Below are 80,925 nucleotides of genomic sequence, written 5' to 3' on the forward strand. Positions count from 1 at the left end.
CAGCCACATCCGTGGTGGGTGCTGCAGGAGCGGTGGGGGCTGCGGTCCCGTTCGTGGGGTCATGGTTTCCCAGTGCCAAGGCGAAAGCCGCAGGTGCACCGGTGAAGGTGAATGTCAGCAAGATCGACCCAGGCCAGCAAATGATTGCTGAGTGGCGCGGTCAGCCAGTATTCATCGTTCGTCGTACCGAGGAAATCCTGGGGAATCTGAAGAAAATCGAAGGTCAGCTGTCTGACCCCGACTCGAAGAATTCCGACCAACCCGCTTACGTCGATAAGGAAATTCGCTCGATCAAGCCAGAGATTCTGCTGCTGATCGGTATCTGCACCCACTTGGGCTGCTCGCCTACCTTCCGCCCGGAAGTTGCTCCTGCCGACCTTGGCAAGGATTGGGTCGGTGGCTACTTCTGCCCGTGTCACGGCTCTCATTACGACCTGGCCGGTCGCGTCTACAAGTCCCAGCCCGCACCCTTGAACCTGCCAGTTCCGCCACATCACTACGAGACTGACAGTGTCATTGTCATTGGCGTCGACGAGGGGGAGAAAGCCTGATGAGCAAGTTCATGGATTGGGTCGATGCGCGCTTCCCTGCCACAAAAATGTGGGAAGACCATCTCAGCAAATATTACGCACCAAAAAACTTCAACTTCTTCTACTTCTTTGGCTCCCTGGCGCTGCTGGTGCTGGTCAACCAGATCGTCACCGGTGTCTGGCTGACGATGAGCTACACCCCGTCGGCGGAAGAGGCGTTCGCCTCCGTCGAATACATCATGCGTGACGTCGAGTACGGCTCGATCCTGCGCCTGCTGCACTCTACAGGCGCTTCGGCGTTCTTCATCGTCGTCTACATGCACATGTTCCGCGGCCTGCTCTACGGGTCGTACCAGAAGCCGCGCGAATTGGTGTGGGTCTTCGGCATGCTGATCTACTTGGCGCTGATGGCCGAAGCCTTCATGGGCTACCTGCTGCCATGGGGCCAGATGTCGTACTGGGGCGCACAGGTGATCATTTCGCTGTTCGGTGCGATTCCGGTCATCGGTAACGACCTGACCCAGTGGATCCGTGGTGACTACCTGATCTCCGGCATCACCCTGAACCGCTTCTTCGCCTTGCACGTAGTAGCCTTGCCAATCGTGATCCTGGGCCTGGTGGTGCTGCACATCCTGGCACTGCATGAAGTGGGTTCCAACAACCCGGATGGCGTGGATATCAAGAAGCACAAGGACGAGAACGGCATCCCGCTGGATGGCATTCCGTTCCACCCGTACTACACCGTAAAAGACATTGTCGGCGTAGTTGTCTTCCTGTTCGTGTTCTGCTCGATCGTGTTCTTTTTCCCGGAGATGGGCGGTTATTTCCTGGAGAAACCCAACTTCGAACAGGCCAACGCCTTCAAGACGCCTGAGCACATTGCCCCGGTCTGGTACTTCACGCCGTTCTACGCGATCTTGCGGGCGATTCCCGACAAGCTCATGGGCGTAATCGCCATGGGGGCGGCCATCGCGGTGCTGTTCGTGTTGCCTTGGCTCGACCGTAGCCCGGTCAAGTCCATGCGCTACAAGGGCTGGCTGAGCAAGATCTGGCTGTGGGTGTTCTGCATTTCGTTCGTGATTCTCGGCGTGTTGGGCGTTCTGGCGCCGACTCCTGAGCGTACGTTGCTGTCGCAGGTCTGCACCTTCCTGTACTTCGCCTACTTCATTCTGATGCCGTTCTATACCCGGCTTGAGAAGACCAAACCGGTACCGGAAAGGGTGACTGGCTGATGAAAAAATTATTCGTTGCATTGATGCTTGCGGCGCTGCCGCTACTGTCCTTCGCTGCCGAGCATGGCCCCGAGCTGGAAAAAGTCGATATCGACGTGTCCGACAAGGCCGCCATGCAGGACGGGCTGCGTACGTTCACCAACTACTGCATGGGTTGCCACAGCGCCAAGTTCCAGCGCTACGAGCGTGTTGCCGATGACTTGGGGATCCCGCATGACGTGATGCTCAGCCATTCGGTGTTCACCGGCGCCAAGATCGGCGACCACATGAACATCGGTATGCAACCCGCTGACGCCAAGACCTGGTTCGGCGCAGCACCGCCTGACCTGACCCTGGTGGCGCGTGTGCGCGGCACCGACTGGCTGTATGGCTACCTGAAATCCTTCTACGAAGACCCAGCGCGTCCTTATGGCGTGAACAACAAAGTCTTCCCGAACGTCGGCATGCCCAACGTTCTGGTCGGCCTGCAGGGTCGCCAAGTGGTAGGATGCAAGCAGGTTCAGGTCGTTGAAGACGGCAAGAAGCAATATGATCCGTTGACCGGTACGCCTTTGACTCACGAGGCATGCGATCAACTGACCATCGTGCCCAAGACCGGCGCGCTGAATGAAGAGCAGTTCGACGAGAAGGTAAAAAATCTCGTGACCTTCCTGGCCTACTCGGCCAACCCGGTCAAACTGCAGCACCAGCGCATCGGTACCTATGTATTGCTGTACCTGGCCTTCTTCTTCGTATTCGCCTATCTGCTCAAACGCGAATACTGGAAGGATGTGCATTGATCCAACCGTAAGCAATTGCTGTTAATCTTGCGCGCCCAGCGGCATCTCTGAACACGTAGCGACCAGGTAACACCTGCCGTTACAGAGATGCTCTCTGGGCGCGCTCGTTTTTGAGCTTTCGATAATTTCAACAAGCGAGGAGGACCGCCATGGGCGTGACCAATCGGTTGGCCTGTTACTCCGACCCCGCCGACCACTATTCCCACCGAGTGCGTATCGTACTCGCAGAGAAGGGTGTCAGCGCCGAGATCATCAGTGTGGAGGCGGGCCGTCAGCCGCCGAAACTGATCGAAGTGAACCCCTACGGCAGCTTGCCCACCCTGGTCGATCGTGACCTGGCGTTGTGGGAGTCGACCGTGGTGATGGAATACCTGGATGAGCGTTACCCGCATCCGCCGTTGCTGCCGGTGTACCCGGTGGCGCGTGCCAACAGCCGTCTGCTGATCCATCGTATCCAGCGCGACTGGTGCGGGTTGGTGGATGTGATTCTGGATTCGCGTACAAAAGAAGCCGTTCGCGTACAGGCGCGCAAGGAATTGCGCGAAAGCCTGACCGGCGTTTCGCCATTGTTCGCCGATAAGCCTTTTTTCCTCAGTGAGGAACAAAGTTTGGTGGATTGCTGCCTATTACCGATACTCTGGCGTTTGCCGATTCTCGGTATTGAACTGCCGCGGCCTGCCAAGCCGCTGCTTGATTACATGGAGCGCCAGTTTGCGCGTGAGGCTTTCCAGGCGAGTCTGTCTGGTGTCGAACGCGATATGCGCTAAGGCTTAAGGAGCCGCTGATGAACTCCAGTCGACCCTACCTGGTCCGCGCGCTCTATGAGTGGATTGTGGACAACGATTGCACCCCGCACATGCTGGTCAATTCCGAATTTCCTGCGGTTCAGGTACCGCAGGGTTTTGCCAGTGACGGACAGATTGTGCTGAACGTATCGCCCAGTGCCGTGCGCCACCTGCACATGGACAACGAAGCGGTCAGCTTCGAAGGGCGTTTTGGCGGCGTGCCGCATACGCTGTTCGTGCCGATTGGTGCCATTCTCGGGATCTACGCCCGTGAGAATGGCCAAGGCATGGTGTTCGATCTGGAGTCGCCTTTCGAGGATGACGAAGCGATCGAAAACGAAGACGGCGATGACCTGCCGCCACCGGATGCCGAGCCCCCGCGCCCAAGCGGCCGGCCGAGCCTGAAAGTGGTGAAGTAAGCGGCTATCGCCTTCGGGCAAGCCTGAAAAATGCCTCGGCCTGTGCCGGGGCATTTTTTTGCGCGCAGGATGTAGATGAAAGTCGCGCCCGGACGGTGATCGTACAACCGCCATGGGCTATGATGCGTGCTCAAGTTCACCGAGAAAGATGATCCATCATGGAAAACGCCAACACCGCCCCTCGTCTTCCCCGCAAGCGCCGCAGCCTTGCCCAGGAATTGGTCACGGTGTTGTCCGAGCAGATCCGCGACGGTGAACTCAAGCGTGGCGACAAACTGCCCACCGAGTCGGCGATCATGGAAGCCCATGGGGTCAGTCGCACCGTGGTGCGTGAGGCCATCTCGCGCTTGCAAGCGGCAGGGCAGGTGGAAACCCGTCACGGCATCGGCACTTTCGTGCTGGACACGCCGAGCCCCAGCGGCTTCCGTATCGACCCGGCCACGGTGGTCACCCTGCGTGATGTGCTGGCGATATTGGAGCTGCGTATCAGCCTGGAAGTGGAGTCCGCCGGCCTGGCTGCGCTGCGTCGCAGTGATGAGCAACTGGCGGCCATGCGCGCCGCCCTCGACGCCTTGAATGAAAGTGCGGCACACGCCGGCGACGCGGTGGCGTCCGACTTTGCGTTCCACCTGGAAATTGCACTGTCCACCGGTAATCGCTATTTCACCGACATCATGACCCACCTGGGCACCAGCATCATTCCGCGCACGCGGTTGAATTCGGCGCGCCTTGCCCATGATGACCAGCAACACTACATGGGACGCCTGAGCCGTGAGCACGAAGAGATCTACGAGGCGATTGCCCGTAAGGATTCGGATGCGGCGCGTGCGGCCATGCGCTTGCACCTGACCAACAGCCGTGAGCGGCTGCGCCATGCCCATGAAGAGGCAGAAGCGCAGCGCAACTGAGGTTGATGCCTATCTAGTGTGGGAGCGACAGTGTCTTAGCTGGCAGGCTGGTTCGGCTTGTAGTCCTTGAGCAGCAGATAGGTGCTCCACCCCCACCAATCATTCGTCCAGTGCTTGTCGTTCAGGTCATTCACGTCTTTACGCCGCAGCACCTTATCCCCCTCCAGCTTGAACAGCGGCGAAAAGTTGTTCGCCGGGTTCTGCACTGCGTTCAAATCCGGTACGTACAGTGGCGCCTTGAAGTTGGCCGGGGAGGGCGCCACGCCGCTGATAAACGTTTCGAAGATCTCATCGGCCGACGCTTGCACCGCGCGTTTGACCTGCGCCCGATTGTCCGCGTCGATAACGTCGAAGTAGCGTTTATCCCCATAGGCATGCCATTCGTCCCCCAGGGCATTGCGCACCTTGAGCCCGAACTTGCTGTCTTCGTCGTGCATGAAGCGGCTGATCAGCGAGCCCAGTTCGCCCGGCGTCACCACGGCGGCCAATTGTTTGCGCGGAACCCGCAAGTGCCCGGCAGAATACAAGTCGGTCAAAAAGTGATCGGCGAAGCTGTTCATGGCATACGCCAATTCCAATGCCTGGTCGGTCCCAGTTTGATGCGCCACCAAGGCCTGTTGTAGTGCGGCCGTATGTCCGGCCAGATACGCCGACAGTGCCCATTCACCAAAGTGGTCAGCATTGTCCGCCGCCAGTTTCAAGTAGCGGCCCAAGGGAACCAGCGCAGAAACCACGCTGCCACCACCGGTGATGCGGTTCCATTCCTCGGACAACGTATCACCTAGCGCGTCATAAGCTTCGTGAGCGTGCTTGCCCTCCTTTATCGCCTGGTTGACCGCGTTGATCTCCTTCTGCATCACCGCAAGGATCTTCTGCGCTTCCGCTCGTGAAGCGGGCAACACCGCCAGCGTGTTGAACGCAGCGCTAAAGCGTTGCACGCGCTCGGCAGGCGAGGCGCCATCGCTGATGGGCTGGCCAGGGATGCCATAGAAGTCACCGCCCAGGGCGATCATTTGGCCGTAGGTCAATGCCAGTCCGTTAGGCAGGTGCAATTCGACTTGGCGTGCGGGAATCGCCGGGGCGTCCTTGGCGAAACGCAACAGGGTGTCATCGCCAATGGCGGTGTGTTCGCCGCCTTCGAAGCGCAGGACGGGTGGTTTCTTTTCGGGTGTCGCGAGTTCAAGACCTGACATGTTAGCTCCTTGCTATGTCGTAGGAATCTTCCGTAATAACTGTATGCATATACAGCTATGGCCAGAGTAGAGGAATAATTTCCTACGTCAAGAAGGCAAGAAAAACAGCGAGCCTCGGAACGACCTCGACGAATTGCAGTTGACGAAATTATTTATAGTTGTACGATGACGTACGACATCACCAAAACCAACAACAACCTTTCAATAGAAAGTCTTCGCCCAGGGTGTTCGAATAATGAATCCACAAGAACTGAAGTCCATCCTCTCCCGCGGTCTGCTGTCTTTCCCGGTGACCGATTTCAACGCCCAGGGTGACTTCCACCAGGCGGGTTACATCAAGCGTCTGGAATGGCTGGCCCCTTACGGCGCCACCGCGTTGTTCGCCGCAGGCGGCACCGGTGAGTTTTTCTCCCTGGCGGCCAGTGAATATTCCCAAGTGGTGAAGACCGCTGTTGATACCTGCGCTACCAGCGTGCCGATTCTCGCCGGTGTCGGTGGTTCGACCCGCCAGGCCATCGAGTACGCCCAAGAAGCCGAGCGCCTGGGAGCCAAAGGCCTGCTGCTGCTGCCGCATTACTTGACCGAAGCCAGCCAGGACGGCGTTGCCGCCCACGTTGAAGCGGTGTGCAAATCGGTAAAGATCGGTGTGGTGGTGTACAACCGCAACGTCTGCCGCCTGACCGCGCCACTGCTGGAACGCCTGGCCGAGCGCTGCCCGAACCTGATCGGCTACAAGGATGGCCTGGGCGATATCGAACTGATGGTCTCGATTCGCCGTCGCCTCGGTGATCGTTTCAGCTACCTCGGCGGCCTGCCGACTGCAGAGGTTTACGCTGCGGCCTACAAAGCCTTGGGCGTGCCGGTGTACTCCTCGGCGGTGTTCAACTTCATCCCGAAAACCGCGATGGACTTCTACCACGCGATTGCCAAGGACGATCACGCCACCGTTGCCAAGATCATCGACGACTTCTTCCTGCCATACCTGGACATCCGTAACCGCAAGGCCGGTTACGCGGTGAGCATCGTCAAGGCCGGTGCAAAAATCGCCGGCTACGACGCAGGCCCGGTACGCACCCCGCTGACCGACCTGTTGCCGGAAGAATACGAAGCCCTCGCCGCGCTGATCGACAAGCAAGGCGCGCAATAACCTATCTACAAGGCCGCTGAGAGATCAGCGGCCTTTTGCGTCAGGAGAGAATTCGTGTCCCAAGCCCAGCGTTATGAAAACTACATCAATGGCCAGTGGGTGGCCGGTGCCGACTATTGCGTCAACCTCAACCCGTCGGAGTTGTCTGATGTCATTGGCGAATACGCCAAGGCGGATGTCGCCCAGGTCAACGCCGCCATTGACGCCGCCCGCGCCGCGTTCCCGGCCTGGTCCACCTCGGGCATTCAGGCTCGCCATGACGCCCTGGATAAAGTCGGCAGTGAAATCCTCGCCCGCCGCGAAGAGCTCGGCACCCTGCTGGCCCGGGAAGAGGGCAAGACCCTGCCCGAAGCCATCGGTGAAGTGACCCGCGCCGGTAACATCTTCAAGTTCTTCGCCGGTGAATGCCTGCGCTTGTCCGGCGACTACGTGCCGTCGGTGCGCCCTGGCGTTAACGTTGAAGTGACTCGCGAAGCCCTGGGTGTGGTCGGCCTGATCACGCCGTGGAACTTCCCGATCGCCATCCCCGCCTGGAAAATCGCCCCGGCCCTGGCCTACGGCAACTGCGTGGTGATCAAGCCTGCCGAGCTGGTCCCGGGCTGCGCCTGGGCACTGGCAGAAATCATCTCCCGCGCAGGCTTCCCCGCCGGTGTGTTCAACCTGGTGATGGGCAGCGGCCGTGTGGTTGGCGACGTGTTGGTCAACAGCCCGAAAGTCGATGGCATCAGCTTCACCGGCTCGGTGGGTGTAGGGCGCCAGATTGCGGTCAGATGCGTGTCGCGCCAGGCCAAAGTGCAGTTGGAAATGGGCGGCAAGAACCCGCAGATCATTCTCGACGACGCCGACCTCAAGCAGGCCGTCGAGCTGTCGGTACAGAGCGCGTTTTACTCCACTGGCCAGCGTTGCACCGCTTCCAGCCGCTTGATTGTTACCGCCGGCATTCACGACCAGTTCGTTGCGGCGATGGCTGAGCGCATGAAGTCGATCAAGGTCGGCCACGCGTTGAAAAGCGGCACCGACATCGGCCCGGTGGTTTCCCAGGCTCAGTTGGACCAGGACTTGAAGTACATCGACATCGGCCAAAGCGAAGGTGCGCGGCTAGTGAGTGGTGGTGGCCTGGTGACCTGCGACACCGAGGGCTACTACCTGGCACCGACGCTGTTTGCCGATAGCGAAGCGGCCATGCGTATCAGCCGTGAAGAGATCTTCGGCCCAGTGGCCAACGTGGTGCGCGTAGCGGATTACGAGGCAGCACTGGCCATGGCCAACGACACCGAATTCGGTTTGTCGGCGGGCATTGCCACGACGTCGCTCAAGTACGCCAACCACTTCAAGCGCCATTCCCAGGCCGGGATGGTGATGGTCAACCTGCCGACCGCCGGCGTGGACTACCACGTTCCGTTCGGTGGCCGTAAGGGTTCATCCTATGGTTCGCGTGAGCAAGGTCGCTATGCGCAAGAGTTCTACACCGTGGTGAAGACCAGCTACATCGGTTCGTAACTCGCAACACCTGTGGGGGCCGGATGCCTGCTGGTCCCCACGCTGAAAAACAGAAAACCATTACCCGCAAAAAAAATAATTAGTGGGAGTACTTCTTCATGCAAGCGACCAAGCCGACCCACGTCCGCTATTTGATCCTGCTCATGCTGTTTTTGGTGACCACGATCAACTACGCCGACCGGGCCACCATCGCCATCGCAGGCTCCAGCCTGCAAAAAGACCTCGGTATCGACGCGGTCACCCTCGGTTATATCTTCTCTGCATTCGGTTGGGCCTACGTGGCTGGGCAAATCCCCGGCGGCTGGCTGCTCGACCGGTTCGGCTCGAAAAAAGTCTACGCCCTGAGCATCTTCACCTGGTCACTGTTCACCGTGCTGCAAGGCTATGTCGGTGAGTTCGGTGTCTCCACTGCTGTGGTTGCGCTGTTTATGCTGCGCTTCATGGTGGGCCTGGCCGAAGCGCCTTCGTTTCCTGGAAATGCCCGTATTGTTGCGGCGTGGTTTCCTACGGCCGAGCGCGGCACTGCCTCGGCGATCTTCAACTCGGCGCAATACTTCGCCACGGTGCTGTTTGCGCCGCTGATGGGTTGGATCGTCTACAGCTTCGGCTGGCAGCATGTGTTTATCGTGATGGGCGTGATCGGCATCCTGTTTTCGCTGATCTGGCTGAAAGTTATCCACAGCCCTCGCCAGCACCCGATGATCAACGAAGCCGAGCTCAACCACATCGCAGCCAATGGCGCGATGGTCGATATGGATCAAGACAAGGGCAAGGGTAAGAAAACTGACGGTCCGAAGTGGGATTACATCCGTCAGTTGCTGACCAACCGCATGATGCTTGGTGTCTATCTGGGCCAGTACTGCATCAACGGCATCACCTACTTTTTCCTGACGTGGTTTCCGGTGTACCTGGTGCAAGACCGTGGCATGACCATCCTCAAGGCAGGTTTCATTGCTTCATTGCCGGCGATCTGCGGCTTTATCGGCGGCGTGCTCGGTGGGGTGATTTCCGACTACCTGCTGCGCAAAGGGCATTCCCTGACGTTTGCACGCAAGGCGCCGATCATTGGTGGACTGCTGATTTCCAGCAGCATCGTGGCCTGCAACTACGTGGATATCGAATGGATGGTGGTGGGTTTCATGGCGTTGGCCTTCTTTGGCAAAGGCGTTGGCGCACTGGGTTGGGCGGTGGTGTCCGACACCTCGCCGAAACAAATCGCCGGCCTCAGTGGTGGTCTGTTCAACACCTTCGGTAACCTGGCGTCGATTACCACGCCGATTGTCATCGGCTACATCATCAGCACCACCGGCTCGTTCAAATGGGCGCTGGTGTTCGTCGGCGCCAACGCGCTGGTGGCGGTGTTCAGCTACCTGGTCATCGTCGGTCCGATCAAACGTGTCGTACTCAAAGAGCCGCCAACCAAAGGCCCCGAGCTGACCAACCTTACCCAAGCGCACTCCTGAGGGGCGATGTAATGCAGTTGATTGAACATGCCGACTCGCCGCGCTCCATTCGTTTGCACGAGCGTGACAACGTAGTGATCGTGGTCAATGACCAGGGTGTACCGGCCGGGACCGAATTCCCCGACGGCCTGGTGACCGTGGATTTCATCCCGCAGAGCCACAAGGTGACGCTGGAGGATATTCCCGAAGGCGGTCAGATTATTCGCTACGGCCAGACCATCGGTTACGCCTTGGCGCCGATTCCGCGCGGCAGTTGGGTGCAGGAAGATCAACTGCGCATGCCCACCGCGCCACCGCTGGACAGCTTGCCGTTGTCCACCGAGGTGCCCGAAACCCAGGCGCCGTTGGAGGGGTTTACCTTTGAGGGGTATCGCAACGCCGATGGCACCGTGGGCACGCGCAATATCCTCGGCATTACCACCACCGTGCAGTGCGTCACCGGTGTGCTGGACCATGCGGTCAAGCGTATCAAGGACGAATTGTTGCCTAAGTACCCGCACGTCGATGACGTGGTGGCGTTGACCCACAGCTACGGCTGCGGCGTGGCGATTACTGCGACGGATGCCTATATTCCGATCCGCACCGTGCGCAACCTGGCGCGTAACCCGAACCTGGGCGGCGAAGCCTTGGTGATTAGTCTGGGCTGCGAGAAATTGCAGGCCGGACAGGTGATGCACGACAACGACAGCTCGGTCGACCTGAGCGAGCCGTGGCTGTATCGGCTGCAAGACTCCAGTCACGGCTTTACCGAAATGATCGAGCAGATCATGGAACTGGCCGAGACGCGCTTGAAGAAGCTCGACCAGCGCCGGCGCGAAACCGTGCCGGCCTCGGAGCTGATTCTGGGCATGCAGTGTGGCGGCAGCGATGCGTTTTCCGGCATCACCGCCAACCCGGCGCTGGGCTATGCCTCGGACTTGCTGTTGCGGGCGGGGGCGACGGTGATGTTTTCCGAAGTCACTGAAGTGCGCGATGCCATCTACCTGCTGACTTCACGGGCCGAGAGCAAGGAAGTTGCCCAGGAACTGGTCAGGGAAATGGACTGGTACGACCGTTACCTGGCCAAGGGCGAGGCAGACCGTAGCGCCAACACCACGCCGGGGAACAAGAAGGGTGGGTTGTCGAATATTGTCGAGAAGTCGCTGGGCTCCATCGTCAAGTCTGGCAGCAGCGCGATCAACGGCGTGCTCGGCCCGGGCGAACGCTTCAAGGGCAAGGGTCTGATCTTTTGCGCCACGCCAGCCAGTGACTTTGTGTGTGGCACCTTGCAACTGGCGGCCGGGATGAACCTGCATGTGTTCACCACTGGACGCGGAACGCCTTACGGGCTGGCGATGGCGCCGGTGGTGAAGGTGTCGACGCGCACAGAGCTGGCGCAGCGCTGGCCAGACCTTATTGATATCGACGCCGGGCGTATTGCTACCGGGCGCGCGAGCATCGAGGAGCTGGGCTGGGAGTTGTTCCACTTCTACCTGGATGTGGCCAGCGGCAAGAAGCAGACGTGGGCGGAGCAGCATAAGCTGCATAACGACATCACGTTGTTTAACCCTGCGCCTATTACTTGAGACCGAGTCGCCTGCTTCGCGAGCAAGCCCGCTCCCACATTTAACCGATTTCCAACATGAGAATGCGGTCGAATGTGGGAGCGGGCTTGCTCGCGAAGGCGTCCTAACAGACGCCGCAGGGCAGCATGGCTTATCATTAGCCACCTAACGACGCTCACCAAGGTTCTCCCCGGCATGCTGGCAATTTTCCTCACCACCCTCACCATCACCGCGCCGGTGTTTGCCATGTTGTTCCTGGGGGTGCTGCTCAAGCGCATCAACTGGATCAACGACAACTTTATCCACACGGCTTCCTCGCTGGTGTTCAACGTCACCATGCCGGCGCTGCTGTTCCTCGGCATCTTGCATGCCGACCTGCACTCGGCGCTCAAGCCGGGTTTGCTGATCTACTTCGCCGTCGCCACGTTGCTCAGCTTTGCGCTGGCCTGGGGCTGGGCGATTTTTCGGTGCCCACGTGAAGACCGGGGTATCTACACCCAGGGTTCATTTCGCGGTAACAACGGGGTGATTGGCCTGGCGCTGGCGGCCAGCATGTATGGCGATTACGGTATCTCTCTCGGCGCAATTCTCGCGGCGTTGGTGATCCTGTTTTACAACACGCTGTCGACCATCGTACTGGCGGTGTACAGCCCGGTGATCAAGTCGGACCCGTGGAGCATCTTCAAGAGCGTGGTGGCCAACCCGCTGATTATCAGCGTGATCGTCGCTACGCCGTTTGCGGTGTTCCAGATTGGCTTGCCCGGTTGGCTGGAGTCTTCCGGGCGGTACCTGGCGGACATGACCTTGCCCCTGGCACTGATCTGCATCGGAGGCACCTTGTCACTGGCGGCGTTACGTAAAAGCGGCAGCATGGCGCTGAGTGCGAGCCTGGTGAAGATGATCGGGTTGCCGCTGGTGGCCACGCTCGGTGCCTGGCTGCTGGGGTTCCGGGGGCCGGAGTTGGGGATTTTGTTCTTGTATTTCGGCGCGCCGACGGCGGCGGCGAGTTTTGTGATGGCCAGGGCGGCAGAGGGCAATCATGAGCTGGCGGCGGCGATTATTGTGATCACCACGCTGATGGCGGCGGTGACCACCAATATCGGGATTTTTGTGTTGCAGGCGGGGGGTTGGATCTGATTTTTGGAGCGCCCTTGAGGGCCAATCGCAGGCAAGCCACCTTTTAATGTGTTCACAAATCGAGGGTGGGAGCTGGCTTGCCTGCGATAGCTATCTGACAGTCACTGCTGATCCGCCTGATACGCCTCGATCACTTCCTGCGCCGCCCGAAACGCATCAATCGCCGCCGGCACGCCGGCATACACCGCGCAATGCAGCAACGCCTCACGAATCTCTTCCACGGTACAGCCATTGTTCAAAGCGCCGCGCACATGCCCCTTGAGTTCCTGCGGGCACTTGAGGGCGGTGAGGGCGGCGAGGGTGATCAAGCTGCGGGTCTTTAGCGGCAGACCTTCGCGGTTCCACACACTGCCCCAGGCGTGCTCGTTGACGAAGTCCTGCAGCGGCTGGGTGAACTCGGTGGCATTGCCCAGGGCGCGGTCGACGAACGCATCGCCCATGACCTGGCGACGCATTTCAACCCCGGGCTTTTTCTGATCGGTCATTTCGATTCCCTCTTGTGTTGGCGGCGCCAGGCTTGCAGCGTGCTGAACAACAGGAAAGCCACCAGCACTGGCAGGACGTAATACAGCATCAGGTGTTCAAGCTTGTTGGCCAAGGGCATGCCAGTGGTAAAGGCCATCACGTGCAGCCCATAGGCCAGGTACAGCCCCAAGAAGACCAGGCCCTCGGCGCGGGTCACGCGGTAGCCTATGTAGAACACCGGCAGGCACAGCACCAAGGCAGCGAGCATCACCGGCAGGTCAAAGTCCAGGGCGTTGGGCGACACCGACAGCGGCGAGGGCGCTACCAGGGCGGTAAAGCCCAGCACCCCCAGCAGGTTGAACAGGTTGCTGCCGATCACGTTGCCGACGGCGATTTCCCGCTCGCCACGAAGGGCGGCGATCAGTGAGGTGGCCAGGCAAGGCAGTGAGGTGCCGACGCCGATCAGGGTCAGGCCGATAATGCGTTCCGACAGGCCCAGGTCCCCCGCCACATCCACCGCAGCGCCCAGCAGCAGATGACCGGCCAGCACCAGGATCAGCAACCCGCCCAGCATCAACAGCACACTGCTCAGCCACGGAGCGCGGGCCACAGTGTCCAGCGTGCGTGGGCGCCGCGAGTGGCGAGTCTGGTAGTGCAGCACGCCGAGATAAGCGAGCAGGGCAACCAGCAGCACCAAGCCATTGGCGGGCGTGAGTTCTTCATTCGCCGCCAGCACAAACACCAACAGCCCCGCGAGGATCATCACCGGGATATCCAGGCGCACCAACTGACGTGAGACCCGTAGCGGAATAATCAGCGCCGACAGGCCCAGGGTCACCAGGATGTTGAAGATACTGCTGCCAATCACGCTGCCCACCGCAATATCGGTATTGCCGGCCAGGGTGGCTTGCAGGCTGACGGTCATCTGCGGCGCGCTGCTGCCGAAGGCCACGACGGTCAGGCCGATGATCAATGGCCGCACCTTAAGGCTGGCGGCCAGGCGCACGGCAGCGCGCACCAGGATTTCTGCGCCGATGATCAGCAGTACAAGGCCGCTGACCAACTCCAGCAGGCTCCAGGGTGAGAGGGCGGTTAATCCGAAAATGACCGGTCCTCCATGGTTAGTTGCCCAAGGCTTGCACGCGCACTCGCGCCGTGCCGCTGCTGATCATGCCCAACTGCTCGGCAGCCTTGCGTGACAAATCAATCAAGCGCCCACGGGTATGCGGGCCGCGATCATTGATGCGGACAACCACGGATTTATCGTTGTCGAGATTGGTGACCTTGACCTGGGTGCCGAACGGCAATTGCCGGTGGGCGGCGGTCAGGGCGTTCTGGTTGAAAGGTTCACCACTGGCGGTCTTGTTGCCATGGTGCTTGGCGCCGTAATACGAGGCGGTGCCGGTTTCGTCGTAGCCGTTGGGGTTGATGAGGCCGCTGGCGCAACCGGCCAGTAGGGAGAACAGGGCCAGGAGGCCGAGTAGACGCTTCATTTTCTAAGGTGCCCCATAACCAATGTGGGAGCTGGCTTGCCTGCGATGCAGACGACTCGGTGTCTCAATAACACCGAGGTGATGCAATCGCAGGCAAGCCAGCTCCCACAGGGGATCCGGGTGGCAAGTCAAATCTGCACCCGGACCATTCATCGCTGTCAGCCTTCGAGCTTGCTTTTCAGCAATTCGTTCACCTGTTGCGGGTTGGCCTTGCCTTTGGAGGCTTTCATCGCCTGGCCCACAAAGAAGCCGAACATCTTGCCGCGCTTGGCTTCGTCTGCCGCGCGGTATTGCTCGACCTGCTCGGCATTGGCTGCGAGCATTTCATCCAGAACGGCCGAAATGGCGCCGCTGTCGGTGACTTGCTTGAGGCCGCGCTTCTCGATGATCTCGTCGGCGCTGCCTTCACCGCCCGCCATGGCTTCGAACACGGTCTTGGCGATTTTGCCGGAGATGGTGTTGTCCTTGATGCGCAGCAGCATGCCGCCCAACTGCTCGGCAGTGACCGGAGCTTCGTCGATTTCCAGGCCCTGTTTGTTCAACAGGCTGCCCAGCTCAACCATCACCCAGTTGGCCGCCAGCTTGGCGTCACCGGCAATGCTCACGACTTTTTCGAAGTAGTTGGCTTGCTCACGGCTGGAAGCCAAGACGCTGGCATCGTAGACCGACAGGCCGAACTGCTCCTGGAAGCGCTCGCGTTTTTGCTGCGGCAATTCCGGCAGGGTGGCGCGCACGTCATTGAGGAACGAGTCCTCGATGACCACCGGCAACAGATCCGGGTCGGGGAAGTAACGGTAGTCGTTGGCTTCCTCTTTGCTGCGCATGGCGCGGGTTTCGTCTTTGTTCGGATCGTACAGGCGGGTCTGCTGGATGACCTTGCCGCCGTCTTCGATCAGCTCGATCTGGCGACGTACTTCGCTGTTGATCGCCTTCTCGATGAAACGGAACGAGTTGACGTTCTTGATCTCGCAGCGCGTGCCGTACTCGGCCTGGCCCTTTGGGCGGATCGACACGTTGCAGTCGCAACGCAGCGAGCCTTCGGCCATGTTGCCGTCGCAGATGCCCAGGTAGCGCACCAGCGCGTGGATGGTCTTGACGTAGGCCACGGCTTCCTTGGCGCTGCGCATGTCAGGCTCGGAAACGATTTCCAGCAACGGTGTGCCAGCGCGGTTCAGGTCGATACCGGTCGCGCCCGGGAATTCTTCGTGCAGGCTCTTGCCGGCGTCTTCTTCCAGGTGGGCGCGGGTGACGCCGACACGCTTGATGGTGCCGTCTTCCAGCGGGATATCCAGGTGGCCCTTGCCGACAATTGGCAGTTCCATCTGGCTGATCTGGTAGCCCTTGGGCAGGTCCGGGTAGAAGTAGTTCTTGCGCGCGAACACGTTGTGCTGGCCGATCTCGGCGTCAATCGCCAGGCCAAACATCACCGCCATGCGCACCGCTTCCTGGTTCAGCACCGGCAGAACGCCGGGCATGCCCAGGTCTACCAGGCTGGCCTGGGTGTTCGGCTCTGAACCGAACGTGGTGGCGCTACCGGAGAAAATCTTCGATTGGGTGGCGAGCTGGGTATGAATCTCCAGCCCGATCACAACTTCCCATTGCATAGTGTTCTCCTCAGAAGCCGGTAGGGGTGCGAGTGTGCCAGTCGGTGTGCAACTGGTACTGGTGCGCCACATTGAGCAGGCGGCCTTCCTGGAAATACGGGGCGAGCAGTTGCACGCCGACCGGCAGGCCATCGACGAAACCCGCTGGCATGGACAAGCCCGGCAAGCCCGCGAGGTTGGCGGTGATGGTGTACAGGTCTTCGAGGTACGCAGCCACCGGGTCGCCATTCTTGGCGCCGAGCTTCCAGGCCGGGTTCGGCGTGGTTGGGCCGAGGATCACGTCGACTTCTTCAAAGGCCGCCATGAAGTCGTTTTTGACCAGGCGACGGATTTTTTGCGCCTTGAGGTAGTACGCATCGTAGTAACCGGCCGACAGTGCGTAGGCACCGACCATGATGCGGCGTTGTACTTCCACGCCGAAGCCTTCGCCACGGGAGCGCTTGTACAGGTCGGTGAGGTCTTTCGGGTTTTCGCAGCGGTAGCCGAAACGCACACCGTCGAAACGCGACAGGTTCGAAGAGGCCTCGGCCGGTGCGATCACGTAGTACGCAGGAATGGCGTGCCCGTTGTTCGGCAGGCTGACTTCCTTGATCACGGCGCCGAGCTTTTCCAGCTCCTTGACGCTGTTGTGCACAAGCTGGGCGATGCGCGGGTCGAGACCGGCGCTGAAGTATTCCTTCGGCACACCGATGCGCAGGCCTTTGATCGAGGTGTTGAGGCTGGCGCTGTAGTCCGGCACCGGCTCATCGATGCTGGTGGAGTCCTGTTTATCGAATCCGGCCATACCTTGTAACAAAATTGCGCAGTCTTCGGCGGTACGTGCCAAAGGGCCGCCCTGATCGAGGCTGGACGCGTAGGCGATCATGCCCCAGCGGGAAACGCGACCGTAGGTCGGCTTCAAACCGGTGAGGTTAGTGAAGGCGGCTGGCTGGCGGATGGAACCGCCGGTGTCGGTGGCCGTGGCCGCCGGCAGGAAGCGCGCCGCAACGGCGGCGGCCGAACCACCAGACGAACCGCCTGGCACGTGTTCCAGGTTCCACGGGTTTTTCACCGCGCCGTAGTAGCTCGACTCGTTGGCCGAACCCATGGCGAATTCGTCCATGTTGGTCTTGCCCAGGGTCACAGCCCCGGCGGCGGCCAGCTTGGACACCACGGTAGCGTCGTAGGGCGCCTTGAAGTTGTCGAGCATCTTGGAGCCGCAACTGGTGCGAATGCCCTGCGTGCAGAACAAGTCCTTGTGGGCGATTGGAGCACCCAGCAACGCGCCATTTTCACCGTTGGCGCGACGCACGTCGGCGGCCTTGGCCTGGCTCAGGGCCAGCTCTTCGGTGAGGCTGATGAAGCTGTTGACCTTTGAATCGTGCTCGGCGATGCGCGCAAGCAGGGTCTTGGTCAGCTCTTCGGACGAAAACTTTTTGTCGGCGAGACCGCGGGCGATCTCGGCCAGAGTCATGTGATGCATGAAAGGCTCTTTCCCTTTAGTCGATGACTTTCGGAACCAGGTACAGGCCGTTTTCGACCGCTGGCGCGATGGACTGGTAGGCCTCGCGATTATTGCGTTCGGTCACGACGTCTGCACGCAGGCGCTGGCTGGCTTCCAGCGGGTGCGCCAGGGGCTCGATGCCGTCGGTATTCACGGCCTGCATTTGGTCAACCAGCCCGAGAATGCTGTTCAGGGCTGCGGTGGTCTGTGGAAGATCGGCTTCATTCAGGCCAAGCGAGGCCAGATGCGCGATTTTTTCCACGTCGGAGCGTTCAAGCGCCATGGGATTCTCCAGTGGAAAACAGAACGGAGGGCGTCCGTGTGTTAGATTGTCGGAACACTACCGCATTTCTACGGTCATATGGCCGCGATTGTGGGGGTTGGTGCACAGAAAGTCGGCCAATTTAGCACATTGGCGCCTTGCCCAAAATCCCTGTCGTTGTTAGAGTTTGCCGCACTTTTTTACCCACGCGTTGCCTAGGGTCCTTTCCCCATGTTCAAGAAACTGCGTGGCATGTTTTCCAGCGATCTCTCCATTGACCTGGGCACTGCCAACACCCTTATTTACGTGCGCGAGCGCGGTATCGTCCTGAATGAGCCATCGGTTGTGGCTATTCGGACCCATGGTAATCAGAAAAGTGTCGTTGCCGTTGGCACCGAGGCCAAGCGCATGCTCGGCCGTACACCAGGCAATATTGCTGCCATTCGTCCGATGAAAGACGGCGTGATCGCCGACTTCAGCGTCTGCGAGAAGATGCTGCAGTACTTCATCAACAAGGTTCACGAAAACAGTTTCCTGCAGCCTAGCCCTCGAGTGCTGATCTGCGTTCCATGCAAGTCCACCCAGGTTGAGCGTCGTGCCATCCGTGAATCGGCCCTTGGTGCCGGTGCCCGTGAAGTGTTCCTGATCGAAGAGCCAATGGCTGCTGCGATCGGTGCCGGCCTGCCGGTTGAAGAAGCGCGCGGTTCGATGGTGGTGGATATCGGTGGTGGTACTACTGAAATCGCCCTGATCTCCCTGAACGGTGTGGTGTATGCCGAATCCGTACGCGTTGGCGGCGACCGTTTCGACGAAGCGATCATCACTTACGTGCGTCGTAACTACGGCAGCTTGATCGGTGAGTCCACCGCTGAGCGTATCAAGCAGGAAATCGGTACCGCTTACCCAGGCGGCGAAGTGCGCGAAGTCGATGTTCGCGGTCGCAACCTGGCCGAAGGCGTTCCACGTGCTTTCACCCTGAACTCCAACGAAGTGCTTGAGGCTCTGCAAGAGTCCCTGGCAACTATCGTTCAGGCCGTGAAGAGCGCCCTGGAGCAATCGCCGCCGGAACTGGCTTCCGATATCGCCGAGCGTGGCCTGGTACTGACCGGTGGTGGCGCCTTGCTGCGCGACCTCGACAAGCTGTTGGCCCAGGAAACTGGCCTGCCGGTGATCGTCGCCGAAGACCCGCTGACCTGCGTTGCCCGTGGCGGTGGTCGTGCACTGGAAATGATGGATAAACACACCATGGACCTGCTCTCCAGCGAATAAGCCTGGTTGAACGGTTCATGCTTGGCCAACAGGCAGCACTTTGCAGTGCTGCCTGTTGGCGTTTATCTTCTTCAATCTGCATCCAGGCCGGTTAGATGCCGTATGAATAAAGAAAACATTTGCCTGGGAGGAGCGGCTTATTAAACCGCTTTTCGCCAAAGGCCCCTCATTGGGCGTGCGCCTGTTGGTGCTGGTCGTGCTTTCGGTCGCGCTGATGGTGGTCGATGCCCGCTTTGCACTGCTCAAGCCCGTGCGCAGCCAGATGTCGCTGGTGTTGATGCAGACTTACTGGATCACCGACCTGCCGCAACGTCTTTACCAGGGCGTGGCCAGCCAATTTGGCAGCCGCACTGAACTGGTCGCCGAGAACGAAAAACTCAAGACTGAGAACCTGCTGCTGCAGGGGCGCATGCAAAAGCTGGCGGCCCTGACAGAGCAGAACGTTCGGTTGCGTGAGTTGCTCAATTCTTCCGCATTGGTCAACGAAAAGGTCGAAGTGGCCGAGTTGATCGGCATGGACCCCAACCCCTTCACCCATCGCATCATCATCAACAAGGGTGAGCGCGACGGCGTGGTGCTGGGTCAGCCGGTGCTCGATGCCCGTGGCCTGATGGGGCAGGTGGTCGAGTTGATGCCCTACACCTCGCGGGTATTACTGCTGACGGACACCACCCATAGCATTCCAGTGCAGGTGAACCGCAACGGCTTGCGGGCAATTGCCAGCGGTACCGGCAACCCCGAGCGCCTGGAGTTGCGTCACGTCGCCGACACTGCCGACATCAAGGAAGGCGACCTGCTGGTCAGCTCCGGCCTCGGCCAGCGTTTCCCGGCGGGTTACCCGGTGGCGACGGTCAAGGAAGTGATCCACGACTCCGGCCAGCCGTTCGCCATTGTGCGTGCGGTGCCGACTGCCGCCCTGAACCGCAGCCGCTACCTGCTGCTGGTGTTCAGCGACAACCGCACTCCCGAAGAGCGCGCCAATGACGCCGCGCAGGCGCAGGAAGCGGAAGACAAGCAAAACGGGATTGCGCCGATCGTGCCTGCAACGGTGCCAAAGCCGGCATTCGTCGGGCCACCCGCGCCTGCGCCTGCTGCTGCGGCGCCCGTCGCAACACCGGTCAAGCCTGCGGCCCACAGCGCGCGCGCTGCTAAACCGGCCGCAACCAAGCCACCGGCCGCAACGCCTGCAGCCAAGCCTCCGGCGGCCGCCCCGGCCACTACACGGCAGAGGGAGGAATAATGGCCGGTACTCATTCGCGCAATGGCTGGATCGTCTGGCTGACTTTTGCCATCGGTTTGTTGCTCAGCGTTTCGCCATTGCCGCAATTCATGGAAATCCTGCGCCCGCTCTGGCTGGCGCTGCTGCTAGCGTTCTGGTCACTGAACCTGCCGCACAAAGTCGGCATGGTCACGGCGATGTTCCTGGGCTTGGCGGAAGATGTGCTGTATGGCACCTTGCTGGGTCAGAACGCGTTGATCCTGACGCTGATTACCTTCCTGGTGCTGTCATTGCAGCAGCGTTTACGCATGTTTCCAATGTGGCAGCAGTGCCTGGTGATCCTGGTGATCTTCGGCCTGGCGCAGCTGGTTCAACTGTGGCTCAGTGCTTTGACCGGCAACCGCCAGCCGACCCTGGCGTTGGTTCTGCCCGCCCTGGTCAGTGCGCTGCTGTGGCCTTGGATCAGCTTCGGTCTACGTGGGTTACGTCGTCGCTATAAAATCAATTGAATGGATTGCGAGGCTCTGCCTGGTTATCGAGCCCCTCAGGGAGAGTCTGCAATGAATTCGCTTTATCTGGCCTCGGGCTCCCCGAGGCGGCGTGAACTGCTGACCCAGATCGGTGTGCCCTTCACCGTGGTCAGCGCCGCTATTGATGAAACTCCTCTTACAAATGAATCCGCCGTTTCGTACGTCGAGCGTCTTGCCCGTGGCAAGGCAACGGCGGGTTTTGCTGCGCTCGAAAACACCACCGGCATGTGTGTACTGGGTGCCGATACGGCCGTGATTGTCGATGGCAATATCCTCGGGAAACCCGTTGACCAGGCCGATGCTCTGGCGATGCTGATGGCATTGGCGGGGCGTGAACATGAAGTGCTCACTGCTGTTGCGCTTACTGACGGGCAGCGTTGCGTAACTCGATGTGTAAGCAGTCGCGTGCTTTTTCGCGGAATTTCTATCGAGGAAGCGACCACCTACTGGCACAGTGGTGAGCCTCAGGACAAGGCGGGCGGCTATGCTATCCAGGGGTTGGGTTCGGTATTTGTCGCCGGTCTCAATGGCAGCTATTCCGCCGTGGTAGGCCTACCGGTGTGCGAAACCGCAGAACTGCTGGGCCAATTCGGCATACCCTGTTGGCAAAACCTTACCGCGCGCTGAACGCCTGACTTGCGCGCCCAGCCTTAAGCGATTGGTCACTATTGTGAAAACGCCTGAACGAGACCCAGCCATGAGTGAAGAGATTCTGATCAATATCACGCCGATGGAATCGCGCGTGGCGGTGGTAGAGAACGGTGTTCTGCAAGAAGTGCATGTCGAGCGCACCCAGAAGCGCGGGATCGTCGGCAATATCTACAAGGGCAAGGTGGTGCGCGTATTGCCGGGGATGCAGGCGGCATTCGTCGATATCGGGTTGGACCGTGCTGCGTTTATCCATGCTTCGGAAATTTCACTGCGCGAAGGTCCGGCGGTGGAAAGCATCAGCGCCCTGGTGCATGAAGGGCAGAGCCTGGTGGTGCAAGTTACCAAGGACCCCATCGGCTCCAAGGGCGCACGCCTGACCACTCAGTTGTCGATTCCGTCGCGCTATCTGGTCTACATGCCGCGCACTGCCCATGTCGGGATTTCCCTGAAAATCGAAGACGAAGCCGAGCGCGAACGCCTGAAAAAAGTCGTCAGCGACTGCGTGGCTGCCGAAGGCATCAAGGAAGCGGGCGGGTTTATCCTGCGTACCGCCGCCGAGGGGGCCGGCGCTGACGAAATCCTTATGGACATCCGTTACCTGCGGCGCCTGTGGGACCAGATCGGCGCGCAGATCAAGACGATTGGCGCGCCGAGCGTGATCTATGAAGACTTGGGCCTGGCCCTGCGCACCTTGCGTGACCTCGTCAGCCCGAAGATTGAGAAAATTCGCATCGACTCGCGGGAAACCTTCCAGCGCACCACGCAATTCGTGGCCGAACTGATGCCGGAAATTGCTGATCGCCTGGAACACTATCCCGGCGAACGGCCTATCTTTGACCTGTATGGCGTCGAAGATGAGATCCAAAAAGCCCTTGAGCGCAAAGTGCCGCTCAAGTCCGGCGGCTATCTTGTGGTGGATCCGGCCGAAGCCATGACCACCATCGACGTCAACACCGGCGCTTTCGTAGGGCATCGCAACCTTGAAGAAACGATCTTCAAGACCAACCTCGAAGCGGCCACTGCAATTGCTCGCCAACTGCGCCTGCGCAACCTGGGCGGCATCATCATCATCGACTTCATCGACATGGAAGATGAAGAGCACCAACGCCAGGTGCTGCGCACCCTCGAAAAACAGCTGGAACGTGATCACGCCAAGACCAATATCATTGGCATCACCGAATTGGGCTTGGTGCAGATGACGCGCAAACGCACGCGCGAAAGCCTTGAGCAGGTGCTGTGCGAGCCGTGCAGCAGTTGCCAGGGGCGCGGCAAGTTGAAGACCCCGGAAACGGTTTGCTACGAGATTTTCCGGGAAATCCTACGGGAGGCGCGGGCTTACCAGGCTGAAGGCTATAGAGTGCTTGCCAACCAGAAGGTGGTCGATCGCCTGCTGGACGAAGAGTCCGGTAACGTCGCCGAGCTGGAGGGGTTTATCGGCCGCACGATTCGCTTCCAGGTCGAAACCATGTATTCCCAGGAACAATACGACGTGGTGCTGCTCTGATCCCCATTCGCTTTTATTTACGAGACCGGCAGGCGTTGATCTGCTGTCCGACTACTGCTTTGAGGGTCGCCTGACATGGAGCGTCTGACACGCTTTTTTGCCGCTTTGACCCGCTGGGGCCTGGGCCTCTGTGCCTTGTTGCTGGTGTTTGCTGCGTTGTATGTAAGCCTGGGGCGGGAATTGACGCCGCTGGTGGCTGAATACCGCGCTGAAATTGAAGCCAAGGCCCAGGCCGCAGTGGATATGCCCCTGCACATCGGCAGCCTTGAAGGCCGTTGGAGTGGTTTCGCCCCCATATTGCTGGCCCACGACGTGATGGTCGGTGAGGGCAATAGCGCATTGCGCCTGGACCAGGTCGAAGTAGTACCGGACATCTGGGCCAGTCTGATGGCGCGCGAAGTGCGCATAGCCCATTTGGAAGTCAGCGGTCTGCAACTCAGCGTGAAGGAAAACAAGGACGGCCACTGGGCGCTGCAAGGGGTGCCAGTACAGGACGACCAGCCGCTGGACCCGGAGCAGTTGCTCACGCGTATGCAGATGGTCAAGCGCGTATCGCTGCTCGACAGCCAGATTACCCTGCAGCCATTCGACCAGGCCCCGATGACGCTGACGTATGTAGGCTTGAGCCTGCACACCGGCATGACGCGCCAACGGCTGGACGCACGCTTGACCCTGCCTGATGGCCAGCCTTTGGCTGTCAGCCTGCGTACCCGCATTCGCGCAAGCCAGTGGAAGGACGGTGAGGTTCAGGCCTACCTCAGCTTGCCGCAGAGTGATTGGGCCAAGTGGATCCCGGCCAAGCTGACTCAACAGTGGAAGCTTACCCAACTCAAGGCCGGCGGCGAGTTCTGGCTGACATGGGCCAAGGGGACTGTGCAAAGCGCGGTGGTGCGCCTCAACTCGCCACAGGTGGCGGGCAGCTACGCCGACCGTAAGCCGGTGCATATCGAAAATCTCGCACTGACGGCCTACCTGCAACGCAGTGAGACGGGTCTTAAGGTGCTGTTCGATTCGCTGGCAATGAACCTCGGAGAAACTCGCTGGGAGTCGCGTCTGCAATTGCAGCAAACTCTGGCTACCGACAAGGACCTGGAGGTCTGGAAACTGCAGGCCGACCGCCTGGACCTGACGCCCATCACGCCGTTGCTGAATGCCCTGGCGCCGTTACCGGAAGGCGTCGCCAAAACCATCGAACACCTGAAAGCCACCGGCATGCTGCGTAATGTGCTGGTGGATTTTCGCCCTCAAGACAACAGCGATCAAAAAGTCAGTTTCGCCGCCAATCTGGAGCGCATCGGCTTTGACGCCTACTTCGGTGCGCCGGCGGCGCGAAATGTGTCCGGTAGCATCAGCGGCGACTTGGGTCACGGTGAGCTGCGCATGGACAGCAAGGACTTTTCCCTGCACCTCGACCCGATCTTCGCCAAGCCGTGGCAGTACATCCAGGCCAATGCGCGACTGACGTGGAAGCTGGACAAGGAGGGTTTCACCCTGATCGCCCCGTATATCAAGGTGCTGGGTGAAGAGGGCAAGGTCGCTGCCGACTTCTTGATCCGCCTGCATTTTGATCAGGCGCAAGAAGACTATATGGACCTGCGGGTCGGCATGGTCGATGGCGATGGGCGTTTTACCCCTAAATACCTGCCGGCAGTGTTGAGCCCGGCGTTGGATGAATGGCTGCGCACCGCGATCCTCAAGGGCGCGGTGGATGAGGGTTTTTTCCAGTACCAAGGCTCGCTTAACCACGATGCGTTGCCGGCTTCGCGCAATATCAGCCTGTTCTTCAAGGTGCATGATGCTGAACTCGCGTTCCAGCCAGGCTGGCCCCATGTCAGCAAGGTCAAGGGCGAAGTGTTCGTCGAGGAGAGCGGCGTGCGCATCCTGGCCAGCAAGGGCCAGTTGCTCGATACCAAGGTCAAGGACATCTACGTCAACATTCCCCATGCACCTGCGGGCAAGGACAGTCATCTGTTGCTGACCGGCGGGTTTGCCGGTGGACTGGGTGATGGCTTGAAAATCCTTCAGGAAGCGCCGATCGGTACGGCATCGACGTTTGCCGGCTGGAAGGGCGATGGCGACCTGCAAGGCAGCCTTGACCTGGATATCCCGCTGGCCAAGGACGCCGAGCCGAAAATCGTGGTGGACTTCAAGACCGACAAGTCACGCCTGCAATTGGCTGAGCCGACGCTGGACCTGACCCAGCTCAAGGGGGATTTCCGCTTTGACAGTGCCAAGGGCCTCAGCGGCCAAAACATCTCGGCCCAAGCGTTTGATCGGCCCATCACTGCGCAAATAACTGCCGACGGTAAGCCGGGCAAAATCAGCACTCGGGTGACGGCCAAGGGCCAGGTCACCGTCAAGCGGCTGACCGACTGGCTGAAAATTACTCAGCCATTGCCGGTGTCTGGCGACATTCCGTACCAGTTGCAGCTGAACCTGGACGGCGCGGACAGCCAGTTGATGGTCAGCTCCAGCCTCAAGGGCGTGGCGGTGGACTTGCCGGCTCCGTTCGGCATGCCGGCCAGCCAAGGTCGCGATAGCGTATTCCGCATGACCCTGCAGGGCGCCGAGCGCCGTTATTGGTTCGATTACGGCGAGCTGGCGAACTTCACCTTCGCCGCACCGCCAGACAAGTTCAATGAGGGCCGAGGCGAGTTGTTCCTCGGTGATGGCGATGCGCTGCTGCCGACGAGCAAGGGGTTGCGCATTCGTGGCGTGTTGTCGGAGCTGGATATCGACCCCTGGAAGAAACTGGTCGACCGATACGCAGGCAATGACCCAGGCGGCAGCGCCAAGCAATTGCTCAATAGCGCTGATTTCAAGGTAGGCAAGCTGACCGGTTTTGGCACCCAATTCGACCAGGTCAACCTGCAACTGGACCGCAAACCGGCGGCGTGGGGCTTGCAACTCGACAGCCTGCAAGCCAAGGGCAGCGTAAACGTGCCGGACGCCAAAGGCGCACCGATTGTGGTCAACCTGCAATACGTGAAGTTGCCCGCTCCGGACCCGACGGTGCAGGCAAACGAGAACGCACCGGACCCACTGGCGGATATCGACCCCAAGGACATTCCGGCGTTGGATATCTCGATTGCTCAGCTGTTCCAGGGGCCTGACCTGGTGGGGGCCTGGTCGCTGAAGATCCGACCAACCGCCAAGGGCATGGCCTTCAATAACCTGGACTTGGGGCTCAAGGGCATGCAGCTCAAAGGCGCCGGTGGTTGGGAAGGCACGGCAGGCGATAGCAGCAGTTGGTACAAGGGCCGCCTGGATGGCAAGAATATTGGCGATGTGCTCAAGGGCTGGGGTTATGCCCCTACCGTCACCAGCCAGGATTTCCACCTGGACGTAGACGGGCGCTGGCCCGGTTCACCGGCGTATGTCGGGCCCAAGCGTTTCTCTGGCAGCCTGGATGCGGCGTTCCGCAACGGCCAGTTTGTGGAAGTGGAGGGTGGGGCCCAGGCCCTGCGGGTGTTCGGGCTGCTTAACTTCAACTCCATTGGTCGCCGACTGCGCCTCGATTTCTCTGACTTGCTCGGCAAGGGCTTGAGCTACGATCGGGTAAAAGGTTTGTTGGCCGCCAGTAATGGCGTGTTCGTCACCCGTGAGCCGATCACCATGACCGGGCCGTCGACCAACCTGGAGCTCAATGGCACCCTCGACTTGGTGGCCGACCGTGTCGACGCCAAGTTGCTCGTTACGTTGCCGGTCACCAACAATCTGCCGATTGCTGCGCTGATCGTCGGTGCGCCGGCCATTGGTGGTGCTTTGTTCCTGATCGACAAGTTGATCGGTGATCGGGTGTCGCGTTTTGCCAGCGTGCAGTACAAAGTGGAAGGCCCTTGGAAGGACCCGAAAATCACCTTCGACAAGCCATTTGAAAAACCAAACTGAGAGCCTGTGGAGTAGCATGGTCGCATGCCTATTACGGAGTGTCGGCCCATGTCCTTTGCGGTAATTCAAATGGTCAGCCAGAGCGATGTGCTGGCCAATCTGGCTCAGGCCCGACGCCTGCTGGAACAAGCGGCAGCGGCCGGAGCAAAGCTTGCGGTACTCCCGGAAAACTTCGCCGCCATGGGCCGTCGCGACGTCGCCGACATCGGCCGCGCCGAGGCCTTGGGCGAAGGCCCGATCCTGCCGTGGTTGAAACAGACCGCCCGCGACCTCACCTTATGGATAGTGGCCGGTACTTTACCGCTGCCCCCAGAAGGCCAGCCGAACGCCAAGTCCAATGCCTGCTCGTTGTTGGTCGATGATCGCGGTGAAATCGTTGCCCGCTACGACAAATTGCACCTGTTCGATGTCGATGTTGCAGATACACGCGGTCGTTATCGGGAATCCGACGACTATGCTTTCGGGAGCAATGTGGTGGTGGCGGATACACCCGTTGGCCGTTTGGGCCTGACGGTGTGTTACGACCTGCGCTTTCCCGAGCTGTACAGCGAGCTGCGCGCAGCGGGGGCCGAGTTGATTACTGCACCTTCGGCCTTTACGGCAGTGACCGGTGCCGCGCACTGGGACGTGCTGATTCGCGCCAGGGCCATCGAGACCCAGTGCTATCTGCTGGCGGCCGCCCAGGGTGGAGTGCATCCGGGGCCACGGGAAACCCATGGGCATGCGGCGATTGTCGACCCATGGGGGCGTGTACTGACGCAGCAGGATCAAGGCGAAGCGGTGTTGTTGGCCGAGCGCGATAGCAGTGAACAGGCGTCGATACGGGCGCGCATGCCGGTGGTCAACCATCGGCGCTTTTTCTCGCAGGGCGCACAGCGGCCTGCTTCGGAACGATGAATTTAAGGCCAAACCTATGAGCGAGTTGTTGTCCTCAGTCAGTGAACACCTCCTGGCACCCGGTGGCGTGACCATCGAAAGTTTGCAAACCGTGCTGGGCGACCTCGCCGGGCCCGGCATCGATGCGGCTGACCTGTATTTCCAGGGGCAGATCTCCGAGTCCTGGGCGCTGGAAGATGGCATCGTCAAGGAAGGCAGCTTCAACCTTGACCAGGGTGTAGGCGTACGTGCGCAGTCCGGTGAGAAAACCGGCTTTGCCTACAGCAACGCAATCACGCTGGAAGCCTTGGGCCTTGCGGCGCGTGCTGCGCGTTCGATCTCCCGAGCCGGTCAAAATGGCACGGTGCAGGCGTTCAGCACCCAGGATGTGGCCCAGTTATATGCGCCGGATAACCCTCTGGAAGTGATCAGCCGCGCTGAGAAGGTCGAGTTGCTCAAGCGTGTCGACGCCGCCACTCGTGCCCTGGACCCGCGTATCCAGCAGGTCACCGTGAGCATGGCCGGTGTGTGGGAACGCATTCTGGTGGCGTCCACCGATGGTGGCTTGGCGGCAGACGTACGGCCGTTGGTGCGGTTCAACGTCAGTGTGATCGTCGAGCAGAACGGTCGCCGCGAGCGCGGTGGCCATGGGGGTGGCGGGCGTACCGACTACCGCTATTTCCTCGCTGAAGACCGCGCCATGGGTTATGCCCGTGAGGCGCTGCGCCAGGCACTGGTCAACCTGGAAGCCATTCCTGCGCCGGCCGGTACCTTGCCGGTGGTGCTGGGTTCGGGTTGGTCCGGCGTGTTGTTGCACGAAGCGGTCGGCCATGGCCTGGAAGGCGATTTCAACCGCAAAGGCAGTTCAGCCTACAGCGGGCGCATGGGCGAGATGGTTGCGTCCAAGCTGTGCACCATTGTCGATGACGGCACCTTGGCCGGTCGCCGGGGCTCGTTGAGTGTGGACGATGAAGGCACGCCAACCGAGTGCACCACCCTGATCGAAAACGGCGTGCTCAAGGGCTACATGCAAGACAAGCTCAATGCGCGCCTGATGGGCGTCGCGCGTACCGGCAACGGCCGCCGTGAATCCTACGCGCACCTGCCGATGCCGCGTATGACCAATACCTACATGCTCGGTGGCGAAAGCGATCCGGCGGAAATCATTGCCTCGGTCAAGCGCGGGATCTATTGCGCCAACCTCGGCGGCGGCCAGGTGGATATCACCAGCGGCAAGTTTGTGTTCTCCACCAGCGAGGCGTACCTGATCGAAGACGGCAAGATCACTGCTCCGGTCAAAGGCGCAACGTTGATCGGCAACGGGCCGGAGGCGATGAGCAAGGTGTCGATGGTCGGCAACGACCTGTCGCTGGACAGCGGCGTGGGCACGTGCGGGAAAGATGGGCAGTCGGTGCCGGTGGGTGTCGGCCAGCCAACGCTGAAAATTGATGCGATTACCGTGGGTGGCACGGGCTCGTAAGGGATGTGGAGCTTCGGGTGGCGAAGGTCGCCACCCGGGGAAGGGATCAACGCAGGCCGCGTTGGGTCTCGTCCAGCTCACGGATGTACTTGAAGATTTTACGGCTGGTGGCCGGCGCTTTGTTATGCGCCAGCTCGTGCTGGGCCTGACGGATCAGGGAGCGCAGTTGCTGGCGATCCGCGTCCGGGTAGTCCACCACGAATTTCTCCAGCACAGCGTCATCGCCCGAGATCAGGCGGTCACGCCAACGTTCCAGGTTGTGGAAACGTTCGTTGTACTGGCGAGTGGAGGCATCGGTTTGGTCGAGCAAGGTCAGAATGGCGTCAATGTCTTGGTCGCGCATCAGTTTGCCGATAAACGAGATGTGCCGTTTACGCGCGATATTCGCGGTGTGCTTGGGCGCATCGGCCAAGGCTCGACGCATTTCGTCGGTCAGTGGCAGTTTTGCAATCAAATCCTTCTTGAGCGTTGTAAGGCGCTCGCCGAGGTCAACCAGAGCATGCAGCTCACGTTTGACCTGGGTTTTGCTTTTCTCCCCATCGAGGGAGTCGTCGTAAGAATCAACCATGGTGGCAGTCCGCAAAGAAACGCCGCCATGATAACCAGTCGGGGGCCGCTTGTCCGGCCCGGTCGCTCGATGGCCTTAACCGAAAGCAGAATTTGAGTGGAGAAAACCATGAGTGCAGCCCAAAGCGTCGGTCCGCAAGCGTTACCGGCACTGCAGGAACAAGTCGAGCAGATCCTTGCCGAGGCCAAGCGCCAAGGGGCCAGTGCCTGTGAAGTGGCGGTGTCGCTGGAGCAGGGGCTGTCGACTTCGGTACGTCAGCGGGAAGTGGAAACCGTCGAATTCAACCGTGACCAAGGGTTTGGCATCACCTTGTACGTGGGGCAGCGCAAAGGTTCGGCCAGCACATCGGCCAGCGGCCCAGAGGCGATTCGTGAAACGGTTGCCGCCGCGCTGGCAATTGCCAAGCACACCTCTGAAGACGAAAGCTCGGGTTTGGCTGACAAGGCCTTGATGGCCAAGGACTTGAAAGACTTCGATCTATTCCACGCGTGGGACATCACCCCCGAGCAGGCCATCGAACAGGCGCTGGCCTGCGAAGCGGCTGCGTTCGACGCCGATGCCCGCATCAAGAACGCTGATGGCACCACGTTGAGCACACATCAGGGTTGCCGCGTGTATGGCAACAGCCATGGTTTTATCGGCGGTTATGCATCTACGCGCCATAGCTTGAGTTGCGTGATGATTGCCGAAGCCAATGGCCAGATGCAGCGCGATTACTGGTACGACGTGAATCGCCAGGGTGAATTGCTGGCAGACCCAGCCAGCATTGGCCAGCGCGCCGCGCAACGTGCCGCGAGCCGTTTGGGGGCGCGTCCGGTGCCGACCTGCGAGGTGCCGGTGCTGTTCTCGGCGGAACTGGCCGGCGGTTTGTTCGGCAGTTTCCTGGGGGCGATTTCCGGTGGGAACCTCTATCGTAAATCGTCGTTCCTGGAAGGCTCGATTGGTCAGAAGCTGTTTCCTGAGTGGCTGACCATCGATGAGCGCCCGCACTTGATGCGTGCCATGGGTAGTTCGGCGTTCGACGGTGATGGCCTTGCGACTTATGCCAAGCCGTTTGTCGAAAAGGGTGAGTTGGTGTCCTACGTGCTGGGCACTTACTCCGGCCGTAAGCTCGGCCTTCCGAGCACCGCCAACTCTGGCGGCGTGCATAACCTGTTCGTCACCCATGGCGATGAAGACCAGGCAGCGCTGTTGCGGCGCATGGGCCGTGGCCTGCTGGTGACGGAGTTGATGGGCCATGGCCTGAACATGGTCACCGGGGATTATTCCCGTGGTGCGGCGGGTTTCTGGGTTGAGAACGGCGAGATTCAATTTGCCGTCCAGGAAGTGACGATTGCCGGCAATATGCGCGACATGTTCAAGCAGATTGTTGCCGTGGGTAATGACTTGGAACTGCGTAGCAACATTCGCACGGGTTCGGTACTGATCGAGCGGATGACCGTCGCCGGTAGCTGACTCTTCCATCGCTTTAACAAAGAGGCGCGCCATCTCACGGATGGCGCGCCTTTTTTTGTGGCTGTGCTAAAGGTGTATTAATGCGCCACTCTTGTTTTGATTCTCAATATCATTTAATAATAAATATCATTACCGAATGAGTGTGGATCATGAGTTCTGTCCTGCATGAGGATCCTTATCTGGAAAGCTGGCGCTGGATGAGTCGCCAGATTCGCTGCGGCCTCAATCCCAACGAGCCGCGCCTGATCGAACATTACCTCAATGAGGGTCGATACCTGGCGTGCTGCACCGCCACCCATCCGTGGACGATCGCTGAAACCTCATTCCGTCTACTGCTCGACACCGCCAACGATATCGCGCTGCCCTGGCATTGGCGCTCGATGTGCCTGGACCAAGCCTGGCGTCCCCTGCGTGACCTGGAAAAACTCTCTCACTGTGCCTGCCGCCTCAAGCGCTGGCAGAGTTTTGCGTGGCGATTGGCGACCTGCGAATTGCTGCCGTCTATTTCTCACTCCGACCTGGTGCAAGGATCTAACGATGAGTAACACCCGTATCGAACGCGACAGCATGGGCGAGCTGCAAGTGCCGGCCGAGGCCTTGTATGGCGCGCAAACCCAGCGCGCGGTGAACAACTTCCCGATCAGCAACCAACGCATGCCGGCGCAATTCATTCGCGCGCTGATCCTGGCCAAGGCCGCTGCAGCCAAGGTCAACGTCGACCTCAAGCAGATCAGCGAAGGGCAGGGCAAAGCCATTGTCGATGCTGCCCAGGGTTTGCTGGAAGGCGATTTCATGCAGCACTTCCCAGTGGATATCTTCCAGACCGGTTCTGGCACCAGTTCCAACATGAACGCCAACGAAGTCATTGCCACACTCGCCACGCGTTTGCTCGGCGAGCCGATCAACCCCAACGATCACGTGAACTGCGGGCAGAGCAGTAACGACATCATCCCGACCACTATCCACGTCAGCGCCGCGCTAGTCCTGCACGAGCAAACCTTGCCGGCCCTGTTGCATCTGGTTCAGGTAATCGAGCAGAAGGCCGAGGAAGTCCATCCGTTCATCAAGACCGGCCGCACTCACTTGATGGATGCCATGCCGGTGCGCATGAGCCAGGTGCTCAATGGGTGGGCGCAGCAACTCAAGGCCAATATCAGTCACCTCCAGGACCTGCTGCCCAGCCTGCAGTCCCTTGCACAGGGTGGCACCGCCGTCGGTACCGGGATCAATGCCCACCCGGAATTTGCCGCGCGCTTCAGCCAGCAATTGAGCAGCCTGACAGATGTGAAATTCACCCCGGGCAAGAACCTGTTCGCGCTGATCGGCTCCCAAGACACCGCCGTCGCGGTTTCCGGCCAATTGAAGGCCGTTGCTGTGTCACTGATGAAAATCGCCAACGACCTGCGCTGGATGAACTCCGGCCCTTTGGCCGGCCTCGGTGAGATCGAGCTGGAAGGGCTGCAGCCTGGGTCCTCGATCATGCCTGGCAAGGTCAACCCGGTGATTCCGGAAGCGACTGCCATGGTGGCTGCACAAGTCATTGGCAATGACACGGTGATCACCGTTGCGGGTCAATCGGGCAATTTTGAGCTCAACGTGATGCTGCCGATCATCGCCCAGAACCTGCTCAGTAGCCTGGAGCTGTTGGCGAACTCCAGCCGTTTGCTGGCGGACAAGGCGATCGCCAGTTTCAAGGTCAACGAAGCCAAGCTCAAGGAAGCGCTGTCCCGCAACCCGATCCTGGTCACCGCACTCAACCCGATCATTGGTTACCAGAAGGCTGCTGAAATCGCTAAGAAGGCCTATCAACAAGGTCGTCCGGTGATTGATGTCGCCCTTGAGCACACCGACTTGCCCCGTAGCCAACTGGAAATCCTGCTGGACCCGGAAAAGCTTACAGCTGGCGGCGTGTAATCACCGACTCTGCTTTGGAGGCTCACCATGGAGCACTGGAAACGCACGATCGAACGGGCCAATCGCTGCTTTATGGCAGGCGAATTGGTTGACGCTCGCGAGGCCTATTTGCAAGCCCTGGCCTTGGCTCAAGTGTTATTTGAACGCTGGGCGGATGCCGACGAAGCGGTGGCGGCCTGCGTCATTTCCCATCACAACCTGGCGGACCTGCACCTGCGTCTGAACCAGCCGGAAGAAAGCGCGGAATACCTCTGCGCCATTCACCAGCGTCTGTTGCAGACCATGCAGGACCCACGCCTGAGCCCGCAATTGCGGGAGGCGGCGCTACGTCAGAGCAGCAAGACCTACGTCGAACTGTTGAATTTCATCAGCGATCACGGCGAGTACCCACGCACCCATCGCTTGCTGGGCGGCACTGCGGCGCAAACGGATGCGTCGACCCGCAACAGTCCCTATTACGGAGCTCATTGAAATGTCTTACACCTTGCCTGCCTTGCCTTACGCCTACGACGCCCTGGAGCCGCATATCGATGCGCAAACCATGGAGATCCACTACACCAAACACCATCAGACCTATATCAACAACCTCAATGCCGCGGTCGAGGGCACCGAGTTCGCGGGCTGGCCGGTCGAGAAGCTGGTGTCCAGTGTTCAGCAATTGCCGGAAAAACTGCGCGCGGCAGTGATCAATCAAGGTGGCGGCCACGCCAACCATTCGCTGTTCTGGGCGGTGATGTCGCCTAAAGGTGGCGGCAAGCCAGAGGGTGCGCTTGGCAAGGCCATCGATGAACAGTTGGGTGGTTTTGATAGTTTCAAAGAGGCCTTCACCAAAGCCGCGCTTACTCGCTTCGGCAGTGGCTGGGCATGGCTGAGCGTGACCCCGCAAAAGACCCTTGTAGTGGAAAGCAGTGGTAACCAGGACAGCCCGCTGATGAACGGCAACACGCCGATCCTGGGTCTGGACGTCTGGGAGCACGCCTACTACCTGCTGTACCAGAACCGTCGCCCGGAATATATCAATGCCTTCTACAGCGTCATCAATTGGCCGGAAGTCGCTGCGCGCTACCAGGCCGCGCTGGCCTGATACCCACCCTATAACAAGATCTAAGGCCGACTATGGGCACTGAAACACTGGCGATCAGCAGTGGGCGAATGTTTCGTTATGCGTTTGGCTCGCTGCTGCTATTGGCAGGTACTGCATTGCTGGTGGCCCACGGGCTGGAGTGGCTGAACCTGGAACCGCGCATTTTACGCGCCCTGCAAGGCGGCGCGATTTGTGCGCTCGGTACGGCGCTTGGCGCGGTGCCAGTGTTGGTGATTCGGCGGATGCCGGTGGCGCTGAGCGACACTTTGCTGGGCTTTGGGGCCGGAGTGATGCTGGCGGCAACCGCTTTTTCGTTGATCGTGCCGGGCATTGCCGCCGCTGAAACCCTCGGGCTCTCGCCCTGGGGCGCCAGTGGGTTGATCAGCTTCGGCATCATGCTCGGAGCATTCGGGCTGTATCTGGTCGACCGTAAGGTATCCGGCGCCAGCCCGGAAATGCTCGTGGGCACGCCAGATAATCCGGTGATCCCGCCGCGCATCTGGCTGTTCGTGTTCGCCATCATCGCCCACAACATCCCGGAAGGCATGGCGGTGGGTGTTTCGGCGGGCGGTGGCATGCCCGACGCAGATAGCCTGGCCATGGGTATTGCCTTGCAGGACGTGCCGGAAGGGCTGGTGATTGCTTTGGTATTGGCCGGGGCAGGGATGTCGCGGGTCAAGGCGTTCCTGATCGGTGCTGCGTCAGGCTTGGTCGAGCCAGTGTTCGCCGTACTTTGCGCTTGGCTGGTGAGCCTTGCCGAGGTGCTGTTGCCACTGGGGTTGGCCCTGGCTGCTGGTGCAATGCTGCTTGTGGTGACGCATGAGGTAATCCCCGAGTCGCGGCGCAATGGTCACGAAAAGCTGGCTAGCCTGGGGTTGTGCATCGGTTTTTGCTTGATGATGGTGATGGATACCGCGTTGGGGTGAAGCCGTTGCGGCTTCACGCCCGTCTCAAAGGGTGAGTTTACTCACCCTCATCAAAGAAGTTATTGATCAGCGCCACAAGCGCGTTCATTGCTTCGTCTTCTTGCTCGCCTTCGGTTTTCAAATGAATCTTGGTGCCCTTGCCGGCGGCTAACATCATCATGGCCATGATGCTTTTGCCATCGACCATGGATTCCGGCGTGCGCCCGGCGCGAATCTGGCAGGGAAACTGCCCGGCGACCCCGACGAATTTGGCCGAGGCACGGGCGTGCAGGCCCAGCTTGTTGATGATTTCAATTTCCAGAGCGGGCATCGCGCAGGTGTTCCTTTCAGCTAAGGTCGCGGTGGCGGACCTGGACGTTCTTGAGGGTTTTTTGTAGCACCTGGCCCAGGCGTTCGGTCAGGTAGACCGAACGGTGATGGCCGCCGGTGCAGCCGATAGCGATGGTGACATAGGCCCGGTTGCTGGCGGCAAAACGCGGCAGCCACTTGAGCAGGTAGCTGGAAATGTCCTGGAACATCTCCTCTACGTCCGGTTGTGCCGCCAAATACTCGGCCACCGGTTGATCCAGCCCGGATTGCTCGCGCAACTCCGGCTTCCAATAGGGGTTGGGCAGGCAGCGCACGTCGAACACCAGGTCGGCATCCACCGGCATGCCTCGCTTGAACCCAAAAGACTCCACGAGAAACGCGGTGCCGGGTTCCGGCTGATTCAGCAGGCGTAGCTTGATGGCATCGCGCAACTGGTACAGGTTGAGGCTGGTGGTGTTGATCTTGAGATCGGCGAGGTCAATGATCGGGCCCAGCAGCTTGGTTTCATCTTCGATGGCTTCGGCCAGGGAGCGATGCGGGCTGCTGAGGGGGTGGCGTCGACGTGTTTCGGAGAAACGCTTGAGCAAGGTCTCTTCGTCGGCATCCAGGTACAACACATCACAATGAATATGCTTGGCCCTGACTTCCTCAAGCAATATCGGGAAACGTTCAAGATGGCTGGGCAGGTTGCGGGCATCGATCGAAACGGCGACCAGGGGCTGGGCCAGTTCAGTATGGATCAGCGCGCGTTCCGCCAGTTCAGGCAGCAGGCCAGCAGGCAGGTTGTCGATGCAATAGAAACCGTTGTCCTCGAGAACGTTGAGGGCGGTACTTTTACCCGAGCCGGAGCGGCCGCTGACGATGATCAAACGCATGATTACTGCCCGTTCTGTTCATCCAGGACAACCTGGTACAGCGCCTCATTGCTGCTGGCACTGCGCAGTTTGTCGCGTACTTCCTTGCGGTCGAGCATGCTGGCGATCTGCCGAAGCAGTTCCAGGTGCGCATCGGTGGCAGCCTGCGGGACCAGCAATACAAACAGCAGGTCTACCGGGGCGCCGTCGATGGCGTCGAAATCGATGGGTGCTTCCAGGTGCAGCAATGCGCTGACGGGTGTCTCGCAGCCTTTGAGGCGGCAGTGAGGAATGGCGATGCCGTTACCAAAACCGGTTGATCCAAGTTTTTCACGAGCAATCAGAGCGTCGAAGACATCTTGCATCTCCAGATCTGGCACTTCGCGCGCGATCAGGTTGGCAATTTGTTCGAGGGCTTTCTTTTTACTGCCGCCCGGCACGTTCACAAGGGAACGGCCGGGGGTCAGGATGGTTTCAAGTCGAATCATGGGTGGGGAGTGTTAGCGGCCTGTGCCCTGAAGAAGGCTCTGCTGCTTTTCCTTATGCTTTTTAAGTTGGCGGTCAAGCTTGTCAGTCAAGGCATCGATCGATGCATACATGTCTTCATGCTCGGCATTGGCGACTACTTCGCCACCGGGAATCTGTAGGGTCGCTTCGATTTTCTGCTGAAGTTTGTCGACCTTCATGATCACTTGCACATTGGTGATCTTGTCAAAATGACCCTCAAGCCTTTTCAGCTTCTGCTCGACGTAGTCGCGCAGTGGAGGGGTGACTTCTACATGGTGTCCACTGATGTTGACTTGCATACAGCTTCTCCTTCGTTGCCAGTGCATAAAGCGGCAGGCCGGGGTGCCTGCCACTGGAACGCTATGGCCCGCCCGTCACATCAAACGCTTGCGCTCGCTGGAAGGCGCGATCCCAAGGGATTCGCGGTACTTGGCGACGGTTCGACGGGCGACCTGAATGCCTTGTGCCTCCAGTAAACCAGCGATCTTGCTGTCACTCAACGGCTTTTTCTGATTTTCCGCGGCAACCAGTTTTTTGATGATCGCGCGGATCGCCGTGGACGAGCATTCGCCGCCTTCGGAGGTGCTGACATGGCTGGAGAAAAAGTATTTCAGTTCATATATCCCTCGTGGGGTGTGCATGAACTTTTGCGTGGTTACCCGGGAAATCGTCGATTCGTGCATACCCACCGCCTCGGCGATGTCATGCAGAACCAAGGGTTTCATTGCTTCATCGCCATATTCCAGGAAGCCGCGTTGGTGCTCGACGATCTGGGTGGCGACTTTCATCAGGGTTTCGTTACGGCTCTGCAGGCTCTTGATGAACCAGCGGGCTTCCTGCAACTGGTTGCGCATGAAGGTGTTGTCGGCGCTGGTGTCGGCGCGACGCACAAATCCGGCGTATTGCGGATTGACCCGTAGGCGTGGCACCGACTCCTGGTTCAGTTCTACCAGCCAGCGCTCGTTGTCCTTGCGTACGATGACGTCGGGGACGACGTATTCGGCTTCGCTGGACTCGATCTGCGAGCCCGGGCGTGGGTTCAGGCTTTGTACCAGCTCGATGACCTGGCGCAGGTCGTCTTCCTTGAGCTTCATGCGACGCATCAACTGGCTGTAGTCGCGGCTGCCCAGCAGGTCGATGTAGTCGGTGACCAAGCGCAGAGCTTCGCTGAGCCACGGCGTCTTGGCTGGCAGTTGGCGCAATTGCAGCAGCAGGCATTCACTAAGGGTGCGAGCGCCAATGCCGGCCGGCTCGAATTGCTGGATGCGGTGCAGGACGGCTTCGATTTCGTCCAGCTCAATGTCCAGTTCCGGGTCGAACGCCTCAAGAATCTCTTCAAGGGTCTCGTCCAGGTAGCCCTGGTTGTTGATGCAATCGATGAGGGTTACAGCGATCAGCCGATCGGTGTCCGACATCGGCGCAAGGTTCAGTTGCCACAGCAGATGGCTCTGCAGGCTCTCGCCAGCGGAGGTGCGGGTGGTGAAGTCCCACTCGTCATCGTCGTTGCTGGGCAGGCTGCTGGCGCTGGTCTGGTAGACGTCTTCCCAGGCGGTGTCGACCGGAAGCTCGTTGGGAATGCGTTCGTTCCATTCGCCTTCCTCTAGGTTGTCCACCGTAGGGGCGGTTTCCTGATAGGAAGGTTCCTGCACGTCGGAATTGGGTTTTTGCTCGATGTTGTCGGCCAGCGGGTCTGCATTATCGAAGTCGTCGCCTTCTTCCTGGCGTTCGAGCATCGGATTGGACTCCAAGGCCTCCTGGATTTCCTGTTGCAGGTCCAGGGTCGACAATTGAAGCAGGCGGATGGCCTGTTGCAGCTGCGGTGTCATCGTCAGCTGCTGGCCCATTCTCAGGACTAGCGATGGTTTCATGGCAGGGGCTTAACACCTTATTCGCCGGCGCAATGCGCCATCCACGACAGGGCGCGTGAGCGCCAAACATAAGCAAATTATATGCCTGATATCGGGGGCTTTGCCTAGAGCGCGGTAACAATAAAAATCCGGAGGTTTTCATTGACTCCCGCGCGCCTTGGCGAGCGGCCGTGACACCACGGTGTTTACAGGCGGAACTCGTGACCCAGGTACACTTCCTTGACCAGTTCGTTGGCCAGGATGGTGGCGGAGTCACCTTCGGCGATCAGCTGGCCGTCGTTGACGATATAGGCGGTTTCGCAGATATCGAGGGTTTCACGCACGTTGTGGTCGGTGATCAGTACACCGATGCCCTTGGCCTTGAGGTGATGGATGATCTGCTTGATGTCGCCGACCGAAATGGGGTCGACGCCGGCAAACGGTTCGTCCAGCAGGATGAACTTGGGCGCAGTGGCCAGGGCCCGGGCGATTTCCACGCGACGGCGCTCACCACCGGACAGGCTCATGCCGAGGTTGTCGCGGATGTGGTTGATGTGGAATTCCTGCAGCAGGCTTTCCAGCTCTTTGCGGCGGCCGTCACGGTCGAGTTCCTTGCGGGTCTCGAGGATCGCCATGATGTTGTCGGCAACCGATAGTTTGCGGAAGATCGACGCTTCTTGGGGAAGATAGCCGATACCCGCACGAGCACGACCGTGCATCGGCTGGTGGCTGACGTCCAGGTCGTCGATCAATACACGACCCTGGTCGGCCTGGACCAGGCCGACGATCATGTAGAAGCAAGTGGTCTTGCCGGCGCCGTTAGGGCCGAGCAAGCCGACGATCTGGCCGCTGTCGATCGACAGGCTGACGTCGCGCACGACCTGACGGCTTTTATAGGCCTTGGCCAGATGCTGGGCTTTCAGGGTTGCCATTACTCGGCCTTCTTCTTCGGCTGGATAACCATGTCGATACGTGGGCGTGGTGCTGTCACCTTGCTGCCATTGGCACGGCCGGCGTTGGCGACCTGTTTCACGGTGTCATAGGTGATTTTTTCACCTTCCGTGGAGTTGCCATCGGGGCTGAGGACCTTGGCTTGGTCGATCAGGACAATGCGGTTTTGCTGGGCGTGATACTGGATGGTCTTGCCGTAGCCCTTCATTGGCGCTGTATCGGTAGCCGCCTGCTTTTGCTCGAAGTAAGCCAGGTTGCCCACCGAGGTCACCACGTCGATGTCGCCGGACTGCGTGCGAGTCAGCGTAACCGTGTTACCGGTGATCTTCATCGAGCCCTGGGTGATGATCACGCCGCCTGTGTAAGTGGCAACGCCTTGCTTGTCGTCCAGTTGCGCATCGTCAGCGGAGATGTGGATCGGCTGCTGGCTATCGTTCGGCAGAGCCCAGGCGCTCACGCTTCCCAGTGCTGCGCCCAGACCGAGCAAAATAGGGAGAGTTTTAACGAGCCTCATACTGTCCTCTTACGTTCGATAGCAGGTGTATCCTGCTTTCTTTCAAATACGCTTTCATTCCTTTGCCAGTCGATACACCGCCAGCGCCGTCGATTCTAACGTCTTGCTCGGTCTGCGCATATTGCTTCTGCGGGAATACGGTCATGCGACTGCTGGTAATCACGGTGTCGCGATTCTTGTCGTCGGTGCGCGCAACGCGCACGGAGTCGATCAGTTCGACCTCGGTGCCGTCCGGGTTGACCTCGCCACGCTTGCTGGTGACGTGCCACGGGAACTCGGTGCCACGGTAGATGTTCATGTCCGGGTTGGTCAGTAGAGTGACTTCGGTAGCCTTCAGGTGTTCAACCTTGTCCGAGGTCATTTCGTACTGCACCTTGCCGTCGGGCAGGAACTGCACGCTTTTGGCGTTGATCGCGTAATAGTCGATAGCGCCCTCATCAACCTGTGCGGCCGGTTGGTCGAGGAAGCGCTCCGGGCTGATATTCCAGTAGCCCACCGCCAGGAACAGCGCGGCAATGACCCCGAATAACAGGAAGTTGCGAATCTTTTTGCTCAGCATAAAACGCTCTATAGGTAGGCGGCGTGGGCCGCTTCAAGGCTGCCTTGGGCGCGCAGGATCAGTTCGCAGAACTCGCGGGCTGCACCTTCGCCGCCACGGGCGGTGGTGATGCCATGGGCGTGCTCGCGAACAAACGACGCCGCATTGGCGACGGCCATGCCCAGTCCTACTCGACGAATCACCGGCAAGTCGGGCAGGTCATCGCCCAAGTAGGCGACCTGCTCATAGCTTAGGTTGAGTTGGCCAAGAAGCTCGTCCAGAACCACCAGTTTATCCTCGCGGCCCTGATACAGGTGAGGAATCCCCAGGTTTTGTGCGCGACGTTCCACAACGGGGGTTTTTCTGCCGCTGATAATCGCCGTTTGCACGCCCGCCGCCATCAGCATCTTGATGCCCTGGCCATCGAGGGTGTTGAAGGTCTTGAATTCACTGCCGTCTTCCAGGAAGTACAGGCGGCCATCGGTCAGTACGCCGTCGACGTCAAAGATTGCCAGTTTGATGTGCTTGCCGCGTTTTAGCAGATCGCCTGTCATTTACATCACTCCCGCACGCAGCAAGTCGTGCATGTTCAGGGCGCCAATCGGGTGGTTGCCGCTATCGACCACCACCAGCGCGCCGATCTTGTGGTCTTCCATGATTTTCAAGGCTTCGGCTGCCAGCATTTCAGGGCGTGCAGTCTTGCCGTGGGGCGTCATTACCGCATCAATGGTTGCGGTGTGGATATCAATGGTGCGATCCAGGGTGCGGCGCAGATCGCCGTCGGTGAACACCCCGGCCAGGGTGCCGTCGGCTTCCAGAATGACGGTCATGCCCAGCCCCTTGCGGGTCATTTCCATCAGCGCTTCCTTCAGCAAAGTACCGCGCTGGACGTGGGGCAGTTCATCGCCCGAGTGCATGACGTTTTCCACTTTCAGCAGCAGACGGCGGCCCAGGGCGCCACCCGGGTGGGAAAACGCGAAGTCTTCAGCGGTGAATCCACGTGCTTCCAGCAACGCGACGGCCAGGGCATCACCCATGACCAAGGCGGCGGTGGTGGAGGAGGTCGGTGCCAGGTTCAGCGGGCAAGCCTCATGGGCAACGTGAACATTCAGGTTCACCTCGGCGGCCTTGGCCAGTGTCGACTCCGGGTTGCCGGTTACGCTGATCATCTTGATGCCCAGGCGCTTGATCAACGGCAGCAGGGTCACAATTTCGTTGGTGGTGCCGGAGTTGGACAGCGCCAGGATGATGTCATCCTTGGTGATCATGCCCATGTCGCCGTGGCTGGCTTCGGCGGGGTGTACAAAAAAAGCGGTGGTTCCGGTGCTGGCCAGGGTGGCGGCGATCTTGTTGCCGACGTGGCCCGACTTGCCCATGCCTACCACGACAACGCGGCCTTTGCTGGCCAGAATCATCTCGCAGGCGCGTACGAAATCTGCGTCGATATGCGCCAGCAAGCCTTCCACGGCTTCAAGCTCAAGGCGGATGGTGCGTTGTGCGGATTGAATAAGGTCGCTGGATTGGCTCATGTCTGAAATCGTATAGCCTGACGAAAAGTCGGCGATTATAGCGGTAATGATCAATTCCCTCACGTAAGTTCGTCAGCCTTTATTCGGTGGGTGCGTGAGATTCATGCTCAGCAACGTTTTTTCCCTGTCTCCAATCTGAACAAGCACCGTTCCGGCCTTGGGCGCGTTGTACCAGCAGTGATATAGTTCGCCGCCAGTTCGGTCCGCTCTGCCCATGTGGCTATTTATTGCGCGGTTATGCACAAGCATTGCAAACGTTTGTCGCAAGCGTGGTGTCTGAGCGAGAGGCTGCATCCCAAGGAGATTAGATGAGTGCCGATAACGCCTACGCGGTCGAGCTGAAGGGACTGACCTTCAAGCGCGGGACGCGCAGCATCTTCAATAACGTCGATATTCGCATTCCCCGCGGCAAGGTCACGGGCATCATGGGGCCTTCCGGTTGCGGCAAGACCACCCTGTTGCGGCTAATGGGCATGCAGCTGCGCCCCAGCGCCGGCGAAGTGTGGGTCAACGGCCAGAATTTGCCGACGCTGTCGCGCAGTGATCTGTTCGATGCGCGCAAGCACATGGGCGTGCTGTTCCAGAGTGGCGCGCTGTTCACCGACCTCGACGTTTTCGAAAACGTAGCGTTCCCGCTGCGGGTGCATACCCAGCTGTCTGATGAAATGATTCGTGACATCGTGTTGCTGAAACTGCAGGCCGTAGGCCTTCGCGGTGCCATCGACCTGATGCCCGATGAACTGTCCGGCGGCATGAAGCGGCGTGTGGCCCTGGCGCGTGCCATAGCCCTCGACCCGCAGATCCTCATGTACGACGAGCCCTTCGTCGGCCAGGACCCGATCGCCATGGGCGTCCTCGTGCGCCTGATCCGCCTGCTCAACGACGCGCTGGGCATCACCAGCATCGTGGTTTCCCACGATCTTGCAGAAACCGCGAGCATTGCCGATTACCTCTACGTGGTCGGCGACGGCCAGGTGCTGGGGCAGGGCACGCCTGAAGAGCTGATGAATGCCGATAACCCGCGCATTCGCCAATTCATGACCGGCGATCCCGATGGCCCAGTGCCGTTTCACTTTCCGGCAGCGGACTACCGCTCAGATCTTCTGGGGAAGCGCTGATGCGCAAGACATCTCTCATCGAGAAGGTTCGCCTTTTCGGTCGCTCGGGCATCGACATCGTCGAAGTGCTGGGCCGTTCGACGATTTTCCTGTTCCACGCCTTGCTCGGCCGCGGCGGCATTGGCGGTGGCTTTGGCCTGTTGATCAAGCAGTTGCATGCTGTAGGTGTGATGTCCCTGGTGATCATCGTGGTCTCCGGGGTGTTCATTGGCATGGTGCTGGCGTTGCAGGGCTTCAATATCCTGTCCAGCTACGGTTCGGAGCAGGCGGTGGGGCAGATGGTCGCCCTGACACTGTTGCGTGAGCTGGGGCCAGTGGTCACTGCCTTGCTGTTTGCCGGGCGCGCAGGTTCAGCGCTCACCGCCGAGATCGGCAACATGAAGTCCACCGAGCAACTGTCCAGCCTGGAAATGATCGGCGTGGACCCGCTCAAGTACATTGTTGCCCCGCGCCTGTGGGCCGGCTTCATTTCCCTGCCACTGCTGGCGATGATCTTCAGCGTGGTCGGCATCTGGGGCGGTTCGTGGGTGGCGGTGGACTGGCTGGGCGTCTACGACGGCTCCTACTGGGCCAACATGCAAAACAGCGTGACCTTCAGCGGTGACGTGCTCAACGGCATCATAAAGAGCATCGTCTTCGCCTTTGTAGTGACCTGGATCGCCGTATTCCAAGGCTATGACTGTGAGCCCACTTCAGAAGGGATCAGTCGCGCCACCACCAAGACCGTTGTGTACGCCTCGCTGGCGGTACTGGGTCTTGACTTCATTTTGACCGCCTTGATGTTTGGAGATTTCTGATGCAAAACCGCACTGTGGAAATCGGTGTCGGCCTTTTCTTGCTGGCTGGCATCCTGGCTTTACTGTTGCTGGCCCTGCGAGTCAGCGGCCTTTCGGCCAGCCCCACCGCCGATACTTATAAACTTTACGCATACTTCGACAATATCGCCGGTTTGACTGTCAGAGCTAAAGTGACCATGGCTGGTGTAACCATCGGCAAGGTCACGGCAATCGATCTGGACCGCGACAGCTTTACCGGCCGTGTGACGATGCAAGTGGATAAGAAGGTAGATAATCTGCCGACCGACTCCACGGCATCTATCCTCACTGCGGGTCTGCTGGGCGAGAAGTACATCGGTGTCAGCGTGGGTGGGGAAACAGCCCTGCTCAAGGATGGTTCGACCATCCACGACACGCAGTCGTCGCTGGTGCTTGAGGACCTGATCGGTAAATTCCTGCTCAATACGGTCAATAAAGACGCCAAATGAGGAATCTGTTCATGATCTCTACCTTGCGACGTGGCCTGCTGGTACTGCTTGCAGCGCTGCCGCTGATGGCTAACGCGGCGGGTTCTGCGCACGACCTGGTGCAGGACACGACCAACAAGATGTTGGCTGACCTGACGGCGAACAAAGAACAGTACAAGCAAGACCCGACCAAGTTCTACGACGCGCTGAACAGCATTGTCGGCCCTGTGGTCGATGCCGAAGGCATTTCCCGCAGCATCATGACGGTCAAGTATTCGCGTAAGGCCACCCCGGCGCAGATGCTGACTTTCCAGGAAAACTTCAAGAAGGGCCTGTTCCAGTTCTACGGCAACGCGCTGCTTGAGTACAACAACCAGGGCATTACCGTGGCGCCAGCGGGCGATGAGTCGGGCGATCGCACCAGCGTCAACATGAGCGTCAAAGGCAACAACGGCGCGGTCTACCCTGTGCAGTACACGTTGGAGAAGGTCAACGGCGAGTGGAAGCTGCGTAACGTGATCATCAACGGCATCAATATCGGCAAGCTGTTCCGTGACCAGTTCGCCGACGCCATGCAGCGCAATGGCAACGACCTGGACAAGACCATCAATGGTTGGGCCGGTGAAGTGGCCAAGGCCAAGGAAGAGACCGACAAGCAAGCCGCTGGGAAGCCTGCGCAATGACCGAGTCGGCTGTTCGTCTTGGCGATGCAGGCCAGCTGTACATCAGTGGCGTGCTGGATTACCGCACCGGGCCAGGCCTGCGAAAGCATGGCCAGGCATTGATCAAGACCAGTACTGCGCCTGAGCTGGTGCTGGATTGCTCGGCGGTGACCAAGTCCAGCAGCGTGGGTTTGTCGTTGCTGCTGTGCTTCATGCGAGATGCCGAGGCGGCCAAAAAAACGGTCAGCATCCGTGCATTGCCTGAAGACATGCGCGAAATTGCCGAAGTTTCCGGTCTGACCGAGCTGTTGGCGCATCCTTAATACACATTATCAAAGAAGCCCCCCGTCAGAGTCCTGCTATGCGGGGTTCGCAGGCGCGGGGCTTTTTTGTATGATGTGCGACCCGTGCGCACTGGGCGCCGATAGAGGTTGAGCATGCAGGCCCTAGAAGTTAAGAGCTTCCTTGAAGGAAAGCTGCCGGATACTGAGGTTGCAGTTGAAGGCGAAGGCTGCAATTTCCAGCTGAACGTGATTAGCGATGAACTGGCGGCATTGAGCCCGGTCAAGCGTCAGCAGCAGATCTATGCCCATTTGAACCCATGGATCACCGATGGCAGCATCCATGCGGTCACTATGAAATTTTTCAGCCGCGCGGCCTGGGCCGAGCGCACCTGAGCCCCCAAGGCGTCGAGATTCTTATGGATAAATTGATTATTACCGGCGGTGCTCGCCTTGATGGCGAGATCCGCATCTCCGGTGCAAAAAACTCCGCCTTGCCGATTTTGGCAGCGACCCTGCTGTGCGATGGCCCGGTTACCGTTGCCAACCTGCCGCACCTGCACGACATCACCACCATGATCGAGCTGTTCGGTCGCATGGGCATTGAGCCGGTGATCGACGAGAAGTTGGCCGTTGAAATCGACCCGCGCACCATCAAGACCCTGGTCGCTCCGTACGAACTGGTGAAAACCATGCGTGCGTCGATCCTGGTACTGGGCCCGATGGTTGCCCGTTTCGGCGAAGCCGAAGTCGCACTGCCTGGCGGTTGCGCCATCGGTTCGCGTCCGGTGGACCTGCACATCCGTGGCCTTGAAGCCATGGGCGCAACCATCGACGTCGAAGGTGGCTACATCAAGGCCAAGGCGCCGGAAGGCGGCCTGCGTGGTGCCAACTTCTTCTTTGATACCGTCAGCGTGACCGGTACCGAGAACATCATGATGGCCGCTGCCCTGGCCAATGGCCGCAGCGTCCTGCAAAACGCCGCGCGCGAGCCGGAAGTGGTCGACCTGGCCAACTTCCTGATCGCCATGGGTGCCAACATCTCCGGCGCCGGCACTGACACCATCACCATCGACGGTGTGAAGCGCCTGCACCCGGCCACCTACAAAGTGATGCCGGACCGCATCGAGACCGGTACCTACCTGGTTGCCGCTGCCGTTACCGGTGGCCGTGTGAAGGTCAAGGACACCGATCCGACCATCCTGGAAGCGGTCCTGGAAAAACTGCGCGAGGCGGGTGCCGAAATCACCACCGGCGAAGACTGGATCGAGCTGAACATGCACGGCAAGCGGCCAAAAGCCGTCAACGTGCGTACCGCTCCGTACCCGGCGTTCCCGACCGACATGCAGGCGCAGTTCATTTCCTTGAACGCTATTGCCGAAGGCACGGGTGCCGTGATCGAGACCATCTTCGAAAACCGCTTCATGCACGTGTACGAACTGCACCGCATGGGCGCGAAGATCCAGGTTGAAGGCAACACCGCCATCGTGACCGGTACCGAGAAACTCAAGGGCGCGCCAGTGATGGCGACCGACCTGCGGGCTTCGGCCAGCCTGGTGATCTCGGCGTTGATCGCCGAAGGCGACACCCTGATCGACCGCATCTACCACATCGACCGTGGTTACGAGTGCATCGAAGAAAAACTGCAGATGCTCGGCGCGAAAATCCGCCGCGTACCGGGCTAGTTGCTGTTTGTAGTGAGCGGGCTTGCCCCGCGCTGGAGTGCGCAGCGCTCCAAAGATTCTAGGGTCGCTACGCAACCCAGCGCGGGGCAAGCCCGCTCACTACAAAAGCTTGCTGTGAATTTGTTTCAAATCGAGGCTGTCATGGCCTCGATCTGCGTCTGGCGCCGTTTGCGACCGGACAGCAATAGCCTGATGAAGGACTGACGTTTCCCATGTTGACCATCGCACTGTCCAAGGGCCGCATCCTTGACGACACTTTGCCGCTTCTGGCTGAAGCGGGCATCGTGCCGACCGAGAATCCGGACAAGAGCCGCAAGCTGATCATCCCGACGACCCAGGACGACGTTCGCCTGTTGATCGTGCGGGCTACCGACGTGCCGACCTACGTTGAGCATGGCGCGGCCGACCTCGGCGTCGCCGGTAAAGACGTGTTGATGGAATACGGTGGCCAGGGCCTGTATGAGCCGCTGGACCTGCGTATTGCCCTGTGCAAGCTGATGACCGCCGGCCGTGTCGGTGACGTCGAGCCTAAAGGCCGCCTGCGCGTGGCAACCAAGTTCGTCAACGTTGCCAAGCGCTACTACGCCGAGCAAGGCCGCCAGGTCGACATCATCAAGCTCTACGGCTCGATGGAGCTGGCGCCGCTGATCGGCCTGGCCGACAAGATCATCGATGTGGTCGACACCGGCAACACCCTGCGTGCCAATGGTCTCGAACCACAGGATTTCATCGCCGATATCAGCTCCCGCTTGATCGTCAACAAAGCGTCGATGAAGATGCAGCACGCCCGTATCCAAGCGTTGATCGACACCCTGCGCACCGCAGTGGAGTCTCGACACCGCGGTTGACCTACCCGCGTAGCTGAAAGGCTGCGCCCGTCTATCCGCCTCATAGCCAGAATTCTCAGGTGCCCAAGCGGAAACGACTGCTAGTTTAGGGCGCCTGAGTTTTTGCCAATTCTATTGAGGCCCTCGCTATGACCACGTCCACTGCAATTGCCCGACTCAACGCTGCCGACCCGGATTTCGCCCATCATCTGGATCATCTGCTGAGCTGGGAAAGCGTGTCCGACGACTCGGTCAACCAGCGGGTGCTCGACATCATCAAAGCCGTGCGCGAGCGTGGTGATGCGGCGCTGGTGGATTTCACCCGTCAGTTCGACGGTCTGGACGTCAAATCCATGTCCGATTTGATCCTTCCCCGAGAACGCCTGGAGCTCGCACTGACGCGCATCACTGCGCCTCAGCGTGAAGCCCTGGAAGTCGCGGCGGCGCGGGTGCGCAGCTACCACGAAAAGCAGAAGCAGGACTCCTGGAGCTATACCGAAGCCGACGGCACTGTGCTGGGCCAAAAGGTCACGCCGCTGGATCGTGCCGGTCTCTACGTGCCGGGTGGCAAAGCGTCGTATCCATCGTCGGTGTTGATGAACGCAATTCCGGCCAAGGTGGCGGGCGTGACCGAAGTGGTTATGGTGGTACCGACCCCGCGCGGCGAAATCAACGAACTGGTGCTGGCTGCGGCCTGCATCGCTGGTGTTGACCGTGTGTTCACCATTGGCGGTGCTCAAGCCGTCGCGGCCCTGGCCTACGGCACCGAAAGCGTGCCGAAGGTCGACAAAGTGGTGGGGCCTGGCAACATCTACGTCGCCACCGCCAAGCGCCACGTTTTTGGCCAGGTTGGCATCGACATGATCGCCGGTCCCTCGGAAATTCTCGTAGTGTGCGACGGCCAGACCGATCCGGATTGGATCGCCATGGACCTGTTCTCCCAGGCCGAGCACGACGAAGACGCCCAGGCGATTCTGGTCAGCCCCGATGCCGAGTTCCTCGACAAGGTCGCCGCCAGCATCGATAAGCTGCTGCCTACCATGGACCGTGCAGAGATCATCGAGAAATCCATCAACGGCCGTGGCGCGCTGATCCTGGTGCGTGACATGGAACAGGCCATCGAAGTGGCTAACCGTATCGCCCCGGAGCACTTGGAGCTGTCCGTGGCTGACCCACAGGCCTGGCTGCCGTCGATTCGCCATGCGGGTGCGATCTTCATGGGGCGTCACACCAGTGAAGCGCTGGGCGACTACTGCGCCGGCCCGAACCATGTGTTGCCGACCTCCGGCACCGCGCGGTTCTCATCACCGCTGGGGGTGTACGACTTCCAGAAGCGCTCGTCGATCATCTTTTGCTCGCCACAAGGTGCTTCCGAGTTGGGCAAGACCGCTTCGGTGCTGGCCCGTGGTGAGTCGTTGAGCGCACACGCCCGTAGTGCTGAGTATCGAATCCTGGAAGAAGGGAAATAACACATGAGCAAATTCTGGAGCCCCTTCGTCAGGGACCTCGTGCCTTACGTACCCGGCGAACAGCCAAAGCTGACCAAGCTGGTCAAGCTCAACACCAATGAGAACCCCTACGGTCCGTCGCCCAAAGCACTGGCCGCGATGCAGGCCGAGTTGAACGACAACCTGCGTTTGTACCCGGACCCCAACAGCGACCTGCTCAAGCAGGCGGTGGCCAAGTATTACGGGGTCGACGCCGGCAAAGTGTTTCTCGGTAACGGCTCTGATGAAGTGCTCGCGCACATCTTCCACGGCCTGTTCCAGCACGACCTGCCGCTGCTGTTCCCGGATATCAGCTACAGCTTCTATCCGGTGTACTGCGGTCTTTACGGCATCCAGTCCGACCCAGTGCCGTTGGATGAGAAATTTCAGATCCGTGTTGCGGATTACGCCAGGCCCAACGGCGGGATCATCTTCCCCAACCCGAATGCGCCGACCGGCTGCGTGCTGGCGCTGGACGCAGTAGAGCAGATCCTCAAGGCCAGCCCGGATTCGGTGGTGGTGGTCGATGAAGCCTATATCGACTTCGGCGGCGAAACCGCCATCAGCCTGGTGGATCGCTACCCTAATCTGCTGGTGACCCAGACCCTTTCCAAATCGCGCTCACTGGCCGGTTTGCGCGTGGGCTTGGCCGTGGGTCACCCGGACCTGATCGAGGCGCTGGAGCGGGTCAAGAACAGCTTCAACTCCTACCCGCTGGATCGTTTGGCGATTGTCGGCGCGGCAGCGGCGTTTGAGGACCGTGAGTACTTCGAGAAGACGTGCCAGTTGGTGATCGACAGCCGTAACAAAGTAGTCGCGCAATTGGAAGGCAAAGGTTTTGAGGTGCTGCCATCAGCGGCCAACTTCATCTTTGCGCGCCACCCACGGCATGACGCTGCCGGCCTAGCGGCCAAGCTGCGTGAGCAAGGGATTATCGTGCGGCACTTTAAGCAGGAGCGGATTGCCCAGTTCCTGCGGATCAGCATCGGTACGCCGGAGCAGAACCAGGCGCTGATTGATGGCCTCGGCGAGCTTTAACGGGCGCTGAAATCAAATGTGGGAGGGGGCTTGACCCCGATGGCGGCGTATCAGTCAGTTAATGTATTGACTGACACACTGCTATCGGAGGCAAGCCCTCTCCCACATTGGTTTGTATTGGCAGTTAGATCAACGGCTCATCTGGCTTCTTGTTCTTCCAGCCATCATTGCCCGGCAGCAGCAGGTTCAAACCAATCGCTACCACCGCGCACAGAGCAATGCCCTTCAGGCCGAAGTCATCTGGACCAGTTCCGGTCCCCACCAGCACACCGCCAATACCGAACACCAGGGTCACCGACACAATCACCAGATTGCGCGCCTCACCCAGGTCGATCTTGTGGCGGATCAACGTGTTCATCCCCACCGCGGCAATCGAGCCGAACAGCAGGCACAGGATCCCGCCCATCACCGGCACCGGGATGCTTTGCAGCAGTGCACCGAACTTGCCGATGAACGCCAGGCTGATGGCAAACACCGCCGCCCAGGTCATGATCTTCGGGTTGTAGTTCTTGGTCAGCATCACTGCGCCCGTCACTTCGGCGTAGGTAGTGTTCGGCGGGCCGCCAAACATGCCTGCTGCCGTGGTGGCGATCCCGTCACCCAGCAAAGTGCGGTGCAGGCCAGGCTTCTTCAGGTAGTCGCGACCGGTCACGCTGCCCACCGCAATCACACCACCGATGTGTTCAATCGCAGGGGCCAGGGCCACTGGGACGATAAACAGGATCGCCTGCCAGTTGAATTCCGGCGCAGTGAAGTGGGGCAGGGCGAACCAAGGCGCAGCGGCGATCTTGGCCGTGTCGACAACGCCAAAGTAGAACGACATGGCAAAACCTACCAGCACACCGGAGATGATCGGCACCAGGCGGAAGATACCTTTGCCGAACACCGCCACGATCAACGTGGTAAGCAGCGCTGGCATCGAGATCAGCATGGCGGTCTTGTATGGGATCAGTTCGGCACCGTTGTCGCCTTTACCCATCGCCATGTTGGCCGCGATCGGCGCCATGGCCAGGCCGATGGAAATAATCACTGGCCCGATTACCACAGGCGGTAGTAGTCGGTCGATGAAACCAGTGCCTTTGATCTTTACCGCTGCCCCTAGGAAGGTGTAAACAAAACCGGCCGCCATTACCCCGCCCATGGTCGCCGCCAGGCCGAACTGCTGCTTGGCGAGAATGATCGGGGTAATGAAGGCAAAGCTCGATGCCAGGAATACCGGCACCTGCCGCCCTGTCACCACCTGGAACAACAACGTGCCCAGGCCGGCGGTGAACAGTGCGACGTTTGGATCAAGACCTGTGATCAGCGGCATCAACACCAGCGCGCCAAATGCTACGAAGAGCATTTGTGCGCCAGACAGGATCTGGCGCCAAAGCGGGTCGTTGAATTCATCCTGCATGCTCACGCGTCCTTCTGCTTGGTGCCGAAGATCTTGTCACCGGCGTCGCCCAGGCCGGGGATGATGTAACCGTGTTCATTCAGGCGCTCATCGATGGAAGCGGTGTAGATCTGCACGTCCGGGTGGGCTTTCTCGACGGCGGCGATGCCTTCGGGAGCGGCGACCAGCACCATGGCGCGGATGTCCTTGCAGCCGGCTTTCTTCAGCAGGTCGATGGTGGCGACCATGGAACTGCCGGTAGCGAGCATCGGGTCAATGATCATGGCCAGGCGCTCGTCGATTTCCGGTACGAGTTTTTCCAGGTAGGTGTGAGCCTGCAAGGTTTCTTCGTTGCGGGCCACGCCCACGGCGCTGACTTTGGCACCCGGAATCAGGCTGAGTACGCCTTCGAGCATGCCGATACCTGCGCGCAGGATCGGCACCACGGTTATTTTCTTACCAGCGATTTTTTCCACCTGGACGGGACCGGCCCAACCGGGGATCTCGTAGGTTTCCAGGGGCAAATCCTTGGTGGCTTCGTAAGTGAGCAACGCTCCGACTTCCTGAGCAAGCTCACGGAAGTTCTTCGTGCTAATGTCGGCGCGGCGCATAAGGCCGAGCTTGTGCTGGATCAGCGGGTGGCGGATCTCGCGAGTGGGCATGGGAAAGGCTCCGGCGGCGGGCAAAAAAACCGGCCTAGATTAATCTATCCGAGGGTGTTGTCCTATAGGCATCTAGTACGTTAGTCCATTAAGGCTTGCTCGGAGCGCATGAGAAGCGTACCTTCGCCCGCTTTTCTTGCCACAGCACCCCCTTGGAGAGCGCCATGTCCGCTGATCTTGAGCATATCCGTCAAATCATGCGTGAGGCTGATTGCCTGTACACCGAAGCGCAAGTCGAAGCTGCGATCGCCAAGGTTGGCGCCCACATCACTCGCGAAATGGCCGACACCAACCCGGTGGTCTTTTGCGTGATGAACGGCGGCCTGATCTTCGCCGGCAAATTGCTGACTCACCTGCAATTTCCGCTGGAAGCGTCTTACCTGCACGCGACTCGCTATCGCAACGAAACCACTGGCGGCGATCTGTTCTGGAAGGCCAAGCCGGAAGTCTCGTTTATTGACCGCGACGTGCTGATCATCGACGACATCCTCGACGAAGGTCACACCCTCGGCGCGATCATCGATTTCTGCAAACACGCCGGCGCACGCAAAGTGCACACCGCCGTACTGATCGACAAAGACCACGACCGCAAGGCTCGCCCGGACCTTAAGGCTGATTACGTTGGCCTGCCGTGCATCGACCGCTACATCTTCGGTTATGGCATGGACTACAAAGGCTACTGGCGCAACGCCAATGGGATCTACGCCGTCAAAGGTATGTGATCCAGGCCCGGCGCAGGGTTGTCATGCTATCGTGCTTGGCCCCTGCGTCTGGAGCTGTCCATGAGCCTGTTGATTCGCACTTGCGCCGCCCTGGCGCTGACCCTGAGTTTGCCCCTGGCCGCCGCACCGGCGCCTATGCATGGTCAATTTCTGCCTCCCGATGACCTCACCCTGCGGACTGAAAGCCCTGACCAGCAGCAGTTGCTGCAAGTCACGGAGTACGCGGTGGTGGTGGGCAACCAGCGCCAATCCAACCAGCAACCTATCCCGGTGACCTCGCCACTGATGCTCCGGCTTAAGGGCAAGCCCCTGAACAAAGGTGCGAGCATCAGCCAAGTGGTGCTCAACTTCGATGCCGAAAGTAAAAGCCTGAAAAAGCCGGTGTTTGACGACAAGAGCAAGACCCTGACGCTGTCTTATCCGGTGGCCCAGTACCGGGTGATCGTCGATTTGCTGCGCAATGACACGGTGTATGTTCAGTTCCTCAGTTACGCCAACGGCCATATCTGGGCGGACCTGCATACCGGCGTTGTACGTACCAAGTAGCGCTAACAATGAAGAATAAATGTGGCGGGGGATTGCTCCCACATTGGTTCTTCAGCGCTTTCGAAGCCCGCGGCTCGCAGGTAGACTTCAAACCCCGTGTAAATGTCTGCAGGCTGGAGTCGGTAATGCGTAAAGATAAGAAACAGGTGATTGGCGATGAGATCGGCGACGATCAGATCAAGTTGTTCCTGGACTTCGAGCCGGTCGACGCGACTTCACCGTCCCTGCACAAACTGATCAAGGCCTATCGTGGCCTGCGTATCGACGACTTTGAGCGCTTCCTGGGCTTTTTCAAGGAAGCCGGCCTGGACCTGGATGGCAAGGATGAGCATGGCCAGACCTTTGTTGATCTGATCAAGGATCAGCGCAACGCGGACGATTACATCGAGCTGATCAAAAACGCTCGCGGCTGATTATCCCGGCCACAAAAAAACGCCCCGAGGGGCGTTTTTTTATTGCAGCCAGGCCTCAAGCGTAGCTTTCGGCCTCGTTGCTTTGCTCAACCAGTTCCAGGCTGATGTTGTTCTGCGTGTTGATCTTGCGATACAGCTCGGCATCAGTCTCAAGCACTTTTTCCCGGGCAGGGAAGATCTCGTGCAGCTTGGCTGCCCACTCACCGGCGGCTTTGGCCGGGAAGCAGCGCTCAATCAGTTCCAGCATGATCGACACCGTCACCGAAGCGCCTGGGGACGCGCCCAGTAACGCCGCCAGCGAGCCGTCTTTGGCCGCTACCAGCTCGGTGCCGAATTGCAGCACGCCGCCTTTTTTCGGGTCTTTCTTGATGATCTGCACCCGTTGGCCGGCCACTTCAAGACGCCAGTCTTCGGCTTTCGCCTCAGGGTAGAAGCGACGCAGGGATTCCAGGCGTTGTTCCATGGACTGACGCACTTCGCTGACCAGGTACTTGGTCAGGTCCATGTTGTCGCGGGCCACGGCTAGCATCGGTCCGATGTTGCTGGCACGAATCGACATCGGCAGGTCTAGGAACGAGCCGTGCTTGAGGAACTTGGTGGTGAAACCGGCGTATGGCCCGAACAGCAGGGATTTCTGGCCATCCACTACACGGGTGTCGAGGTGCGGCACCGACATCGGTGGCGAGCCGACGGCGGCCTGGCTGTAGACCTTGGCCTGGTGGTGCTTGACCACTTCCGGGTTGTCGCAACGCAGCCATTGGCCGCTGACCGGGAAGCCGCCGAAGCCTTTACTTTCTTCGATGCCCGAAGCTTGCAGCAGCGGCAGCGCCGCGCCACCGGCGCCGAGGAATACAAACTTGGCGTCCACCTCACGGCTGGTACCGCTGTTGACGTCCTTGATGCTCACGGTCCAGCCGGCGCCGTTGCGCTTGAGGCCGGTCACGCGCTTGCTGTACTTGACCTGGGCGTCCGGGGAACTGGTCAGATGGCCAAGCAGCTGATTGGTCAGGGCGCCGAAGTTGACGTCGGTGCCATTCATTACGCGAGTGGCAGCGATTTTTTCGTCGAGCGGGCGGCCCGGCATCATCAGCGGCATCCATTCGGCCATTTCGCTGCGGTCTTCGGTGTAGTGCATGTCCGAAAACGCGTGGTGCTGGCTGAGGGTTTCAAAGCGCTTCTTGAGGAAGTCCACGCCTTTGTCGCCCTGTACGAAGCTCAGGTGCGGCACCGGACTGATAAAGGACTTGGACGAGCCAAAGGTGCCCTTTTTGGTCAGGTACGCCCAGAACTGCTTCGACACCTCGAACTGAGTGTTGATGTGCACGGCTTTCTTGATGTCGATGGAACCATCGGCGGCCTGCGGCGTGTAGTTCAGCTCGCACAGACCGGCATGACCGGTACCGGCGTTGTTCCATGGGTTGGAACTCTCCGCTGCACCCGAATCCATCAGCTCAACGACTTCCAGCTTGAGGCCGGGGTCGAGCTCTTTGAGCAATACGGCCAGGGTGGCACTCATGATGCCGGCCCCTACCAGTACTACGTCGACTGCTTCGTTATGCGCCATTTAACGCGTCTCCAAAATCTGCAGCACCAAATTGACGGCATGGCTGCCAGGAGTGACGGGGCGGTTCACGTGTTGCCCCAGGTTACCCATGGCCAGGATCGCCATGTCCGTTTCGCAATTCTTTGCAACTTCGGCGCACGCTTCCTGCCCGGCCTAATCTGCCTATGAACGCATTCATGGGCGCCTGTGGCAATTCGACTTATGGTCAAAGCGTGCGATTCGTGCAATCAATCCGTAGCGGACAGGCTCAAGCTCCGGTTGTTGAGGAGTACTCAGTCCTGTGTGGTTGGGCTGTTCCAGACGCTGATGGTGCTTTTACAAACGCCAAACTATTCATTTGCTCGCCACACTCTTGTGAAGTTGTGAAAACCCGTTTTTTCACGCTCTTTTGAAGACGTGAACCTCAAAAAAGGGCTGCCTCAGCCTGGCACTTGGCCCGCAAGACATCTGCCGACACGCGGCAATACGGGCAAACAACTCAAGTGGCCGAGCGCAATGGCAGCTCTGGCAGATTCGGTAAAGGCGGGTGGTTTGCAAAGGAAACAGCAAGCGCGCCAGCTTCACTCGATCTGTGTGGGCGGCTCTCTGTGGGCGATTCTTGGAGTTAATACCGAGGCATTAACGATGCTGCGAGGCCCGATCAGGAGACGTCCTTATAATCGGGGGGAGATTGTAGCGAAGAACGTCAGGGAAATGGGCGTGTTTTATGACTTTTATTAGGTCTTCGGTCAGGCGGCCAACGGCTGGTGCCGCGGCGACCGCGCCGGGCGTGGGCTGACACGGGCGCCGGCGGGCAGCGGGTGGTGCATCCAGCTCAGGCGGATTTCATCAATTTCTACCCAGCCGTCGCCCAAAGGCGGCTGGCTGCACTCTTTAAAGGCCTGGCAGCGGCCTTGCGCATCAAGCCGGGCGAACTGGCGAAGGGCAGGTTTGCGCGTAAACAGCGTCCAGAGAAAATGCATGGCGATAGACCTCCTGAGATTGAGGCCAAGCATGCCTTGCGAGGATGACGAGCCCATGTAACGGCTATTACATATCGGTGACAGCGAACCGCTGTCGAGCCGACGAGTCATAGGTTGTAACTGACGCTAGTTCCCTGCGGGGGCGCCCCGTTATACTGCCGGCCTGTCGGTACCTGATTTCTGGAGAGAAGCGCATGTTGCAACGCCTGTTGTTCGGTTTGATCACTGTGACCAGTTTGACCTTGGTTGGCTGCGCCAACAGCCCGCAACAACTGAGCCCGCAACCGAAGCTCACCACGCAGTTGGGGCCAGTGGGTCATGGTCAGCCGGTGTCGGTGCGTGTTGTGGATGGTCGTCCTTCGCCAACGTTGGGCTCTCGCGGGGGCTTGTACCCGGAGACCGCGCTTATCTCGGTGACTGGTCAGGACGTGCTGCCCAAGTTGCAAGCTCAGGCCGAAGCCGCCGTGCGCCTGCTGGGCTTTACCCCGAGCGCCAACGCGCCGGGCGCTCCTCAGTTGACCATCACCTTGGCTGAGCTGAAGTATCAGTCGCCTAAAGAAGGTCTCTATGTGACTGAAGCCGCCATCGGCGCAACCTTCAAGTCCGATGTCACCGCTGGCACCCGTCGCTATAGCGGTCGTTACGGCGCATCGTTGAACCAGCGTTTCGGTATGTCGCCGAACCAGGAAACCAACACCAAGCTGGTCAGCGACGTCCTGAGCGACGCCTTGACTCGCCTGTTCAAGGATCCAAGCATCGGTTCATTGCTCAGCTCGCAGTAACCGTCCAAATAAAGACCGGGCTCAGTCATGAGCCCGGTTTTTTTTCGTCTGCAGTTTCACGCGGCGGTGTCAATACAGAAGTCCAGCAGGCTCACACCCGTCAACAGGTCGGCCTCTGGCGAGTTTGCATGCTGGTGCCCGCCAAGGGCGCAATAGACCAGCCAATGGCGGTCCTGCACGTTGAACGCCAGGCTGCCGACCAGCGCCTCCTGCTCATCGCTTTGAGCAATTAGATACAGCCGATCCTGGTTGTGCGCGTGCAGCATGACAAGCTCCTGAGTGTTCGAAGGGCAACAGAGTGGCTTGTTAAGGTGACGTTCAGGTGACGCCGTAAATTACTGGATACATTAGCCGTCCATGGAAGATGGAGCGGTTTGGCGCTGGCCGCCACTACCGTTCAGGTTGATATCGGAACCGATACCCAGACACCGTTTCACCCGAGGTTTGCGATGGCGCTGCCCGCACTGTTGATCAATGTTGTGGCTTTATTGGTGGCCTGCTCCGGTGCAGCGCTGCTCTCCATCACCCGCCTGCGCGAGCAGCGCGCCATGGCTGACCTGGCTGCGCAAAGTGAAGCGCGCGCGATCGATCAGCCCATGCTGTTCCTGGATGCGCGTACCGAGCGGGCAAATCGTGTGGCTTACCGCATCGGGTTCGCCTGCCTGGTGCTGGCGCTGGCTATTTCCTGGCTCAGCACCCGAATCTAAAACACGGCAGAACCCATGTAAGAGGGGGCTTGCCCCCGATAGCGGTGTGTCAGCCAAGTATTCATTAGCTGACTCACCGCTATCGGGAGCAAGCCCCCTTCCACATTTTCTGATCGGTGTTTACAGCGGGATTCCGGCCTTGACCCGATATTGATTACGCACCGGCGTCGCATATTGCACCACCAAAAATGGTCGGTGTTCCGCCGGGCATTCGTTCAAGCGCCGCTCCCACTCCGCCTTCGCCTTGGCCAGTTCATCGGCCGGGAACACGTCGGCCGCCTTCGGCACCTGCAACTGCGGGTCGGCATCGCTCCACTGGGCGTACGCAAGGTAGTGCACCGGGAATAGCCGATAACCACCGAGAATTTGCCGATCCATTTCCACGGCCAGCACTTTGGTGTCTTCGAAGCGCTCGCTAATGGGCGGCGCGAAGTTGATGTGCACGCGGCCTTTGTAGCCGGTGATGCCCAGGGCAATGCTCACGTCATCTTCACCCTGTGCCTTGACGTAGGTCCCGGTGGTGGCGCGGATATACAACTCGCGGGCCTTGGCTGCATCGCACGGGTCGTACTCGTAGCTGATGGATACCGGCGTCAGGTTCAGTGACTGGATCACCTCGGCAAACGGCTCGTCCTTGCGGCTGACATGGAACATCTTGAGGATGGCTGACTCGGTGCGGTCATCCCCATCCTTGGCGCGGCCTTCGGCCTGGGCGATCCAGATCGACTGGCAGTCGTTGCGTATCGAATGATTGATGTAGGCCGATAGCAGGTTGAACGCCGCCATCTTCTCCTTTCGCCCGGTGATCGAGCGGTGCACGATAAAGCTCTTGTTCAGGCGCATCAGGTCGCTGACAAACGGCTTTTGCAGCAAGTTGTCGCCGATGGCGATGCGTGGCGTCGGCAGGCCGGCGTGGTACACGGCATAGTTGACGAAGGCCGGGTCCATCACGATGTCGCGGTGGTTGGCCAGAAACAGGTAAGCGGTACCGGATTTGAGCTGTTCGACGCCTGTGTAGGTAACGCCATCGGTCGCCCGGTCAATGGTATGGTCGACGTAGTACTCGACTTTGTCCTGCAGCGTAGCCACGGTGGTGACGCCGGCAAATTCACGGCGCAGCTTGCGGGCAATCATCGGCTTGAGCAGCCAGCCCAGGGCGCCGGCAAAGCGCGGGAAGCGGAAGTGGGTCAGGATGTCCAGAAAGGCCTTGTCACTGAACAGTCGGTCCAGCACTGCCGGGACTTCGCTGTCGTTGTAAGGTCGGATGGTATCGAATTCGCCCATCATGCTCTCTTGTTAGAAACGGCTAGGGTAAGTAGAGGAAATATCAGGGTGCGGCCCGAGTAATGGGCTCGGCCGGAAATAGCCCTGTAAATAGACCGGCGATTATACGCACAAGTCACCTTGGAGGCTGCGATGCTGGAAACTACGACGTACGATTGTCCTTATTGTGGTGAAACGGTAGAGACAGCGGTGGATTTATCCGGCGGTGATCAGACCTACATAGAAGATTGTCAGGTGTGTTGTCGACCGATTATTTTCGACCTGCAGGTCCATGGTGAAGAGTGGATGCTTGAAACCCGCAGTGAAAACGAATAACAGGCAAGCTCATGCAGCGAATCTACGAACCGGAAAACCTGATGGAAGGCGAGCTGCTGCAACAGATGCTCGCCAGCGAAGGCATCGAAGCACATTTGGTGGGGCGCCATTTGCTCGGCGGCACCGGCGAGCTACCGATCTTCGGTCTTCTGGGTTTGGAAGTAGACAATGACCGGGCGGCTGATGCCCGGGAGCTGATTACTGCCTATATCGGGGCGCAACCGCTGCCGGGTGATGAACCCGACAGCTTCCCCGACGTGCTGGTCTGTTAGGCTGTCGGCCGGTTTACCCAAGAGTCGTGTTGCCCCATGTGTGGACGTTATGCCCTGTTTCGCTGGAATCCCTCCTTTGCTGCCTTGCCAGGCTTTCCGGCTGACCAGCAGGCCCAGTGGAACATCTCCCCGAATGATTCGGTGCTGATCCAGCGCCTGAACGACGGCCATCACACCCTGGCCCGCGCCCGCTGGGGCCTGACGCCGCCCTGGCTGACCGACCTTTCCCGCACCCCGGCCCATGCTCGCGCCGAAACCCTGGCCGAGCAGCCGATGTTCCGCGAGGCCTTTCGCCAGCGCCGCTGCCTGCTGCCCGCCAATGGTTTTTATGAATGGCGCGGCACCCAGCGCAAACGCCCGTACTGGCTGACGCCGGGGGAAGGCTCCACGTTGTTTTTTGCGGCGATCTGGGAGGCCTACCCTGTGCAGGAACAAGTGTGGTTGAGCACGGCGGTGGTGACCCAGGCGGCCCAGAGCCAGCGCCGGCCGCTGATTCTTGATGCCGCAGGGCAGGCCGCCTGGCTCGATCCCGAGACGCCGTTGCATGTGCTGCAAGGTCTATTGGCCAGTGAGCCCATCCCACTGCGCGAGCGGGTCCTGGCTAATATGGTCAACGATCCCAAGCTCAATGGGCCGGAGTGCCTGACTCCGGCCTAAACCTGAAGGCGCCGTGGGATGTATCCGAAAATCCGCGGTTACGCGTCTGTTGTATCTGGCGCTGATACAAATGAGCGCCTACGATACGCGCCATGTTTTGAGGGCGTTTTTCAGGGCGTCTTTTTCAGGGAGAGAGTGTTGATGAAAAGAACATTGGCGGTAAGTGTATTGGCTGCGGCGATGCTGCTGGCTGGGTGTCAGTCGGTCAATACCACCAGCGGCGGCGCCGTTGGGGTTGAGCGCAAGCAATACATGTTCAGCATGCTGTCGAGTCAGGAAGTCGACCAGATGTATGCCCAGTCCTACCAGCAGACGCTGGGTGAAGCCAGTACCAAAGGCCAGTTGGACAAGACCAGCGCCAACGCCAAGCGCGTGCAGGCAATTGCCAAGCGTTTGATCGCCCAGGCGCCCACCTTCCGTCCTGATGCAGCGCAGTGGAAGTGGGAAGTGAATTTGATCAAAAGCGATGAGATGAACGCCAACTGTGGGCCTGGCGGCAAGATTTTTGTGTACAGCGCACTGATCGACAATCTCAAGCTTACCGATGACGAGTTGGCAGCAGTGATGGGCCATGAAATCGCCCACGCCTTGCGCGAGCACGGTCGTGAGGCAATGTCCAAGGCGTACGGTATCGAGATCGCCAAGCAGGGGGCTGGTGCGTTGTTCGGCTTGGGTCAAGATAGCCTGGCATTGGCGGACACGGTCGCCAACTACGGCATGACCTTGCCCAACAGCCGGAGCAATGAAAACGAAGCGGACCTGATCGGCCTGGAACTGTCGGCTCGCGCCGGCTACAACCCGAACGCCGCCATCACGCTGTGGAACAAGATGGCCAAGGCATCGGAAGGCTCGCCACCGGAGTTCATGAGTACTCACCCGGCGTCGGACAGCCGAATCGCGTCCTTGCAGGCGGCGATTCCTAAGGTGATGCCGTTGTATCAACAGGCCAAGAAGTCCTAAGGCTTGATGAAGATCCAAATGTGGGAGGGGGCTTGCCCCCGATGGTGTTGGGTCAGTTAGCAGATGCATTGACTGATCTACTGCTATCGGGGGCAAGCCCCCTCCCACATTGGATTGGGTTTGCAGGCTTAGATCCTTAGATCCACCCGCTGCTCTGCATGGCCTTGTACACCGCCACGATCGCCAGGACAAAAAACGCCGTAGCCGCCAGTCGACGAATCAACGTCAGCGGCAGTTTCTCCGCCGCGAAATTCCCCGCCAGAACCACCGGTACGTTGGCAATCAACATGCCCAGAGTGGTGCCGATAATCACCAGCCACAGCTCCGGATATTGCGCGGCCAGCATCACCGTGGCGATCTGAGTCTTGTCACCGATTTCCGCCAGGAAGAATGCAATCAGCGTGGTCAGGAACGGCCCGAACTTGCGCGTGGTACTGGCTTCGTCATCGTCGAGTTTGTCTGGCACCAGTGTCCACAGCGCAGTGGCGCAGAAGCTCGCTGCGAGGATCCAGTGCAACACCGCATCCGAGAAAAAACTGCCAAACCAGGCCCCCACTGCGCCGGCAGCCGCATGGTTGGCCAGGGTCGCGGCGACGATGCCGGCGATGATTGGCCAAGGCTTGCGGAAGCGAGCAGCGAGAATGAGCGCGAGCAGTTGCGTCTTGTCGCCGATTTCGGCCAAGGCAACGATTGCGGTAGGAACGAGTAATGAATCCAGCATCAGGTAAGTTTCCAGGGGCGGGTCGACACGGCTATGACACGTACAGCCTTCCCGCCCCGGGTAAGGTGTGCGTGTCATAGGTCTTGTCAAACCCCGGTCCGTCTGTGCGGACTCCTGGGTCGCATACGCCATGGTCTGTTGACCAAGTATGTTGACGTATGCCGGACGAGCGTGGCGCTCGTGGGAGACTACTCCCCTAGGACGGAGCGGATTCTGCCTAGGCAAAATCCATTCGGCAAGCCTTCTTTTTCAAATAGCCATCAGCCGCGTTTGGCACGGTAGATGCGAAAACCATTGCCCTCGGCCTTGATCGCACACACGCCCAAATGCTCTTCAATCAGCGGTTGGTATTTCAGGAAACTGTTAGCTACCAGGCGAAGTTCGCCACCTTTTGCCAAGTGTTTCGCTGCTTTTCGCAGCAGGTTCTCGGTGGCGAAATAATCGGTGTGCACACCGACATGGAACGGCGGGTTGCTCAAGATCGCATTCAGACCCATCGGTGCAGCATCGATGCCATCACCGGTGAGCACCTCGGCTTCCAGCCCATTGGCAGCGAGGGTCAAGCGGCTGCTGGCAGCGGCGAAGGCGTCCACGTCCAGCATCGTCACGCTGTTGTGCGGGTAGCGACGTTTCACCGCAGCCCCCAGCACGCCGGCGCCGCAACCAAAGTCCAACAGATGGCCGCTCGGCAATTTGTCCAAATGCGCCAGCAACAACTCGGTGCCACGATCCAGGCGGCCATGGCTGAACACGCCCGGCAGGCTCACTACTTTGAGCGGACCTTCGGCCAGTGGCACTTCGAAGACTTGCGCCAGGCTCTCCAGTTCCACTGCTTGCGGCGCGTTGGCAACGGTGATTTGCCACAGCTGGCAATGCCGGGCGTTGTCGAGCTTGCGGGGCTTGCCAAAGGGGATCATCTGCTTGGCGGCACTTTCGATACCGCTTTTTTTCTCGCCGACCAAGAACAGCTCGGCGCCGGGCAGGCGTGCGGCCACGGCGTTGAGCAGGTAGTCAGTGAGGTCCTTGGACTTGGGCAGGAAAATCACCGCTGCGTCGAACTCACGCTCTGGCACATTCACGCCAAATTGGCTGCGTTGCGGGAAGCGTGCGTCGAGCGCCGCCTGGTCACCGGCATGCCAGCACCACCCATGGGCGTTGGGCAGGCGACCCAGCAGGTCGTCGGCGGGCAAGCCCACCAACAGCAGGTTGCCTTGAAAAAGTTCGGCCTGACGAAGCAGTACTTCACTGCGCGGATCCATGGTCTGCTCCTTGAAAAGGGGCGCAGTTTATCAACTGACGATGCGCAGCGGGGCGCCGCTGAAAAAGCCCAGGGCGTTTTCCGTCAGTTGGCCGACGATCCGCTGCCGCGCTTCGCGACTGCCCCAGGCATTGTGCGGTGTGACGATCAGCCGGGGAATGTCATCGGCCAGCAACGGGTTGCCGTTGACTGGTGGCTCCACGCTCAGCACATCGGTGGCCGCGCCGCCCAAGTGACCGCTGCGCAAGGCATCCGCCAGGGCCTGTTCGTTGATCAAGCCACCGCGCGCGGTGTTGACCACAAACGCGCCTGGCTTGAGCAGTGCGAGTTCGCGGGCGCCGATAAAGTCGCGAGTGTGCTCGTTGAGTGGACAGTGGAGGGTGAGTGCGTCCACTTGGGCCAGCAGTTCATCCAAGGGCACGCGGTCGGCACGTGCAGGGCGCCCGGGAATGGCCCCAAGAATTACGCGCATGCCAAAAGCCTCGGCCAGCCGCGCCACGGCGCTGCCCAATTCACCATGGCCGAGCAAACCGAGGGTTTTGCCTTCAAGCTCGACGATGGGGTAGTCCAGCAGGCAGAACTGCTTGGCTTCTTGCCATTTGCCTGCGCTCACATCGCGCTGATAGTCCTTTACACGCGTCACCAGGTTGAGCAGCAGCATGATCGTATGCTGCGCCACTGAAGGCGTGCCGTAGCCTTGGCAATTGCTCACCGTGATGCCGTGAGCGCGGGCGGCGTCGAGGTCAACGTTGTTGGTGCCGGTGGCCGATACCAGGATCAGCTTGAGGTCCGGGCAGGCCGCCAGGGTTTCGGTGTTCAGGGCAATCTTGTTGCTGATAACTACTTGGACGCCTTGCAGGCGCGCAATCACATTCAGCGGCGTGGTATCAGAGTACAGCTGCAGGTCGCTGAAGCAGTCTCTCAGACCGCTGAGGTCGAGGTCCCCAAGGTCCAGAGACGGGTGATCAAGGAAGACGGCGCGGCGATTGTTCGTCATCAACTGTACCTTTTGCGACAGGGTTCGAAGGCGTAATCTGCCGAGCCTATCAGATGAAATAATCCGTTACTTAATGGAGTGAATATGTACGCCGCCGAGTTTTTGACCGTAGCCCTGATTCACCTGTTGGCGGTGGCCAGCCCCGGCCCGGATTTCGCGGTGGTGGTTCGCGAAAGTGTTACCCACGGCCGTCGCGCCGGGACCTGGACCGCGCTGGGTGTGGGCTCGGCGATTTTTCTGCACGTGGGCTATTCGTTGCTCGGTATCGGCCTGATCGTTTCCCAGTCCATCGTGTTGTTCAACGCCCTGAAATGGGCGGCGGCGGCCTACCTGCTGTACATCGGCTTCAAGGCCCTGCGCGCGCAACCGGCCAAGCCTGTCGCCGAGGGCGAGTTGCACCGTGAAGCGGGCGAGCGCACCCCGCGCGGCGCGTTTACCGCCGGTTTCGTGACCAATGGCTTGAATCCCAAGGCCACGCTGTTCTTCCTGTCGCTGTTCACCGTAGTGATCAACCCGCACACGCCGCTGGCGATCCAGGCCGGTTACGGTGTGTATCTGGCGGTGGCGACGGCGCTGTGGTTTTGCCTGGTGGCGATGTTGTTCAGCCAGCAGCGCGTGCGCGCAGGCTTTGCGCGGATGGGGCACTGGTTTGATCGGACCATGGGGGCGGTGTTGATTGCAATCGGCGTGAAACTGGCGTTCACGAGCATGAAGTAAACGCGGGTCTCAAGTGAGCACAATCGAATGTGGGGGCTTGCTCCCGATGGCGGTGGATCAGTCAATACGTGTGTCGACTGAAACACCGCTATCGGGAGCAAGCCCCCTCCCACATTTGACCTCTAGTGTCCCTGGATAATGGCGCAAAGCTAGCATTCACTGGGGGCTGCAAATCATTCCTTTGGCTGATTTAGCTGAAACATAAGCGCTCTACAGTGCAGATCGTTCAGCCAAGACCGTGCAGTCATAAAAGGGATTCGTATGTTGCAGACCCGTGTTATTCCCCCCGCCGAAGGTGCGTACCAATATCCGCTGTTGATCAAGCGCCTGTTGATGTCCGGCGCCCGCTACGAAAAGACCCGGGAAATCGTCTACCGCGACAAGCTGCGTTACACCTACCCGACCCTGATCGAGCGGGTCGCGCGCTTGGCCAACGTGCTGACCGAAGCCGGGGTAAAGGCCGGTGATACCGTGGCAGTGATGGACTGGGACAGCCATCGTTACCTGGAATGCATGTTTGCTATCCCGATGATCGGCGCGGTGATCCACACCATCAACGTGCGCCTGTCGCCGGAACAGATTCTCTACACCATGAACCACGCCGAAGACCGCTTTGTGCTGGTCAACAGTGAGTTCGTGGGCTTGTACCAAGCCATCGCCGGGCAACTTACCACCGTCGACAAGACGCTGCTGCTCACTGACGGTGAATCAAAAACGGCCGAGCTGCCTAACCTGGTAGGCGAGTACGAAACCCTGTTGGCTGCCGCCAGCACCAAGTACGACTTTCAGGATTTCGACGAGCATTCCGTCGCGACCACGTTCTACACCACCGGCACCACCGGTAACCCCAAAGGCGTGTACTTCACCCACCGCCAATTGGTACTGCACACCATCGGGGTGTCGACCATCATGGGCAGCATCGACAGCGTGCGCCTGCTAGGCACCAACGACGTGTACATGCCGATCACGCCGATGTTTCACGTTCACGCCTGGGGCCTGCCGTATGTGGCGACCATGCTCGGCCTGAAACAGGTCTACCCCGGCCGCTACGACCCCGAATACCTGGTGGAGCTGTGGCGCAAGGAGAAGGTCACCTTCTCCCACTGCGTGCCGACCATCCTGCAAATGGTGCTCAACGCCAAGGCCGCCCAAGGCGTCGATTTTGGCGGTTGGAAAATCGTCATCGGTGGCAGCGCCCTCAATCGCACGTTGTATGAGGCGGCGAAGGCGCGTGGGATTCAGCTGACCGCTGCGTACGGCATGTCCGAGACCGGGCCGCTGGTGTCCTGCGCCCACCTCAACGAAGAACTACTGGCCGGCAGCGAAGACGAGCGCATCACCTATCGCATCAAGGCCGGCGTGCCAGGGCCGTTGGTGGACGCGGCAATCATCGACAGCGAGGGCAACTTCCTGCCCGCCGACGGCGAGTCCCAGGGCGAGCTGGTGCTGCGTGCGCCGTGGCTCAGCGAGGGCTATTTCAACGAGCCGCAGAAGGGCGCAGAGCTATGGGCCGGCGGCTGGATGCACACCGGCGATGTGGCCACGCTGGATGCATTTGGCGTGATCGATATCCGCGACCGCATCAAGGATGTGATCAAGACCGGCGGCGAGTGGATCTCCTCCCTGGCCCTTGAGGACCTGGTCAGCCGTCACCCGGCGGTACGCGAAGTAGCGGTGGTGGGCATCGCCGATCCGCAGTGGGGCGAGCGTCCGTTTGCGCTGCTAGTGGTGCATGATGGCCATGTGATAGGGGCCCGCGAGCTCAAGGAGCACCTCAAGCCTTTTGTCGAACTGGGCCATTTGAGCAAGTGGGCGATTCCGAGCCAGATCGCCGTTGTTACCGAAATTCCCAAGACCAGTGTCGGTAAGCTCGACAAAAAACGTATCCGTATTGACATCGTCGAGTGGCAGGCCAACAACAGTACCTTCCTGTCCACCCTCTGAGCTGATTTGCCGTGCCCTCGTGGCACGGCGATGCTCTATCTCGCGCCCTCACTTGTGATTTGCCAATTTTCAGCCATCCTTGCCGCGTCGGCCTTCGCCGACATGGCGAAAGGGCTGTGGCAGACGGGTTGGTGATGCAAATCACACTTTAGAGGGATCAAGCGGTACCCCCTGCTGGCTATAGTCCCACCCAGAGTTTTTCAAGGATGCGTCGCTTCGGGCCATGGAGGTTCAGTTGCCAGGCGGCATTGGAATCGTTGTATTCCGGCCGTTACAAGCATCACAGAAAGAACTCACTGCCATAACAATAATGCACATGGAGTAGCGTCGATGACCTCAGTAAACCAGTTCTGGCGCCGGGCAAGACTGCCCCTGGCCGTCAGTCTCGCCTCTACGCTCGCCGGGCCCGCATTCGGCGTCAGTTTCAATATCGGTGAAATCGAAGGGAGTTTTGACTCGTCGCTTTCGGTGGGGGCGAGTTGGTCGACAGCTAAGCCTGATCGAGACCTCATCGGCGTTAACAACGGCGGCAAGGGGTTGTCCCAGACCTCCGATGACGGTCACTTGAACTTCAAGCGCGGTGAGACCTTCTCGAAAATTTTCAAGGGTATTCACGACCTTGAACTGAAGTACGGCGATACCGGTGTGTTTGTGCGTGGCAAGTACTGGTACGACTTTGAACTCAAGGATGAAAGCCGTGAGTTCAAGGACATCAGCGATAACAATCGCAAAGAGGGCGCCAAGTCTTCTGGTGGTCAGATTCTTGATGCGTTTATCTACCATAACTATTCCATTGCCGATCAGCCCGGCAACGTGCGGTTTGGTAAGCAGGTAGTGAGCTGGGGTGAAAGCACCTTCATCGGCGGCGGCATCAACTCCGTCAACCCGATCGACGTGTCCGCATTCCGTCGTCCAGGGGCCGAGATCAAGGAAGGCTTGATTCCGGTCAATATGTTCTATGTGTCGCAAACCCTGACGGATAACTTGTCGGCAGAAGCTTTTTACCAGTTGGAATGGGACCAGACTGTTACGGATAACTGCGGGACGTTCTTCTCTCAGCCTGATGTTATTTCCGATGGCTGTACCGACAACCTCCGTCTGCTCAGCAAGCGTTCGTTCCTCGCTACTCAGCCCGGCGCGTTGCCGCTGCTGAACAACTTTGGGGTCAACGTCAACGAAGAGGGCGTGTTGGTCAAGCGTGGGCCTGATCGTGATGCGCGCGACAGTGGTCAGTTCGGCGTGGCGTTTCACTATAACTACGAACCGCTGGACACCGAGTTCGGCGCCTATTTCATGAACTATCACAGCCGGGCACCGATTTTCAGTGCGCGTGGCGCGTCGGCCGGTACTTACGCGGCAGCCAATGCCCTGACGCCTACCCCGGCGGTTGGCCTGCGTCCCCTTATCGTTGCAGGCAACTCCAGCTACTTCGTCGAGTACCCAGAGGATATTCGCCTTTATGGTTTGAGCTTCTCCACGACGTTACCTACCGGCACCGCCTGGAGCGGAGAACTCAGCTACCGACCAAACGCACCTGTGCAACTCAACACCACGGACATTCTCTACGCGGGCGTCACGCCGTTGATTGGTCTGGGCGCTGCTTCTCCGCTCAAGGGCGCTGCCGACACCGACCTGAACGGCTATCGTCGTAAAGAAATCACTCAGTTCCAGACAACCTTCACGCACTTTTTCGATCAGGTCATGGGGGCCAGCCGCCTTACGCTGGTCGGCGAAGTGGGTGTGACGCATGTGGGTGGCTTGGAAAGCCGCGACAAAGCGCGTTACGGACGAGACCCTGTGTATGGCCCTGGACAAGGTGCTCTCTGTACAACGCTTAACTCCGGCACGATCACCGGTGCGGGTCCTGGTGCTGATGCCAGCAACCGTACTACCAATTGCAATAATGATGGCTTCACTACCTCAACGTCCTGGGGCTACCGTGGCCGCGCAATCTGGGAATACCCGGATGTCTTTGCAGGTGTGAACCTCAAACCCAACGTGGCGTGGTCCCATGACGTGAGTGGTTATTCGCCAGGTCCTGGTGGCAACTTTGAAGAGGGTCGCAAAGCAGTGAGCCTGGGGTTGGATGCTGAGTATCAGAACACCTATACCGCGAGCCTTGCCTACACCAACTTCTTTGGTGGCGACTTCAACACCTCAAGTGACCGCGACTTCGTCGCCCTCAGCTTCGGCGCGAACTTCTAAGCACACTGTATTTTCAGGAAGAACCAGAACATGAAAATAACCAAAAGTCTGTTGCACGTCGGTGTGCTTGGACTGTCGATCCTGGCGAGCAACGTCATGGCGGCAGTGTCGGCGGATGAAGCCGCCAAGCTGGGTACGAGCCTGACCCCGATGGGCGCTGAAATGGCCGGTAACGCGGCGGGCACTATCCCTAAGTGGTCGCCACTGCCTACCAACGCGGGTGCTGTGGATGCCAAAGGCTTCCTGGCCAACCCATACGCCAGTGAACAACCGCAATTCACCATCACCGCGCAGAACGTCGAGCAGTACAAAGACAAGCTTGCGCCGGGGCAGTACGCGATGTTCAAGCGTTACCCGGAAACCTTCAAGATGCCGGTCTACCCGACCCATCGCGGCGCTACCGTGCCGGCGGATGTGTTCGCCGCCATCAAGAAGAACGCCACCACCACCAACCTGGTGTCGGGCGGCAACGGCCTGGAAAACTTTGAAACCGCCGTACCGTTCCCGATCCCGAAAAGCGGCGTGGAAGTTATCTGGAACCACATCACCCGTTATCGCGGTGGCAGCGTGACCCGCCTGGTGACCCAGGCCACGCCGCAAACCAACGGTTCCTACAGCCTTGTGTACTTCCGCGACCAGTTCGTGTTCCGCGACAAGATGAAGGACTTCGATCCGAAAAACCCGGGCAACGTGCTGTTCTACTTCAAGCAGCAAGTGACCGCGCCGGCACGTCTGGCCGGTGGTGTGCTGCTGGTGCACGAAACCCTGGACCAAGTGAAGGAGCCGCGTTCGGCGTGGGTCTACAACGCAGGCCAGCGCCGTGTGCGCCGGGCGCCGCAAGTGTCCTATGACGGGCCGGGTACCGCCGCCGACGGCCTGCGTACCTCCGATAACCTCGACATGTACAACGGTGCGCCGGATCGCTACGACTGGAAACTGGAAGGCAAGAAGGAAATCTACATCGCCTCCAACAGCTACAAGATCGACGATCCGAAACTCAAGTACGCCGATATCATCAAGGCCGGCCACATCAACCAGGACCTGACGCGCTACGAGCTGCGCCGTGTCTGGCATGTGGTCGCCACTTTGAAAGAAGGCCAGCGCCACATCTATGCCAAGCGTGACTTCTTCATCGACGAAGACACCTGGCAAGCGGCAGTGATCGATCACTACGACGGTCGCGGCCAACTGTGGCGCGTCGCCGAGGCCCATGCCGAGAACTACTACGACAAACAGGTGCCGTGGTATGCCCTGGAAACCCTCTACGACCTGCAGTCCGGCCGCTACCTGGCTTTGGGCATGAAGAACGAAGAGAAGCAGGCCTATGATTTCGGCTTCACCGCCACGACCAGCGACTTCACCCCAGCGGCCCTGCGCCAGGACGGTGTTCGCTAAGCGGCACGAGTAACTCAATGTGGGAGGGGGCCTGCCCCCGATAGCGGTGTGACAGTCAGCACGTGTATTGACTGATCCGCCACTATCGGGAGCAAGCCCCCTCCCACTTTTTGTTTGTGGCGATATTTTTTGTCTCAGTTCTTTTTCAGGCAAATGTTGCAAAGATCTACAAAGCTGCTGCTTTTACCGCTAGTCTGCGGACATCTGCAATGCCGACAACAGCCTTCTACAAGAGCCCGGCGATGACTGATCTGTCCCGAATCCAAGGGCCTGCCAGTGCGGTAATCCCGACTCTGGAAGGTCGCTTCTACAGGCCTCCGCTGCCTGACGGCTATGTGCTGCGCCCCCGCCTGTGTGAACGGCTGAGCGCTGGCCTCGAAGGACGGTTGCTGCTGGTCAGCGCCCCGGCGGGGTTCGGTAAGAGTTCGTTGGCGGTGGAGTTCTGCCAGAGCCTGCCGGCCCACTGGCAAAGTCTGTGGCTTGGGCTGAGCCCTCGGGACAACGACCCGGGGCGCTTCCTTGAGCGTCTGCTCGAGGGGTTGCAACACTATTTCCCCGCACTCGGCGCTCAATCCCTGGGCTTGCTGAAAATGCGTCAGCGTCACCAGCCCTTTGCCTTTGAAGAATGGCTCGATGGCCTGCTTGATGAGCTCGCGGTTCACCTGTCCACGCGCGCGCCATTGTTACTGGTGCTGGATGACTATCATCTGGCCCAGGGTCCGGTGCTGGACCGTTGTCTTCAGTTTTTCCTCAACCATTTGCCGGATGGCCTGCTGGTATTGGTCACCAGTCGCCAGCGCCCTGACTGGCATCTGGCACGCTTGCGCTTGTCACGGCACTTGCTGGAGTTGCACGAGCAAGACCTGCGCCTGACCCATGCCGAATCCCAGGCGCTATTGGATCGCCACAGCAGTTCCCTGAGTGGTGAGGCCCTCGACAACCTGATCCGCCGCAGCGAAGGCTGGGTAGCCGGTTTGCGTTTCTGGCTGCTGGCGGCTTCCGAAGCCGGCAACGAAGACGCATTGCCGCAAAGCCTGCACGGTGGAGAAGGGTTGATCCGCGACTACCTGCTGGAGGAGGTGATCGATTGCTTGCCACCCGAAGTGCAGGCGTTCCTGTTCGATACTGCGCCCCAGGACCGTTTCTGCAGCGAACTGTGTGACGCCGTGCGCGAAGCTCATGACAGCGCCGAAATCCTGCGTTATCTGCAAGCGCACCAAGTGTTCCTGGTGCCCTTGGACGAGCAGGGCCACTGGTACCGTTATCATCATTTATTCTCCGACCTGCTGCGTACCCGCCGTGCGAGCAGCAATGTATTGCCAGCCGCCAGCCTGCACCTGCGCGCGTGTCGTTGGTTCAACGCCCAGGGTTTGATCGATGAGGCGGTGGAGCAGGCTTTACGCGCCGGGCACCTCGACGTGGCGGCCAACCTGGTGCAGAACCTGTCCGAAGAGCAACTGCTGGCCGAGCAGAATGTCGGCATGTTGCTGCGCTGGAAAATGGACTTGCCCGACAGCCTGCTGATCAGCACACCGCGCTTGATCGTGTTGTACAGCTGGGCCTTGGGGTTGGCCTGCCAGTTGGATGCGGCGGAGGAATTGTCCGCGTACCTCAGTCGCTTCCTGCCGGCGCCCTCGGCCACTGCACAGCGCTCAATGCTGGCCCAATGGCTGGCGCTGAGCGGGATTATCGCTCGGGGCCGAGGTGATCGTGAATTGACTCAGCGCTATTGCAGTGAGGCGTTGGAAAGCCTGCCGCAACGGCGTTACGGCCAGCGCCTGGTGTGTCTGTCGACGCTGTCCAACTTGGCCATCGCCGATGGCGATTTGTGGCGCGCCCGTGGCCTGAACCGTGAATCCTTGGAACTGGCGCAGCGCGTCGGCAACCCTTTGTTCGAAGCCCTGGCCCATTACGACCGCGCGCGGGTATTGCAGGCTCGCGGCGAAATCCTGCGTGCCCTTGATGAAGTGCGTCAGGGCCTGCAACGTTTGCACGGTCTGGCGCCGCAGAGGCTGTATGCGGTGCGCGCGCGACTGTCGTTGTACGAAGGCTATTTGCTGTTAATGCGTAATCAACCTGACGCCGGTATCGCTCACCTGCGGGCGGGTCTGGCCGAGGCGCGCGCCTGTCGCGACATCAGCGTACTGATCGGCCATTGCGTGATCGCCAGCTTCGAAGGGCGGCGCAATGACTTTTCCAAAGCCTTCGCCGAACTCGCCGAAGCCGAACGCTTGATGCATATCTGGGACGTGCCGCCGATCTACTATCTGGCGATGATCACCCTGATCAAATGCGAGCTGTGGCTGGCCCAAGGCCGCACCGACCTGGCCGATGCCTGGTTGACGCGGCTGGGGCAGACTTACAACGGCGAGCATGCTGCCGCTGCGCCGGAATTCCACCCGCATTTGCCGCAACATATCGGGCTGCAACAAGCCGCGCTTGATGCCATTCGTCATCAACCCGACGCTGCTTTGCAACGGCTCGACGAACTGGCGCAACACGCTCATAGCTGTGGGCGGCAGATGATTGCACTGATGGCATTCGCCCAGCAGACGCAGTTGCTGCTGGAATGCGGTCAGGAAGCCAAGGCGCGGCCGGTACTGTCCCGAGCGCTTGAGGCTGGCGCCGGAGGGGCGTTGCAACCTTTCCAGAGGCTGCTGGAAAATCACCCGGACTGGATGCGCGAGCAACTCAGCAAGGATCCCCATGGCTTGCTGAATCAGAGCCTTCTGGCACTTCTGCCTACCGTTGCTGAAGTGCACGCGTCACCTAGTCATGAAAGTCTGAGCGCCCGGGAACTGGCAGTGCTGCAACTCATCGCCCAAGGTTGCTCCAACCAGGAGATCAGCAACCGACTGTTTATCTCCCTGCACACTGTCAAGACTCACGCCAGCCATATCAACAGCAAGCTCGGCGTGGAGCGACGCACCCAGGCGGTGGCGCGGGCACAGGAGTTGAGGTTGATTGGTTAGCGCTTGACCATTTGCGGTGAGAGTTTTTGTGTGAGTAAGCTTCTTGTGGCGAGCGAGCTTGCTTGCGTTGGGCCGCGAAGCGGTCCCAGTCTGTTTTAATAGTGCAATTATCCTGGCGATACTGCCCAACCCCCCAGTTAATTTGCACCAGAGGCCCGTTCATGGAAACCGCACAGCCTTCCCTCATACGCGAAACCTTCCCTGTCGGTCCCCTGCAGTGCAACTGCACCATCATCGGCGATCCCATTACTAAAAAAGCCATTGTGGTCGACCCGGGCGGCAACCATGAATTGATCCTGGCCCGCCTGGACGCGCTGGGCCTCAAGGTGGTGAGCATCATCCATACCCACGCCCACCTCGATCACTTCCTGGCATCGGGTCAGTTGAAAGAGAAAACTGGCGCCACCTTGCACCTGCATAAGGAAGACCAGTTTCTGTGGGACAACCTGGAAATGCAGTGCCAGATGTTTCGCGTGCCTTATACCCCCGTGCCGTCGCCAGACCGTTGGCTGGAAGATGATGAAGAGTTAGCCTGCGGCTGTGGCGTTGCCTTGCATACTCCGGGTCACACGCCGGGCTCGATGAGTTTCTGGTTTGCCGACGCCAAGCTGCTGATCGCCGGCGATACGCTTTTCCGTCGTGGCGTGGGGCGTACAGATCTGTGGGGTGGGGACCAGGCCACGATTGTGCGCTCGATCAAACAGCGGCTTTATACGCTGGACGAGAGTGCCACGGTGGTCACCGGCCACGGACCGGACACGCGACTGGGCGATGAGATGCGCGAGAATCCATTTGTGCGGGCTTGAGGAGGTGAAAGCGGGCTGATGCATGTTTCATGAGGGGTAATCTGTTGTAGTAAAAACGCAGGTCGCGTTCAGGCTGGGTCTGCTACGTTTTCTACAGCGGTAATGCGGGCTAACGTTTCGTTACAGCTGCGCGAGTGTTCACGGAATTTTTGCCATTTGTCGTGTTCCAAACTCGGCAAAGGTCCATTGCCAATGTCCTCTGCACCACAGAATGCAAAAAGTAGGAGCTCTCTTCATGTTCACTCCGCGTCGTCTGCTTGTAGTCGCCACCGCCGTAGCCCTTTTGTCCGGCTGCGCTTCACCTAATCCTTATGACGGCAGCAGCCAGGGACAGGCGAATAATGAATCCAGCGGTATGAGCAAAACCGCCAAGTACGGTGGTCTCGGTGCTCTTGCCGGTGCGTTGGCCGGTGCTGCCATTGACCATAACAACCGTGGCAAGGGTGCGCTGATCGGTGCGGTGGTGGCGGGTGCTGGTGCCGCGGGTTATGGCTACTACGCCGACCAACAGGAAAAGAAACTGCGCGAGAGCATGGCCAACACTGGAGTTGAAGTTCAGCGCCAGGGTGACCAGATCAAGCTGATCATGCCGGGCAACATCACCTTCGCGACCAACTCGGATGCGATCTCCAGCAGCTTCTATCAGCCGCTGAACAACCTGGCCAACTCCCTCAAACAGTTCAACCAAAACACCATCCAGATTGTGGGCTACACCGACAGTACCGGTAGCCGCCAACTGAACATGGATCTGTCCCAGCGTCGTGCGCAGAGCGTGGCCAACTACTTGACCTCCCAAGGCGTCAACGGTGCAAACCTGAGTGCCCGTGGTGCCGGTCCGGATAACCCGATTGCCAGCAACGCCGACGTCAACGGTCGCGCTCAGAACCGTCGCGTGGAAGTTAACCTGGGCCCAATCCCTGGCCAGCAGTACGGCCAGCCGGGCACCCAGCAACAGGCGCCACAACAGAACAACCAGTTCCAAGGCAACCCGTACTCGCAGTACCAGTAAACAACGGCTAATAAAAAGGGCGCCGTGCAGTCAATGCACGGCGCCCTTTTTTGTGGCTGTCGATTACATCAGTCGATGTATTCGAACACCTTCACGATTTTCTGCACGCCGGATACGCCCTGTACCAGGTTGGACGCACGGGTGGCTTCTGCCTGGGTCAGCAGGCCCATCAGGTAAACGATGCCGTTGTCCGTCACGACCTTGATACGCGAGCCGGGGATCGCATTGTCGGTGAGCATCTGCGCTTTGATCTTGGTGGTCAGCAGCGCGTCATTACTGATGGCAAGCAGGGTGATCGGATCCATGACCTGCAATTCGTTGTGGACCTTCTTGACCCGCTGAACCGACGCAGCGGCCTGCTCGGCCTGGGCCTTGAGGTCGGCGCGCGGCGTTTGGCCTGCGAGCAGCACCACGCCGTTGAAGCTGGTTACGACGATACGCGACGCACCGTTGCCCAAGTCCGTTGCGGCTTTGGCGACGTTTACTTCGACCTTTGTTTCGATCAACGAGTCGTCAATCTTGCTGCCGAAGGTGCGGGTGCCCTTGTCGTCCTGAATAGGGGTGTCACGTGTCGCAGTGATCGCCGTGCTGCAGCCGCTGATGCCGAGGCACAGCGTAATGGCCAAGAGGCCGAGGCGGTTAACGGTCATTCTTCACTCCCAAACAGTTGGCTGTCGATCAGATCGCACAGGCAGTGGATCGCCAGCAGGTGGACTTCCTGAATACGTGCGGTGACATTGGCCGGGACGCGAATTTCAACATCTTCGGGCAGTAACAGCGAGGCCATGCCGCCGCCATCGCGTCCGGTCAATGCTACGACAATCATTTCGCGATCATGTGCGGCCTGGATCGCTTGAATAATATTCGCCGAGTTGCCGCTGGTGGAAATCGCCAGCAGTACATCGCCTGGTTGGCCCAAGGCGCGGATCTGCTTGGAGAAGATTTCGTTGTAGCTGTAGTCATTGGCTATCGAGGTGATCGTCGACGAGTCGGTGGTCAAGGCGATAGCCGGCAGGCTCGGACGCTCCCGCTCGAAGCGGTTGAGCAATTCGGACGAGAAATGCTGGGCATCGCCGGCCGAACCGCCGTTGCCGCACGAAAGCATTTTGCGTTCGGTAAGCAAGGCATTAACCATGACCTGACTGGCTTGCTCGATGTGCGGTGCAAGTACGTCCATCGCCTGTTGCTTGGTGTCGATGCTGGCCTGGAAAAGCTGGCGAATTCGGGATTGCATGTCCATCTGTGTGACCTTAATTAGCGCGGCTATTTGGCACAGGAATGTGCAGCCCGCAAAGCAAAGAGCAAAAGTGTGTGGTGAAGATGTCCGGCGAATCAGCTGTCGAAGGCATCTTTGAGCCAGTTCAGATCAGCCTTGCCTGACGGTGTGCTTTCTATGGCAACCACGTCGAAACGGCAGGGGGAGTTGGCCCAGCGATGCTCTTTTTGCAGGAAAAACTGCGCGGCGAGTATCAGCTTCTGACGCTTGCGCCCGTCGATACTGGCGAGCGCGCCACCCCATTGTGCGTGTTTTCTGTAGCGGACTTCGACGAATACTACTGTATCGCCGTCAAGCATGACCAGATCAAGCTCGCCGCGTTTACACAACCAGTTCTGCGCCAGCAGGCGCAGGCCTTGTTTCTGCAAGTGTTGCAGAGCTTGAAGTTCGGCATCCTTGCCGCTTTGCGCACTGGACCTCTCGGGCATCAGCGCGGGGTGTCCGGCAGGCGTTGGATCTCGCCACCGACGAACTTCGCCCATGGCATCTGGCGATCAACGCGCTGGTTGGCGCTGATACCCAGGTTGCCCGAAAGGCCGTCAACCCGTGTGTCCGGCAGGGCCTTGAGCTGGCCAAGGCGTGGCGCGAGGCGGTAGGCGTCCACACCCATTGCATACAGGCGGCCCAGGCTGCCGTTGGCTTGTGGCCATTGCGCCGCAACCTGGTTGCGCAGCGGGTCAGTGGTGTTGAGCAGCCAAGGCGTTTCGCAGAACATCACATTGGTCATGTCCAGGTACTGGTTGCGGTCACCGCTGGCGCTGAAAACGTGGGACGTTGCGTAGACCGGTACATCACCGGCGTACTGGAAGTTCAGGGTCGGCTTGATCTGCTGGGCCAGTTGCGGAGTGACGGCCAGGAAGATGAATTCGATGTCCTGGCGACGCGACGGTTGTGCCGCTACGTCAGTACCAACGGTGCTTTGCAGGCTCTTGGCGCGGCCTTCGCTTTTACGCAGTTGGAACAGATCGGCAATCTGCTGGGCCAGGGCGACCGGCTGGTCGACATACTCGACCCCCATGACGGTGCCGCCGTTGGCTTCCCAATCCTGGCGGAACGCTTTGTAGACGCGCTCACCCCATTCGCCACGGGGCACCATCGCGGCAGCGCGATGCAGGCCGTCGGCACGGGCACGGCGCGAGACTTCGCGAGCTTCGTCTTCAGCGGCCAGGCCGAACTGGAACAATTGCGCTGGACCTTGATCGGTTTCGCTGTAGTTCAGTGCCAGGGTGGTGATCGGCAGTTGCGGGCGCGCACTGAGCTGCTTGACCAGCGGCTTCTCCAGTGGGCCGACGACTAATTGCACGCCGGCAGCCTGGGCCTTGGCGTAGAAGTCGTCGATGGAAGTCAGGCGCGAGCTGTCATAGAACTCGATCACCGGGGGCTTCTGCCCGGCTTGTTCAGCCTGGTAGTGAGCGGCCATGAAGCCTTCGCGCAGTGCCTTGCCCACGGAAGCCAGGGGGCCCTCTTGGGGCAGTAGCAGGGCAATCTTGCTCAAGGGCTGGCTTGCGAGTTCCTTGAGCTTGGTCAGCGGTGTTGGCAACTGCACGGCAGCCGGGTGGCCGGGGTTCTGCGCGCGCCAGGTGTCGATAGCGGCTTGTTGTTGCTCCAGCGTGCCGGCACCCTTGACCGCTTGGGCCAAGGTGATCCAGCCGTCCAGGGTCGGGTTGCCACTGGCTTGCAGTTGTTCGGCAGGTAGTGCGGCAATCAAAGTCCAGATGGCTTCGTGATTGCTTTGGGCTGCATCGCCAGTGAGCAGTGGCGCCATGGCGACACGCTCGCGGGCAGCGTTGAGGGTTTGGCCATCAGCCTCATAAGCACGAGCATGCACGGTACCTGTGCGAATCTGCTGTTCAGTCGGCAGGTCCTTCAGACTTTGCAGGCTAGCGTGGTTCAAGGCAGTCAGCGCAGCCTTCGGCTGGTTGCGTGCCATGGCCAGCTCGGCGGCCAGGGTGCTGGCGAACACTTGTGCTGCCGGCTTGAGGGCGTCCAGGGGCACTTGGGCAAGAATTTGCGACGAGCGGCCAGGGTTGTTTTGTTTATAAGCCATGTCTGCCGCACTCAGGCGCAGCAATGCGGCCTTTTCTGGCGTCTTGGCGGTTGTTGCCTGTTCGAGCAGTTGCTCGATACTGGCATCCGGGGTCCGTGGAAGTTCGCCAAGGCTGGACGAGGGCGAGCTGGCGCAAGCCGCCAGTAAGGCAGCGAGGCAGAGGGCAGAGAGCAGCCGCAGGCAAGCGATCATGTAAGTGTTCCTGATACCGATCAAATTAGCGTGGAATTGTACCCAAGCACTGGCCCAGGCGCGATGTTACTGGTGTGAAACCGTCGATTTAGGTCGTGCAAATGTTGGTATTGGGCTGTTGTAGGCAATCGGCGGCGGAAACGGCATCGACCGTGATGGCATATTTTCAAAGCATCTACGCGCTACAATGCGGCTTTTGCCAACCATCGAGGTGTGCGTTTTGACTGCTCCAGGTCCTTTGAATTCCACTGCAGGCTCGCTTTTTGTCGTGGCGACGCCCATTGGCAACCTGGACGACATCAGTGCCCGGGCGCTGAAAGTGTTGCGCGAGGTTAAATTGATCGCGGCGGAAGACACCCGGCACTCCCAGCGGTTGATGCAGCATTTTGGTATCAGCACGCCATTAGCCGCCTGTCACGAGCACAACGAGCGCGAAGAAGGCAGCCGCTTTATCGTGCGCCTGCTGGCCGGTGACGATGTGGCGCTGATCTCCGACGCGGGAACGCCGCTGATTTCTGATCCGGGTTACCACTTGGTTCGCCAAGCGCGGGCCGCTGGTATCAATGTAGTGCCTGTTCCGGGTGCGTGCGCGCTGATTGCTGCATTGTCGGCTGCGGGGCTGCCTTCAGATCGGTTTATTTTCGAAGGTTTTTTGCCGGCCAAAGCAGTGGGGCGTCGTGCGCGTCTTGAAGCGGTAAAGGAAGAGCCGCGTACTTTGATCTTCTACGAAGCGCCGCACCGCATCCTTGAATGTCTGCAAGATATGGAATTGGTGTTTGGCGGCGAGCGCCTGGCATTGTTGGCGCGAGAACTGACTAAAACATTCGAAACCCTCAAGGGGCTGCCGCTGGAGGAGTTGCGTGCATTTGTCGAGGGCGACAGCAATCAACAGCGTGGCGAGTGTGTGGTGCTGGTGGCGGGCTGGACGGCGCCGGAGGCCGAAGATGCGGTCGGCAGCGAGGCCATGCGTATTCTTGACCTGCTCCTCAAGGAGATGCCTCTCAAGCGCGCCGCGGCCCTGGCTGCAGAAATTACCGGTCTGCGCAAGAATGTGTTGTATCAAGTTGCGCTGGATAAACAGAAAGCTGAATAGTTCCGGGGTTAAACCGGTATTCCGTCTGAACGTGATGGCCTTGGTGACTATTATTACTTGTCCTGAGGCCGCCGTGCCGTTAACCTGCGCGGCGGAGAGTCGATTGGACAGTCGCTGCCTTCTATGAAAATTAGGGGGGGGAGGAAAGTCCGGGCTCCATAGGGCGAAGTGCCAGGTAATGCCTGGGAGGCGTGAGCCTACGGAAAGTGCCACAGAAAATAACCGCCTAAGTACTTCGGTACCGGTAAGGGTGAAAAGGTGCGGTAAGAGCGCACCGCACGACTGGCAACAGTTCGTGGCTAGGTAAACCCCACTTGGAGCAAGACCAAATAGGGTCCCAAGGCGTGGCCCGCGCTGGGACCGGGTAG

The 80,925-nt window shown here is 59.5% G+C and carries 83 protein-coding genes, 1 other RNA gene and 1 riboswitch; of the genes, 53 read left to right on the forward strand and 31 right to left on the reverse strand.

Translation table 11 applies throughout. From position 1 onward, the window contains the following. The 6 genes from petA to CFE47_RS24685 all read left to right on the forward strand — a co-directional run. The coding region (gene petA, locus CFE47_RS24660; RefSeq protein ID WP_286841081.1) for a ubiquinol-cytochrome c reductase iron-sulfur subunit at window positions 1–551 on the forward strand (551 nt) is incomplete at its 5' end. Next, a complete protein-coding gene (locus tag CFE47_RS24665; protein WP_032877803.1) occupies window positions 551–1,762 on the forward strand; it encodes a cytochrome b in 1,212 nt (403 codons plus the stop codon). The genes petA and CFE47_RS24665, both read left to right, overlap by 1 nt. Further along, window positions 1,762–2,541, forward strand: a complete 780-nt coding sequence (locus CFE47_RS24670) for a cytochrome c1 (RefSeq protein ID WP_185708344.1) — start codon at window positions 1,762–1,764, stop codon at window positions 2,539–2,541. Before CFE47_RS24665 ends, CFE47_RS24670 begins: the two co-directional genes overlap by 1 nt. A 149-nt stretch (window positions 2,542–2,690) precedes the next feature. Further along, window positions 2,691–3,308, forward strand: coding sequence for a glutathione S-transferase N-terminal domain-containing protein (locus CFE47_RS24675; RefSeq protein ID WP_016971566.1), 618 nt, complete (start codon window positions 2,691–2,693; stop codon window positions 3,306–3,308). Window positions 3,309–3,325: 17 nt separating this feature from the next. Further along, the gene (locus CFE47_RS24680) at window positions 3,326–3,745 is read left to right on the forward strand and encodes a ClpXP protease specificity-enhancing factor (RefSeq protein ID WP_122487516.1); all 420 of its coding nucleotides are present in this window, start codon (window positions 3,326–3,328) and stop codon (window positions 3,743–3,745) included. 158 nt (window positions 3,746–3,903) lie between these two features. Beyond that, window positions 3,904–4,653, forward strand: a complete 750-nt coding sequence (locus tag CFE47_RS24685) for a FadR/GntR family transcriptional regulator (protein WP_185708345.1) — start codon at window positions 3,904–3,906, stop codon at window positions 4,651–4,653. Between the two features lie 35 nt (window positions 4,654–4,688). Here CFE47_RS24685 and CFE47_RS24690 read toward each other — a convergent pair whose 3' ends face one another. Then, window positions 4,689–5,846, reverse strand: a complete 1,158-nt coding sequence (locus CFE47_RS24690; protein ID WP_286841087.1) for a phospholipase — start codon at window positions 5,844–5,846, stop codon at window positions 4,689–4,691. 235 nt (window positions 5,847–6,081) lie between these two features. Here CFE47_RS24690 and kdgD point away from each other — a divergent pair, with 235 nt between their 5' ends. The 5 genes from kdgD (at window position 6,082) to CFE47_RS24715 (ending at window position 12,637) form a co-directional block, all read left to right on the forward strand. Next, window positions 6,082–6,993 carry a 5-dehydro-4-deoxyglucarate dehydratase gene (gene kdgD / locus CFE47_RS24695; RefSeq protein ID WP_286841089.1) on the forward strand — a complete coding sequence of 304 codons (912 nt, stop codon included), beginning with the start codon at window positions 6,082–6,084 and terminating at the stop codon, window positions 6,991–6,993. Between the two features lie 54 nt (window positions 6,994–7,047). Further along, on the forward strand, window positions 7,048–8,493 hold the full coding sequence (locus CFE47_RS24700) for an aldehyde dehydrogenase family protein (RefSeq protein ID WP_286841091.1): 1,446 nt from the start codon (window positions 7,048–7,050) through the stop codon (window positions 8,491–8,493). A 98-nt stretch (window positions 8,494–8,591) separates the two neighbouring features. Beyond that, a complete protein-coding gene (locus CFE47_RS24705) occupies window positions 8,592–9,956 on the forward strand; it encodes an MFS transporter (RefSeq protein WP_185708348.1) in 1,365 nt (454 codons plus the stop codon). A gap of 11 nt (window positions 9,957–9,967) precedes the next feature. Beyond that, the gene (garD, locus tag CFE47_RS24710; RefSeq protein ID WP_286841094.1) at window positions 9,968–11,521 is read left to right on the forward strand and encodes a galactarate dehydratase; all 1,554 of its coding nucleotides are present in this window, start codon (window positions 9,968–9,970) and stop codon (window positions 11,519–11,521) included. A gap of 174 nt (window positions 11,522–11,695) precedes the next feature. Beyond that, complete coding sequence (locus CFE47_RS24715) at window positions 11,696–12,637, forward strand: AEC family transporter (protein WP_185708349.1); 942 nt, start codon at window positions 11,696–11,698, stop codon at window positions 12,635–12,637. Between the two features lie 101 nt (window positions 12,638–12,738). Here the strand turns inward: CFE47_RS24715 and CFE47_RS24720 are convergent, their stop codons facing one another. The 6 genes from CFE47_RS24720 to gatC form a co-directional block, all read right to left on the reverse strand. Beyond that, window positions 12,739–13,122, reverse strand: coding sequence for a carboxymuconolactone decarboxylase family protein (locus CFE47_RS24720; protein WP_169374778.1), 384 nt, complete (start codon window positions 13,120–13,122; stop codon window positions 12,739–12,741). Continuing rightward, window positions 13,119–14,165: a calcium/sodium antiporter gene (locus tag CFE47_RS24725; RefSeq protein ID WP_502695509.1), complete on the reverse strand. Its 1,047-nt coding sequence runs from the start codon at window positions 14,163–14,165 to the stop codon at window positions 13,119–13,121. The genes CFE47_RS24720 and CFE47_RS24725 overlap by 4 nt, the downstream gene beginning before the upstream one ends. A gap of 58 nt (window positions 14,166–14,223) precedes the next feature. Then, window positions 14,224–14,595 (reverse strand): septal ring lytic transglycosylase RlpA family protein, encoded by a 372-nt coding sequence (locus CFE47_RS24730; protein WP_286841098.1) that lies wholly within the window; start codon window positions 14,593–14,595, stop codon window positions 14,224–14,226. A gap of 158 nt (window positions 14,596–14,753) precedes the next feature. Continuing rightward, window positions 14,754–16,199, reverse strand: coding sequence for an Asp-tRNA(Asn)/Glu-tRNA(Gln) amidotransferase subunit GatB (gene gatB / locus CFE47_RS24735; protein WP_286841100.1), 1,446 nt, complete (start codon window positions 16,197–16,199; stop codon window positions 14,754–14,756). A 10-nt stretch (window positions 16,200–16,209) separates the two neighbouring features. After that, a complete protein-coding gene (gatA, locus tag CFE47_RS24740) occupies window positions 16,210–17,661 on the reverse strand; it encodes an Asp-tRNA(Asn)/Glu-tRNA(Gln) amidotransferase subunit GatA (RefSeq protein WP_286841102.1) in 1,452 nt (483 codons plus the stop codon). Window positions 17,662–17,677: 16 nt separating this feature from the next. Further along, window positions 17,678–17,965 carry an Asp-tRNA(Asn)/Glu-tRNA(Gln) amidotransferase subunit GatC gene (gene gatC, locus CFE47_RS24745; protein ID WP_003171764.1) on the reverse strand — a complete coding sequence of 96 codons (288 nt, stop codon included), beginning with the start codon at window positions 17,963–17,965 and terminating at the stop codon, window positions 17,678–17,680. 210 nt (window positions 17,966–18,175) lie between these two features. On the opposite strand from gatC, the gene mreB reads away from it, so the two are divergent. From mreB to tldD, 8 genes are all read left to right on the forward strand, one after another. Further along, window positions 18,176–19,213, forward strand: coding sequence for a rod shape-determining protein MreB (gene mreB / locus CFE47_RS24750; protein WP_002555108.1), 1,038 nt, complete (start codon window positions 18,176–18,178; stop codon window positions 19,211–19,213). A 139-nt stretch (window positions 19,214–19,352) separates the two neighbouring features. Beyond that, entirely contained in the window at window positions 19,353–20,453 is a 1,101-nt protein-coding gene (gene mreC / locus CFE47_RS24755) for a rod shape-determining protein MreC (protein WP_286841155.1), read from the forward strand. After that, a complete protein-coding gene (gene mreD, locus CFE47_RS24760; protein ID WP_003171788.1) occupies window positions 20,453–20,941 on the forward strand; it encodes a rod shape-determining protein MreD in 489 nt (162 codons plus the stop codon). Before mreC ends, mreD begins: the two co-directional genes overlap by 1 nt. Before the next feature lie 51 nt (window positions 20,942–20,992). After that, window positions 20,993–21,589, forward strand: a complete 597-nt coding sequence (locus CFE47_RS24765) for a Maf family protein (RefSeq protein ID WP_185708353.1) — start codon at window positions 20,993–20,995, stop codon at window positions 21,587–21,589. Window positions 21,590–21,659: 70 nt separating this feature from the next. Then, window positions 21,660–23,117, forward strand: a complete 1,458-nt coding sequence (rng, locus tag CFE47_RS24770; protein ID WP_010213134.1) for a ribonuclease G — start codon at window positions 21,660–21,662, stop codon at window positions 23,115–23,117. A 75-nt stretch (window positions 23,118–23,192) separates the two neighbouring features. Continuing rightward, window positions 23,193–27,008, forward strand: coding sequence for a YhdP family protein (locus CFE47_RS24775; protein ID WP_286841107.1), 3,816 nt, complete (start codon window positions 23,193–23,195; stop codon window positions 27,006–27,008). A gap of 48 nt (window positions 27,009–27,056) precedes the next feature. Then, window positions 27,057–27,905, forward strand: a complete 849-nt coding sequence (locus tag CFE47_RS24780; protein ID WP_185708355.1) for a carbon-nitrogen hydrolase family protein — start codon at window positions 27,057–27,059, stop codon at window positions 27,903–27,905. Window positions 27,906–27,921: 16 nt separating this feature from the next. Next, window positions 27,922–29,364 carry a metalloprotease TldD gene (tldD, locus tag CFE47_RS24785; RefSeq protein ID WP_017529090.1) on the forward strand — a complete coding sequence of 481 codons (1,443 nt, stop codon included), beginning with the start codon at window positions 27,922–27,924 and terminating at the stop codon, window positions 29,362–29,364. 46 nt (window positions 29,365–29,410) lie between these two features. On the opposite strand, the gene yjgA is transcribed toward tldD, so the two are convergent. Next, window positions 29,411–29,932 carry a ribosome biogenesis factor YjgA gene (yjgA, locus tag CFE47_RS24790; protein ID WP_033899348.1) on the reverse strand — a complete coding sequence of 174 codons (522 nt, stop codon included), beginning with the start codon at window positions 29,930–29,932 and terminating at the stop codon, window positions 29,411–29,413. A gap of 108 nt (window positions 29,933–30,040) precedes the next feature. On the opposite strand from yjgA, the gene pmbA reads away from it, so the two are divergent. The 6 genes from pmbA (at window position 30,041) to CFE47_RS24820 (ending at window position 35,311) form a co-directional block, all read left to right on the forward strand. Next, entirely contained in the window at window positions 30,041–31,387 is a 1,347-nt protein-coding gene (gene pmbA / locus CFE47_RS24795; RefSeq protein WP_286841109.1) for a metalloprotease PmbA, read from the forward strand. 149 nt (window positions 31,388–31,536) lie between these two features. Beyond that, on the forward strand, window positions 31,537–31,932 hold the full coding sequence (locus CFE47_RS24800) for a FagA protein (RefSeq protein WP_286841110.1): 396 nt from the start codon (window positions 31,537–31,539) through the stop codon (window positions 31,930–31,932). Then, on the forward strand, window positions 31,925–33,301 hold the full coding sequence (locus CFE47_RS24805) for a class II fumarate hydratase (RefSeq protein ID WP_286841112.1): 1,377 nt from the start codon (window positions 31,925–31,927) through the stop codon (window positions 33,299–33,301). The genes CFE47_RS24800 and CFE47_RS24805 overlap by 8 nt, the downstream gene beginning before the upstream one ends. Before the next feature lie 27 nt (window positions 33,302–33,328). After that, window positions 33,329–33,772 (forward strand): DUF2753 family protein, encoded by a 444-nt coding sequence (locus CFE47_RS24810; protein ID WP_185708360.1) that lies wholly within the window; start codon window positions 33,329–33,331, stop codon window positions 33,770–33,772. Between the two features lies 1 nt (window position 33,773). After that, window positions 33,774–34,385 (forward strand): superoxide dismutase, encoded by a 612-nt coding sequence (locus CFE47_RS24815; protein ID WP_065900714.1) that lies wholly within the window; start codon window positions 33,774–33,776, stop codon window positions 34,383–34,385. A 32-nt stretch (window positions 34,386–34,417) separates the two neighbouring features. After that, window positions 34,418–35,311 (forward strand): ZIP family metal transporter, encoded by an 894-nt coding sequence (locus CFE47_RS24820; protein WP_185708361.1) that lies wholly within the window; start codon window positions 34,418–34,420, stop codon window positions 35,309–35,311. A 37-nt stretch (window positions 35,312–35,348) separates the two neighbouring features. Here the strand turns inward: CFE47_RS24820 and CFE47_RS24825 are convergent, their stop codons facing one another. From CFE47_RS24825 to CFE47_RS24870, 10 genes are all read right to left on the reverse strand, one after another. Continuing rightward, window positions 35,349–35,621, reverse strand: coding sequence for an HPr family phosphocarrier protein (locus CFE47_RS24825; protein WP_185708362.1), 273 nt, complete (start codon window positions 35,619–35,621; stop codon window positions 35,349–35,351). Window positions 35,622–35,637: 16 nt separating this feature from the next. Next, window positions 35,638–36,495, reverse strand: a complete 858-nt coding sequence (gene rapZ, locus CFE47_RS24830) for an RNase adapter RapZ (RefSeq protein WP_185708363.1) — start codon at window positions 36,493–36,495, stop codon at window positions 35,638–35,640. 2 nt (window positions 36,496–36,497) lie between these two features. Then, window positions 36,498–36,962, reverse strand: coding sequence for a PTS IIA-like nitrogen regulatory protein PtsN (gene ptsN, locus CFE47_RS24835; protein WP_061435337.1), 465 nt, complete (start codon window positions 36,960–36,962; stop codon window positions 36,498–36,500). A gap of 12 nt (window positions 36,963–36,974) precedes the next feature. Beyond that, complete coding sequence (hpf, locus tag CFE47_RS24840) at window positions 36,975–37,280, reverse strand: ribosome hibernation-promoting factor, HPF/YfiA family (RefSeq protein ID WP_105696165.1); 306 nt, start codon at window positions 37,278–37,280, stop codon at window positions 36,975–36,977. A 75-nt stretch (window positions 37,281–37,355) separates the two neighbouring features. Then, the gene (locus CFE47_RS24845; protein ID WP_286841118.1) at window positions 37,356–38,849 is read right to left on the reverse strand and encodes an RNA polymerase factor sigma-54; all 1,494 of its coding nucleotides are present in this window, start codon (window positions 38,847–38,849) and stop codon (window positions 37,356–37,358) included. 185 nt (window positions 38,850–39,034) lie between these two features. Then, entirely contained in the window at window positions 39,035–39,760 is a 726-nt protein-coding gene (gene lptB / locus CFE47_RS24850; protein WP_003171806.1) for an LPS export ABC transporter ATP-binding protein, read from the reverse strand. After that, window positions 39,760–40,293, reverse strand: coding sequence for a lipopolysaccharide transport periplasmic protein LptA (lptA, locus tag CFE47_RS24855; RefSeq protein WP_185708364.1), 534 nt, complete (start codon window positions 40,291–40,293; stop codon window positions 39,760–39,762). Before lptA ends, lptB begins: the two co-directional genes overlap by 1 nt. Then, complete coding sequence (lptC, locus tag CFE47_RS24860; RefSeq protein ID WP_185708365.1) at window positions 40,280–40,852, reverse strand: LPS export ABC transporter periplasmic protein LptC; 573 nt, start codon at window positions 40,850–40,852, stop codon at window positions 40,280–40,282. Before lptC ends, lptA begins: the two co-directional genes overlap by 14 nt. An 8-nt stretch (window positions 40,853–40,860) precedes the next feature. Beyond that, complete coding sequence (locus tag CFE47_RS24865; RefSeq protein ID WP_286841122.1) at window positions 40,861–41,385, reverse strand: KdsC family phosphatase; 525 nt, start codon at window positions 41,383–41,385, stop codon at window positions 40,861–40,863. Continuing rightward, window positions 41,386–42,360: a KpsF/GutQ family sugar-phosphate isomerase gene (locus CFE47_RS24870; RefSeq protein ID WP_286841124.1), complete on the reverse strand. Its 975-nt coding sequence runs from the start codon at window positions 42,358–42,360 to the stop codon at window positions 41,386–41,388. A gap of 308 nt (window positions 42,361–42,668) precedes the next feature. On the opposite strand from CFE47_RS24870, the gene CFE47_RS24875 reads away from it, so the two are divergent. The 10 genes from CFE47_RS24875 (at window position 42,669) to hisC (ending at window position 50,701) form a co-directional block, all read left to right on the forward strand. Further along, window positions 42,669–43,478, forward strand: a complete 810-nt coding sequence (locus CFE47_RS24875) for an ATP-binding cassette domain-containing protein (RefSeq protein WP_003171811.1) — start codon at window positions 42,669–42,671, stop codon at window positions 43,476–43,478. After that, on the forward strand, window positions 43,478–44,275 hold the full coding sequence (mlaE, locus tag CFE47_RS24880; protein WP_185708368.1) for a lipid asymmetry maintenance ABC transporter permease subunit MlaE: 798 nt from the start codon (window positions 43,478–43,480) through the stop codon (window positions 44,273–44,275). Before CFE47_RS24875 ends, mlaE begins: the two co-directional genes overlap by 1 nt. Next, window positions 44,275–44,742, forward strand: coding sequence for an outer membrane lipid asymmetry maintenance protein MlaD (mlaD, locus tag CFE47_RS24885; RefSeq protein WP_005784855.1), 468 nt, complete (start codon window positions 44,275–44,277; stop codon window positions 44,740–44,742). Before mlaE ends, mlaD begins: the two co-directional genes overlap by 1 nt. Before the next feature lie 11 nt (window positions 44,743–44,753). Continuing rightward, complete coding sequence (locus CFE47_RS24890; RefSeq protein WP_185708369.1) at window positions 44,754–45,404, forward strand: MlaC/ttg2D family ABC transporter substrate-binding protein; 651 nt, start codon at window positions 44,754–44,756, stop codon at window positions 45,402–45,404. After that, on the forward strand, window positions 45,401–45,706 hold the full coding sequence (locus tag CFE47_RS24895) for an STAS domain-containing protein (protein ID WP_286841127.1): 306 nt from the start codon (window positions 45,401–45,403) through the stop codon (window positions 45,704–45,706). Before CFE47_RS24890 ends, CFE47_RS24895 begins: the two co-directional genes overlap by 4 nt. A 114-nt stretch (window positions 45,707–45,820) precedes the next feature. After that, complete coding sequence (locus CFE47_RS24900; protein ID WP_105520873.1) at window positions 45,821–46,060, forward strand: BolA family protein; 240 nt, start codon at window positions 45,821–45,823, stop codon at window positions 46,058–46,060. Between the two features lie 23 nt (window positions 46,061–46,083). Next, entirely contained in the window at window positions 46,084–47,349 is a 1,266-nt protein-coding gene (murA, locus tag CFE47_RS24905) for a UDP-N-acetylglucosamine 1-carboxyvinyltransferase (RefSeq protein ID WP_286841129.1), read from the forward strand. 212 nt (window positions 47,350–47,561) lie between these two features. Then, window positions 47,562–48,197, forward strand: a complete 636-nt coding sequence (gene hisG, locus CFE47_RS24910; RefSeq protein ID WP_003171824.1) for an ATP phosphoribosyltransferase — start codon at window positions 47,562–47,564, stop codon at window positions 48,195–48,197. A 128-nt stretch (window positions 48,198–48,325) separates the two neighbouring features. Next, a complete protein-coding gene (hisD, locus tag CFE47_RS24915; RefSeq protein ID WP_032886288.1) occupies window positions 48,326–49,645 on the forward strand; it encodes a histidinol dehydrogenase in 1,320 nt (439 codons plus the stop codon). A 3-nt stretch (window positions 49,646–49,648) separates the two neighbouring features. After that, window positions 49,649–50,701, forward strand: a complete 1,053-nt coding sequence (hisC, locus tag CFE47_RS24920) for a histidinol-phosphate transaminase (protein ID WP_032886289.1) — start codon at window positions 49,649–49,651, stop codon at window positions 50,699–50,701. A gap of 124 nt (window positions 50,702–50,825) precedes the next feature. On the opposite strand, the gene CFE47_RS24925 is transcribed toward hisC, so the two are convergent. Next, window positions 50,826–52,100, reverse strand: coding sequence for a uracil-xanthine permease family protein (locus CFE47_RS24925; protein ID WP_032886290.1), 1,275 nt, complete (start codon window positions 52,098–52,100; stop codon window positions 50,826–50,828). Window positions 52,101–52,102: 2 nt separating this feature from the next. After that, window positions 52,103–52,741 carry a uracil phosphoribosyltransferase gene (gene upp / locus CFE47_RS24930; protein ID WP_004372055.1) on the reverse strand — a complete coding sequence of 213 codons (639 nt, stop codon included), beginning with the start codon at window positions 52,739–52,741 and terminating at the stop codon, window positions 52,103–52,105. A 164-nt stretch (window positions 52,742–52,905) separates the two neighbouring features. On the opposite strand from upp, the gene CFE47_RS24935 reads away from it, so the two are divergent. The 3 genes from CFE47_RS24935 to CFE47_RS24945 all read left to right on the forward strand — a co-directional run bounded on the left by CFE47_RS24935 (window position 52,906) and on the right by CFE47_RS24945 (window position 54,422). Then, entirely contained in the window at window positions 52,906–53,463 is a 558-nt protein-coding gene (locus CFE47_RS24935; protein WP_032886291.1) for a hypoxanthine-guanine phosphoribosyltransferase, read from the forward strand. 60 nt (window positions 53,464–53,523) lie between these two features. After that, window positions 53,524–54,009 (forward strand): hypothetical protein, encoded by a 486-nt coding sequence (locus CFE47_RS24940; RefSeq protein WP_032886293.1) that lies wholly within the window; start codon window positions 53,524–53,526, stop codon window positions 54,007–54,009. Between the two features lie 125 nt (window positions 54,010–54,134). After that, the gene (locus CFE47_RS24945) at window positions 54,135–54,422 is read left to right on the forward strand and encodes a PA4642 family protein (protein WP_095183854.1); all 288 of its coding nucleotides are present in this window, start codon (window positions 54,135–54,137) and stop codon (window positions 54,420–54,422) included. Between the two features lie 55 nt (window positions 54,423–54,477). On the opposite strand, the gene mqo is transcribed toward CFE47_RS24945, so the two are convergent. Continuing rightward, window positions 54,478–55,986 carry a malate dehydrogenase (quinone) gene (gene mqo, locus CFE47_RS24950; protein WP_181642834.1) on the reverse strand — a complete coding sequence of 503 codons (1,509 nt, stop codon included), beginning with the start codon at window positions 55,984–55,986 and terminating at the stop codon, window positions 54,478–54,480. Window positions 55,987–56,714: 728 nt separating this feature from the next. Beyond that, on the reverse strand, window positions 56,715–56,948 hold the full coding sequence (locus CFE47_RS24955; RefSeq protein ID WP_032886296.1) for a hypothetical protein: 234 nt from the start codon (window positions 56,946–56,948) through the stop codon (window positions 56,715–56,717). Between the two features lie 194 nt (window positions 56,949–57,142). On the opposite strand from CFE47_RS24955, the gene CFE47_RS24960 reads away from it, so the two are divergent. Continuing rightward, window positions 57,143–57,730 carry a YajG family lipoprotein gene (locus CFE47_RS24960; protein WP_181642833.1) on the forward strand — a complete coding sequence of 196 codons (588 nt, stop codon included), beginning with the start codon at window positions 57,143–57,145 and terminating at the stop codon, window positions 57,728–57,730. Between the two features lie 56 nt (window positions 57,731–57,786). Here the strand turns inward: CFE47_RS24960 and CFE47_RS24965 are convergent, their stop codons facing one another. Continuing rightward, the gene (locus CFE47_RS24965; protein ID WP_122680353.1) at window positions 57,787–57,996 is read right to left on the reverse strand and encodes a hypothetical protein; all 210 of its coding nucleotides are present in this window, start codon (window positions 57,994–57,996) and stop codon (window positions 57,787–57,789) included. Between the two features lie 183 nt (window positions 57,997–58,179). Between CFE47_RS24965 and CFE47_RS24970 the strand changes: the two genes are divergently transcribed. Then, window positions 58,180–58,437 (forward strand): hypothetical protein, encoded by a 258-nt coding sequence (locus CFE47_RS24970; RefSeq protein WP_095184310.1) that lies wholly within the window; start codon window positions 58,180–58,182, stop codon window positions 58,435–58,437. A 120-nt stretch (window positions 58,438–58,557) separates the two neighbouring features. Here the strand turns inward: CFE47_RS24970 and CFE47_RS24975 are convergent, their stop codons facing one another. Continuing rightward, a complete protein-coding gene (locus CFE47_RS24975; protein WP_181642832.1) occupies window positions 58,558–59,721 on the reverse strand; it encodes a 1-acyl-sn-glycerol-3-phosphate acyltransferase in 1,164 nt (387 codons plus the stop codon). Between the two features lie 132 nt (window positions 59,722–59,853). Between CFE47_RS24975 and CFE47_RS24980 the strand changes: the two genes are divergently transcribed. The 4 genes from CFE47_RS24980 to CFE47_RS24995 all read left to right on the forward strand — a co-directional run bounded on the left by CFE47_RS24980 (window position 59,854) and on the right by CFE47_RS24995 (window position 61,925). After that, window positions 59,854–60,036, forward strand: coding sequence for a CPXCG motif-containing cysteine-rich protein (locus CFE47_RS24980; RefSeq protein ID WP_081797681.1), 183 nt, complete (start codon window positions 59,854–59,856; stop codon window positions 60,034–60,036). A gap of 11 nt (window positions 60,037–60,047) precedes the next feature. Beyond that, window positions 60,048–60,308 (forward strand): putative signal transducing protein, encoded by a 261-nt coding sequence (locus CFE47_RS24985; protein ID WP_095183856.1) that lies wholly within the window; start codon window positions 60,048–60,050, stop codon window positions 60,306–60,308. A 36-nt stretch (window positions 60,309–60,344) separates the two neighbouring features. Further along, window positions 60,345–60,965, forward strand: coding sequence for an SOS response-associated peptidase (locus CFE47_RS24990; protein WP_095183857.1), 621 nt, complete (start codon window positions 60,345–60,347; stop codon window positions 60,963–60,965). Between the two features lie 141 nt (window positions 60,966–61,106). Beyond that, entirely contained in the window at window positions 61,107–61,925 is an 819-nt protein-coding gene (locus CFE47_RS24995) for a M48 family metallopeptidase (RefSeq protein ID WP_032886302.1), read from the forward strand. A gap of 136 nt (window positions 61,926–62,061) precedes the next feature. Here CFE47_RS24995 and CFE47_RS25000 read toward each other — a convergent pair whose 3' ends face one another. The 3 genes from CFE47_RS25000 to CFE47_RS25010 form a co-directional block, all read right to left on the reverse strand. Beyond that, window positions 62,062–62,646 (reverse strand): TMEM165/GDT1 family protein, encoded by a 585-nt coding sequence (locus CFE47_RS25000; protein WP_005784895.1) that lies wholly within the window; start codon window positions 62,644–62,646, stop codon window positions 62,062–62,064. An 88-nt stretch (window positions 62,647–62,734) separates the two neighbouring features. Continuing rightward, window positions 62,735–62,856: riboswitch (yybP-ykoY riboswitch) on the reverse strand. A gap of 50 nt (window positions 62,857–62,906) precedes the next feature. Continuing rightward, window positions 62,907–63,905 (reverse strand): methyltransferase, encoded by a 999-nt coding sequence (locus tag CFE47_RS25005; RefSeq protein ID WP_286841142.1) that lies wholly within the window; start codon window positions 63,903–63,905, stop codon window positions 62,907–62,909. Between the two features lie 30 nt (window positions 63,906–63,935). After that, window positions 63,936–64,901, reverse strand: coding sequence for a 2-hydroxyacid dehydrogenase (locus CFE47_RS25010; protein WP_181642831.1), 966 nt, complete (start codon window positions 64,899–64,901; stop codon window positions 63,936–63,938). 84 nt (window positions 64,902–64,985) lie between these two features. Between CFE47_RS25010 and CFE47_RS25015 the strand changes: the two genes are divergently transcribed. The 7 genes from CFE47_RS25015 (at window position 64,986) to CFE47_RS25045 (ending at window position 75,949) form a co-directional block, all read left to right on the forward strand. Beyond that, complete coding sequence (locus CFE47_RS25015; RefSeq protein WP_016978297.1) at window positions 64,986–65,618, forward strand: LysE family translocator; 633 nt, start codon at window positions 64,986–64,988, stop codon at window positions 65,616–65,618. Window positions 65,619–65,879: 261 nt separating this feature from the next. Continuing rightward, on the forward strand, window positions 65,880–67,562 hold the full coding sequence (locus CFE47_RS25020; protein ID WP_095183859.1) for a fatty acid--CoA ligase: 1,683 nt from the start codon (window positions 65,880–65,882) through the stop codon (window positions 67,560–67,562). 330 nt (window positions 67,563–67,892) lie between these two features. Continuing rightward, a complete protein-coding gene (locus CFE47_RS25025; protein WP_181642830.1) occupies window positions 67,893–69,767 on the forward strand; it encodes a DUF1302 domain-containing protein in 1,875 nt (624 codons plus the stop codon). Window positions 69,768–69,797: 30 nt separating this feature from the next. Next, entirely contained in the window at window positions 69,798–71,162 is a 1,365-nt protein-coding gene (locus CFE47_RS25030; protein WP_032886307.1) for a DUF1329 domain-containing protein, read from the forward strand. Window positions 71,163–71,404: 242 nt separating this feature from the next. Beyond that, window positions 71,405–74,134, forward strand: coding sequence for a winged helix-turn-helix domain-containing protein (locus tag CFE47_RS25035; protein ID WP_181642829.1), 2,730 nt, complete (start codon window positions 71,405–71,407; stop codon window positions 74,132–74,134). Between the two features lie 161 nt (window positions 74,135–74,295). Then, complete coding sequence (locus CFE47_RS25040) at window positions 74,296–74,940, forward strand: MBL fold metallo-hydrolase (RefSeq protein WP_122755602.1); 645 nt, start codon at window positions 74,296–74,298, stop codon at window positions 74,938–74,940. 235 nt (window positions 74,941–75,175) lie between these two features. Next, a complete protein-coding gene (locus tag CFE47_RS25045; protein WP_032886310.1) occupies window positions 75,176–75,949 on the forward strand; it encodes a YiaD family glycine zipper/OmpA-like lipoprotein in 774 nt (257 codons plus the stop codon). A gap of 68 nt (window positions 75,950–76,017) precedes the next feature. Here CFE47_RS25045 and CFE47_RS25050 read toward each other — a convergent pair whose 3' ends face one another. The 4 genes from CFE47_RS25050 to CFE47_RS25065 form a co-directional block, all read right to left on the reverse strand. Beyond that, complete coding sequence (locus CFE47_RS25050; protein WP_032886311.1) at window positions 76,018–76,599, reverse strand: BON domain-containing protein; 582 nt, start codon at window positions 76,597–76,599, stop codon at window positions 76,018–76,020. After that, the gene (locus CFE47_RS25055; RefSeq protein ID WP_032886312.1) at window positions 76,596–77,189 is read right to left on the reverse strand and encodes a phosphoheptose isomerase; all 594 of its coding nucleotides are present in this window, start codon (window positions 77,187–77,189) and stop codon (window positions 76,596–76,598) included. The genes CFE47_RS25050 and CFE47_RS25055 overlap by 4 nt, the downstream gene beginning before the upstream one ends. A gap of 92 nt (window positions 77,190–77,281) precedes the next feature. Continuing rightward, the gene (locus CFE47_RS25060) at window positions 77,282–77,653 is read right to left on the reverse strand and encodes a YraN family protein (protein ID WP_032886313.1); all 372 of its coding nucleotides are present in this window, start codon (window positions 77,651–77,653) and stop codon (window positions 77,282–77,284) included. Then, a complete protein-coding gene (locus CFE47_RS25065) occupies window positions 77,653–79,464 on the reverse strand; it encodes a penicillin-binding protein activator (protein WP_095183864.1) in 1,812 nt (603 codons plus the stop codon). The genes CFE47_RS25060 and CFE47_RS25065 overlap by 1 nt, the downstream gene beginning before the upstream one ends. Before the next feature lie 187 nt (window positions 79,465–79,651). Between CFE47_RS25065 and rsmI the strand changes: the two genes are divergently transcribed. After that, a complete protein-coding gene (gene rsmI / locus CFE47_RS25070) occupies window positions 79,652–80,557 on the forward strand; it encodes a 16S rRNA (cytidine(1402)-2'-O)-methyltransferase (protein ID WP_163033157.1) in 906 nt (301 codons plus the stop codon). A gap of 95 nt (window positions 80,558–80,652) precedes the next feature. Beyond that, window positions 80,653–80,925, forward strand: an RNA gene (rnpB, locus tag CFE47_RS25075) — RNase P RNA component class A; the annotation flags it as partial.

This window comes from Pseudomonas sp. PGPPP1 (assembly GCF_002255865.1).
In the GTDB taxonomy this organism is placed as follows: Bacteria; Pseudomonadota; Gammaproteobacteria; order Pseudomonadales; family Pseudomonadaceae; genus Aquipseudomonas; species Aquipseudomonas cremoris.

Excerpts from the sequence above, each read along its gene's own strand:
- CFE47_RS24665 (WP_032877803.1), top strand. The coding sequence starts at position 551 with ATGAGCAAGTTCATGGATTGGGTCGATGCGCGCTTCCCTGCCACAAAA.
- CFE47_RS24670 (WP_185708344.1), top strand. The coding sequence starts at position 1,762 with ATGAAAAAATTATTCGTTGCATTGATGCTTGCGGCGCTGCCGCTACTG.
- CFE47_RS24675 (WP_016971566.1), top strand. The coding sequence starts at position 2,691 with ATGGGCGTGACCAATCGGTTGGCCTGTTACTCCGACCCCGCCGACCAC.
- CFE47_RS24680 (WP_122487516.1), top strand. The coding sequence starts at position 3,326 with ATGAACTCCAGTCGACCCTACCTGGTCCGCGCGCTCTATGAGTGGATT.
- CFE47_RS24685 (WP_185708345.1), top strand. The coding sequence starts at position 3,904 with ATGGAAAACGCCAACACCGCCCCTCGTCTTCCCCGCAAGCGCCGCAGC.
- CFE47_RS24690 (WP_286841087.1), bottom strand. The coding sequence starts at position 5,846 with ATGTCAGGTCTTGAACTCGCGACACCCGAAAAGAAACCACCCGTCCTG.
- kdgD (WP_286841089.1), top strand. The coding sequence starts at position 6,082 with ATGAATCCACAAGAACTGAAGTCCATCCTCTCCCGCGGTCTGCTGTCT.
- CFE47_RS24705 (WP_185708348.1), top strand. The coding sequence starts at position 8,592 with ATGCAAGCGACCAAGCCGACCCACGTCCGCTATTTGATCCTGCTCATG.
- garD (WP_286841094.1), top strand. The coding sequence starts at position 9,968 with ATGCAGTTGATTGAACATGCCGACTCGCCGCGCTCCATTCGTTTGCAC.
- CFE47_RS24715 (WP_185708349.1), top strand. The coding sequence starts at position 11,696 with ATGCTGGCAATTTTCCTCACCACCCTCACCATCACCGCGCCGGTGTTT.
- CFE47_RS24720 (WP_169374778.1), bottom strand. The coding sequence starts at position 13,122 with ATGACCGATCAGAAAAAGCCCGGGGTTGAAATGCGTCGCCAGGTCATG.
- CFE47_RS24730 (WP_286841098.1), bottom strand. The coding sequence starts at position 14,595 with ATGAAGCGTCTACTCGGCCTCCTGGCCCTGTTCTCCCTACTGGCCGGT.
- gatB (WP_286841100.1), bottom strand. The coding sequence starts at position 16,199 with ATGCAATGGGAAGTTGTGATCGGGCTGGAGATTCATACCCAGCTCGCC.
- gatA (WP_286841102.1), bottom strand. The coding sequence starts at position 17,661 with ATGCATCACATGACTCTGGCCGAGATCGCCCGCGGTCTCGCCGACAAA.
- gatC (WP_003171764.1), bottom strand. The coding sequence starts at position 17,965 with ATGGCGCTTGAACGCTCCGACGTGGAAAAAATCGCGCATCTGGCCTCG.
- mreB (WP_002555108.1), top strand. The coding sequence starts at position 18,176 with ATGTTCAAGAAACTGCGTGGCATGTTTTCCAGCGATCTCTCCATTGAC.
- mreD (WP_003171788.1), top strand. The coding sequence starts at position 20,453 with ATGGCCGGTACTCATTCGCGCAATGGCTGGATCGTCTGGCTGACTTTT.
- CFE47_RS24765 (WP_185708353.1), top strand. The coding sequence starts at position 20,993 with ATGAATTCGCTTTATCTGGCCTCGGGCTCCCCGAGGCGGCGTGAACTG.
- rng (WP_010213134.1), top strand. The coding sequence starts at position 21,660 with ATGAGTGAAGAGATTCTGATCAATATCACGCCGATGGAATCGCGCGTG.
- CFE47_RS24775 (WP_286841107.1), top strand. The coding sequence starts at position 23,193 with ATGGAGCGTCTGACACGCTTTTTTGCCGCTTTGACCCGCTGGGGCCTG.
- CFE47_RS24780 (WP_185708355.1), top strand. The coding sequence starts at position 27,057 with ATGTCCTTTGCGGTAATTCAAATGGTCAGCCAGAGCGATGTGCTGGCC.
- tldD (WP_017529090.1), top strand. The coding sequence starts at position 27,922 with ATGAGCGAGTTGTTGTCCTCAGTCAGTGAACACCTCCTGGCACCCGGT.
- yjgA (WP_033899348.1), bottom strand. The coding sequence starts at position 29,932 with ATGGTTGATTCTTACGACGACTCCCTCGATGGGGAGAAAAGCAAAACC.
- pmbA (WP_286841109.1), top strand. The coding sequence starts at position 30,041 with ATGAGTGCAGCCCAAAGCGTCGGTCCGCAAGCGTTACCGGCACTGCAG.
- CFE47_RS24800 (WP_286841110.1), top strand. The coding sequence starts at position 31,537 with ATGAGTTCTGTCCTGCATGAGGATCCTTATCTGGAAAGCTGGCGCTGG.
- CFE47_RS24805 (WP_286841112.1), top strand. The coding sequence starts at position 31,925 with ATGAGTAACACCCGTATCGAACGCGACAGCATGGGCGAGCTGCAAGTG.
- CFE47_RS24810 (WP_185708360.1), top strand. The coding sequence starts at position 33,329 with ATGGAGCACTGGAAACGCACGATCGAACGGGCCAATCGCTGCTTTATG.
- CFE47_RS24815 (WP_065900714.1), top strand. The coding sequence starts at position 33,774 with ATGTCTTACACCTTGCCTGCCTTGCCTTACGCCTACGACGCCCTGGAG.
- CFE47_RS24820 (WP_185708361.1), top strand. The coding sequence starts at position 34,418 with ATGGGCACTGAAACACTGGCGATCAGCAGTGGGCGAATGTTTCGTTAT.
- CFE47_RS24825 (WP_185708362.1), bottom strand. The coding sequence starts at position 35,621 with ATGCCCGCTCTGGAAATTGAAATCATCAACAAGCTGGGCCTGCACGCC.
- rapZ (WP_185708363.1), bottom strand. The coding sequence starts at position 36,495 with ATGCGTTTGATCATCGTCAGCGGCCGCTCCGGCTCGGGTAAAAGTACC.
- ptsN (WP_061435337.1), bottom strand. The coding sequence starts at position 36,962 with ATGATTCGACTTGAAACCATCCTGACCCCCGGCCGTTCCCTTGTGAAC.
- hpf (WP_105696165.1), bottom strand. The coding sequence starts at position 37,280 with ATGCAAGTCAACATCAGTGGACACCATGTAGAAGTCACCCCTCCACTG.
- CFE47_RS24845 (WP_286841118.1), bottom strand. The coding sequence starts at position 38,849 with ATGAAACCATCGCTAGTCCTGAGAATGGGCCAGCAGCTGACGATGACA.
- lptB (WP_003171806.1), bottom strand. The coding sequence starts at position 39,760 with ATGGCAACCCTGAAAGCCCAGCATCTGGCCAAGGCCTATAAAAGCCGT.
- lptA (WP_185708364.1), bottom strand. The coding sequence starts at position 40,293 with ATGAGGCTCGTTAAAACTCTCCCTATTTTGCTCGGTCTGGGCGCAGCA.
- lptC (WP_185708365.1), bottom strand. The coding sequence starts at position 40,852 with ATGCTGAGCAAAAAGATTCGCAACTTCCTGTTATTCGGGGTCATTGCC.
- CFE47_RS24865 (WP_286841122.1), bottom strand. The coding sequence starts at position 41,385 with ATGACAGGCGATCTGCTAAAACGCGGCAAGCACATCAAACTGGCAATC.
- CFE47_RS24870 (WP_286841124.1), bottom strand. The coding sequence starts at position 42,360 with ATGAGCCAATCCAGCGACCTTATTCAATCCGCACAACGCACCATCCGC.
- CFE47_RS24875 (WP_003171811.1), top strand. The coding sequence starts at position 42,669 with ATGAGTGCCGATAACGCCTACGCGGTCGAGCTGAAGGGACTGACCTTC.
- mlaE (WP_185708368.1), top strand. The coding sequence starts at position 43,478 with ATGCGCAAGACATCTCTCATCGAGAAGGTTCGCCTTTTCGGTCGCTCG.
- mlaD (WP_005784855.1), top strand. The coding sequence starts at position 44,275 with ATGCAAAACCGCACTGTGGAAATCGGTGTCGGCCTTTTCTTGCTGGCT.
- CFE47_RS24890 (WP_185708369.1), top strand. The coding sequence starts at position 44,754 with ATGATCTCTACCTTGCGACGTGGCCTGCTGGTACTGCTTGCAGCGCTG.
- CFE47_RS24895 (WP_286841127.1), top strand. The coding sequence starts at position 45,401 with ATGACCGAGTCGGCTGTTCGTCTTGGCGATGCAGGCCAGCTGTACATC.
- CFE47_RS24900 (WP_105520873.1), top strand. The coding sequence starts at position 45,821 with ATGCAGGCCCTAGAAGTTAAGAGCTTCCTTGAAGGAAAGCTGCCGGAT.
- murA (WP_286841129.1), top strand. The coding sequence starts at position 46,084 with ATGGATAAATTGATTATTACCGGCGGTGCTCGCCTTGATGGCGAGATC.
- hisG (WP_003171824.1), top strand. The coding sequence starts at position 47,562 with ATGTTGACCATCGCACTGTCCAAGGGCCGCATCCTTGACGACACTTTG.
- hisD (WP_032886288.1), top strand. The coding sequence starts at position 48,326 with ATGACCACGTCCACTGCAATTGCCCGACTCAACGCTGCCGACCCGGAT.
- hisC (WP_032886289.1), top strand. The coding sequence starts at position 49,649 with ATGAGCAAATTCTGGAGCCCCTTCGTCAGGGACCTCGTGCCTTACGTA.
- CFE47_RS24925 (WP_032886290.1), bottom strand. The coding sequence starts at position 52,100 with ATGCAGGATGAATTCAACGACCCGCTTTGGCGCCAGATCCTGTCTGGC.
- upp (WP_004372055.1), bottom strand. The coding sequence starts at position 52,741 with ATGCCCACTCGCGAGATCCGCCACCCGCTGATCCAGCACAAGCTCGGC.
- CFE47_RS24935 (WP_032886291.1), top strand. The coding sequence starts at position 52,906 with ATGTCCGCTGATCTTGAGCATATCCGTCAAATCATGCGTGAGGCTGAT.
- CFE47_RS24940 (WP_032886293.1), top strand. The coding sequence starts at position 53,524 with ATGAGCCTGTTGATTCGCACTTGCGCCGCCCTGGCGCTGACCCTGAGT.
- CFE47_RS24945 (WP_095183854.1), top strand. The coding sequence starts at position 54,135 with ATGCGTAAAGATAAGAAACAGGTGATTGGCGATGAGATCGGCGACGAT.
- mqo (WP_181642834.1), bottom strand. The coding sequence starts at position 55,986 with ATGGCGCATAACGAAGCAGTCGACGTAGTACTGGTAGGGGCCGGCATC.
- CFE47_RS24955 (WP_032886296.1), bottom strand. The coding sequence starts at position 56,948 with ATGCATTTTCTCTGGACGCTGTTTACGCGCAAACCTGCCCTTCGCCAG.
- CFE47_RS24960 (WP_181642833.1), top strand. The coding sequence starts at position 57,143 with ATGTTGCAACGCCTGTTGTTCGGTTTGATCACTGTGACCAGTTTGACC.
- CFE47_RS24965 (WP_122680353.1), bottom strand. The coding sequence starts at position 57,996 with ATGCTGCACGCGCACAACCAGGATCGGCTGTATCTAATTGCTCAAAGC.
- CFE47_RS24970 (WP_095184310.1), top strand. The coding sequence starts at position 58,180 with ATGGCGCTGCCCGCACTGTTGATCAATGTTGTGGCTTTATTGGTGGCC.
- CFE47_RS24975 (WP_181642832.1), bottom strand. The coding sequence starts at position 59,721 with ATGGGCGAATTCGATACCATCCGACCTTACAACGACAGCGAAGTCCCG.
- CFE47_RS24980 (WP_081797681.1), top strand. The coding sequence starts at position 59,854 with ATGCTGGAAACTACGACGTACGATTGTCCTTATTGTGGTGAAACGGTA.
- CFE47_RS24985 (WP_095183856.1), top strand. The coding sequence starts at position 60,048 with ATGCAGCGAATCTACGAACCGGAAAACCTGATGGAAGGCGAGCTGCTG.
- CFE47_RS24990 (WP_095183857.1), top strand. The coding sequence starts at position 60,345 with ATGTGTGGACGTTATGCCCTGTTTCGCTGGAATCCCTCCTTTGCTGCC.
- CFE47_RS24995 (WP_032886302.1), top strand. The coding sequence starts at position 61,107 with ATGAAAAGAACATTGGCGGTAAGTGTATTGGCTGCGGCGATGCTGCTG.
- CFE47_RS25000 (WP_005784895.1), bottom strand. The coding sequence starts at position 62,646 with ATGCTGGATTCATTACTCGTTCCTACCGCAATCGTTGCCTTGGCCGAA.
- CFE47_RS25005 (WP_286841142.1), bottom strand. The coding sequence starts at position 63,905 with ATGGATCCGCGCAGTGAAGTACTGCTTCGTCAGGCCGAACTTTTTCAA.
- CFE47_RS25010 (WP_181642831.1), bottom strand. The coding sequence starts at position 64,901 with ATGACGAACAATCGCCGCGCCGTCTTCCTTGATCACCCGTCTCTGGAC.
- CFE47_RS25015 (WP_016978297.1), top strand. The coding sequence starts at position 64,986 with ATGTACGCCGCCGAGTTTTTGACCGTAGCCCTGATTCACCTGTTGGCG.
- CFE47_RS25020 (WP_095183859.1), top strand. The coding sequence starts at position 65,880 with ATGTTGCAGACCCGTGTTATTCCCCCCGCCGAAGGTGCGTACCAATAT.
- CFE47_RS25025 (WP_181642830.1), top strand. The coding sequence starts at position 67,893 with ATGACCTCAGTAAACCAGTTCTGGCGCCGGGCAAGACTGCCCCTGGCC.
- CFE47_RS25030 (WP_032886307.1), top strand. The coding sequence starts at position 69,798 with ATGAAAATAACCAAAAGTCTGTTGCACGTCGGTGTGCTTGGACTGTCG.
- CFE47_RS25035 (WP_181642829.1), top strand. The coding sequence starts at position 71,405 with ATGACTGATCTGTCCCGAATCCAAGGGCCTGCCAGTGCGGTAATCCCG.
- CFE47_RS25040 (WP_122755602.1), top strand. The coding sequence starts at position 74,296 with ATGGAAACCGCACAGCCTTCCCTCATACGCGAAACCTTCCCTGTCGGT.
- CFE47_RS25045 (WP_032886310.1), top strand. The coding sequence starts at position 75,176 with ATGTTCACTCCGCGTCGTCTGCTTGTAGTCGCCACCGCCGTAGCCCTT.
- CFE47_RS25050 (WP_032886311.1), bottom strand. The coding sequence starts at position 76,599 with ATGACCGTTAACCGCCTCGGCCTCTTGGCCATTACGCTGTGCCTCGGC.
- CFE47_RS25055 (WP_032886312.1), bottom strand. The coding sequence starts at position 77,189 with ATGGACATGCAATCCCGAATTCGCCAGCTTTTCCAGGCCAGCATCGAC.
- CFE47_RS25060 (WP_032886313.1), bottom strand. The coding sequence starts at position 77,653 with ATGCCCGAGAGGTCCAGTGCGCAAAGCGGCAAGGATGCCGAACTTCAA.
- CFE47_RS25065 (WP_095183864.1), bottom strand. The coding sequence starts at position 79,464 with ATGATCGCTTGCCTGCGGCTGCTCTCTGCCCTCTGCCTCGCTGCCTTA.
- rsmI (WP_163033157.1), top strand. The coding sequence starts at position 79,652 with ATGCGGCTTTTGCCAACCATCGAGGTGTGCGTTTTGACTGCTCCAGGT.